This is a genomic window from Paraburkholderia sp. RL17-373-BIF-A, assembly GCF_046030175.1.
GTDB lineage: Bacteria > Pseudomonadota > Gammaproteobacteria > Burkholderiales > Burkholderiaceae > Paraburkholderia.
Genome location: NZ_JARESO010000012.1, coordinates 1 through 113,803, shown reverse-complemented (window position 1 = coordinate 113,803; position 113,803 = coordinate 1). Strand labels below are relative to the sequence as shown.

The following is a 113,803-nucleotide window of genomic DNA, read 5'->3' as shown; positions in this document are numbered from 1 at the left end:
CCGTGTTGATCTGCGCCAGCTGCGAGGTCATCTGCGAGCTGTCCATCGGATTGGTCGGGTCCTGGTTCTTCAACTGCGCGACGAGCAGTTGCAGGAAGGTGTTCTGCAGATCGGTCGCCGAGGTGCCGGACGTGCTGCCCGTCGAACTCGAGGCACTGTTCGTGCCGTTCATCGTATCGAGCAGCGTTTGCGACACAGTCGTGCCGCTGCCGCCAATGGTGGTGTTGGTGGTCAAGGAGCTCTCCTCAGGTTCCGATCGTGAGCGTTTTCAGCATCAGTGTCTTGGCGGTGTTCAGGGTCTCGACGTTGGCCTGGTATGAGCGCGAGGCCGAGATCATGTTGACCATCTCCTGCACCGGATCGACGTTCGGCAACGTGACGTAGCCGTCCGAGTTCGCGGCCGGATTGCCGGGGTCGTAGGCGGTCTTCATCGGCGTCGGGTCGTCGACCACGCCGGTAACCTGCACGCCGCCGACCTGCTGGCCGGAAGCCGTGCGCGCGCCGCCGAGCGGGCTGACCGCGAACACGACCTGCTTGGCCTTGTACGGCTGGCCGTCCGGGCCGGTCGTGCTGTCCGCGTTGGCGAGATTCGACGCCGTCACGTTGAGTCGCTGCGACTGCGCCGACATCGCGGAGCCTGCAACACCAAAAATGTTCATCAGGGATGGCATGTTTCCTGACTTCTCCTGCCGGTTCGAACCGGCTCAAGTGTTAATCCCGTAGCGATTGTTCTTGCGTACTGCTGAGTCTGTCGCCGTGGCTTCTTACGAGCCCGACTGGATTGCCGACAGCATCGATTTGATCTGGCCGGATAGCACCGTCATGCCCGATTCGAAGTGCAACGTGTTGTCCGCGAACTGCACCCGCTCGGTATCGATGTCGACCGTGTTGCCGTCGAGTGCGGGTTGCGTCGGCACGCGGTATTGCAGGTTGCCGTAGTCGTCGGACGTGCCGCCGGTCGGCGTCAGCGTCGACTTGCCGGCCATGTGGCCCGGCGCGGTCGACACCATCGACATGCCGCTCGTCACACCCGCGGGCTGAGTCATCGCCAGCGTCGCGTTGTTCGACGCAGCGGTTCCAGTAGCGCCGCCGCTCTTCTTCAGCGCGCCGGCGAGCGACGAGGCGAAGTCGACGTCGCGCGCCTTGTACCCGGGGGTATCGGCGTTGGCGATATTCGACGACAGCAGCTCCTGCCGATAGGCGCGTACATCGAGCGCTTCACGGCCAAAGGCGAATTCGGCATCGAGTTTGTCCAGCATAAGAATCTCCGGAGAACGTTCCCGAGGCTTCCCGTGCATGCCTCGCGTGAGGACTGCACCAGGCGGGAAGACCTTTTTGCATGAGGTGCATCTTATGGGCCGAACGCAAGCGGCAATCGGACGAATAACCGGGAAAGGGGGCTTCTATTCAACGTTTGCGCAAAGGAGGCGCTCACTAGAATGCAAGGCGTACCGATGCATTCGATGGAGAAACAAGATGGACCAGCCCGCCTTCGATCCGACGCACCACGCGAATTGCGCGGCGGCGCATCGCGTGGGTGCGGGCGCTGGCGTCGCGCGGCGTGCCGCGCGCACGGCCTCGCGTCTCCTGATTCGCCTTGTGGTGAGCCTGACGGTGTGGGTCGCCGGTGGCATCGTGCTGCTGCCGGTCAACGCGCAGGCTCAGGAAGCCGGCGGCCCGATCGTGATTCCGGGTCCGGGAGAAAAGAATCCGGCTGCGCTCGCGGATCTGGCCGAGCACATGCAAGCCACGCCTGCAAAGCGCACTGGCTCCGCTGCAACGTTGGCCGCCGCCACCGCGCAGTCGCTGACGCCGAATTCCACGGCTCGCGACGCCGATTCATTCACGCGCGCCGCCAATGCGAGCGGCTCGATCGTCATTCCGGGCGCGGGCGAACCGCCGGCCGCGCCGCAAATGATTCGCACCAGCTTCAAGCCCGACGCCAGCGGTGTCGTGACGATTCCCGCGCCGGGCAGTGGCAATGCCGTGGACGGTGTCGCCAGAGTCAACGTCGTGCCGGGTTCGCGTCAGGCGGTTCCGGTCGTGGTGACGCCTGCGCCGCAGGCGAATGACACACGGCAAGCCGCGGGCGTTCAGCCGGTGGCCGCCAATGCGCCGCTCAACGCAGCCGCTGGGGCCTCCGCGGCGGCAGGATTCGATAGCCTCGCTTCACGCGGAGAGCCGCCGCAGTTGGGCGCGAATGGCAAGCCGGTCGCGACCCGTGCCGCTGTCGCGCCGGCTGCGACGGCCGCGCCCGCGCCGGCCGCTATCGCTCGCACACCGACGGTGCGGCAAGTCGCTCCCGCCGTCGCGCAACAGAATCTTCGCCCCGCGACGCTCGCGCCAGCTGCGCCGCTGCCCGGCCAGCAAGATCCGGAAGCGATCCGCAGCGCCGCGCTCGCGTTCCTGCAGCAGCAGTCCACCGGTTTGCCCGGCAAGGTCGACATCACCGTGGCGCCGGCGTTTCCGCGCGGTCTCGCAGACTGCACGATGCTCGAACCGTTCATGCCGAGCGGCGCGCGCCTGTGGGGCCGCATGACCGTCGGCGTGCGCTGCGCGGGCGAGCGCCCGTGGACCATTTATCTGCAGGCGCGCATCTCGCTGCACGCCACGTACTATCTGGCCGCGCGTGCCATGGCGCCGGGCGAAGTGCTCACCGCCGCCGACCTCGTTGCGCGCGACGGCGACCTGACCGGCTTGCCCCAGGCCATTGTCACGGATCCGTCGCAGGCGGTCGGCTCGGTCACGCTCACGCGCGTCGCCGGCGGCATGCCGCTGCGCCGCGACATGCTGAAAAGCGCGTCGGCGGTATCGATCGGACAGACGGTGCGGGTCGTGGCGGCCGGCGATGGTTTCGCGATTTCGGCGGAAGGCAGCGCGATGAACAATGCGTCGCCGGGCCAGCAGGTGCGGGTCAAGACGGCGAACGGCCAGATCATTTCCGGCATCGTGAAAGACGGCGCGACCGTGGAGATTCAGCTGTGAGCCGCTACGGCGAGCACGCCATGACGAACTCCGGCGCCACGCCCGTTCTTGCGGCCGCGAGCGCTGCGGCGGGCTGCGCCGGAAGCAGGCCAGCCAAGGGGCCGGCCGGAGATGTAAGGAAAGGTAACGCCTTGATCGATTGCGCTAAAGTTTTGATCAGCGGTAGCCGTTATAAGGATCAAATCGTTCAGGAAGCCAATCGTGAAAGTCGATTCCACAACCAATTCGAATCTGCCGACGTTGAAAGACGCCCTGTCCCGTTCGCAACAAAGCGACGCGACGACCGCGAACAGCAACGCGCAGAATGCGGGCACGGCCTCGCAGACCACCACCAGCGGTTCGGGCGACGCCAGCGTCAGCCTGTCGGGTCTGTCGCAGCATCTGCGCAGCCTCGCGGCGTCCGGCTCGGCCGATATCGACACGGCGCACGTCGAGTCGATCAAGCAAGCCATCAAGGACGGCTCGCTGAAGATCGATTCCGGCAAGATCGCCGACGGCGTGCTGAACACCGCACGCGAACTGTTGCAAAGCAAAACCTCGTCGGCCGGCAACTGATCGACGCATCGAAGTACGGTGAAGTGCCGGGCGGCGTTCGACAAACCCGGCTCGCGGAGCATTCGCGAGCCGTCGTGTTCAGCGAGTTGTTGAGATGAAAGACGCCCTGCTTGCCACCCTCATCGAAGAATATTCGGCCGTCGAGGCATTTGCCTCGATTCTGACGCTCGAGACCAAGGCGCTGACTGCCTTGTCGCCGCTGGAATTGCTGCCGCCGATCGTCGAGAAGAAAACCGAACTGATCGGCGAGCTCGCCAAGCTCGAAGCCACGCGTGACGGGCTGCTCGCCGAGCTGGGCTTTCCGGCCGGCTGGCCCGGCATGGAGCTCGCGGCCAGTACCGACCCACGCATCGCCGAGCAATGGTCGCTGCTGCAGAAAGCCGCCGAACGCGCGCGGCGCTGCAATACCAGCAACGGTGAACTGATCCGCGTGCGCATGGACTACAACCAGCGGGCACTCACGGCGCTGCAGGTGGCCGTGCCGCAGAAGGTCGGTTTTTATGGTCCAGATGGCCGGATTCCGGCGCGTCCCACCGTGTAGAGATTGTCGTTGGACCCGCATGGCCTGACGCGCGGGTCTGGCTGAAACAGCTGTATTGAAAAGGGCTCGTCTTTTGACGAGCCCTTTTTGCTTTTCAAGCATTCCGTATCGATCACGCCGCCCTCCTTCCCACACACGTTAGCCATCCGGCCAGGTGGCGCGGAATCGCCACCCGCGTTGAAATCACGGCTTCCCCCTTACTGAGTCGCTCCGTCGTCCCGGGCTTTTTCAAAGCTATCCGGACGTGCATCAACGGAGTGCTAAGCACTAGCGAGATTGTGTAATGGTGTGTATGATTCGAGGAGTGCAGTATGAAAAGTGCCGAGGTCGTGAAACTCATTCAAGCGGCGGGTTGGCAGCTGGTCCGCATATCGGGCAGCCACCATCATTTTCGTCACGCGGCAAGATCCGGTCTCGTGACCATCCCGCATCCGAAGAAAGACCTTCCGCCCGGCACATTGAACAGCATCCTGAAACAGGCGGGCCTGAAATGAAAAACCTGACTTTCCCTATCGCGATTGAACCGGGTAGCGCGGATCACGCGTTCGGCGTCATCGTGCCCGACATTCCGGGCTGTTATGCGGCAGGCGACACGCTGGAGGAAGCCTACGCGAACGCCAAGGAAGCTATCGAGGCACATCTGGACCTGCTGCTCGACGAGGGCTTGCCGATTCCCGCGCGACGAACGCTGCAAGAGCATCGGCGCAATCCCGACTATGCGGATTTCACGTGGGGACTTGTCGCCACCCGGAATATTCCCGCCTTGAAGAAGGCGGTACGTATCAATATCTCGCTGCCCGAAGCGCTGGTCCAGGAGATCGACACTTATGCCCAGGCGCGTGGCATGTCGCGCTCGGCCTTTCTGGCACTGGCCGCGGAACATGAAATGGCCGAGGCATGAGGAAAAGCGGATGCGCGACGCTCCGCTCCCTGCTCATTCATACCATCGAGTACTCGAACTTCAGGTCGCCTCGGCGTTCGCCCAGGCCATCTCGCGCAAGCGCGTGCGCAAACGGGCCACGGCCTGGCTGTGCAACTGGCACACCCGTGATTCGCTGACTTCCATCACCGCGCCAATTTCGCGCAGGTTCATGCCGCGTTCGTAGTACAGCGACATCAGCAGCTTCTCGCGATCCGGCAGGCGGTCGATCGCCTCCACCAGTGCCGAGCGCAGGCTGTCGTCGAGCAGCGCCGACAGCGGGTCCGAGTGATCGACACAGTAGCGGTCGAGGAACGGCTCGTCGTCCGCCGAACGGTCGAAGTCTTCGTAGTAGATCAGCTGGCTGCCGTGCAGATCCTGCAGCATCGACTGATACTCGTCGAGCGGCATTTGCAGGTGCTCGGCAATCTCCGTTTCGCTCGCCGAGCGGCCCAGGTTCTGCTCCACCTTGTGCACCGCCGTTTCCACTTCACGCGAGGTGCGCCGCAAGCTGCGCGGCAACCAGTCGTTGCTGCGCAACTCGTCGAGCATCGCGCCGCGAATCCGCTGGCTGGCGTAAGTCTCGAACTGCGCGCCCTGGTCTTCCTTGTAGCGGCTTGCCGCGTCCAGCAGTCCGATCATGCCGGCCTGGATCAGATCGTCGAGATCGACGCTCGCCGGCATCTTGGCGACGAGCTGCAAGCCGAGGCGACGCACGAGCGGTGCGTACTTCGTCAGAACTTCGGCTTGGGAAATCTTTCCCTGAGCGTTGTACATCGTGCTCCCCTTGTCCTTGTGCCGCCTCTAGGCGTGCTGCGCAGACGGTTGGTCGGCGTGTTGCGCCGCTGTAACTGTCGCAGGCGCCATCCACGGCGTTTGCGACGACATCGCTGGCCGCATCGGCCAGTACTGCAATTCGGCCGCGAGGTGCCGGAAGTCGCGCGCAGCCGGTGTCGATGGAAACGCATCGACGACACAACGCGACAACTCCAGGGCTCGCGCCATCCGCCCATCGGCGGCAATACAACCGGCGTCTTCCAGCGCCACCGTCAGGTAGCGCCCGGCCACGCCGGCCAGGTTTGCAAACGCGGTATGCGCGTCGTTCACGCTCTGCACGTGGTTCACCAGCACGCGGAACTGCGCGATGGCGTGCCCGTAGTGCAGGCGCTTCATGCATGCGTACGCGTCGGTGATCGCCTGCGCGGCCATGCGCGTGACGATCATTACGTCGTGCGCCTGCATCGCGAGCGCCGACAGGTGGCCTTGCGGATCGAGTTGCGCGTCGATCAGCACGACATCGGCGGAGCCTCGCAACACCACACCGAACTCCGCAGCCGTATGGCCTTCCCGGTTAGGACGCGAGGCGGCCAGCACCGAGAAGCCGAGCGCGTGCCGCGCGGCGGCGTCGTCGAGCGTCATCTCGCCACGCATCACGGCGGCGAAATTGCCTGCGCCGCGCACGCCGCCGAGCATCGCGCTCACCGACTTCTCGCCGAGGCATTCGTCGATTACCAGCACGTCTTTACCTTGCTGCGCCAACGCGGCGGCGAGGTTCACCACCGTCGTCGTCGAGCCGACACCGGCCGAGCCGCTCGTCACCGCAATCACGCGCGAGCCGCTGCGAGCCAACATCCGCCGCAATCCTTCTGCCTGATCGGAGATGAGCTTATCCAAAGCGGACCTCGTGCAACTCGGACGTGGAACGCGCGGACAAAGCGGACAGCAAAGCCGGAATGTCGTCGTCGTGTGGCACGAATGGCGAGTTGTCGCGCGGTATGCAGAAGGCGCTCTTGATCAGGAATTTCCTCGTCGCGACGTACAGGTTCTCCGGCACCTTCTGACCGGTCGACACGTAGTGCACCGGCAGCTTGTAGCGGATCACCGTATCGAGCACGCCGCCTAGATTGGTGGCTTCGTCGAGCTTGGTCAGAATGCAGCCGGCGAGCGGCTGTTGATCGGGCGCGCGCTGATAGGCCTGCACGACTTCGTTGAGCGTGTCGCCGTGGCTCGTTGCGTTGAGCAGCAACAGGCGCTGCACCGGCTGACCAGCGTGGCACAGCATTGCGATCTGGTCGGAGACGAGGCGGTCGCGCTGGCTCATGCCGATCGTGTCGATCAGCACGATGTGCTTGTTGCGCAGTTCGGAGAGCGCGAGTTGCAGGTCGGCACCGTCCTTCACCGCGTGCACCGAGACGCCGAGAATCTTGCCGAAGATGCGCAGTTGTTCGTGGCCGCCGATCCGGTAGCTGTCGGTGGTGAGCAACGCGACCTTGCTGGCGCCGAAGCGCATCACGCAGCGCGCGGCAAGCTTGGCGGTGGTCGTCGTCTTGCCGACGCCCGTCGGGCCCATTAGCGCGAACACACCGCCGCGCTCCATCAGCGCGTCTTCGTCTTCCATCACCGGCAGGTTCGAATCGAGCACCGAGCGGACCCAGTCCATGCCGCCTTCCATGTTCTCGACGTCGTCCGGCAGGTTGTCGACCATCATCTGCACGAGCTGCGCGGAGAAACCGGCGGCGAACAGATGCTTGGTGAGCGAGGCGCGCACTGGATTGCGGCGCTGGCGTTCGCCCCACAGCAAGCCGGCGAAGTGTTCTTCCATCATCCCGCGCATCGACGACAGTTCGCTCATCACGGTGTCGTTGACGACCTGCTCCATGCGCGCCTTGATCGCTTCGGCGACCGAAGCGGGCGTGCGGGCGTCATCGCTCGAGGACGGCGCGGGTGCGTTTTTCTGCGCGGCGCGGCGCGCGGCGGCTTGCGCGCCTTCGCGCGCCCAGTCGGGCGTGTCGACGGCTTGCGGCGCGGGGGTCTTGCCCGGCTCGACGGCGGCGCCGAGGCCCTTGGCCATCGCAGCGGCCGGCGTCATCGCCGCGGGGCGCGCGCTGTATGCGCCTTGCGGCTGCTGTTCGGCGGCGATGCGGCGCGCGTGGTCGATCAACCATGGATTCGATTCGGCCATGGTGCGCGGCGTTTGCGCGTTGGAGCTCGGCGCGCTCGGCGCAGCCGGTACGCCGGCCGCTTTGAGCAGATCGGCGCGGATGTCTTCGGTGAGACGCGACGCCGCGGCGCGGGCGCTCGGTTGTTCGAGGGCGATCGGTTGCGACGGCAACGCCGCTGCTGGCTTGACCGGTGCCGCTGCCTTCACCGGCGCGGCCGGCAACGCTTTGGGCGTGCCCGCCAATGCGGCCTTCGGCGCGTTCGCGGCCGGCTTCATGATGGCGGCCGGTGCGTCGCTCGCGTCTTCATCGGCGTGGCTGGAATTGGCGTGGACCGAGCTGTTGCCCGCATTCTCCGCGCCCGCTTCCGGGCTTGCGCCGAACACCGACGAGAACACATCGGGCATGCCGCTCGCATACGGATTCGCCTGCATCGCCGATGTTGCCGGCATGGCGCGCGGTGCGGCGAGCGCCGGTTGTCCAGCCATGACATTCATCGATCCAGCCTGCGTTGCGCCGGCGCCTGCGCGCGGAACCTTCGGCGTGATGGCGGCGAGGTCGCTGTCGGCCAGTGCGACGATCTCGACGCTGCCGTCGTCCATCGTGCGATTGGACAGTACGACGGCATCCGCGCCCAACGCTTCGCGCACGAGACGCAGCGCATCACGACTGGTAGCACCGACAAATTTACGAATGTTCAAGCTGGACCCCCGATGAGGTAAACGGACTAACGGACCGGCAACATACCGCTTCCCATTGAGATCATTATTGCGAAACCCGTCGAGTCACGATCGATGGATAAAGACCGTTAAACGTGGGCAATTCGGGCGATGGAAACGCGCCGCAAGTCATGCGCACGGCGGTTTTAAACATGCCTTTCCCGCGCGCGCGGCGGCGCTTTCGCGGACGCAGCATGTACTCCGCCGTCCGCTCGCGGCATGAAAAGTCAGGCGCCGAAATGAAAACCGGCGCTCGATGAGCGCCGGCAAGAGACATCGGCCGGAAGCAGGCCACGGTGAGCTGCCCGCGTCAGCCGTGCGCGCCGATCAGATTCACCACCTTGATATTGCGCGTGTCGGGCACTTCCGCATACGACAGCACCTTCAACTGCGGCAGGCTGCGGCGCAGGAAACGCGCGAGCATCGGCCGCAACGCGTGCTGCACGAGCAGCACGGGCGCGAGCCCGAGGTTCTGCTGACGCGTCATCGCCTTCTGGGTTTCGTTCAGCAGCGTGTGCGCGAGGCCTGGCTCGAGACCCGGATTGGAGCCGGTCGAGAGCGCCTGCGAGAGCACACGCTCGAGATTCGAATCGAGGCCCATCACCTGCATGTCGCCGATGCCCGGGAACCACTGCTGCGTGATCGCGCGACCCAGCGCGAGGCGCACGGCGGCGGTGAGGTCGTGCGCGTCGGTGATCTTCGGCGTGTGTTCGGAGAGCGCTTCGAGGATCGTGCGCATGTCGCGGATCGGCACGCCTTCTTCCAGCAGGTTTTGCAGCACCTTTTGCAGCGTGGTGAGCGGCAGCGACTTCGGCACCAGATCGTCGACCAGCGACGGCGTGTCCTTCTGCATCCGCTCGAGCAGCGCCTGCACTTCCCGGCGGCCGAGCAGTTCCGACGCGTGCGTGACCACGAGGTGATTCAGGTGCGTCGCCACCACGGTGCTCGAATCGACCACCGTGTAGCCGTACACCTGCGCCTGTTCGCGCAGGTTCGTATCGATCCAGATGGCCGGCAAGCCGAAGGCGGGATCCTGCGTCGGCGTGCCCGGCAGCGCGGCGGAGACCTGGCCTGGATTGATCGCCAGCCACTGGCCCGGATACGCTTCACCGACACCCACTTCGACGCCCTTGAGCGCGATGCGATAGCCGTTCGGCCGCAACTCAAGGTTGTCGCGGATATGAATGACCGGCGGCAGAAAGCCGATTTCCTGCGCGAACTTCTTGCGGATGCTCTTGATCCGCTTGAGCAGTTCGCCGTCCGAGTTCTTGTCAACGAGCGGGATCAGCCGGTAGCCGACTTCAAGGCCGAGCGTGTCGATCATCGTCACGTCGTCCCAGCTCGCTTCGGTGTTTTCGACCGGCGCCATCGCGGCCGGCGCGACATCGACGAGTGCCGTGGTGTTCTTGCGATCGTCGGCGCGCTTTTTCATCGTGCGGCCAAGCTGGATCAGACCGCCGCCGAGAATCAGAAACGCGAAGTGCGGCATGCCCGGAATCAGGCCCATCAGCACGAGAATGCAGCCGGTGATCACCAGCACGCGCGGATTCGTGAACAACTGGCCGGTAAGCTGCGTGCCGATGTCCTCGTTGGTCGCCACGCGCGAGACGATCACGCCGGCCGCCGTCGAAATCACCAGCGACGGAATCTGCGCGACGAGGCCGTCACCGATCGTCAGCAGCGTGTAGTTCTTGCCCGCGGACGCGAAGTCCATGCCGTGCTGGACCATCCCGACGATCAAGCCGCCGACGATGTTGATCACCATGATCAGCAAACCGGCGATCGCATCGCCGCGCACGAACTTGCTCGCGCCGTCCATCGAGCCGTAGAACTCGGCTTCCTGCGAGACTTCGGCGCGGCGCTTCCTGGCCTGTTCTTCGTTGATGAGGCCGGCGTTCAGGTCGGCGTCGATCGCCATCTGCTTGCCGGGCATCGCATCGAGCGTGAAGCGCGCGGACACTTCCGCAATCCGCCCCGCGCCCTTGGTGATCACCATGAAGTTGATCACCATCAAAATGATGAAGACGACGATACCGACCGCGAAGTTGCCGCCCACGAGGAAGTGGCCGAACGACTCGATCACCTGGCCGGCCGCGTCGGGACCGGTGTGGCCTTCGAGCAGCACGACCCGCGTGGACGCCACGTTCAGCGAGAGGCGCAGCAAGGTCGAGAACAGCAGCACGCTCGGGAACGCGGCGAAGTCGAGCGGCTTCATCGTGTACATGCTGACGAGCAGCACCATCACGGACAGCGCGATGTTGAAGGTGAACAGCAGATCCAGCAGGAACGGCGGCAACGGCAAAATCATCATGCCGAGGATCATGCAGATCAGCACCGGCCCGGCGAGGGCGCGTAAATTGGTGCTGCTCAAGGCATCCGGCCGTCGAGCGAGGAAACCGGCGCGAGCGTTCATGCGGAGGCTCCTGAAGCGTCGTCGTTATCTGGGTTAACAGCGGGGTTGAGCGTGTCGGCGGCTTCCTGCTCGGCTTCATCGTCCGACACGCCGCCCTTGTCGAGTTCCGCGGGCACGTCGAGTTCGGTCGGTGCGAGCGGCACGTCGCCGCCTTCGGTCTTGAAGCGCCGCAACTGGTACACCCACGCGAGCACTTCGGCGACCGCGCCATACAGCGGGCCCGGAATCTCGCGGTTCAGTTCGACGTTGTGATACAGCGCCCGCGCGAGCGGCGGCGCTTCCAGCAACGGCACGTTGTTTTCGGCGGCGATTTCGCGAATCCGCGCCGCCACGAGGTTCACGCCCTTGGCGACCACCTTCGGCGCGCGCATCTCGCCGTCGGTGTATTGCAGCGCCACGGCGAAGTGCGTCGGGTTGGTCACCACCACGTCGGCCTTCGGCACGTTGGTCATCATGCGGCGACGGGCAATCGCGCGCTGCTGCTGGCGAATCCGGCCTTTGACGTGCGGATCGCCTTCGCTTTCGCGGTGTTCGCGCTTCACTTCTTCCTTCGTCATGCGCAGCTTCTTGTGGAATTGCCACAGTTGATACGGCACATCCATCGCGGCGACGACGAACATGCCCGCCACCGTCATGCCGCAGCACACGGCGATCAGATGCACGGTGTTGGCAAGCGCGAGATGCAGCGGCTGGGTGGCCAGCGCGAGAATCTCCTCGCGGCGATTCCAGACCGCGGTGCCGCCGATCACGCCCACCACCAGCGTCTTCGCGAGCGACATGCCGAGCTGGATCGGTCCGTTGATCGAAAATATCTTGCCGAGGCCGGCGATCGGATTGAGGCGGTTGAACTTCGGTTCGAGGCCTTTCGCCGACAACTGCCAGCCGCCCAGCGCCATGGGTGCGAACAAGGCGGCCGCGCCGGTGAAACCGAGAATCGGCAACAGCGCGTAGAGCCCTTCGCGGCTCGCCACGCCCGCGCCGATCATCATGCGGCGGGTTTCGAACGCGCTGGCGTGATCGAACGTGAAGGCCGCGCGCAGCATGCTCTGCAAATGTTCGCCGATGCTGCCGGACATCCCCCACACGCCGAAGAAGCCCGCCGCCAGCAGGGCAAACGTGGACAGCTCCCGCGAACGCACGATCTGCCCTTCCTCGCGCGCCTTCTGCAGGCGCCGGGGAGTGGCTGATTCGGTTTTTTCGAGGTCGCTATCCTCTGCCACAAAAGCTCTCCAGTCGGCTGAGGCACGGCGCCTCTTTCCAGTGAGAGCGATTATTCCCGCTCGACGCAAGCACCGATCGGCGGATAAGGGCGGAGAAAGGGGGGTATTTCGAGGGATGGAACAGCCGGGAAGCCGGCCGGTCGGGCTTGCTGGCCGCGCCGCGACGAGACAGTGTGGTCGACGCGAGCGTGCCGGGATGGCGCGGCGTGCTCAGTGTAAGCGCGCCGGCGCGGGCAGGTTTTCGCGGCCGATCAGTGATCGATCCGCGCAAAGCCACCGCTCGCGGCCGGACCGGACGCTCGCGCGGGTCTCGCGCGAGCGTCGGTCCCGCCTCAGCCTTCAGTGCGGCGCTTCGATCAGAACGCCACGAAAGGCGCCTGACCGCCGTTCGCGGTTTGATCGATGCCGTAGTACACGTGGCGGCCGTAGAAGAACGGCAAGCCCAGATCGAAGCTGCTGTTGCCGCCGATCTGCCCTGCCAGGTCGTTGAACGCGTAGTTGCTGCCGTTGCCGAACAGCGTCGACGCACTCAGGATGCCGATGCTGGCGCTCGCCTGCGTGTTGTTCAGCCCGACCAGCGTCAGCGTCCGCGTTTGCGCCGACGACGGGCAGTAAAAGCCCGCGAAATTGCTGCCGCACTGCGCGAGGGAGCTATCGCCGAAGAAGTAGGCGTTCGAGCCCGAATCGAGGAAGGCCTGCACCGTCGTACCGTTGAACACGCTGTTGTCCAGGTCGCCGAAAGCGTCGGTGGTAAAGAGCTGGACCCCGGTGAGCGCATTGTTCGACTGCGTGCCGACACCGAACACCAGTGTGCCGGTTGCCGACGGCGCGCCGGTATTCGACACCGGCGGCATCTGCACGATCACGCCGTTCTTGTCGACCGGGAAGAACGGGACCGGATTGGCCACCTGCTGCGCGAGCGGCACCGCCGTGCGGGCGCAAGACGCGCCGTTCGGACAGGCGAAGTAATTGCTGAAGTTGGCCGCCGTCCCGGCATCCACGCAGGTCACACCGCAATCGGTCGGCGACGTGCCAATGCCGAGAATGCCGTTCGCGCCGAGATCGCTGGCGGTGTTTTCGTCCGAGCCGTTGCCGCAACTGCTCGTGGGCACCGTGCTCGAGTCCTTGTCGCCGATGATCTGCATCGGAATCGCCGCCGTCGTTCTCTCGCCGCCGATCGCGATGGTCGCGGTGCGCACCGTGCCCCACGTGAAGCCATCCGCGAACGTCGCGCACTCGGCAAGCTGCGCGCCGCCGACGGTGCTGACCGGCAACGCACTGAGCAGCGAGCCGTTGAAAGCCGAACTGACCACGCGCAGTCCGTACGAACCCGTATCGACCTGGATATTGTTAATAGTCTGACAATTCGAGGTCGAGCCGGGCGCGCAAACCGTCACGCTGACCGTCGGGATATTGACGATGCCGGTCACGCCCCGGCCGACCGTGATGGGCACGGTGTTCGCCGCGTTCGCGGCGATTGGCTGCTGGGTCGGGCTCGGCGGCAGCGAGCCGCCGTTCAGCGCGTTCGACGAATTGTTATTGGAATCGCCACCGCCGCCGCATGCGACGAGCGCCGACACCAACGCCAAGGCCGCGACGGCCTGCATCCAGCCCTTGAGCTTCACAGCAATATGCTTGGTTCGCATGTCTCGTCCTCGCTATTACTGGATGTCTGAACCGCTGACGCCGGCGGGCAGCGCCGGAGGCAGCCACGCCTGACCGTTGAACGAGCCCATATGGCCCCCGGAGCGCACCACGAGGCCACTCTGGTCGACCGAGACAGGGCCGCGGCCGCCGCCGCGCGCCGCGCGCACCGCCTTCACGCCGGCCACGTACTGCGGGAAATAGCTGCCGAGCAGATCGTTCAGATCCGGCATTTGCGGGCCGCGCCATGCAATGCCGAAGACGGAGCCGTTCGCGGCGAGATATTCGCGGACCACGGTGCCGTTGCCGAGCGCCGTCTCACGCACGGTGTAGGACGCGGAAGTGGAAGTGGAAGACGCGGCGTTCGATGCTGAACGCATCACGCCCTGCGCCGCATTGGCGGCGCTGCTGCCGGGCTGAATGGTACGAGTTGAGACTGACGAGCCCGTGGGCGGCGTCATGGGGGCGCCGCCCAGTCCCGCATGAGCGGACTGCACGGCGATGAGCGAACATGGTAAGGCAAGCGCCGTAACGATCCCGGCGCGGCGTACACGACTCCACATGACGAGGCTCCTCCCGAGCTGCTGCTCGATTCGCACGTCGTGCAAACCGGCTGCATGTATGCAGATCATACGGCACCGCTGCGGTTGCACTGCGGAGGGTTTTTCCCCATCGTGCTACCGACCGGTGTGTGTCGTCACCGGAGCGCCGTGCCGCTGCTTGAGCTCGTAGTATGCCTGTGGTTTGTGTCGGTAGACAGCAAGCCGGCGCGGGCGCGCGGCTTGCTATGCGTACTGGTTCGATCTGGCGCGCCCTTGGCGGGCCGCCGCGACGTGCTATGACCCCGGCAGGTCAGAAGCCGAGGCTTGCCAGCAGATCGTCGACTTGCGACTGGTCCTGCACCACATCCGTTTTGCCTTCCGGATTGATCTGCGGACCGTTCAGCAGATGTTCGGGGCTGCCGGTCGGCGAGACTTCGGCCGCCAGCGCCGCCGCGTTCGCCGCGAACTGCTCGCGCCGTTCGAGCGCGATGTTCTCGACCAGCACGCCGAGCAACTGCTGCTCGATCAGGTACACGACATCCGTGATCTTTTTGATGACCTGGCCGGTCAGATCCTGGAAGTCCTGCGCCAGCATGATCTCCATCAGCTGCGAGTTGGTCGCGCTGGTCGCGTCGGGCACACCGCGCAGGAAGGTCCGCGTGTCGTTCATCAGCGCGCGCACTTCCTCGCGCTCGATCGGCGCCGCATACCACTGCTCCCAACGCGCGTCGAGTTCGCCCGCGTCTTTGCGCAGCTGCTCCTGGATCGGCTTGGCGACGTCGATCGCGGACAGGACGCGCTCGGCGGCCTGCTCCGTCATATTCGCGATGTATTTCAGACGGTCGCGGGCATCGGGCACGGCTTCGGCCGCACGCTCGACATGCTTGTCGAGCCCGAGCTCGCGCATCGAGTCGCGCAGCGTGCGCGTCAGTTGTCCAATGCGGGCGAGGATGCGGTCGGACGCGAAGTCGCCGCTCTCGTTGACCGCGTCGGCGCCTTGCGCGTTGGTCGGCAGATTCACATCAGCTCCCGGTCTTGGCCATCTTCTCGAGAATCTTGTTGAGCTTCTCGTCGAGCGTCGCGGCCGTGAACGGCTTGACGACATAACCGCTCGCGCCGGCCTGCGCCGCCGCGATGATGTTTTCCTTCTTCGATTCAGCCGTCACCATCAGCACCGGCAGGTGCGTGAGGTTGGCGTCGGCGCGAATTTCCTTCAGCATGGCCAGACCGTCGAGGTTCGGCATGTTCCAGTCGGAGATCACGAAGTCATACGTACCCCCGCGCAAACGCGCGAGACCGGCCTGACCGTCTTCCGCCTCGTCGACGTTCGAGTAGCCGAGCTCTTTGAGAAGGTTGCGAACGATCCGGCGCATCGTCGGAAAGTCGTCAACAACCAGAATCTTCATTCCCTTATCCATTTCATTCCCTTTGCTTGATCCATGGTGCGGCGCCTGTCCGCCTCAAACTAACGCCTCAAATCCTACCGGCGCGCATCATACCCGTTGAACGCGGTCGCCCATTGCCGAGAGACGCGCCATCACGCGCCGGCTCATTTCCGGCAACGCTGCGATCTCGTCCGCCGCGCCGAGCGCAATCGCTTCACGCGGCATGCCGAACACGATACAGCTCGCTTCGTCCTGCGCAAGGGTGTACGCCCCTGCTTTTTTCATGTCCAGCAGTCCGGCGGCGCCGTCCCGCCCCATCCCGGTCAGAATCACACCGACCGCGTTCTTGCCCGCATGCTGCGCGGCCGAACGGAACAGCACGTCCACCGACGGACGATGCCGGTTCACCGGCGGCTCGTCCGACAGGTGAGCAATATAGTTCGCGCCACTACGGGCAAGCAACAGATGAGCGTGGCCGGGCGCGATATACGCATGTCCGGGCAGCACGCGTTCGCCGTGCTCTGCCTCTTTAACGGTAATCCGGCACAAACCATTGAGGCGTTGTGCAAAAGATTTTGTGAAGCCCGGCGGCATATGCTGCGCGATCAGCACCGCGGGTGCGTCCGGCGGCAGCGGCACCAGCACTTCGCGGATCGCTTCCGTGCCGCCCGTCGACGCGCCGACGATGATCAGCTTCTCGGTACTGAGCAGCGGATTGTTGAAGAGCGGCGCGGCGCCGACCGGCGCCTGCGCGGCCTGCGCCGCCGCGTGCTGCGCAGGCGCGGCCTGGCGCACGCGTGCGCGAGCGGCCGCGCGAATCTTGTCGGCGAGCTTTTCCGAGTAATCGAGCATGCCGTCGCGAATGCCGACCTTCGGCTTGGTGACGAAGTCGACCGCGCCGAGTTCCAGCGCGCGCAGCGTGATTTCGTTGCCGCGCTCGGTCAGCGACGAGACCATCACGACCGGCATCGGCCGCAGACGCATCAGCTTCTCGAGGAAGTCGAGGCCATCCATGCGCGGCATTTCGACGTCGAGCGTCAGCACGTCCGGATTGTGCTGCTTGATGAGTTCGCGCGCGACCAGCGGGTCGGGTGCGGTCGCCACCACCGTCATATCGGGCTGGCCATTGATGATTTCCGTCATCAGGCTGCGGATCAGCGCCGAATCGTCGACGCACAGTACTTTGATCTTTTGCACAGCGCTCACGCCTCCTCTGTAGTTCTGGCGTTGTTTGAATTAAGCGGGCGCGGGCCTGCGCCGAACAGTTCGATGCGCGGCTTCGCTGCGCCCGGACAGCCCGCTGCGGTAGCCGCTGTTCCCGCTGCTCCGCCGGCAGACGAGCCGAACAGCTCGATCTTCGGGCGGGCGGCGGCGGGCGTCGAAAACAGTTCGACCTTGGCTCTCGACGCGGCCGGCGTCGAGAACAGTTCCACTCGCTTGCGCGCGGCGGCGAGCCGCTCGGCGCGCGCTTCGGCGCTTTGCCGCATCAGCGCCTGTTCGCGCTCGGCCACGCCCGCTTCCTGCTGCAGGCGCAACTTCTTCACCATCACCTGGCCCGTGCGCGGCATGAACGCCACCTTGCGCGGATGCGAGCCCTGCAAGTCCTCGGCGACAATGCGGATTTTTTCCAGCGCCAGATAGCGGCGCACGAACTCCGAGTTGCGGTCGCCGATGTTCATCGTCGTCATGCCGGCGAGCACCGCGCCGCCGCCGAACACCTTGGCTTCGAAGCGCTCGCGCCGGCCGCCGGCCTTGATCAACTCGTTGATCAGTACTTCCATCGCGTAGGCGCCGTAGCGCATCGAATCCGATGCGGCCTGCGCGACGTCCGCGCCGTCGTCGGGCAACATGAAGTGATTCATGCCGCCGATACCGGCCGTGCGGTCCTGGATGCAGGCCGCGACGCACGAGCCCAACACGGTGACCAGCACCATGTCTTCGTGCGTGGTGTAAAACTCGTTCGGCAACAATTTCACGCCGGGGCGCTGGAAGTGGTTGTCAAAATACAGATTGGTGGCGATCGGCAGGGCGCTGCTCATACGGTCACCCCGTTCGTCGTGTGATGCGCCGCCGTTGCCGTCGCGCGCGCCGGCGTGCGCACGCCGGTTGCGTCACGCGTTAACTCGTAGACGGTCTGGCCGCGCAGCTTGAACGCCTGCGTGACGTACGTGAAGTTCTCCGAGTGGCCGGCGAACAGCAGGCCGCCCGACTTCATCAGCGGTTCGAAGCGCGCGAGCACTTGCGCTTGCGTCGGCTTGTCGAAATAGATCATCACGTTGCGGCAGAAGATCGCGTCGAACTGCGAGCGCAACTGGTAATCGCGATCGGTGAGGTTCAGTTGCTCGAAGCGCACCAGCGCGCGCACTTCCGGGCGCACCTTGACCATGCCGGCATGCGCGCCGGTGCCCTTCAGGAAGAAGCGTTTCAGCCGCTCAGGCGAGAGATGCTTCACCTGATCGAACTGGTACGTGCCGGCTTCGGCCTTGGCCAGCACCTGGGTGTCGATGTCGGTGGCGAGCACCGAGGCCTGGCGCGCGCCGCTGTCGCCGAGCGCTTCGATCAGCGTCATCGCAATCGAGTACGGCTCTTCACCGGTCGAAGCCGCCGAGCACCATACCGAAACCGGCTGCGAGCGGCGCGGCACGAATTCGGCGAGGATCGGAAAGTGATGCGCCTCGCGGAAAAACGCCGTCAGGTTGGTGGTCAGCGCATTGGTGAAGGCTTCCCACTCGGCCGGATCGTTTTCCGCTTCGAGCAGATCGAGATACTGCTTGAAGGTGTCGAGCCCGCGGGCACGCAGACGGCGCGCCAGACGGCTGTACGCCATGTCGCGCTTGTGATCCGACAGCGAAATGCCCGCGCTGCGGTGAATCAGTTCGCGAATGCGAGCGAAGTCCGCCGACGTGAATTCGAAGTCCCGTGCCTGCTCACCGGATCTAACCGGCTCTGCCCCAACGGGACGTTGCTGTGCGCGCGTTGCCATCATGAAAGTTCCTGCCTGCGATACGAGCCATCCCGCTTTCCTGCCAAGGCATCGCCTCGAAAAGAAGGGATTGTGTTCGCGGGGTCGCGCCCGCCCGCGAGTTTCTCCAACACGCAGTCGGCCCGCGACACGCTGATAAAGCGTGCTTCGATGATTCGCTCCTCATGGAGCGAGATGCCGAATGACCGCATGTCTTTGTGCCACGTCCTAGAATGTTTCCCAGTCCGCGTCCGAGCCCGCCGATGCCGCGCTTGCCGCGACCGGACGTGCTGCGGATTCGGATCCCGCACGGGCCGTCTTCGGTTTCAGCGCCGGTTCGACGCGTGCGGCGCCGGCATCGTGACTGCCCGAAGCCGATGCTGTGTTTGCCGCCGGATGCGCCGTGCTAGCTGCCGGATGCGCTGCGCCGCCATTCGCGGACGCATGCGGTGCGGCTTTGCCCGCCGGCTTGCTCTTGCTGCCGGTCACACGGGACGCCGCCGATTGCGAGCGCGTTGCCGCCGCGCTCTTATTCACCGCGCCGCCGGCCACTTTCCAGCCATTCACCACGGCCTGCAACTGACGCGTCTGATCTTCGAGCGAGGCCGCCGCGGCCGCCGCCTGTTCGACCAGCGCGGCGTTCTGCTGGGTGACTTCGTCCATCTGCACGACCGCGCGATTCACCTGTTCGATGCCGCCCGACTGCTCTTCGGACGCCGCGCTGATTTCGCCCATGATGTCGGTCACGCGGCGCACGGCCTGCACGATCTCGTCCATCGTCGTACCGGCGCGGCCGACCAGTGCCGAGCCGCTTTGCACCTTGTCGACGGAGTCGCCGATCAGTTCCTTGATTTCCTTCGCGGCACTCGCGCTGCGCTGCGCGAGGCTGCGTACTTCGCCCGCCACCACCGCGAAGCCGCGGCCCTGTTCGCCGGCGCGCGCGGCTTCGACCGCCGCGTTCAGCGCGAGAATATTGGTCTGGAAGGCAATGCCCTCGATTACGCCGATGATGTCGACGACCTTGTTCGAACTGCTCGCGATGTCCTGCATGGTCGTGACGACCTGGCTCACCACGTCGCCGCCGCGCGTGGCGATGTCGGAGGCATTGACGGCCAGCTGGCTCGCCTGACGCGCGTTCTCGGCGTTCTGCCGTACCGTGCCGGTCAACTGCTCCATGCTCGACGCGGTTTCCTGCAACGAGGCGGCCTGTTGTTCGGTGCGCTGCGACAGGTCGGTGTTGCCCATTGCGATTTCGCGCGCACCGGTGTCGATCGATTCCGTGCTGCTGTGAACCGCCCTCACCATCGTCGACATGCTGTCCTGCATGCGCTTGATGCCGGCGAACAGCCGCCCGATTTCATTGCGGCTGAAGACGTTGATCGATTCGGACAGATCGCCCGAGGCGATGCGCTCGAAGCACGCCGTCGCGTCGGCGAGCGGCTGCACGATCAGGCCGCGCAGCGCGAAGCGGATGCCCACCACCACCAGCAGCGCGAGCACGGTGACGGCGATGATCAGCGTCGTCATCAGCGAGATGTTCGATTGCGCGCTCGCCTGCTGATCCACGGCGTGCTGTTGCAAGCTCTTGACGACAGCGGACGCGGCGTTGTCGTAAGACACGAACCACGGGCTGATCTTCGTATCCGCGATCGCGTGATAGGCGGCCAGATCGTTCGCGCGCAGCGCGGCGAACTCCGGCTCCAGGCCGTCACGCATCAGCGCCGTGCGACGCGCCAGCAGTTCGTCCAGCTGCGCCTGCTCCACGCCGTTCTTGGGCGCGTCGAGATACGCCTGCCAGCTTTGATTGCCCTTACCGTACAGCTCCTGCGCACGATCGAGCACCTTCTTCGCCTGCTCCGTGTCGCCCGACGCGCTCAACGCGTTGAAGCGATCCAGCGACACGCGCGAGCGCAGCAGGTACGACGAAGCATCGTCGAGTGCATGGATGGCGGCCAGATCGCCGCGCGCAATGCGGTCGAGCGACTGGCTCGCGCGATTCAGCGCGGTCAGCCCAAGCACGCCGACCGCCACGGTCAGCGCGACCAGAATGATCCCCACCATCGTCAACGACGTGCGAATCGACCACCTGCTCAGCATTTCGATGCTCCCTGTCCCAATCGTTTCGTGAAGGCTGCCGCGTCAGACGCCGAGCGTTTCGATCAGCGCCATTTCGCGGCTGGTCATGAGCTTCTCGATGTCCATCAGGATCAGCATGCGGCCGTCGACGGTGCCCAGACCCGTGAGGTACTCGGTCGTCAGCGTGGCGCCGAATTCCGGCGCCGGCATGATCTGGTCGGTGGCGAGCGTCAGCACGTCCGACACGCCGTCCACCACCATCCCGACCACGCGATGCGCGACGTTCAGGATGATCACCACCGTCTGGTGGTCGTACTCGACACGGCCCAGATGGAACTTGATGCGCATGTCGACGATCGGCACGATGATGCCGCGCAGATTGATCACGCCCTTGATGAACTCAGGCGCATTGGCGATCCGCGTCACGTTGTCGTAGCCGCGGATTTCCTGCACCTTGAGAATGTCGATGCCGTACTCTTCGGCGCCGAGCGTGAAGACGAGGAACTCCTGACCGCCGGCGTCTGCCTGCTGCGCGTCGCGGCGGCCATTCGTACCGCTCGCGTTCGCGACGCTCGAATTGATGGATTGGACTTCTGCCACGTTAGCCCCCAAACGGTTGGGATGAATTGAGTTGAGTAAGTGTTACGACGAGTGTGACGGACATCATGCGAGACTCATCGCGCCATGCGCGTGGCGCGTTTCGCGGTTCAGCGCCGCCACGTCGACGATCAGCGCGACGCTGCCGTCGCCGAGAATGGTCGCGGCGGAAATGCCGTGCACCTTGCGGTAGTTCGTTTCCAGGTTCTTCACGACCACCTGTTGCTGGCCCACCAGTTCGTCGATCAGCATCGCAAAGCGGCGCCCTTCCGTTTGCATGATGGTGACGATGCCTTGCGTCGGTTCCTGCTTCGCCCCTTCGACGTTGAACACTTCGTGCAACGCCACGAGCGGCAGATATTCACCGCGCACCCGCACCACGCGCTCGCCGTTGGCCACCGTGTAGATGTCCTCGGCTCGCGGCTGCAGCGACTCCATCACGAAGTTCAGCGGCAGAATGAAGATCTCGTTGCCGACCTTGACGGACATGCCGTCGAGAATCGCCAGCGTGAGCGGCAGCACGATGCGCGTGGTGCTGCCCTTGCCGGCGTGCGAAGTGATTTCCACGTGACCACCCATCGACTGGATGTTCCGCTTCACCACGTCCATGCCGACGCCACGGCCCGACACGTCCGTGACCTGCTCCGCCGTCGAGAAGCCCGGCAGGAAGATCAGGTTCCAGACTTCTTCGTCGGTCATGGTTTCGCTGACCTGCATGCCCTGCTTGGCCGCCTTCGCGAGAATCTTGTCGCGGCGCAGGCCCGCGCCGTCGTCGCTCACTTCAATGACGATGTTGCCGCCGTGATGCGCCGCCGACAGCACCAGCTGGCCGGTCGAATCCTTGCCCGCCGCGCGCCGCGCTTCCACGGTTTCGATGCCGTGGTCGAGACTGTTGCGCACGAGGTGAGTCAACGGATCGATGATCCGTTCGATGAGGCTCTTGTCGAGTTCGGTCGCCTGACCGAAGGTGACGAGTTCCACTTCCTTGCCGAGTTTCGCCGCCAGATCGCGCACCAGACGCGGGAAGCGGCTGAACACGTAATCCATCGGCATCATGCGGATCGACATCACCGCTTCCTGCAGATCGCGCGCGTTGCGCTCGAGCTGCGCCATGCCGTTGAAAAGGCGGTCGTGCAGCGCCGGGTCGAACGTGCTGGTGGTTTCCGCGAGCATGGCTTGCGTGATCACCAGTTCGCCGACCAGGTTGATCAGCTGATCGACCTTTTCGACGCCGACGCGAATCGAGCTGCCTTCCGCGCCGCCCGCTGCCGCAGCCGGACGTGCCGCCTTGCGGTCCTGCTCGGCGGGCGCGGCTGCGCTCGCCGCGCTGGCCTGAGCCGGCGCCGGTGCGCTCGGCGCCGCCGCGGGTTGAGCCGCGGCATGCGCCGGCGCGGCCGGTGCGTCGAACAGGCCGTGCGCGGCGGTTGATGCGGGTGCAGCGGTGTCGGCCGCCGGTGCCGACGATGCTGCGTGGCCCGCGTGAGTTGCCTGTACTGCTTGCGCCGGGGACGAATCGGCAGCGTCGGGCGTTCCAGGTTCGCCTTGCTGCGCGTCGTCCGCCGGTGCGGTGCCGCGGCCGATCACGATCTGACTTTCGTCGATCACGAAACAGCACACGGCGATGATGTCGTCGGAGGTCACATCGGTCGCGAGCCACAGCGTCAGATCGCCGCCGCTCTTGACCTGCCCGACGATGTTGCCCAGGTTGCCGAGCTCTTCGGCCAGCAGTTCCTGGTCCTTCTCACCAACGCCCCGTAGCGTAATTTTCAGATGTGGGCCGGATTCTTCTCCGGCTCCCGTGGCTTGCCCGGTCTGTGTCGGTTCGCCGTCAATCCATTCGCCCGCCGCCTGCACCGCCTGTTCGACGACGTGCTCCGGCGGGGTCCCGCCTTGTACTGCCTGTGCTGCAACTGGTGCCGCGCTCGCGACAACGGCCGCCGCAGCCGGCGCCGCGCCGTCGCGGCTCTCCGCGTTAAGGCGTTCGAGCTTCGCGCAGATTGCCTTCGCGGTGGCCGCGTCCGGCTCGGCGCTCGCGCGGTAATCGGCGAGCTGGCCGGACAACACGTCCTTGGTTTCGAGGAACGTGTCGATCATGTCCTTGCGCAGCACGAGTTCGTTATTGCGCGCGCGGTCGAGCAGCGATTCGAGAATGTGGGTCGTTTCCGTCAGCGCGGTAAAACCGAACGTTGCCGCGCCGCCCTTGATCGAGTGCGCCGCGCGGAAAATTGCCGCGAGGTCTTCAGGGTCCGGGTGGGCGATATCCAGATTGAGCAGCAACTGCTCCATCTGCGCGAGCAGTTCGTCCGCTTCGTCAAAGAACGTCTGATAGAACTGAGTGATGTCGAGTGTCATGCCTGGGTCACCGCGAGAGTTCCTGTCTTGGCTTGGGCTGCCGCGCCGCCGCGTCGAGAGCTTCTATAACTGGGTCTATGGGTGTGCTTACGCGTGATCTGGCTCGGCTAGCGCCGCCACCAGTTCGGTCAGCATGTCCGGGTCGAGCGGCTTTTCGATCCAGCCGGTCGCGCCCGCAGCCCGCGCCGCTTCCTTGAACGGCTCGCCCGATTCCGTCGTGAGGACGAGGATGGGCGTGGCCTGGTAAGCCGGGTTGTTGCGCAGCGCGGCGATCAGATCAAGGCCGGTCTTGCCTGGCATGTACTGGTCGGTCAGCACGAGATCGAACGACATGGCGAGCGCGTTTTCGAGCCCTTCGTCGCCATCCGCCGCGAGCGTCACCTCGTAGCCTGCCGTCGTCAGCGTGGCGGCGAGAATCTGCCGCATCGATGCCGAATCGTCGATTGCCAGGATGTGCCTGATCATGAAAACCTCGCTGCACGTACGCTATGGATCGCCCTTCCGTCCGCGCCGGCAGGGCGCATGAACGGGCGAGGCGATCGCTGTCTGTCACTGGGCCGCCGGCGCTGCCGCCGGCAACTTCGGTGCAACCGTTACCGGCTGCGCAAGCTTTTGCAGCAACGGCTTGGAGCCGGCTGCGTCGTCCGACAAGGTGGTCGTGGTGGAGTCGTCATGGTTCAGCGCCTCCTCCGACTTCTTGTTCAGCACGATGATGCTGATGCGGCGGTTCTCCGGATCCATCGGGTCCGCCTTGTTCAGGTTTTGCGTCGACGCGAGGCCGAGCACGCGCATGACCTTCGCTTCGTCCATGCCGCCGGCGATCAGCTCGCGGCGCGACGCGTTGGCGCGGTCCGCGGACAGTTCCCAGTTGCTGTAACCCTTCTCGCCGCCGGCGTACTGCGCGGCGTCGGTGTGGCCTTGCACGATGATGCGGTTCGGCACGTCGTTCAGCGTGTGGCCGATTTCGCGCAGAATGTCGCGCATATATGGCTCGACCTGGTCTTTCGCAGTCGCGAACATGGGCCGCTTCTGCGAGTCGACGATTTCGATGCGCAAGCCGGTCAGCGTGGAGTCGATGCGGATCTGCTGCTTGAACTGGCGCAGCACCGGATTCGCTTCGATCGCGGCCATCAGCTTGACCTGCAGATCGTGCAGGCGGACCTGCTCGCGGCGCTCCAGCTCGCCCTGCAACTGCTTCATCGAATCTTCGTTGTTGTGCGAGACGCTGCGCTCGGAGCGGTTGTTCGAACCGTCGGTGGAGCGCGTCACGCCTTGCGCGTCGGTCGAGATATCACGGCCGCCGCCCTTCAGGATGCTCGAGTCCTCGGCGCTGCGGTCGCCGCCCCACAACGTGATCTTCAACGGCTGGTTGAAGTAGTCGGCAATGCCCTTCAACTGCACCGTGGAGGCTGAGCTCAGCAGCCACATCAGCAGGAAGAACGCCATCATCGCGGTCATGAAGTCCGCATACGCGAGCTTCCAGGCGCCGCCGTGGTGACCTTTCTTGGCCGGCGCGGAGCGCTTGACGACAATGGCGCGGTCTTTGTCCTTGCTCATCGGTTCGGTTCCCGGCGCCCTTTACTTGGCCTTGACGCGGCGCACGTGCTCTTCCAGCTCGGCGAACGACGGGCGTTCGGTCGAGAAGAGCACCTTGCGGCCGAACTCGACGGCAATCGCCGGCGCGTAACCGTTCAGGCTGGCCAGAATCGTCACCTTGATGCACTGGAACATCTTGGTCGACTCGGTCACGCGCTGTTCGGCGACGCTCGCGAGCGGCCCGATCAGCCCGTACGAAAGCAGAATCCCGAGAAAGGTGCCGACCAGCGCCTGGGCGATCATCTCGCCGAGCACGGCGGGCGGCTTGTCGGCCGAGGCCATGGTGTGCACCACGCCCATCACCGCGGCCACGATCCCGAACGCCGGCATTGCGTCGCCGACCTTGGTCAGCGCGTGAGCGGGCGCTTCGCCTTCCTGGTGATGCGTCTCGATCTCCTCGTCCATCAGGCTTTCAATCTCGAACGCGTTCATGTTGCCGCCCACCATCAGACGCAGGTAGTCGGTCAGGAATTCGATGATGTGATGGTCGGCGAGAATCTTCGGGTACTGGGTGAAGATCGGACTCTTCGACGGATCGTCGATGTCCGCTTCCAGCGTCAGCGTGCCTTCCTTGCGCGCCTTGGCCAGCAGGACGTAGAGGAGCGCCATCAGCTCCATATAAACGTCCTTGTTGTACTTCGCGCCCTTGAACAGGGTTGGAATGACGCGCAGCGTGGCCTTGATCGTCTTCATTCCGTTACCCAGAATGAATGCGCCGACGCCGGCGCCGACGATCATCAGCACTTCAACGGGCTGCAGCAGCGCGCCGAGATGGCCGCCTTCCAGCGCGTAACCGCCGAAAACGGACAAAAGCGTCACGAGTGTTCCCACGAAAATCAGCACTGCCGAGCCCTCACAAAGAAGCGACGGTGACCGTCGTTAATCTGGTTTACGGCAACGAAGCGGAAAACTTTGGCGGAAAAGCGGCTCGTCGCTCCGGTGTAAACCAGAGGCGGATGCGGCCGGTCCGGCTGGACCGGGCGTCGCGCAGGCGGGCTGGAAGGCCCGCCGCATGGGAGATGGAAGGCGCACCGCGCACCGGCGGCCGCCTTCCGGGTCAAGCTTCGAGGGCGGCGAGGCTCTCGCGGGCCCGGGCGTCGGCAAATTTCTTTGTCTTACCGGCGCGCGAGGGCGGCTGGCACAGGCCGCAGACGAATGCGTGCTGCGGATCGTGCGCATGCGCGACAAAATGTCCGCCGCAACGGCAGCACGCGGTCATTTGCAGCATCCCGGAGTCGAAAAAGCGCACCAGCGTCCAGGCGCGCGTGAGACTGAGCACGGGCTCGTCGTCGTGCAACTGGACGTGTTCCAGGTACAGCCGGTAGCTCTTCACGATCGACTGGATCGTCAGGCAGCCGCCATGACCGGCCATGAACCGGTAGATGTTGTAGAACAGCGATGAGTGAAAGTTCGGCTGCCAGGTCATGAACCAGTCGGTCGAAAAGGGCAACATCCCCTTGGGCGGCGAGACCCCTTTCAGTTCTTTATATAGCTTGATGAGCCGGTCGCGCGACAGGCTGGTTTCCGCTTCCAGCAATTGCAAACGCGCGCCAAGCTCGATCAGTTCGATCGCCAGGGTAATTTCCCTGACTTCGAGCACAACACTTTTATAGGCCATCCGTTTGCGTTTTCCCCGTCCTGATCGCTTTGTTTGGAATGCAACGTGCCATCAGCCGAGTTGCTCGACTGGCTGGCTTGCCATCAGGATCGCGGAATGCGCCTGGGCCACGGCGCTGGATTTGCCTTTGTCCGCCAGAGCGGACAGCACGGCATGGTCGTCGAAACGGAAACGGCACAACACCTGATTGGACGCCGCCAGCTTGACGGTCTGCGCCAACGACAGATTGGCGAGCACATCGGCTAACTGGTCCGAAATCCCCATGCGAAACATGCCCATCGGCTTGTCTTCGCGCAGCAGTCGCTGGGCGAGCAGGAGATAAGACAGGTTAACTTCTCTGATCTCATTGAGCATATCGCTTGTCGCGCTCATGATTCCCCCGGGGTGTATCTGGCTGGTCAGGCCGTTACGGAAACGTTTGCTCGAACGCGCGCACTGAAACCGCACGAATCGGCTCGTTTCTGGTCTTGCGAGCATTGTGGCGAAAGGGGGAGCGGACGAAAATCGGACAGACACCCAGCCTTATTGACGGATTAATCCGTCATTCGTGTAGGAATTTTTCCTACAAAGGCGGGTCGGAGCGGGCTTGATGGAACCCCATAGGCGCAATTTAGAAACTTTCCGTGCGCATCGATGAGGTTGCTGGCAATGATGTGAACTAAATGGTGAGTCTGATTGACTCACGGTCCGCACCGTGCAGCGGTGAGGAAGAATTATAAGACGTTTTCACTTCTCTGCAACACGCCGCGTGTAGGGGCCGATCTCCACCGCCCGGGCCCGCGACTTGCTGATGGCTTTGCAGCGTCCGAATATACGACCGGCGATTTCTCCCGATTATCGGGATGGCCGTTCCGACGACCTGTAACGGGCCATGTTTCGCGCTGTAACAACATTAAGCGTTTGAAAAATAACTCGAATTAGCGCGGCCGATCCCGATAATGAAGCTAAGGGATTACCCGATGCAGGTTCGGAGCACCCCCGGGCGGCGGCTTACCGCGCCCAACCGTCCGTCAGGCATTCGCTCCTCGCTCTACTCGAGCGCCGCTGTGCGATGCCGTTCTGATTAGGAGAAAACGCATGCGAATCGCACAAATTGCGCCGTTGTATGAAGCTGTCCCGCCGAAACTTTATGGTGGCACCGAACGCGTCGTGTCGTATCTGACCGAGGCACTGGTCGACCTCGGCCATGACGTCACGCTGTTTGCGAGCGGCGACTCGGTCACTTCGGCCAACCTCGACGCCTGCTGGCCTCGTGCGCTGCGTCTCGATCCGACGATCCGCGACGCGCTGGCTCCGCACGTCCTGATGATGGAAAAGGTGCGCAAAGTGGCGCATGAGTTCGACGTGCTGCACTTTCACCTCGACTACATGCCGTTCCCGCTCTTCACCACGATGGACACGCCGTTCGTGACGACGCTGCACGGCCGCCTCGACTTGCCGGAACTGCAACCGGTGTTCGATGCTTTCTCCAACGTGCCGGTGGTCTCGATTTCCGATTCGCAGCGCGCGCCGCTACCGCAAGCGAACTGGCTCAACACGGTTTACCACGGTTTGCCGGAGCAGCTGCTCACGCCGCAAACGCACAAGAAGCCGGAATACCTGGCGTTCCTCGGCCGTATTTGTCCCGAGAAGCGCGTCGATACAGCTATCAAGATCGCTGCACAAAGCGGTTTGCCGCTGAAGATCGCCGCCAAGGTGGACAAGGTCGACCAGGAATACTTCAAGCGCGAAATCGAGCCGCTGCTGTCGCAGGCGCATGTGGAGTTCGTCGGCGAGATCAATGAAGCGCAGAAGCCCGAGTTTCTTTCCGGCGCCAAGGCGCTGCTGTTCCCGATCGACTGGTCGGAGCCGTTCGGCCTCGTGATGATCGAGTCGATGGCGTGCGGTACGCCGGTGATCGCGTTCAACCGCGGTTCGGTGCCGGAAGTGATCGACCACGGCGTGACGGGTTACATCGTTGAGGACGTGCAGGGCGCGGTCGCGGCGCTGCAACGCCTGGACGAACTGTCGCGCACCGAAATCCGGGCCCAGTTCGAACGCCGCTTCAGCTCGAAGACGATGGCTCAGAATTACGTGGATGGCTATTCGGCACTGATCGAAGCCACGCGCCGCCCGGTGTTGCGTCAAGTCGCAGTGGGCTAAACGCCGAGCTAAGCGGCTGGGCACTTTCGCTCAGCTGCTTGAGTAACGAAATCCGCCGCGTACGACGTTTCCGATTTGTAGGTCAATAGTGAGTCAATTCGTCGTGTGAATCGTTTGCGCGAGCGGTAATTTCAGGTTATCCCGCTTCTTTGTCCAGAAAAGCCGCCCCTCGAGGGCGGCTTTTTTTAATACGGGTATGGATGCGCTTCCATCGCCGATTAGCGCTCAGCGAATAAAGACCGAGTACCAATAAACCTTCAGTTGGCTTTCGTCTCGACCGGCGATCGGCTCAAGCAGCGCCAATCAGAAAGCGCTCGCGATTCTTACCGACGATCCATTTGGGCGGTTTGCCGCGCCCGCTCCACGTATTGCCCGACTTCGGATCCTGGTATTTCGCCGGCAGCGGCGCCTTCTTGGGCGGGCGGCCGCGCTTGGCGGCGACGGCAAAACCGAGGTCCTGAGCCGTCAGACCGTATTCAGCGATCTTTTGGCGGATGTCGGCGACCACATTGTCGATTTCAGTACGGCGCGCTTCTTCTGCTTGTGCCTGCAATTTGGCGATCTGCGCCTTGAGGTCTGCATATTGAGACATTCCGGTTCTCCCCTTTTCTAGAACTCATTGGCTCGCAGACTAACTGCAATTATAAAAATTCGCAATGGACAAGAATACCGATTTAGCAAGATATCCTCTGATAATTATTAAGACCGGTGAATTGTAAAACGGTATCTTTATCTCGCAATAAAAAGGTAAAGGCGACACCACATTGACAATTCTTGACACCTGATTTGGCCACCTTTCCCTAAAATTGCGCGTTCAAGGCATGCAGACGGACATAGCCGCGCGTGCTAGCGGAAGCCTCCATCTTTTTAGGATTACCAACCATGCAGTTGTCAAAGCGCCTCGCTGCCGAGTTGTTCGGCACCTTCTGGCTCGTGCTCGGGGGCTGCGGCAGCGCTGTCCTCGCCGCTAACTTCGCCGGCCCGGTTCATGGTCTGGGCATCGGCTTCGTGGGCGTGTCGCTCGCGTTCGGCCTGACCGTGCTGACCATGGCTTTTGCGATCGGCCACATTTCCGGCTGCCATCTGAATCCGGCGGTGAGCGTCGGCCTGACCGTCGCCGGCCGCTTTCCGGCGCGCGATTTGCTGCCGTACATCGTCGCGCAAGTGATCGGCGCGGTGCTGGGTGCGCTGGTGCTGTCGCTCATCGCATCGGGCAAACCCGGGTTCGATCTCGTCGCCAGCGGCTTCGCCAGCAACGGCTATGGCGAGCGCTCGCCCGGCCACTACTCGCTCGCCGCGGCATTCATTTGCGAAGTGGTGATGACCGGCTTCTTCCTCTTCGTCATTCTCGGCGCGACCGACAAGCGCGCGCCCGCCGGCTTCGCACCGATCGCCATTGGCCTGTGCCTCACGCTGATTCACCTGATCTCGATCCCGGTGACCAACACGTCGGTGAACCCGGCGCGTTCCACCGGGCCGGCGCTCTTCGTCGGCGGTGCGGCGATGGATCAGTTGTGGCTGTTCTGGGTTGCGCCGATCCTCGGCGCAGTGATCGCGGGCGTGTTGTACCCGGTCATCGCTGAAAGCCGCAGCGGCAGTTCGCAGAAGCTGGCGCTCGACTGATCCGCGCGCGCGGTCATTTGGGCAAACAAAGCGGGCGCTACGGCGCCCGCTTTGTTTTGAGGCGGAAGCGTAAGCACCTCGATATCGCGCCGATGGCTTATTCGTGCCCGCTGCTAGAATCGTGCGACTTCCCAAGCTCGCACAGGTGCCACACATGAAGCGTTTCCGCGGATTTCTGCATGGCGTCGCACTCTCCATCGGCGGCTTGTGCGCGGGTGTGCTGGCGCTACCCACCGCGCATGCGGCCGACGGCCAGACGGAAACGCTCGTGTTCGTGCGACACGGTGAGAAGCCTGCCCAGGGCTACGGACAACTCAACTGTCAGGGACTCAACCGCGCGCTGGCCTTGCCGGCGGTGATCGCGGCCAAGTTCGGCAAACCGGATGCGATCTACGCACCCGATCCCGGCCAGCAAAAAGACGACGGCGGCAAGCCCTACTATTACATCCGGCCGCTTGCGACGATCGAGCCGACCGCCATCCAGTTCCAGATGCCGGTGCAAACGCCCTATGGTTTCGCTCAGATCGACCAGCTCGGCACCGCGCTCGTCAATCCGGCCAATCGCAACAAGCTAATTGTCGTGGCGTGGGAACACAAGCTGATCGTGAAGCTATTGCGCCAGATGCTGAGCGCGCATGGCGGCAATGCCGCCGATGTTCCGAACTGGAAGAGCGACGACTTCGACAGTATCTATGTTGTTCGCCTCGACTGGCAAAGCGGCACCGCGCACGCCAGCTTCAAACATGATCGCCAAGGGCTGGATGGACGCGCGACCGACTGCCCTTGCGCGGCGCTGCCGGGCGCGTCGGCGGCTGCCGGATCGACGACTTCCTCGAGTGCGGCAAATTAAACGGGTAATACAGATGTAAGCCGCAATTACGCAGGCGGCCGTCAGATTTGGGTAAAGCGTGGCGCCGGGCGCGCTTCGCCGCGGCGCAAAGGGCCGCGAATCCTTATGCACCAGTGCTTTGACCGAACGGCGTGCGGCGCGCGACGTACTCACGTACGCCCGCTCACAGCTTTCAAAGCCTGCGACGATGCTTGCAGTCCGTAACATCTGGTCGCAGTACCCATCGACGGGAATGCGTAGATTGATCCTGTGCGACAAACATACGTCGCCTCACAGGAGAACAAACATGAAACGCATCGTCACTCACTTGCTGGTTGCTGCAGGACTCGCGGCGGGCGCATGCGGTGTCGCGCAAGCGCATACGGATCTGAACATCGGCCTGTCGCTCGGCGCACCGGTTTATACGCGTCCGGCCCCGGTCTACGTGGCGCCGCAGCCGGTCTACTACCGCAACGGCGGCTGGGACCACCGCTACGATCGCGGTGACTATTATCGCGGCGACCATCGATATGATCGCAACTGGAACCACAATGACCGCGGCTGGGGCCACGATAACCGGGGCGACCATGGCGACCGCCGTGGCGGATGGCACGGGTAATTTTCCTGGTGCGACTGACGGCGGCAAATGAGGCGGCTTGTCGGCCTTGATAGACCTCGGCGGCGCAACGCCATCGACAGCAGCCTGAGCCACCAGACGTGCCGCTCAAAGAAACGGCCCGCGTCCATGAAAATCGACGCGGGCCGTTTCCATTTCCACTCAGGACATCAGTTCGTCGTCGAGCGAGAAGAGCTTGCGCAAATGGTGTGCGACGCCCGCTTCAAAGTTGTTGCCAATGCGCGGCACGTTTGGCAGGCGCGTCATGAGGTCGGGATTGGCGTTGTTCATCATGAACGGATGGCCGGCCGTCTCCAGCAGATCGATGTCGTTCATGTTGTCGCCGAAAGCGACGCATTGCGAGGCATCGACGCCGAGGCGCTCGAGCACGATCTGCAACGCGCGGCCCTTCGATACGTTTGCCGTCATCACTTCCAGACAGTCCGGCAGCGAATAGGTCACGTACAGTGCGTCGCCGAATTCGCGTGCGAGATTCGTCGAGACCTGCGCGAGATCAGCGGGCTCGCCAATATAGAGGGCCTTCGCGATGTCGACGCCGTCGTGTTTCGGCAAATCGGTCACTTCGTAGGTGAAGCCCGAGTCCTGGTGAAACTTCAGCAGATCCGGCGCGTCGCGGTCGATCAGCCACGCCTGATCGGCGAACAGGTTGACGATCACGCGACCATGCGCGCCAGCGATTTCCGGCTGCACCAGTTTTTGCACAATGGCCGGAGGCAGGTCGTCCGCGTGGATCACCGTGTTGTCCGGCGCGTGGATGCGCGCGCCATTCGACGTAATCAGATACGGACTGATGCCCAGCACGTCGCGAATACCGGCGACATCGCAATAATGGCGACCCGTTGCAATCACGAACCGCAGCCCGTCCCTTTCAAGTTTGCGCACGGTGGCGACCGTGAACGGGTCCACCTGGTGATCCGCGTTGAGCAGCGTGCCGTCGAGATCCGTGGCGATGACTTTGTACATAGTTTGAACAGGCGGGCAGCGTCGAAGCTGCGTATTTTACCGTTGCCGGCCGCGTTCGCCGGAACGCGCCGGTCATACCGGCGATTTTTCAGCCGTAATCACACGATTCGCACACGCCGCGACTCGCCGTTTTCAGCCGCCGACGCGAGCCGCTTCACGCTGCGCCAATTGCAATCCGCCGTGCGCGGAGTCTGCCAGCGGTTCGCGTAAGCGCGCCTGATAGATCTGCGGCACGTACTCGCGCAACGGTGCGCCAAGGCCGCCGCACAACGCGACCGGCAGGCTCGTCGACGGGTCCAGTGCGGCGATCATCTTGCCCACTTCGACGCCTGCCTCGCCGAGCAAGCGCGCCGCGAACGGATGCGTGCGGTGGGCGATGACGATCGGCGCGAGCCTCGCATAAGCCGTCTGATTGGCTTCGCAGAGCCAGACGACGAGACTGTCGCGGCCGTGCGCGCCGGTGTGGGCGACAAGCGCCTGGGCCAGATCGTCGTGAGTGCCACGACCGTCGAGCGCCTGCTGTGCGTGCACGATGGCCCGCAATCCGAGCCACGCGCCGCTCGCTTCGTCGCCCGATGGAAAGCCGTAGCCACTCACCTGGCGGCATTCGCCCTCGCCATCCAGCACGGCCGCGACGCTGCCGGTGCCGAGCGCGACAATCACACCATGTGCGCCGCCGTGCGCGCCCAGCAAAGTGGTGTAGGCGTCACTTTCCACGGCGAGTCCCGCTAGCGCGGGCGCTTGCGCGCGAAACGCGGCCAACCAGTCGCGATTGTTGACGCCCGCCAATCCGCAGCCGAGCACGCAGCGCGACCAGTCCAGCGTCATGCCCGCACTTGCAAATGCTTCGCCGCAGCCGGCCGCGATGGCCTGCCATGCACGTTCGACGCCAAGTCCCAAACCCGACGGCCCGCTTGCCGCCTGCGCCAGTTCGCGGCCTTGCGCGTCGCCGAGCACGACCCGCGTGCCGCTGCCGCCGCCGTCAATGCCGATCAGAAAGAAGTCTTTGTTCATGGAATCGAGTGAGTTCCGTGGATGAATAACGCATAGCGTGGCAGGTCGGTTTCAATCCGGCAATTAGCCGAATGGCCAGCTTGCAGTGCGCACGGCTTCGGCTATGCTGGCGGGCGACATCACAACGCAGGAGCGCGACAGTGACACAGCGATGCAACTGGGTATCGAGCGAAGCGCTCGCACAGTATCACGACACCGAATGGGGCGTACCCTCGCGCGACGACCAGCATCTGTTCGAGATGCTCGTGCTGGAAGGCGCTCAGGCCGGCTTGTCGTGGTCGACGATTCTCAACAAACGGGCCGGCTATCGCCGCGCTTTAGCGGACTTCGACATCGCCAAGGTTGCGCGCTTTACGCCGAAGCACGTCGAGGCGCTGGTGAAGGACGAAAGTATCGTACGCCATCGCGGCAAGATCGAAGCGGCCATTACCAACGCCCGCGCCGTTCAGCAGATTCAGGCCGAGCACGGATCACTGGCCAACTTCGTCTGGTCGTTCGTCGATCAGACTCCGATCCAGAACGACTGGGCGTCGTACAAGCAGGCACCTGCATCGACCGACATTTCGGATGCACTGAGCAAGGGGCTAAAGCGCTATGGCTGCAAGTTCGTCGGCTCGACGATCTGTTATGCGTTCATGCAGGCGGTTGGCATGGTGAACGACCACGAGGCGAGTTGCATGTGCCGCGCGCGATGCGCGGCGCTTGGCAAGAAAGGACGTAATCGCAAAGCGGGCTGAGGCGACCCGGGTTCACCAGCGCTTAGTGCCGCTGTTCTAACAAAGGACGGCGGCTCAGGGAAAGTCCCGAGCGCCGCAGCGGGTGTCCGGTCATTACCTCGCTACGCAAGGCCTGGAGGACGAGAACACGACGCCGGATTCCTCGCCATGCACCCATTCGGTAAAGCCCGGCTGCGCTTATGGGGCATCTCGGTCGTTATACGGTTATGAGTTGCGGCTGCGGCAGTCGACGGGCCCTGCGGCATGGGGAGCATTGCGAAAAACAAGCCAAATTCGGGAATTGACGGCTTTTCGCCTTGCTAGTCCGGGCTTCGCCGAATGGAGCACGCCCGATACTGCTAGTCGTGCGCTCAAACAACGAATAACCGCTGCGTAACGCGTGGGAGACCAACCATGAAAACTCTTAACTTTGTGACGCATCAGGAGATTTTCGATCAGGCCGTGGGGCACTTGCTGGGCCAGAAGCACGCCGCGCTGCTACCGCGCGGCGGCGGGGCTTATCGCGGCTATTGCGGCGGCTGCCCGGTCGGCAGCTTCATCAAGCCGCGCGACTACATGACCGCGATGGAAGGTATTCCGGTGCGCTTCATCGGCAAAACGCCCGCTGAGATGCCCGCATATATGGACGTCGGCGTGTCGGCGCTGAAGAAGGCGCTGCTGCGTTCCCGCATCAACGTGTACGACCCGGCGACCGTCGATCTGCTCAGTTGCCTGCAAAACGTGCACGACGTATTCGGCACTTGGGAATGGCTCGAGCGTTTGGGCTCGATCGCCCGCCAGTTCGGCCTGTCCGCTGATCGGCTGAAGAGCGCGGCGTAAGCCGGAGACAGCTGCGGTGCCGCTCTACGGCGTCGCAGCGCCCACCGTCAATCCTCCGCGCAGCAAACCCCAAGTCGCGCAGCCCGCATTGACCTGAGCGATCCACCTGACGCCCAAAAAGCAAAACGGCGATGTGGCTTCTTTCGAAGCTCACACCGCCGTTCGGCCGTGCGGAAAAAGCGTGCTTAGTGCAGCTTTTTCGGCAGCATCTGGCTGCGCAGGCGCTTGTGCAGGCGCTTCACAGCAGCAGCCTTCTTGCGCTTACGTGCCGTGGTCGGCTTTTCGTACGATTGGCGTTCACGCAGTTCAGCGATCAGGCCATTCTTTTCGATTGCGCGACGAAAGCGGCGAATCGCCACTTCGAACGGCTCGTTTTCTTTCAGAAGAATCGTCGTCATTTAATTCCTAACTCAATCACTTGATAGGGGTAAATTGCGTGGCGGCATACCGCTCACGCGCCGGCCCTCCGGTCGTCTCAGTTCATGGCCAGTAACAGGCAAACGCGGGCAGAACCCGGCCAAACCACGAATGAAACGAGAGGCAATGCGGCCACGGAGGCCGGAAAAGAGAGGTGGGGAGTTCACCGCGGAACGCGGACAGACATAATGCAAAAGCCGCGTCTGCTGCCGTTTCGCCAACCTTTCATCAACGAAAAACATTGACGAAACAGGCAAAGATCTCAATTCACTCCCGATGATATCAGGAAACTCTCCATCCTACCAGGGGTTTAGGGATTGCGCCAGGTCACCTTTCGCGCGCTCAGGCGCTCGCTTCGTCGAGTTCGCGGACATCGGCGCCCGTCAGCATCAGATGAACCGCCGCCGCGAGGCTCTTGAGCTGTTCGACCGACGTCGCACTGGCAATAGGGGCCGTAACACTGGGCCGCGCGATCAGCCATGCCAGCGCGACGGTGGCCGGCGTGCTGCCATGCGCGTCGGCAACCCGGTCTAGCGCGTCGAGAATCCGCAAACCGCGTTCATTCAGATATTTTTCGACCCGGCTGCCGCGTGCCTTATTGGCCAGATCGGCCTGCGAGCGGTACTTGCCGGACAGAAAGCCGCTCGCCAGGCTGTAGTACACCACCACGCCGAGCTGATTGGCGAGCGCCACTGGTTCGATGTCGCGCTCATATTCCGCGCGGTCATACAGGTTGTACTCCGGTTGCAGCAACTGATATTCGGGCAGGCCATGCTGGCGCGACACGGCAAGCGCCTCCTCGACCCGCGCGCCGCTGTAGTTCGATGCACCGATCACGCGTACCTTGCCCGCCTCGATCAGCTTCTGATACGCGCCGAGTGTTTCGGCGAGCGGCGTTTCGGTGTCGTCGTCGTGAGAAAAGTAGACGTCGATGTAATCGGTTTGCAAGCGCCGCAGCGAATCCTCGACCGCTGCCTGAATGTTGGGCGCCGACAGTCCCTTGCGCAGCGGATGCTTCGAAACCTTGGTGGCGAGCACGATCTTGTCGCGCTTGCCGCTCCGACGGAACCACTTGCCGATGATGGTTTCCGATTCGCCGCCCTGGTTGCCGGGCACCCACGCGGAATAGACATCGGCGGTATCGATAAAGTCGAGACCGGCATCGACAAACGCATCCAGAATCGAAAACGAGGTGGCTTCATCGGCGGTCCAGCCGAAAACATTGCCGCCGAACATAAGCGGCGCGACCTGTAATTCCGAACGCCCAATCCTGCGCTTTTGCATGATTTCTCCAGGGTTTGTCACAAGAGAAAAAGAGCATACGCCGTCTTTTCAATACCTGCAGTGCGCCCGCCGATCAAGGCTGCAAGCGGCTTTCAGCGGCATTGCAATAAACCCGCATGGAAAACGTTTGGCTTGCCGTTGCACAAAGTTCCTCAAGTTTTTTTAAGGGACGCCGTCAACCTTCACTGAGGCGGCCAGCAATGAACGAGTGCTTCCGCCGATGCCAACGTGGCGTATTGGGCTCAAGGCTTATTTAGGAGATTTTCCATGCTCGGAATCAATAGCAACATCAACTCGCTGGTTGCACAGCAAAACCTTAATGGCTCGCAAAGCGCCCTTTCGCAAGCCATCACCCGCCTGTCGTCGGGCAAGCGCATCAACAGCGCGGCTGACGATGCAGCAGGCCTGGCAATCTCGACGCGTATGCAAACGCAGATCAACGGCCTGAACCAGGGCGTGTCGAATGCGAATGACGGCGTGTCGATGATTCAAACCGCATCGAGCGCACTGTCCTCGCTGACCTCCAGCCTGCAACGTATCCGTCAGCTGGCTGTGCAAGCGTCGACCGGCTCGCTGTCGTCGAGCGACCAAGCCGCTCTGCAGAAGGAAGTTTCGGCGCAGATCGCTGAAGTGAACCGTATCGCGTCGCAAACGACGTACAACGGCACGAACATTCTGGACGGCTCGGCAGGCAGCGTGACGTTCCAGGTCGGCGCGAACGTCGGTCAGACGATCAGCCTGGATCTGAGCCAATCGATGTCGGCAGCGAAGATCGGTGGCGGTCTGGTGCAAACGGGTCAAACGGTCGGTTCGTTCACGGTCAGCCTGGCTTCGACCGGCACGTACACCAGCACGGGCGCGACGATCACGTCGGTCAACGTGCTGTCGGACGGCAAGGGCGGCTACACCTTCACCGACCAGAACAACCAGGCAATTTCGTCGGGCGCAGTCACCAACATCTTCTCGGCTGGTACGGGCGCTGGTTCGGGCACGGCCATCACCAACCTGACGCTGAACGGCACGCTCGCCACGGCGATGGGTGCGACGGCTTCGGGCGTTGCAGCGGCAGCGATCGCTCAGATCAACGCGATCAACAACCCGCCGACGGTTTCGGGCCTCGACATCAGCACGGTCACGGGCGCGAACGAAGCGATGGTCTCGATCGACAACGCACTGCAGACCGTGAATACGCTGCAAGCTGCACTGGGCGCCGCGCAAAACCGCTTCACCGCAATCTCGACGTCGCAGCAAGCTGAATCGACCGACCTGTCGTCGGCACAATCGCAAATCACGGACGCCAACTTCGCACAAGAAACGGCGAACCTGAGCAAGGCGCAAGTCCTGCAACAAGCTGGTATCTCGGTGTTGGCGCAAGCTAACTCGAACCCGCAGCAAGTTCTGAAGCTCCTGCAGTAAGAGCTGACGCGGTAACGGCGATGCGCCGCGCGCAAGCGGGGCGCATCGCCGGGTTTCAAACGGCGGGAGGCATGCCTCCCGCCGTGCATTTCCGTCCCTTAGTGATGTAGCATCGCGCACCACCCAATACAGATTTCCAGACGCCCGGAGCCTCTGCATGTCCTCGATCTCAACCTCGTCTTCTACAGCAAGCGCCAACGCCGCGCTGCAGTCGGCTGCTCAATCGATCATCAGCGGCTCGACGGGCAATTCGTCGATGGACGTGTCGACGCTCGTCACGGCACTCGTGAACGCAAAGGTCGCCGGGCAAGCCTCGGCTCTGGCGGCACAACAAACCAGCGACAGCACCACGCTGTCGGCGTATGGCGCACTGAGTTCCGCGCTCAGCGCATTGCAGTCGGGCATCACGAATCTCGCCAACGGCAACACGCTGGCGACGTTCGCGGCGACCGCAAGCGGCACCGGGCTGACCGCGACAGCCGGCGTCGGCGCCGTGGCCGGCAGCTATTCGATCGCCGTGACCCAGATCGCCAGCTCGCAAGCTCTGTCGTCGGCAGCCTTCGGCTCTACGACGCAACTGGGCACCGGCACGCTGTCGATCTCGATGAACGGCAAGTCGATGGATATCAACGTCGACAGCACCAACAACACGCTGTCGGGCATCGCGTCGGCGATCAATGCAAGCAGCAGCAACCCCGGCGTCACGGCAACGATCGTGACCGGCACGGACGGCGCTCACCTTGTGCTGCGCGCGGCGAACACCGGGGCGGCCAACGTCATCAACGTCTCGACCAGCAACATCACCAGCGACACCGGCCTGTCGAGCCTCGGCGTGACGTCGACCGCCAGCACCACGGGCGGCCAGTCGACCATTACGTCGGCCAATTCGGGCAGCGCCTGGACGCAGAGCGGCTTCGCACAGGACGCGGAGTACACGATCGGCGGAATCGCGGGCAGCAGTTCCAGCAACGCGGTGACCGGCGCTATTTCGGGCGTGACGATCAACCTGACGGCGGCGGCCGTGGGCACGCCCGCGGGCACCCCGCAGATGCTGACCATTGCGCAGGACACCACCGCGCAGAACACCGCGATCAACAATTTCGTGAGCCTGTACAACACCGTCGTGACGACGATGTCCACGCTCACGTCGTTCAGCTCCGGCTCGACGTCGCAAGGGCCGCTGTTGGGCGACTCCACGCTGCAGACGATCAAGAACACGCTGGCCAACATAATCGGAGGCTCGGTCGGCTCGGGCAGCACCGGCACCACGCTGGCGGCGATCGGCATCACGCTGAAGGACGATCCGGCCGACGGCACGATGGTGGTCGACAACAACGCGCTGAACACTGCGCTGACGAGCAGCCCGGCCACGGTCGCGTCGCTCTTCAACTCGACCAACGGCATTGCCGAGCAGTTGAACGCCAGCATCACCACGTTCACGCAAACCGGCGGCATCATCGACACGCGCAACACCGCGCTGAACGCCGACCTGAAGAGCATCACCACGCAACAAACCGCACTCGCCGACTACACGACACAACTGACGAACCAGTATCAGGCGCAGTTCACCGCCCTGAACACGTTGATGGCGACCATGAACAACAATTCGCAATACCTGACCGCGCTGTTCGGCGGCACCAACAGCGCGGGCGCGCTGGCCACGAACAAGAGCTAAGCCATGGACGCGCACAACATGAACCAGACGGAATTGGTCGAGCGCGTGCTCTCCATCACGCGCGAAATCGAGCAGGCGGCCTCGTTGGCGGATTGGCCGGAAGCCGCCCGCCTGACCGAAACGCGCTCGCCGCTGCTGATGTCGCTCAGCGCGGATCAGGAACCGGGCGCGCTGGACATGATCCGCCAGATCCAGGCGATCGACACGGCGCTGCTTGCGGACGCGGCAGTCACCCAGAACGAACTGCATATCGAGTTCGAAGCGGCGATCGGGCGCACCAAGGCCGCCGGCGAATACCAGCGGATGGCCCGCCTGTAAAAATCACCCGGAGCGGAGCCGCGCAAGGCGACATCCGCGCCCCAAAAGCCGGTTCAGCCGGTCGACCGAATAATAAGAACTACGTGCCGAAGTGAGGCGCGCTCGTTCCCTCAGCCCGCCTCGTGCGGGCTTTTTTCTTGCCTTCCGGCTTCCCGCCTCCTTGCTCCATACGCTAAACAGGCGGCCTTTTTACCGTCATCTCCGCGCATCGGAAACGCCCTCCCGGTCGCACAATTTCCGTCATAGACCATTCTGTGCTGAGACCATGACTCTCCTGTACGAGCAGCCGACGGCTGAACCCTTGACGCCCGAACAACAGCTCGAGCAAGACATTGCACTCGTTTTGCAAACGGCGCTGGAGCACCATCACAAGGGCGAATTCGACGACGCCGAAGCGCTGTACCAGGCGATCCTCGAAGCGAAGCCGCAGCACGCGGAAGCGCTTTACGACCTTGGCGTGCTATTCGTTCAAACCGGCCGTCCCAAGGACGCGTTGCCCCATTTCGAGGTGGCGCTGGGTCAACAACCGCACAACGGCCAGTTTTGGGTGGCGTACATCAACGCATTGATCGACGCAGGCGAAACGGCCGCTGCGTGGCTCGCGCTGGAAATGGGTCAGAAGCAGGGGCTGAAGGGCCCGGCGGTAGACGGCCTGATCGTGCGAATGGCGAATCCCGGCAAGGTCGTCCCGACGCAACCCGTGGCAGTCCAGAACCCGCAGCGAGAAACCAGCGCGGCCGCCGAAACAGATGCAGAGGCTGCGAAGCCAGCCGCAGACGCCGGCAAGTCTACGATCGCATCTGGGCGGCGCGTGAGCCAACAGGAAACGACGCGATTCACGTCGCTGTACAACAAAGGCCAGATCGCCGACGCCGTCAAACTGGCACGAACGCTCACCGAGCGCTTCCCCGCCGACGGTAACGCGTGGCGCTGGTTCGGGATAGCACTGCATCGCCTGGGCCGGTACGACGACGCGCTCATTCCCTTGCGCAAAGCTGCCGAATTGCTGCCGGAGGAACTGGAAAGCCGCACCGTCCTCGCGGATACGCTGCGCCTGAAAGGCCTGCACAAGGATGCCGAAGAAGTCTGCCGCGCGATCATCGCGATCAATCCGGGGTACGCCGAAGCGCAACGGATCTATGGCATGTCGCTGGTTCACCAGGGACGCGTGGCCGAGGGCTTGGCCGCGGCACGGCGCGCGATCGAACTGGCGCCGGACACGTCCGGCATGCACAACACGCTGGGCGTGCTGCTGCTCGATCTGGGCATGGTGAGCGAAGCAGAGGAAAGCTTTCGCGTCGCGCTGGAGAAAGACCCGAAAGACGCAATCGCAGCGGACAACTATCTGTTTTCGCTCACTCACAATCCTGAAGTCGAGCAGGACACGCTGTTCGCCGAACACGTCAAATTCGCCCAACAGCACGAAGCGCCGGTACGCGCCCAATGGCCGCGTCATGTGAACAAGCGCACGCCGAACCGCAAGCTGAAGATCGGCCTCGTTTCCGGCGACCTGTTCCGTCACGCGGTCGCCTCCTATCTGCTGCCGATCATGGAGCGCCTCGCGACCGATCCCGGTGTCTCGCTGCATGTGTACAACAACCACATCGCGGTAGATGACTACACCCATCTGCTGCGCAAATGCGCCCATGAGTGGCATCAGGTCACCGGCATGCCGGACGCGCAGTTGGCGAACCGGATCCGCGACGACAGAATCGACATTCTGTTCGATCTGTCCGGCCATACGGGTCGCAATCGCCTTCTCACGTTCGTGCGCAAGCCCGCGCCGATCCAGGTCAGTTGGCTCGGTTACCCTGCCACGACCGGGCTAAGTGCGATGGACTATTACCTCGTGGACCGGTTCGGCGTGCCGTTCGGCCCTGCGGAGCAAATGTTCTCCGAAAAGATCGTCCATTTGCCGGCGAACGCGCCCTTCCTGCCGGAAGAAAGCGCGCCGCCGGTCAACATCCTGCCGGCCATGCACAACGGCTATGTGACGTTCGGCAGCTTCAACCGCCTCAACAAATTGCGTCCCGACGTGATCGCTCTCTGGGCGGAATTGCTGCACGCACAACCGTCGTCGCGAATGTTGCTGGGCGCGATTGCAACCGACGAGGATGAACAGCTTCTGATCGACTGGTTTGCCGACGCAGGCATCTCGCGCGAGCGCCTGATGTTCCGCCGCCGTTCGAGTATTCCGGTCTACCTGCAACAGCATTTTCACGTCGACATCTGCCTCGATACGTTCCCGTACACGGGCTCGACCACCGTGCTGAACTCATTGTGGATGGGCGTGCCGACCTTGACGATTGCAGGCAACACGTTGCCCAGCCGCGCCGGCACCACCTGGATGTCGCACGTCGGGCTCGAACAGTTCCTCGCTACAGACAAGGCGGATTTCGTCGCCAAGGGCGTTGCACTGTCCTCCGATATCTCCGCACTCGCCGCGCTGCGCACGGGCTTGCGTGAACGCTGCATGGCGTCGGCGGCATTCCGGCCTGAAGTGGTCGCTGCAGGTTTGTCCCGCGCGTTGCGAATCATGTGGCAACGCTGGTGCGACGATCAGCCGCCCGTCGCATTCGAAGTCACGGCGCAAGAAGCCATTGCCGCCACGGACGACACCACCGCGTCGCCCAAATCAGGGGAAAACAAATGAACGCTGCCTTACCGCTTGGGGCCATCGCGCCGCAGATCGACGAGCGCATTTACGTTACCCAGCCGCATCTCCCGCCGCTCGAAGAATTCATTCCCTATCTTCAACAGATCTGGGACAGCAAGATCCTGACCAATGCCGGTCCGTTTCACCAACAGTTCGAAGCGGCGCTGTGCAAGTACCTCGGCGTCAAGCATCTTGCGCTGTTCACCAACGGCACGCTGGCCCTGCTCACCGCGCTGCAGGCGCTGCGCGTGACCGGCGAGGTCATCACGACGCCCTATTCGTTCGTTGCCACCGCGCACTCACTGGTCTGGAACGGCATCAAGCCGGTATTCGCCGACGTCGATCCGCACACGCTGAATCTCGACCCCGCCAAGATCGAGGCAGCGATCACGCCGCAGACCACCGCGATCATGCCGGTGCATTGCTACGGCAAGCCGTGCGACGTCGAGGCGATTCAAAAGATCGCCGACAACTACAATCTGAAGGTGATCTACGACGCGGCCCATGCTTTCGGCGTGCAGACCGAAACCGGCAGCGTGCTCGAGCACGGCGACCTCGCCGTTCTGAGCTTCCACGCGACCAAGGTCTTCAACACGTTCGAAGGCGGCGCGATCATCTGTCAGGACGCCAAGACAAAGCAGCGTATCGACCATCTGAAGAACTTCGGTTTCGTCGATGAAGTGACCGTGGTTGCGTCCGGCATCAACGGCAAGATGAGCGAGATCAACGCGGCATTCGGGTTGCTTCAACTGCAGCACATCGATGAAGCACTGGCACGGCGCGCGCGGATCGACGCGATCTACCGCGAACGGCTGCGCGACGTGCGCGGTATTAGCTGCGTGCCGAAAGCGGGCGAGAAAGTGGCGAACCATTCGTACTTTCCGATTCTCGTCGGCCCGGACTACCCGATCAGCCGCGATGCGCTGTATCAGAAGTTCCGCGACGAGAACATTTACGCGCGCCGCTATTTCTATCCGCTGATCTCGGACTTCCCGATCTATCGCGGCCTGCCTTCCGCGCGCCCCGAAAATCTGCCGGTTGCGCACGCCGCTTCGCAACAGATACTGTGCCTGCCGATTTTCCCGGCACTGACGGACGGCATGCTCGATCGCATCGTCGGGATCATCGCGGGTAGCTGAACGTCATGAAGCTCGCGATCATGCAGCCCTACCTGTTTCCGTACATCGGATATTTCCAACTGGCGGCGGCAGTCGACAAGTTCGTCTTTTACGACGATGTGAACTTCATCAAGAATGGCTGGATCAACCGCAACCGGATGTTGCTGGGCGACCAGGTGCGTTACCTCACCGTGCCGCTCAGCGGTGCGAGTCCTTCGTTGAAGATTAACGAGGTACTGGTCGAACCGCGCGAGCGCTGGTTACGCAAACTGCTCGAATCGATTCGGCATGCGTATGCCAAAGCGCCTCACTACCCGCAGGTCAGCGCACTGATCGGACGGATTCTGGCCGAGCCTCTCGCACCTGTTTCGCTGCTCGCGTCGCACACCGTCATGGAAATTTGCAGGTACCTCGAGATCGATACCGAGTTCGTCCCATCGTCGACGAAGTACGGCAATGCGCAACTCAAGGGCACCGAGCGGGTTATGGACATCTGCGCGAGAGAACAGGCGAGCACCTACGTGAATCTGCCGGGTGGCCGCGAACTTTACGATAGTGCGGCATTCTCGGCGCGCGGCATCGAGCTCGCCTTCATCGAACCGAATCTGTGTCCTTACGCGCAGTTCGACGACGCATTTCACCCCGCCTTATCGATTCTCGACGTCCTGATGTTCAATAGCAAAAACAGCGTCAGAGATATGCTGTCCGTCGAGGTGGCAGCATGATCGCGTGCGGGCCGCGCGCAATCGGCGGATATTTCGAACTCGAACTGCCGCGGACCGAAGCGACGCTCCACGACGATGCGCTGCGTTTTCAGTCGTCACGAGCGGCGTTTCTCGCACTGCTTCGGGCGATGCGGCCGACTGTCGTCTGGATGCCCTGGTACATTTGCGACGCAATGATCGAGCCGCTGCGCATGACCGGCACGCCGGTCAAACGCTATCGGCTCGACGCCGAATTGCGCGCGCAGTCTGTCGATGTCGCGCACGGTGAGTGGTTCGTCTACGTCAACTATTTCGGCTTGTGCGCTCAACAGGTCGACGACGTGCTCAGCCGGTTCCCGCGTGAACGCGTCGTAATTGACAATGCGCAGGCGTTGTTCGCGCAACCCGCCGATTGCCTCGCCACGCTGTACTCGCCGCGCAAATTCCTTGGCGTGCCGGATGGCGGGTACCTCGTCACACAGCAGCCGATCGCGATGCCGGAAGCGACCGACGATGCCTCGTTGCTGCGCTGCGGGCATCTGCTGACGCGGCTCGCGAAAGACGCCGAAGCAGGTTATGCCGACTACGCTGCGGCCGAAGAAAGCCTGAAACACCAAGAGCCGTTGCGCATGTCGGCACTGACTCAAAGGCTGCTCGCGGGCGTCGACTATGAAAGCGTCCGCGCACGGCGAGCCGAAAATTTCGCCTTTCTGCATGAGAAATTGCAGCGCTACAACCGCTTCACGTTTCGCTATGACGAACACGCGGTGCCGCTCTGCTACCCGTTTTTCGGCGTGCCCACCGGCGTGCGCGAAGCGCTTCGGGCGCAACGCATCTATACGCCCACCTACTGGCCGGACGTTGCGACCGCTGAAGGCGCGCCGGACTTCGAACGCAGCCTTCCTGACTCGACCTTGTGCCTGCCATGCGATCAGCGGCTGACGCACAACGATCTGGCGCCGATGGTGCAACACTTACTGGACCGACTCGCATGAACGACAACACGATATTCCTGCGCGAGATCGAACGCGGCGACCTGTCGACCATCAACACATGGCGCGCCGACAAGGCGCTGGTCAGCCACTTGGGCGGCGCCTTCCGGTATGTGGGCACCGAGATCGACAGTAAATGGTTCGACAGCTATCTCGGCTCCCGGGCGAATAACGTGCGTCTCGCCGTGTGCCTCGCGTCTACCCAGGCAGTGGTCGGCGTGACGTATCTGCTAGGCATCGACTGGGTGAACCGCTGTGCGGAGTTCTCGATTCAGATCGGCGCCGAGACGGCACGCGGCCGGGGCATCGGCGAGGCCGCCACGCGCCAGACACTCGAACACGCATTCGGCGACCTCAACCTCAACCGTATCTCGTTGACCGTGCTCGCGTCCAATGCACGCGCCATCGCGCTCTACGAGAAAGTGGGCTTTCGCGCCGAAGGTCTTTTACGCCAGGCGGCCTTCAAAGGCGGCCGTTATCTCGACGTCATGCCGATGGCCATCCTGGCTGCCGATCGACACTGAGCCTTTTACTTTTGCCGTTGCCTCGCTCCACTCATGAACACGATTGACGATCAACACCACACCGCGCTCGCCACGGCGGGCTGGACGGTGCTTCCCGGCCTGATTCGCCGCGAATTGCTCGATTCGCTGGTGAAGGCGCTCGATCCTTCGCTCGCGTTGCGCGACCAGATCAGGCGACGCAAGGGTGTGCAGGAAAACAGCGCAGGCACCTTGCATCACCTTCTGATGGATGACCCGTGCTACGTCGAATTGCTGGCGGAGCTCTCAACGCTGGAGCGGGTTTTCAAAGGATACTTTCAAGGCAACTTCGTTCTGAATTCGTACGGCGGCGTGATCAACGAGCGCGACTCGCGCTCTTACGTACAAAACGTGCACCGCGATATCCGCTTCGGCTCCGACTCGCGGCGCTTCATGGTGAACGCGCTGGTGATGCTCGACGATTTCACGCTGGCCAACGGCGCAACGCATATTCTTTCGCACTCGCAAAACCTCCAGCAGCAGCCCACCGACGAGCATTTTTACGCGCAGGCGTCACGAGCTACCGGGGAACGCGGTTCGGTTCTGCTGTTCGATTCGCGCATGTGGCACGCCACCGGCCGCAACACCACCGATGCGCCGCGCCGTGCACTGACACTGACGTTCACCAGCCCCTTCTTCAAGCCGCAACTCGACTACGCGCGGCTGTTCGGATACAGCAATCTCGACCGCTGCAACGCCTGGATGCGCCAGGTGCTCGGCTTCAACGCCCGGGTGCCTGAGTCGCTCGATGAGTTTTACGTGCCGGTGGAGCAGCGGTTCTATCAACGCGGACAGGATTGACGACCATGAGCAGAGACTACGACGCAGAAGCGAAAGATCATCCCGAACATCGCTACGCTTATGACTTCGATTATCTGATGCATGAATACATGCTTCGAACATTTGCACCGTTCCACGTCAGCGGCAACGCGCTCGAACTGGGATGCTTCGAAGGTAACTTCACGCGACTCCTGACACAGCGCTTCGATTCACTGGAAGTGGTCGAGGCATCGGCGGACTGCATCGCCGTTGCGTCAGCCAAGACGAAAGGCGCCGTCAAATTCCATCACTCGACGTTCGAGACTTTCGAACCCGCGCGACGCTACGACAACATCTTCCTGATCCACACGCTTGAACACCTCGATCATCCGGTCGAAGTCCTGAGCCGGATCCGTGGCTGGTTATCGGAAGGTGGCCGCCTGTTCGTGGCTGCTCCGAATGCGCGCGCCGGATCGCGGCAAATCGCGGTCAATATGGGGCTGATCGACCATCACGCGGCCGTGACGGCGGCTGAAGCCGCACACGGTCATCGCGTGACTTATTCGATCGATACGCTGCGAGCCGATCTGCGTGCGGCAAAGCTCCGCCCGGTCACCGAAGGCGGCGTCTTCTTCAAGGGCCTTGCCAACTTCCAGATCGATGCCGCATTGAAGGCCGGTATCATATCCAGAGCGTATCTGGATGGCTGTTTCGAGTTGGGGCGCGTTTATCCTGACTTGTGCTCCAGCGTGTACGCGATATGCGAGCGCGGCACGCGCGGTTGATCGGCTTCGGTCCGGATGTGAAGGATATCCCAGCCGCACGGAACCAGCGGCCGGACAGCAGCAGGTAATAACGGTTGTCGCGCGGCTCGACAAAGAGCGCATGGCTCCAGGACGCAAGCGGCACGCTACATCTGAATGCCGCGGACTGGTACGACGCGGCATCGCTCGACGGCGTGGCGTATCAACTCAGCACCGCCGCGTGGCGGGTCAACGCGGCGAAAAACGCGCAAACGAATCTGCAGTCCGACCCGATGCTGCCCGCCGACGGCAAGAAATCCGCACAGGCACCGGACGTCATGATCGCTGCGCAGCCGGCCGAACTCGTGGTGACGGACGGTAAGCCGGCACTGCAACCGGTGAAGGGCGTGAATCTGCTCTCTGTCACCAACGCCGACCGTCCGGCACCGCGCCTGTCACGCATCACATGCCGCGGCGTCACTGAAACGTCGCATTGACCGACAGTTGCACCGCATTACCCTTCGGCCGGTTGCTCACGTTGAACTCGTTGACCCAACGCAGCGACGCCGACACGGGTGTTTTCTGCACCTTGCCCGACCACGTGATCATCGGCCCAATGCCCACGGAATGACCCTGACTGCCGCCGACGACGTCCGCAATCCCGCCGCTGTCATGGCCGATCTGCTGGATATAGCCGCCCACCACGCCGACGCCCCAGCCGCTGCTGAAGCGCTTGAGCGCCAGCAGATCGAGCACGCTGACCGGCGCGTTGTGATAGCGGGTGTCGTTATTGGGCGTGTAGAACTCAAGGCCGTAATTCAACGACAGTTCGATGTTCTCCTGCGGCAGCAATTTCGTATAGGCGATCGTCGGCGTGAAGGTCCACGTGTTCTGTCCGGCGTTGGCGAGCCGGTTCGGGTTGTACGCACCGGTCGGCGCATAGATCTGCACGCTCAACGCGACGTGGTCGGTCTTGGTCAGGTGATAGCCGGCGACCACCGGCGCGAAGAAGATATCGGCGAACTGCGTGCCGTGGTCGTTCGGCAAGCGGCCGCGAAACGACGAGATGTCGGTGTACTGAAGCGGCACGCCAAACGAGGACGCGAAATTCCAGCCGCCTACCGTAATGCCCCACGTCTTGACCGCGTTGAGAATGGTGTAGACGGCCGTCACGTCGACGCCGGCCGTCACCTGTCCGGCGATCGGAATCGACTTGCTCGCGCCGAGCGAGCCTTCGTAATAGATCGTGGCGGCCGACACGATCCAGTCGCTGGTCGGCGGGACGACGCCGCCGTAGGGCATCACCTGCTGGCCCGTGATCGGACGGCCGATGCCGCCTTCCGTCGCCGACGCCGTTTGGGAGAGACTCACGCCGACGGTGGTCAGAAACGCGCCCTTGCACAATCCGGCAACGAGCCGCCTGGCTGCGAAGAAACAGTTAGGTTGACTCATAATCGTCCTCATCGAATGGAAGTTCGGCATTCTCACTCCTACGGAACCGCATCCGGGCCGGCTGCGTCCGCAAGCCGCACTGCGCGCAAGCGCGCAGGCGTCAGGCTTCGCGCACGATTGGCGGCGGCGTCCAGTTGCCATCCAGCAGCGCTTGCTGCGGCCGGTAGGCGCGCAAGTACAGGGAGAACACCTCGTTGGCCGGCGCCGGCAGCCAATTGGCGAACTTGTCGTCGCTGGGTTTCGCGTGTTGTACTTGGAGCGTGAGCAAGCCGTCTGCGTCGAACTTCAGGTCTTTGTTCTTCGTACCGAGTGTGTAGCGGTTTTGCGGGTTGGGGGAAAGAAAATGGTGCGAGTCATATAGCGTCAGCGACCAGAAACCTTTGACAGGCGGCAACCGGTCTCTATGGAAGGTCACGGTGTAGCGCCCGCTGCCATCAAGACATCGGCCCGATGCATCGGTATCCGAATAAAAACACTTTATCTCGTTGGCCTTGTTGACAAAGACGTGCGACGTCGCTATTGCCGTTCGCGAGTAGTAGTCCGTACCAAAGGCTGCACCGTTGCTGAAGGTATTCCAGTTTCCCGCAAGCCGCTTGCCGAACAGATTGAAATTGGAGAGCGGTGCGATCAGATCCGCTTCGGCTCTCGCCGTTTCGTCGATGATGGCGCTTCTGAGTGCGCCGTCCCGGCGCGTGGCGGCGATCAGCGCACGTGCCTGCGCATAGAGCGCCTCTTCGCCATGTTGCGGCGGCGCTTCGTCGAGCACGGCGGGCAGTGTGTCCCAGAAACGGTTCGGATCGACCCGTTCGATCTCTTCCGCGCTTGCGTGCGTCGCACTGCGGGCCGCGCCGAAACCGGGCAGTGCCGACCAGTCCGTTTCCTTGAACTGGCCGTCGTAGTCCGCGAGTGGATACACGCCGATTTTGCTGATCAGCGACTGCACCAGTGCGCGATCTTCCGGCGTGTCGTCCATGAACACGCGCGGAATCAGCATGCCTATCGCGGTGGGCGAGCGGAACATCTGGCGGATGCCCTTCGGCGCCGGGCCATGCCAGTCCGGGCCCGCCAACAGATAGAAGCCCGGCCGCGAGCCATACATCTTGCCGAGGCTCGTGAAACTATCAGTGCGCAGATCGACGGCCTGATAGACCCAGAAGCGTCTGCCGAAATCCGGCACCTGGACGATCGCCGGCGTAGTGCGCAAATCGAGCATCGCGCAACCGTCAATCAGATCGCGATTTGGGCAGCCGACGTAGCGCGTTTGCGGCTGAGCATAATCGCGCAGCATCGCGAGACGGTTGGGCGGAGCGACCGGCGCGACGCCTCCATTCAGCCCCGGCCGCGGCACCTGCTGCATCGCCAGCAATCGGCGGTAGACATTCACCAGCGGCCACGCCCAGAAATAGGTTTGGCGCGCCACCAACCGCGCGTATTCCTCCGACATCATGTCGCCCGCCACCGGACCGGGCACGGACGCCGCGCCGGCCGTCGCGGCAGACCACGGACGCTGCTGCATCTTCGCAAGGATCGGCGCGGCAACCGACGCCAGCACGGCCGCCGTCACCCATGTCGCCGCCTTCCTATGCATGTCGATGTCCGGGTCGTCCATGCGCGCCTCAGAGCTTCTGCAGTGTCGGAAACGTCCAACTGCCGTCGAGCACGGTCTGGTCCGGCCCGTAGATTCGCATGACGAGGTCATACGCACCGACAGGCGCGGGCAGCCAGTTCGACATTTCGTTCGCGCCCGGCGCCTTGTTCTGCACGTAGATATCCAGCGAACCGTCCGCACCGTATTTCAGCCCCTGAGTACGATCACCGACCGAGTAACGGTGAATCGGATTCGCCACCAGATGGCGCGCCGGCAAATCGTAAAGCGTCATCGACCAGAAGAACTTCGCCGGCGGCAGATCTTTTTTGTCGAAGTGCAGGACGTAGGGCTGTGAACCGATCAATTGCTGATGCTCGGCATTCACGCGCGTCCCGACGTACACCGCTTCCTCCTTCGTATTGCCGTAGATGCCCATCGCCGCGGCGACGGCGCGCGTCGTGTAATCGTCTTTCAGGTCGGCGCGGCTGCCGAACAGGTCGAAGGAACTGGTGGTGCGCTTTTCCGCGTCGGCCAATGCGGCTTTGCCGTCGGCGACGCCCGCTTCGAGCGCCGCGCGCGTGTCGGCTGGCAACGCGGCCGGATCGAACGGTGCGCCGGGTGCAATGCCGATCTTCGCGAAGCGTCCCATCAGCTCGCGCTCCGACGGCGCGGGCGGCTGCGTGAACTGCAACAGGAAGTTCAGGTAGGCAATGAAGTCGACCGAGGTCGCCTTCGCTTCGTCCCATTTCGGAAAGCTCAGTTTCGCGGCGGGCGGTGGTGCGGCCGTGTGTTCGAAAGCGGACAACGGCGTGAGCTTGTACTGCTTCTGGATCGCCTGCACGTTCTTGACGTCGCTCGCGCCGTTGAGCGCCGTGCGGCCGAGCGTCAGAATCAGGTCAGTCTCCGAGCGGAACACCTTGTCGATGCCCTTGGGCGTGTCGCCGTGCCAGTTGGGTCCGGCGAACAGATAGTGGCCCGCGCCGTTACCCGTGGTGCGCGAACCGACGTACGCGAAGTTATAGGTAAACAGGTCGATCCACTGGAACACGTAGTAGCGCTCGTTCGGCACCGCTGGCACCGTCAGCACCCACGGTTCACGGCGCAGATCGAGCCATGCCCACGAGTACGGCGTGTCGTTGTTCGGCGTCACGATTTCCTTGTTCTCGGGACCGTACGGCCGCGAGTAGTTGCGGAATTTGCCAAAGCCGCCCACGTACGACTTCGAAGTGGGATCGACTGCCTGCTGATAGAGCGTCTTATAGTTGAACAGCATCGGATAGGCGTACAGGAACGCATCGCGGGCGATACCGCGCGCTTCGTCCGGGGAAGCGGTCACCGCGGCGGCCGGGGCGCTCGTTTGCGCCGTCGCCGGCATCTGCGGCAGCACGGCCAACGCCAATCCGGCGACGCATGCCTGCATTCCCACGCGTTTTAAAAACGTCATCGCTAAGCTCCCCTCGAGTTCTCGTTTATTTGCCAAACGTCATGTTCAGGCCAGCAAAAATCGTGAACTGCGGCACGCTCGCACCGGAATGCGCGATCGAGTATTGCGGTTCGATGAACGCGTTGTAGATCGTCGAACCGCCCTTCCATGCCTTGCCCGCGCCGAGGCCGACGGGGATGTAGTAGCTGCCGTGCTGCAGATCGAACGTCCATATGCCGGTCGAACGGATGTACCAGCCGCCGGGCAGATTGAATATGCCAAAGGGCTGCGCGGTCAGCGATTGCGTGGTGGGCCGGCTGCTTTGTCCGGCGAACGAGTGCTGCCACTGCACGAGCCCGCCGATCAGCCGCGCCCGGATGGCGCTCACGGCAACAGCGGCAAGACCTGCCTGCCACTTGCCGGTGCCGAGGCTCGGATCGGTCGCGGTCGGCATGGTGACGAGCGGGCCCACGCCGAGCTGCACGTCGCCTTCCGAGAGCAGAAAGATGTCGAACAGATTGAGGTCGCCGAGGCCGGTGTTGTAGCCGCCGCTCGGATCGGGCCGCGTACTGAGCGGCACCGTGCCGCGGAAGATTTGCGGCACGCCGGTCAGGCTATTCGGGCCGACCAGCACGGTAGGGCGCAGCAGCAGGTCGTTGGTGTGCGCACTAGCGCCGAATACGCTCGGCGTGTAGTAATTCTGGATGTTGAATGAGGCGGCGAGATTGAGCGGGTTATTGCTTTTATTGGCGTCGTCGGCGGATGCCTGAGCGAAGACCGGCGACGACACGAACGCGGCAGCGCATAATGCCCCCGCCCCAAACACGCAGCTTTAACCCACTATCGAGCCTCGTTTTATGGCCATTTCTTATAGGCGAGCACCTGCCTTTGCCTGACGCGAAATCATTTCAAAGGGATGGCGTTCGGGTGACTGATTTAAATCGAATTCATCTCGCTCGCGTGTTCGCGCGTCCGGGCAGCCATGCGCAGCCGGACGCGATGTCACGCAAATAACCCGCGTTATGTCGCTTGAACAATCTGGAAAGACGGCGCAGCTGGATACACGGCTTGCATGAGCGCTCCTTGAAACGAGAGACGCCGCATCAAACGAAGCATGCGGAAAGAAGAAGATTCACCACGCTGGCATCGTTAGGAATACTAGCAACGATTCTGGAAATTACAGAGATAAATTTGTAACGCGGCCGAAAGCCAGATCAATCGGGTCCGACTTCCCCGCTTGTTCAATTGGCATTTTTTATGACGGAACAGGCTCAACCGTCATGTCGAAAAAATCCCACAAGGGCTGCAATAACCGCTTTGGCCCATTAGACTTGCGCTCGCTTGAATTCGACCCACCGCTTTCGATGAGGCTTTCATGATTCGCACGTTGCACCGGTACTGCATTGCCTTCACCGTTGTCCTTCTTTCCGCTTGCTCCGTGACGCCGCGCCAGGACGCCATGTCGCAGACCGGTGAATCGACGGCCGCCGGGTTGGCGTCATGGAACGACACGAAGACCAAACGCTCTATCGTCGACTTCGTCACGCTGGTGACGACGCCCGAGTCCAAGGACTTCATCCCGCGCGCCGACCGGATCGCCGTGTTCGATAACGACGGCACGCTGTGGCCGGAGCAACCGGCCTCGGTGCAACTGGTGTTCGCGCTGCAACGTGTGAAGACGGTGGCCGCGCGGCATCCGGAATGGAAGCGTCAGGAACCGTTCCGCTCAATCCTCAAAGGCAATCTCAAGAATGTGGCGGCAAGCGGCGACGCCGGCTCGATGCGGGTGTTGGCGGCGGCCCACGCCGGCCTGACGGGCGACCAGTTCGCCGCGCTCGTGCACGAATGGTTCGATGCCGCGAACGACCCGCGCTTCAACCGGCCTTACGCCGATCTCGCGTATCAGCCCATGCTCGAGTTGCTCGCCTATTTGCGCGCGAGCGGCTTCAAGACCTATCTGGTGACGGGCGGCGACGTCGAGTTCGTCCGCGACGTGGCTCAGCGCATGTACGGCATTCCGCCCGAGCAGGTGATCGGCAGCACCGTGAAGTATCGCTACGGCCAGAGCAACGGCGCGGTCTCGCTGACGCGCCTCGCGCAAGTCGACACGCTGGTCGACGGCTCGGCCAAACCACTTGCCATCGATCGCGTGATCGGCCGACGTCCGGTGATCGCGTTCGGTAACGCGGACGGCGACGCGCCGATGCTCGAATGGACCTCGGCAGGCGACGGCCCGCGCCTCGCCGCGCTCGTGCATCACACAGACGCGCAACGCGAATACGCGTACGACCGCGCGGCGAAGAGCGGCAAGCTCGACAAAGGTCTGGACGAGGCCGGCGCGAAAGGCTGGCTCGTCGTCGATATGAAAGATGATTGGAAGACCGTGTTCAAGCCTGAAGGCGCGACGACGGCAGCGGCGCCGGCGACGCCCCCGGCGAACTGAGCCTGAACCGCTGAAGGCCATTCGTAAGCGGCCTTCAGCGGTTGTTAGAGTTGTCGCGCTATGACTGGCTTTAGCGCCTTGTCTAGCGACTCAGCGTAATCGCCAGATACGTGGCATAGAGCGCGCCGCAAACCAGCAACGCCCACACCGGCACGCCGCGCTCGCGCACGTTGAGCCGCAGCCACGCCGCCGACGCGAGCGTGATCACGATGCCGGTCACCACTTCGATGCGCGGCACCCACGGCGTCAGCAGAATACCGATCGCTGGCAGCAAGGTGCCTTGGAACACCATCGCGCCGGTGATGTTGCCGAACGCCAGCGTGTCCTTGCCGCGGCGAATCCACAGAATGCTGTTGACCTTCTCGGGCAGCTCGGTGGCGATAGGAATGATCAGCAGCGAGAGCAGCAGCGGCGACACCCCAAGCGCCTGCGACACGCCGCGCACACCATGGATGAAGCCTTCCGCGCCCCACACCAGCAGCGCGACGGCCAGCGCCAGTTGCACCACGATGGTCGCGAGGTTGGTCGGCACGCCAAGGCGCGAGATCAGCATCTTGCCCGGCGCTTCGGTGCCGTGGCCGGCATCGACCAGATCATTCGATGCGCGGAAGGTCATCACCACATAAGTGACGTACACGCCGACCAGCGCCACGCTGAAGAACGCGCGCACCATCATCTGCTCATGCGGCACGTACATCGCTGCGGCGGCCAGCACGAACGCGCACAGGAAATAGTTGAGGTCGCGCGTGAAGCCCGTACGCTCTGGCGCGACCCAGCCGCGCGCGCCGCGTGAACCGAGAATCGCAAGCGTCATGAGGAAGGTGGAGAGGGTGGAGAGCATCAGCGGCGCGCCGAGAATCGCGCCGACGCCGATCTCCTGATTGACCGCGCTATCCGTCGTGCCGCCCGCGATCGCGAGCAGCGGCACTAGCGTCTCGGGCAGCGCTGTGCCGACAGCGGCGAATAGCGAACCCGTTACGCCTTCGGAAATCTTGAGGCGTTCGCCCAGATGCTCGAGCGCATTGGTGAAGAGCTCGGCCGCCACCAGAATGACGACCAGCATGATGCCAAGTTCGAACAGGAGACCAGTCATGCGCGGCGCTCCGCATACACGCAGAAGCAGCGGCGCGGCGGACGGGCAGAAGGGGAGACTGGCAGGGTACGACGATGTTTCACAGGGCAACTCCGCGGTCGGACGTAGATGACAAACCAATGACGCACCGCCGCCCGTCCGACCAGAACGAGGCAGTGCGTCAATGGGCTCGCCAAACCGACCCGGTCGAACGCGCCATGACCCGCAGGCCAAGTATGTTGACGCGCTCATCCTTCAAAGGATGAAGGAAGTCGGGACACGACAAGGCCGCAAAAAACAAAAGGGCTTAGCGCATTCTGCGTGTGTCGTTACCCCACTGATGTCACGAAATACACCCTACTCTTGTCGTTTCCGACTTGGTTCGACGAGTTTTCGATAGAAAATCAGCTGCGGCCGGCGGCCTTTTCAGGGGGCGTACACCCTACCGGTGTCGCACAACCCTTTAATGCACCCTACAGACGTCGCACTCTGCATTTCGCTGAAAGCCCCGCCAGGCAAGGCGGAGCGGCGGTGGTCTGTGGCTAACCCTCATCCAAACTCAGCACTTAGCGGGATTTTCACGGACATCGAGCGCATCGCCGTCCCATCCAGCGACCTTACCAGGACGTCGCGCCCCTAATCCCGTCTTACTGTACCAACCAGCTACCGTAACTGAAGCCGCAGAGCTGTATATTTATACAGTATATAAATTTTTCTTGCGGGTCAACTGCAGGGTAGCGCTTCATACATGAAAGCCCCCCAAACTTACAGAATTGAAAGAAATTCGTTTGAGGCGATGTCTGTGCTGCGACTACCAGTTGCTTTGCTTACGCCTACAGGCGCAGTCGTGCCAATCAGTCGGGGCAGATTGGTATCTAACGAAATGGCAATTTGCCCAACGGAGGCTTTTGACAACGGCGCGCGCTGAGCAACCAACATTGGCTTACAATCGCCAGCGGTCTGGCGCTCAGATACGCGCCGAATCTCAAAAATATAAAGGCTGGAGGGCCGATGCAGCTTCTCAACCTCACGATTTCACGTGTGATTCTGCACGAGGTTTTCAAGCGCGGTAATGACGGGAACAAAGTGCAACCCGAGTTTGGAGACGAACTCGAGGTGCTGGACGACGAAGCCGCTGAGGCACTTCGAGACCGCGTCGTAACTGCTATGACCAGCGCAACGCGATGCGTTCAGATGTCCATCGTGAAGGCGAGCGCGGAGAGCCTCGTTCATCGCGCGTCCACATCTCTCGATGCCGACGATGCCGGTTTCATTGCCGAGTCGCGGGGCATCGCCGACAAGCTCGCTGACGAACAAAAGAACCGCAACCTTCCGGGTGGCGTGGTCGTCGTGTTTAGCGGCACCGCCGGCCATCCTGCACGGCGACTGGTTGGCGTCATTAAGGCCGAAGTGCATAATGGTTTCATGCGGGCGCGGGAAGCTGCAGACGCAAAGCCAAAGCTCAAGTTTTTGAAATCGCTTATGCTGACCGCGCAGACCAAGCTCTACAAGGTCGGGCTTTTCTTGGAGCCGCAGGCGCCGGTTGAAGGCGAACTTCCCGCTGGTTGGGACGCCTACATCTATGACGAAACCTTGACGGTGGCGAACCGGTACGGCGCGGCCAAGTATTTCTACGATGGATTTTTAGGGCTGGGTTTTCCCCAGTCTAGTGCGCGTCAAACACTGCAATTCTTCGATTTGACGAAGGCTTTTATCCAAGCGGTGGACAAGCCCGAGGAAGAAAAAATCGTGCTGCATAACGCCCTCATCACGTATTTGCGCGCGGACCAGCTTCCGACCGTCGGAATCGCATCCTTTGCAGATACGTATTTCGGGGATGCCGATGCGCGCGACGCCTATCGTGCGTACATGGTCGAAAAAGGATTTCCAGAGGTCGCGGTCAACAAAGACACGACTGACGTTGCGTCGGCGATGAAATTGCGCAGGCTCAATTTTGCTAGCCGTGTCCGTATCAGCGGTCCTGCAGACTCGTTCGACAAGCTGGTAACGGTGTCGCTTATCGACGGCGAAGCGAAGAACGGCGTCACGCCGCAGTGGACGCAGGTAATCATCAAAGACCGAATCTCTACGCAAGAATGACCGAAACTGAATTCCTTGCACGATGGCACGCCGAGCGGGAGTCGTACGCCGCTTGGGGTCTATTCGTCAAGAATCAGATTATTGCGGACCTGCACGCGTCGGTAGACCGCTTCGATGCGCACGCTTTTCTTAAAATTCCGCCGAAACCCCGTACGAAGACGGACGACTCCCTCATCGGTAAAGCGTTTCATCGAAACAAACCGTACGCGGACCCGTACGTCAGTATCGAGGACAAGGTCGGCGTCCGCTTCGTGGTATTGCTTACATCTGACATCAAGAAGATTCAGCACGTCATTGAGCAGTCCAGCAGATGGGCGTGTAGTCTCGATAGAGATTACGAAGCGGAACGCGAAACTAGGCCGTTGGAGTTTACGTATCAGTCGACACACTATGTCCTGAAGTCGGCGGAGTCGTTTCGCACAGAATCCGGCGTTGAGATTCAAAAAGACACGCCATGCGAAGTGCAAATTCGGACGTTACTTCAGCACGCACACAGTGAACTGACGCACGACAATATCTATAAGCGTGAGCCTGGGTCCGAGGTTGCCAAGACGGTAGAGCGAACCGTTGCCAAGAGGATGGCGCTGATTGAGGCGGTTGATGACTACTTCATCAGCGCCGTCGACGAGCTCAATTCGGCAACTAAGGCTGAGCGTGAAGCGCTCGAAACGCTGGCTACGGTCTACTCGGAGCACGTCGGTTTCGCTCCCCAGACCGACCTAAGCAACCGACTCGTATTGCAGGCTTTTCGCCAAAACCTAGGTGAAGACCTACGTCAACGTCTGACTGATTTGCTAGGCAAGAAGCCGTTCATTGCCGAACGTGTCAAAGGGCGCGCTGACGCGCAATATCTCTACCGGCAAGCGTGGATACTCTTAGCGTATCTGATGGCAGAAACCGCACCTGCTGCGACTGCCGAACGGTGGCCACTGACGCCTGACGAACTCCGTCCCGTCTATACCGATTTAGGTCGCGCGTTCCCAGCTCAAGTCTAGTCGCCGAGAAGAAATGGCGAGGGCTCGGTTCACGATTTCATTGCGCGCAAGTGCAGCAACTTTACGAGCGCAATAATTGCGTTCACTTCGACTGGGGGTTAAATCGCTGAACTTTCGCCGCCTCAATAAATTGCTGAGTTCGATTCGACAGAACGAAAAACGCAACGTGACCACACCAATCGCTGAAATGAGCGACAACGAACGTCGCCTAGAACAATTAATGCAGCCGCATTCAGTATGGGACAGAGTTTCGTCGCTTACTGCACCTGACTCGGACGTTGATGTCTCCGAGCCGGACCCCGTCCTCTTGCGTCGCGCCTTCGATGTTTTTGTTGCCCAAATCGGAATCGACGCCTGGCTCTCCCGGCGTGACGCCATCGCCGAGCAGTTCCAGACGAAATCTATCGAATTTGTAGGCTGCGTCGACGCTCCTCTGCTAGCTTTCGACGACACCATCGCGTGGTACCTTTACTTATGCGAGTTGGCTATTGCACGCCCCTACGAGCTGCCGACCTACTACTCCGCTCGAGTATTGCCGTTCCTTGGCGTCATTGGGAGCAAGCTCCGATATTCAATTTCTGTGAAGAATCTGGATGGCAAGCTCCGCCAGACGATGACAGACCGTATGCGCGAGCCTGACGGGTACATCTTCGAAGTGCTCGTGGCGCTTTCGTACGCCGAATGTGGGTGGACGGTAGAGTTTCTTCCTGAGGGAGCTGACCCGACGCCTGACTTGCGCGTTGAAAGGCTCGGGCAGCAACTTCTCGTTGAATGCAAACGAATGTCGTCGCGTTCGCAGTATGCGATTGAGGAGGAGGCGCTCTGGAGGCGTCATTGGGACGAGGCCCTCCCTGTCTTGCGCGAAGCGGGCCAGTTGGTTTGGCTGGACGTCGCGGTTCACGTCGAGCTAGTGAATTTGCCGAGCGATTGGCTGCAGAGGCGCATCATGGCGTTGTCACCACTAAAAGGTACAGAGGCGTCTTCGTCCGATGAAGAAGCGACTATTCGCCTGCGAACCGTCGACCGTACGGAGCTCGACTCCGACTTAGCATGGAGTTCGGTGAAATTGGCAGGCTCAAAGTTGCGCCACTTGCTCGGCGGCGACTGGGTACCGGAAAATGCAATTACCTCGTTGTCAGTGGAAGGGAAAACGAAGACTTCGGGAGTGCTGCCTGGCTACTTTGCGACATACTTGGATACAGTGGATTGGGCGAGCGGAGCGACATTTAGCTGCGATGCTGACGGCGCCATTGAGCGGAAAGCGCGAGATGTAAAGGCCACTATAGCCCGCGCAGTGCGCCAACTGCCCGACAACCTACCCTCTGTTTTGCATGTCGCCTTTGAGACGCTCGAAGGGCCTGGCGTCGAAACGCAGCGTATGAAAAAAGTCGTTTCATCCATCGAAGGCATGACGTCGATGAAGAAGGTCATCGCAATCGTTCTTCATGCACTGGGTCCAGTCGATAGCAAAGGGCAGGTCATGGTCATTGACGAAACGTCATCCGATTTCTGGCGCGGACCACCGTCGCGAGATTTGATTCCATTGATGGTCGTGTTGCCAGCCGGCTATGGTTTGAAATCTCGCAAAGGCGCTCATTGGGTGTAGCGTGACCTCCTACAAGCAAATCCAAATGCGGCTACGGCCTGCAGTTGTCGCCAACCGCGAATTCCGTAAGGAGGTCGCGAAGGCCGGTGGACGGAATTGAACTATTTGCTGGCAGTACCGGTTATCGGACGCCATGCTTCGCATATAGTCGCTCAAAGAAGTCGGCGACACATTTCTGCGCACGAAGACCAACTTGCCGTTTCGCAAGGTCGACGTCCGGAAACTCGTATCCGCCAAAGCGGTACACCTCATAGCCCATCAGGCGTAATCGCCGGTCCTCTGCCGCCATTTCGGCGTAAAGTTGCGCACTGGCGACATACCGGTCAAGTGAACTCGGGTCTTGTGTGGCGTAGTGGTGACGACCATCAACTTCAATGACGATGCGTACGCCGTGGTCGAGCATCAAGAGAAAGTCCATGCGCTGGCGCGCCAGAAATTTTTCGTCACCTCGCTGACGTCGGGTGTAGGGGTCGTAGTGCAGGTAGACCTGCGGCACCAGCGCTGGGAGGCGGTCACCAAGCTCCTTGCCGAACCGCTCGTAGTAGCCTTGAAAGATGGCTAGCTCACCTGGTGAACGGGTATCTTCAACCGACTGACGCAAACGCCGGAACAACTGTTCCTTGGCGCTGTTCTCATCCGTGAGGTCGCAAAGTTCGGCGTACCAGTCGCGAAGGTCTTTCCATAAAAGGAGACCAGAACTGGGAAGTGGTCGGTCAAAGATGAGAACCTTGTCCGCATTCTTCGTGATTTGGACGTCGTTGTTGAGCGCATCACGGAAGATAAGCTCGGGCTTTTCACCCGTCGAAGCGAAGATGAGGTTTTTCAGCGCGCCGGAGACGCCTGCTTGGGCGCGAACGACGCTGTAGATGGCATAGCCCGACTCAACAGACGTCTGGCGCACCGTGAATCCGTCTCTCTTCAGGGCATGCCCAATTGCAGCAGCCAGCTCGGCCTGCTCTGCGTCTCTGCGCGTAACCGGATGCAGAACCTTCTCCAGTAGCGAAAAAAATCGAGCCTGACTGCATGTGAGTGCACCGCATTGTGTGAGCAGTTCCTCGTGCGACCAGTCGTCGTTGCGCAGATAGTGCTGTTGAATTTGCGCAGCTAAATCCGCGTTGTCTACCCACCATGATTCGCCGTCCCGCATGACGTCAGCACCGAATATTTCCTGTAGGCTTTCAGTAACAGGGAGTTCGCCGAACAGGACGTCCAGAGAGTTGAGGACTTTGAGCACATCACGACGAACGAGCTGGCTTACCCGGTGTTCCGCGTGAACCGCCATTTCGCTGTACGAGTCTGCCAAGTCCTCCGACGGATATTCGCGAAGCACCTTTTCTGCAAGTTCAAGAAGTGCTGACTCGTCTAAACTGAGGATACGACGCCGGACGTAGAGCCGCTTACTGGCGTGAGCCTCCTGCGCGTCTTCTGGTTTGACGACAGATTGAATCCCCAGCCGAACGCACACATCCGGAAGCTCGTAGGATTTTGCGACTGCAACGGCCTGCGCGATGTGCCCTCTCAGGGTATCGAGAGGGACAACCGAACGCTTTGCGCTTGAATCCCGCATGCAGCCTCCACAGTATTTAATGCGCGTGCTCTATTCAGCCCGGGTAGCAGAGAACAGTTTCCTTTGTCCGGTGCGACAACGCCGTCTGTCTGCCCTCTGGCCGGCGAGCAAAATCGTTCCATCTGGGTTCGGCGACTTGTTCAATGCGTTGCGAGACGGTTTTGGCTCGAGTCTGCGTCCGGCGAAGAGACGCACCGCGACTTCCAACGGACTCCAGATACCGCTCGCATTGTGCATTCGACCATGGCTTCTGCGACAAGATTTGCAGGACCCACTAGACCTATCACCCCTGACTCACAGCTGACCAATACTTCGAAGGGCCCACAGTGCGACCCGAGGAGCGAAAATTCAAGGGTGTGACGCAACTCGATTAGGCCAGGCTTCTGTTCTTCAAAAATTTTCTGAAGAGCGCTGACCGGCTCCGTAACAAAGAATCTATGTCGGACCTCAGCGTCATCGTCGTCATGGATGTCAACCACCGCCAGCGCGTCGTCATAGTCTTCATCGTATCGCAGCACGTCGTATACGGCATCGGGCATCGGTGCGCCCAGTGCATAGAAGGCGTCGACTTGCGCCGACCTCAACAACGACGGTCGCTTCGTCAAGCAAGGCAACCTCAGGTGAAAACCGCATCAGGGCGATGCCCACCTCCCGCTGTGCCGCGGCCTCCCTGGCCGCATCGCGCTCATGCATCTCCGTTTCCGGCGACAGTGTCAGCACTCCACCGCGCTTCATCCCGAGGCGAACGCCAGCCGCGCGAGCTGCATTGTCGGTAATGACCACTTTGTCTTTCTCCAGGACAGCACTTCCATGCACAGGCTCAGACGACCACTTCGGTCGGAACACCTCGAGCGGTAACTTCGGCAAGTGGACGGCGAGAAAGACGCGCATGTCTGGAAAGCAGAACAGGAGTTGGTTGAAGGGGAATCGACAGAGGCTCTGCGCGGGCGGGCCCTCGTCGTTTCACAATGTCGACGGTCAGACCGTCGGCTGATGGTCTCAAAGCGAGCCGCAACAGCGCGGGCGATGAATCCTGCGCGGCAGCCAGTGGCCTGACCATCACGAAAAGCGTCTCGGATGACTGTGCCGCCAGATGCAGGCGCCGCAGCGATGACGCTTGCGCGTATTGCGCCCAGAAGATGAGCGCACTGCAACTGCCGGCCCGCAGAATCTGCTCCGCTGACCAGAGCGCATCGGCGGTCTTCTGCGCTTTCACCCGCAGCACCTGCTCAATGGAAAGTCCGATGTAGCTGAGTCCAAGTCCGTCAGGGGTATGCGGCGGCTGCACGAATGCAACCGGTCGATTTCCCGAGGCACTCAGCGCCGGGCGCAACAGCCGCAGTTCGCCCACCCCGGCTTGCTGCACCATCAGGTCGACGAGAGCACCGACTGGCCAGCCCCCGCCGGGAAGTTCAGCCGACAGCGCGGGATAGCCGGTCTCGACGACCCGGCCACGGCCACGCGCGAGCTGGGACGCACGCCACAAGGACGGGTGTATCTCTTCGGCAGTAGCGCTAGCAGTAGACATGCGGCATCGAAAAAACCTGTATATTTATACAGTATCGTACACGCAATTCTGAGATAGTGAACTGACACTTTTCATCGGGAGCTGAATCGTGGATGCACGTGTTCGCAAGGTCGGCCATCCGATGCCGGAGGTGGCAACATTCACGTCAGCGATGCGTAATGCTTTCGGGGACGAGTGCGTCGATGATGCGGTCCGGCGCGGCAAAGCTGGTGAGCCGACGTTTTATGCGCGCGAGAATGGACGCACTGTTGGCACAGCAAGTCCGGCGAACGACAATGTCTGGCGCGTCAACGCCGACATACGAGACCGGCATTATTGTCCCGGGTGTGACGGCGGGTGCGTCGGCCAAGCAATTGGTTGCAAAGAGTGGCTGCAACGAACGGCCAGCAAGGAGAAACCGTGAAAAGAATTGGATTGGCGTTACTGGCAGCGACGATGGCGCCGACAGCGTTCGCAACTGGCGGATATTCGGAGATGTGGAATCCACCAGAGGCGCGCACGACCGCACCACACAGCGTCAGTGCCGCACACAAGCTGGTAACTCGTCGGCATGTCGCGCCCCATGCAATGAAAGTGCACGCACGCCGCGCGCCGACATCAGCAACGAGGCTCATGGCGAAGCAACACCACATGCAAGAAGTCGTTCCAGCGAACGAGCCTGACATGTCGGACATTCCTCGCCAGATAACTCCCGAGGGAAATGTGCTTCGCGTGAGCTCGCGCGGAGCATCGGTAAAGGTTGGGCGCTGATGGAGTCGGAAAGCTATCGCGGCTACAACGTGTGGGGCCACGCCATCCTTCAGCAGGAAGACGTCCTCCAGCCGGAGCGTTATGCGGGAAGCGGGACCATTACCAAGAGCGGTAAGCTAATCGAAGCATCGGGTGTCCTCGGTCATTTCGACAGTGAAGAGGACGCGCAACATGCTGGCTTGGATTGGGCCCGCGCCTGGGTCGACGCACATGGGTGAGGCCACGGCCTGGTCAGCAAGCTTGCACGCACCGACCACGACGGCGTCGAGCACTTCCTGCAACTCCCAAGGTGCCGTGCGGAGCATCTGCAAGATGCCCCGCAGGCGGTGGCCCAGGCCTGATGTCGTCGTGTTGGACATCGCTTGTACCTTGCGTTCAAACGCAGGGCGAGAAGGAATGTCGGCCGCTAGGCATGCCCGTTGCGCCGCCGTAAGACCGACTCAAGTGGACGGTCACGGACCAAGGAGCGACAAATGAGCATATTTTCAACTATCTTGAACAAGACTTTTCCGCACGACCATCCAGCCAATACAACCTCTGCCTCGAAAACTGCCCCGGCGGCAGGCGGAACATCAGCACCAGGCAGCGCGACAGTACCGACAGGAACGCCGTCGACGCCATCAACTGCTTCGGCGCAGACTTGACAACCCTCAGCTGCGCCAATGCCGACGGTCGACGTTGAGGCGGTCCTTACCAAGATGCGGGAAGGTAGCGGCCAACAGTTGAACTGGCGAACGTCAATCGTAGACCTGCTCAAGCTTCTCGGACTGGACAGTAGTCTGGATGCGCGGAAGGAACTCGCCTCCGAACTTCACTACTCTGGAAACACCGAAGATTCCGGCGCTATGAATGTCTGGTTGCATCGGGAGGTCATGCAAAAGCTCGCAGAGAATGGCGGCAAGGTGCCCGCCAGATTCTCCACGGTCTCCTTCATCGCCGTCATCTCACGAATTCGGCTGTCTAGTTCCGCGAGATGCTGATTAATCAAGCTCTCGACCTCGTCGCTCGGTCTGCTGCGGTTTTGCCACAACTCAAGCATGGTAGCGATTTGTTTAATCGAAAAACCAAGATGACGCGCCTGCTTCACAAAGTGAAGAATTTCGATGTCGGTCGAGCCGTACACGCGGTAATTCGACCCGGTGCGGCCCACAGGATTGATAAGCGCAGTCTGCTCGTAGTGGCGAATCATCTTCGCCGACACACCGGATGCTTTCGCTGCTTCACCAATGTTCATCGCAGCCGCCTTTGTCTGGCCGGCCAATCTGCCGTATATCTCTGTTTTTAGACCTTCCCGCAATGGGAAGGTCAAGCGTCACACCACGGCGGACCGATGTCCGCCATCGAGTCACGGTATCGCTTCCGCCTGACTGCGAATGCGGAAGAATTTCTCCACCGGAATCACCGCAACGACCCCATCTCCACTTGCGCCGACATGTGCGACATCCATGATGGTCTTCACCAGCGCATCGACGTTTTCCGCCTGCGCAAAGATTTCAATCTTGACGTGCTCCGTCGTCCAATCGTCGGCAAAGTAATTCGGATGTACGCCGAATCCCCGCACTTTGGTAACGGTCACGCCATGGATGTGAATGGCGCCCAACTTTCGTTCCAATGCTTCCACTACATCGAGCCTGACAATGGCAACAACGCATTTCAGTTCCATGTCATCCTCCTCAGCGGTTGATTGTTAGCGAAACCGTTTGCTGCTATCCGTTTGGCCCGTTTGGTGCCCAGTTCATATCCACTGCAGCTTGAATCTTGCCCGCGTCGTGAACGCCAGCTTGTGTCATCCGCCAGGCTATCTCTGCCGTACCCTGGCAAACCGCGCATGTCACCGCCATCTGGTCTTCGAAGCATTGAAGATTGGAACGATGTACGCCGCGATTTTCGCAACCGCACCAGCAATAGAGCTTGTTGAGCGTCGCAGAAATCTGCGTCGCAACCCAGTAGGAATGCCTTACGTCCTTATCAGCAAATTGATTCGGGTTCAGGACGTGTGAAGCATCCGACCGGCCACTGGGAATGATGCGCAACCCATCAGGACGCAACATCCCCACATGCCACGCAGTTTCCGAATGAATCTGCTCTTGCAGGCCCGCTTTCCCGGTGGCGGAACTGAGTACCGGGTACCGTGCAAAGAAAGGCCCCACAACAACCGCCGCAGGTATCGCAAGAATCAGCACGACCAGCACCACCACGAGGCGCCACCTAGCCGCGATGAGTACCGGGGAACGCGCTGCGCGCGCCTGATGCTCCTCTTCTTTGCTTATCCGATTTTTCATTGCAACTCTCCTTTTTCACAGGCCAGCGGCTATCGCCAGAGACGCATCGCCTCACTGCAAGAACGCATGCCGTGCATCATGCTTACGTGCATCACAGCCATGCCGACGATACCGAGCACAGCGACGAGGCCAATGACGGCGAAAATGACAATGACGACGTTGAGCATTCGAGCGTTGTCGAACATGATTTTCTCCTTCGCATCAGTCGCGGAGCAGCGTGACGAGCAGCGATATCGCGCTGCTCCGCGTGACTTGTCCGTGTCGTGATGAATCAGGTCATGACTTGGGACCCGTCACCGTTTCACTCTGCACGTCGTGCTTGTCGGTACTGGACTTTGTTCCCCGCATCATGAGCAGCATCGAGAGCGGACACACCAGCATGCAGGTCACCAGGATGAATGGAGCGAGAGCACCTCTGAACTGAGGCAGCGCCCAATATCCAAGTACGATAACAAGCGCGAGCGCAAGTGCAGTCGTCACCATCGTCTTTGTGTTGCACTTCACGATTGCTTCCTTTCTGGAATTGGATTGGGTAGTGGTGTCGGGAAGAAATCCACGTCACTTCGATGGAGACGTACCGGCCTGGTCGGAGTACTTGAGCATGATGTCGCCCATCGCCTTCATCATTTCCCCGTGCATGCGCATCGCGGTCTTCGGGTCCATACCCATATTGCCGCCCATCATCGGACAGCCACCCATCATGCCGCCGCCCATTCCTCCCATTCCCATGCCGCCCATCATGTTGGAACCGTGTTCTCGCGTTTGCGGTGGGTGACTCGCGTCGTTGCCGGTCCCACTGGCAGCCATGGCCACAGCGCCCGTACCCAACGAGAGTGTCAACAGGGCAGCAGTCAGTAGTGATTTCGCGTTCATATATATCTCCGGATTCGGTTAAATCGTGTCACTGATAAAGCAGTTCTCGAGGCGCGCGCCGACGCTCTCCGCGTTGGCAACACGCATGCGTGCACAACGACGCAGGGCCGTTCGAGTCTCGTCGACGAGGGAACTACAAGGAGCGAGGCGGAGGCGCTGGCAGTTCGGGGATGAACTGCGGTATGAGAATGACGTGGGTGGCCCGGTAGACGGGCGAGGAAGTCACGACTGCCGTCTTATACGTCGTCGGTAAGACAGCCATGCCGCAGGCGAGACCGCTCAGGCTGCCGTGACATGCGGGCTGAGAACCCGTTACGTGGGCTCTTGCATCTTGTGCGCACGCCACCATGCCCGGTGTATGCGGCGCCTTCATCTGAGACTGCATTGTCGACGACGACATTTCCGGGCAAAGCGCCACCTGCGCGGGGTAGCCGAGGAGCGGCAGCCACGCGATAAGCAGACAGGCGACAAGTTTTACCCAGAATTTCATCATTTCAGTATAGGTGGTCCACACGACATCGCCAAAGGGCAGGATGACGCTCGCGCGCTACCCGGTTGGTCACTGGGCCCCAACGCTTTAAATGTGCGAGAAACGCGTCAGCACCAACAAAACCGACCAACTGTGCGTCGACCTGCTGATGGCCATAACGGTCATAGAAAATCAAAGCCGGTGGCCCGAAAAGCCCAAAGCGCCTCAACATCTCAGCGTCTTCAGGTGTGTTCTTCGTCACATCAATGCGCAGCAGTGTCCAATGCGCGAACTCGCTCACCACGCGCGCATCGGTAAAGGTAAATCGCTCCAGTTCCTTGCAACTGATACACCAGTCGGCGTAAAAATCCACCATGACAGGTTGGCCGTGTGCCGCCTCGAGTGCCCGGTCAAGTTCGGCGGTCGACCGTACCGATTCAAAACGCGCGGCACTGGCCGTCTCAGTTTGTGCGCCCCGCGTAACACCGCGCAATGGTTGAAGAACCTCAAAATTTCCCGATGCAACGCCGACCAGTTCGGCAATCGCGGCGACCAGCAGCAGTACACCAATTGCTTTGCCCACGCGAAGCACACCGTGTGCGTTCGGCGGTAGCGGGTCGATGGCGCGTAGCATCATGGCGCAAGCGGCTAGCAGCAAAGCGACCAATGCCATCAGCAGCCAATCTGGCAGTAATGAATAGACGAACCACAATGCTGTTGCCAGCAGCATGACGCCTAGCGTGTTCTGAACGGCAATCATCCAGTGCCCGGACCTGGGTAACACGCGCGCGCCGAAAGTGCCGACGAGCAGCAGCGGAATGCCTATTCCGATGCCCATCACGTACAAGGCCAGCGCTCCGCCGACGACATCGCGACTGTTGGCGATATACAGCAGCGCACCCGCCAGTGCTGGTGTCGAGCATGGGCCGACAATCAGTGCGGAGAGCATGCCCATCACGAACACTGGGACAATCCGGCCGCCGGGTAGACGGTTACTCCATTCAGTAAGCCTGGTTTGCCAGCCCGTTGGCAACTGCAGTCTGAACAGACCGAACATGCCGAACGCGAGGACGACCATGAGCAAACCAAAGGCGGCGAGCACCCAGGGCTTTTGCGTTACAGCCACCAGCGGGATGCCGATGAGCGCCGCAATGGTGCCGGCGACCGCATAGGTAACCGCAAGTCCTTGCACATAGGCGAGCGACAGCGCAAAGCCACGCCACAGCGTTAACCGTTCCCGAGTTCCGCCGATAACTGCCGTAACGATGGGAATGAGGGGATACATGCAAACTGTGCCCGCCATTAACAAACCAGCAAGCAGGAAACCTAGCAATTCGGGCACGCCAAGACCATTCGCCGGTCGCAGATTCAGGCCGAAGACAGCGAGGCCCCGGTTTTCGCCGACAGTTGGAAACTCGGTGGCACCGGCTGTTGCATTCCCTTCGTTCGCAATGGGGGTGACGATGCCGTCGGCCGCTATGCGGTAGCCTCGGGTTAGCGGCGGGTAGCAGACGCCGAGGTCCGCACACCCCTGCGACGTGACGGACAGCACGGTGCTCGCCGTGATGGCGCGGGGCAAGGGAACGCGAATTTGCACAGGCCGGTGATAGACCTGGACCATGCCGAATGTCGGGTCGTTTTTCGATTCTGCAGGCGGCATCTGGTCCGGCTTAACGGGCACACCATCCACCGCGAAGCTGAAGCGGTCCTGGTACAGGTAGTAGCCAGGCTTCGTGCCGAAGTCGAGCGTTACCTGTTGTGGCCCGCTGACGCTGACCGTCAACGGAAAGGCTTCATTGACGGGTAGCAGGTCAGATTCGCTCACCGCGTAAGCGGCCAGAGACATGAAAACGAATAGCAAGCCAAGCGCGATGCGCAACGCGCGCTTCGCTGCGTCTGTTTGACGGCAAATTCGCTGCCGTAGGTCGGGTGATGTCATTCGCATTGCAGTGCCTCTACTCACAAGATGTGAGCGCAGACGTGCGACCGCAGGCCCGCCGTCACGCGGCGAGCCTGCGAGTGCCGTGTCAGCGCCCCATCATGACTGCTTTTCCAGTTTCACGATGGTCAGGGTGCCGTTGACGTTTTCGACACGGACCTTGACCTTGTCGCCCTCGTGAACCTGCTTGACCATGGCCGCATCCTTCGCCTTGAACGCCATCGTCATCGGCGGCATCCCGACGTTCTCCAGCGTGCCATGCTTCAGCGTGACCATGCCGGTCGCAGAGTCCACCTTCCTGACCTCTGCATCGGTGAGCGCATTGTTCGATGACGTCTTCGAATCCGACGGCTTGGACATGTTCATGCCCGCCATGTCATCACCGGCGAACGCGGGCGCAGCAACGATGGCTGCAAGAGCAACAGACGCAACAATCAACTTCTTCATCGGGTTTCTCCAGTTTGAGTAGAAGGCACTTTCATGCCGGAAGGTACTGCGTGGGGATGACGCGCATGGCCCAGCCTCCGCGCGCGGCGGCGTTGAAGCAGGAACCAGGCTGCAGGGATAACGAACATCGAAAGGATGGGTGCCGTGACCATGCCGCCTACCATCGGTGCGGCAATGCGCTGCATGACTTCCGAACCGGCGCCGTGTCCGACCATGATGGGGATGAGACCAGCCAGCACGACAGCAACCGTCATCGCTTTCGGCCGCACGCGCAACACGGCGCCCTCACGAATCGCATCGAACAGAAGCGCCTCGGTTAGCGGTTCACCATCCTCCAGCCGGCGATTGAGCGCACCCTTCAGGTAGAGCAGCATCACGACACCGAACTCGGCTGCGACACCAGCGAGTGCGATAAATCCGACTGCGGTTGCGACAGACACCGCATGACCCAGAATCCAGATGAGCCAGAACCCGCCGACCAGAGCAAACGGCACCGTCGACATCAGCAGGAGTGCATCAGCCGCAGAGTTGAAGGTCAGGAAGAGCAGCACGAAGATGACGACGAGTGTCACGGGAATGACCGTACGAAGTTTCGCCGCTGCACGCTCGAGATATTCGAACTGGCCGGACCATGCAATCGAATAACCCGGCGGAAGCGTCACCTTCTCCGCAACAGCGCGCTGCATTGCTTCGACCGCTGACTGCAGGTCCGTATTGCGGATATCGACATAGACGTAGCCCGAGAGTCGGGCATTCTCGCTGCGAATCATCGGAGGACCATCGGCAATCGTGATGTGCGCCACATCGCCGAGCTGGATTTGCGCGCCACGGTCTGTGACGACAGGCAGCTGTCGCAGCTTCTCGAGCGAATCCCGGATTTCGCGCGGATAGCGAATATTGATGGGGAACCGCTTCCGGCCGGCAATGACCTCGCCAACGTTTTCTCCGCCGACGGCCGAAGAAATGACAGACTGGATATCGCCGACGGCAAGCCCGTAACGTGCAGCCGCCCGGCGGTCGATGTCGATGTCTATGTAACGACCGCCGTTCAGGCGCTCGGCCAGTGCAGACGTGACGCCCGGCACAGTCTTGACCGCTGCTTCGACCTGTGCCGCGATTCTGTCGATTTGCGAGAGGTCACTACCCGAAATCTTCACGCCAACCGGTGTTTTGATGCCGGTAGACAGCATGTCCAGACGATTACGGATGGGCGGTACCCAAACGTTCGACAGCCCTGGCACCTTGACCGTCCGGTCCAGTTCGTCGACCAGCTTCTCGGGCGTCATGCCCGGTCGCCACTGGCTGCGTGGCTTGAACTGAATCGTGCTCTCGAACATTTCGAGCGGTGCCGGGTCCGTAGCGGTGTCGGCCCGCCCGGATTTGCCGAAGACGGTCTGCACCTCGGGAACCGTCTTGATGAGCCGGTCGGTCTGCTGTAGCAGTTCACTTGCTTTCTCGGCCGAGATTCCCGGAAGCGCTGTCGGCATATACAGCAGGTCGCCTTCATCGAGCGGTGGCATGAATTCGCCACCGAGCTGGGACAGCGGAATCACCGAAGCGGCCAGCGCAACCACCGCTAGACCAATGGCAACCCAAGGTCGCCGCAGCGTAGCTTCCAGCAACGGCCGGTACAGTCGAATCAGCACGCGATTGATGGGGTTCGAGTTCTCGTGGGGAATGCGACCTCGAATCAGATAACCCATCAGCACGGGAACCAGCGTCACCGACAACCCGGCAGCAGCGGCAATGGTGTAAGTCTTGGTGAAGGCCAACGGAGAGAACAGCTTCCCCTCCTGCCCCTCGAGCGAGAACACTGGGATAAACGACAGCGTGATGATGAGAAGCGAGAAGAACAGCGCCGGTCCCACCTCCGCAGCAGATGTCGCGATGAGTTCCCAGCGCTGTGCCGTCGTGATTTGTTCGCCCGGATGCTCGTGGTCGTACGCTTCGAGATGCTTGTGAGCGTTCTCAATCATCACGATGGCCGCGTCAATCATCGCCCCGATGGCAATGGCGATGCCTCCCAGCGACATCAGGTTCGCGTTCACCCCTTGATAGCGCATGACAATGAAGGCGGCCAGCACGCCTAGCGGCAGTGACAGAATCGCCACGAACGCGCTGCGCAGATGGAACAGGAACACCGCGCAGACGAGCCCAACGATGATGAACTCCTCGATTAGCTTGTCCTTGAGGTTGTCCACGGCGCGCTCGATGAGCTGCGAGCGGTCGTAGGTTGTCACGACTTCCACGCCAGCCGGCAGTGAACGCTTCAGGTCCGCCAGTTTCGCTTTTACTGCGTCAATGGTCGTCAGCGCATTCTTGCCGGAGCGCATGACGATGACACCGCCCGCGACCTCGCCCTGGCCGTTCAGCTCAGCGATGCCGCGCCGCATCTCGGGTCCGATTTGAATCCGGGCTACATCACCGAGCAGAACCGGCGTACCGACATCGTTCGTTCGCAATACGACGTTGCGAAAGTCGTCGAGTGTGTGCAGGTAGCCAGACGAACGGACCATGTACTCCGACTCAGCCATTTCAACCACCGACCCACCTGATTCCTGGTTCGCTTTGCCGAGCGCGTCGGCCACCGCCGCCTGCGTGATGCCGTAGGCGCGCAGTTTGTCCGGGTCGAGCACAACCTGGTACTGGCGCACCATGCCGCCGATGCTCGCGACCTCGGACACGTCAGGCACTGACTTCAGTTCGAACTTCAGGAACCAGTCATTGAGCGCGCGCAGTTGTCCGAGGTCGTGTTGTCCGGTCCTGTCGACGAGTGCATATTCGTACACCCAGCCCACGCCAGTTGCATCCGGTCCAAGCGAAACGGTCGCCCCCTGCGGCAGGCGGCTCTGTACCTGGTTCAGATATTCGAGCACGCGCGAGCGTGCCCAGTACTGGTCGGTTTTGTCGTCGAACAGCACGTAGACGAACGCATCGCCGAACGACGAATACGCGCGGATGGTTTTAGCACCGGGCACACCGAGCAGCGTCGTCGTCAGCGGATAGGTCACCTGGTCCTCGACGACCTGCGGTGCTTTGCCCGGGTATGACGCTTTGATGATGACTTGCGTATCGGACAGGTCAGGCAGCGCATCGAGCGGCGTTTGCGTGACCGAATAGACGCCCCACGCCGTAACGAGCACGGTCGTGAGCAGCACCAGGAAGCGGTTGTGGATAGACCACCTGATAAGACGCGCAATCATTTGGCGCCTCCGACTGGCTCGACCTTGGTCAACTGGTATCCGTCACCCGACGGCGTGAAGACAAAATGCACGGTCTGGCCTGGCTTCACGTCCGGAAACGCCGTCGGCGACGGTTTGCCGAACGACATCGTCATTGCGCCCCAGCCCAGCGCTGGAACGGGTTGATGTGAAAACGTGATGTCTCCGGCCGTCACCTGTTCGACCTTACCTGTGGTGTCGTAGGTCTGCGGTGCTGCTGCGGTAGGTGCTGGAGGCGACGCGCTCGCACCGGTCGGTGCGGTTGCTTCGAGCTTCGGCAGAACAGATTTCAGACTCGCTTCCGAGTCAATCAGGAACTGGCCGGATGCGACGACCTGCTGGCCTTCGGTCAGGCCGCTGGCCACCTCGGTGTCGTCGCCGGCATCGTTGCCAACGGTGACGGAGACAGGTTGTAACCTGCCGTCTGGATTCTTGACGATGACCACCGACCGCTTACCCGTCGTGATGACGGCTTCCGAGGGAACCAGCAACCGCGATACCTTTTTTGCCGCGCCGACGCGCGCCCGCATCAACATCCCCGGCGTCAACCTGAAGTCCGCGTTATCGATTTCGAGGCGAGCCTGAAGCGTACGGCTACTCGCGCTGATGCCCGGCAGGATTTCACGGATGTGTCCCGTGAAATGTTGGGCAGGGTCACCGGCAAACACGGCATCCACACTCATGCCCGGTCGAACCTGGAGCGCCAGCGCTTCGGGTATCTCCACCACGAGCCACAGCCTGTCGAGCCCGGAGACTTTCGCAAGCGTCTGCCCGGGCGACACCATCGCGCCATCACGAACGTTCAGTTCGGTCAGCACGCCGGTTTCCGGTGCGGATAGCGTGATGTGTGTTTGCGCCTTGCCGGTGCGGTCGAGACTTGCAATCACGCCGTCGGGAATGGACATCGCCCGCATCCGCGCACGTGACGCCGCAAGCATGCCGTCATCCATGCGGCCACGTTTCAGCGCCAGATACTCTTCCTGCGGCGCAAGCCAATCTGGAACGAACAGGGACGCAATCGGAGCGCTTTTCGTTACGCGCTGCATTGGGGCGCTGGCGTAAAGATGGTCAATGTAGCCGGTCACTCGCGACTGGACGACATCGGCTTTCGACTCATCGAACTGCGTAGTACCTACCGCGTCGAATCCTTCCGTTGTCTCCTGCCGGCGTACGGTTGCGTATCGAATCCCCAGGTTCTGCTGCATCCCGGGGTCAATCTTGATGCCATTCGAGCCGCCTTCATCGGCGTAGACCGGCTCCAACTGCATGTTCATGAAAGGCGACTTGCCCGGCTTGTCGAAATGCTGGTTCGGTACCATCGGGTCGTGCCAGTACAGCACCTTCCGGCCAGTCTTCGGGTCGGTTCTGTCGCTGGAGGGTGTTGCCGCAGCAGCGCTCTCGCCGCCCATCGTTGAACGATGCGTACCGGCGACATAGCCGGCACCCAGCAATGCCGCTGCGGCAAACACCATAAGGGCCGCGCGTGCCAGTTGTTTCTTCTGCATGTTGTTCTCCTTCACTGACTCACGGACATCGAGGCGGGCACGACCTGGTATTCCAGTTGGGCCCAGGTTTGCGACACATCGCGCTGCAGGTCGAGCACCTGAAGTTCGGCGTCGAGCTGCGCACGCCTGGCAGCGAAGGTATCGGCCAGCGAGCCAGTGCCTGCCCTGTATGCGGCAGCCGCCAGTTGCACGCGCTGGTCCGCAGCCGGAAGCAGGGAGTGGGTGAGATTGGTAATGCGCTCGCGACCGCTCGCGAGCGTGGCTGACTGCGTACGGATATCCGCTTCGACCTGACGCTGCGCGTCCTCGTACATCAGTCGCGCCTTGGTGCCAAGTTCAGCTTTTTCCGCCGCGTCCCGGTCCTGATAGTTTTTGCGATGGATGGGCAGCGGGATGCTGACGCCAACCGACACCATGTTCGAGAATCCGCCTCCGCGCTGCTGGTAGGCGACCTCCCAGGTCCAGTTGGGACTGCGGTTACTGTTCGCAACGGCGGTATCGGCATCGGCGACGGCGATGTCCCGAGATGCTGCGACGAGCACCGGCTGCACCTCACGCAGCTCCTCGGACGGCAGTGATGACACATATGACTGTGGTGCCGGCGGCTCGCCCGTCACATCAGAAACGGGCGTCGCCGTCCAGCGGGACAGGCCGATGAGCGCGGCCTGCAACGTCTGCTGGGCCTTAAGCAACTGGTCCTGGGTCTGCGCCAGCATTGCCTGGGCCTGCATTACGTCGGCCGCACTCGCTTTCGCTCCACGATAAGACGCTTTCGTCGCATCCAGTTCATGAGTCATGTGACCAACGAGTTCCTGCTGCAGCGAGACAGCTTTCTTCGCAAAGACCGCGTTCAGCCACGCCGTGGCCGTTTGCTGGCGGGTGTTCACGAGCTGGCCGAGGTAGCCAGCCCGCTCTCGGTCCACTACATCGTTCGCCAATGCGGACCGGAGCCGGCGTTTGTCACCCGACACCCATTCCTGCTCGATGCCGACACGGCGCATGGTCATGAAGTCCTGGCCGATGGTGAACCGTTGCGGTCCGTTCACCGGCAGGTTATCGACACCGGCTTTGAGCATCGGGTCGGGCAACTGCCCTGCGCGGACGGAGGCTTCTGAACTGGCGCGGACTGAAGCCTGCGCAGCCCCCATGGCGGCAGAGCGGTCGGTAGCGGACTGGAGGGCCGCATCCAGCGTGACGGGTGCTTCCTGAGCGCGCACAGCGACGCTCGCGAAAATCAGCGCGGCAAAGAGCGAACGCGCGCGCAGTGGTGCACGCCGGCGTGACGGCGTGCCAATAGTTAAAGGCATGTTCTAACCCCAACGGCGGACTCCCACAGGGAATCCACGTCCTGGACGCAGGACGACCTCACCGCAAATGCGGCGAACCTGTCAGCAAGGGATTAGATGGTGCGAGGAGGTCGCCAGAGGCCGGCCGGTTCACGGACGGTGAGCGACAGTGCGTAATGGAATACGACGGGGCTGGACAGCCCGGCGGGGCGGGTTACTTCGGTAGTGGATACCGGGTGATAAAGGCTGCCGAGCTGGCATTGCGCCGTTACCTTGCAGAAGACGCCTTTGGCTTTCCCCGGTTGCGAGGATTTCATGGTTTCGCAGCCAGGCATCTCCAAAGACATCGCACTGCCGTCGCCAGCGTCCATGCTCATCTGCATCGGACATTCTCCAGTCAAGCCGCTGGCCGCCAGCCCACTGATGGGCAGCGCAGCACAGAGCAACAGGAGGAGCAATGTCCGAAGAAATTTCATGGCTGAGATTATAGCGGAGCAGTTTTATCTATGTTCCGAGGAAATTGTTGTCTGAGTCGGGCGCCGTATGCAGCACCAATTAGCCCCTGACCTTCCTGCGTTGGAAGGCCCCTATACAATTGCTGCGCTCACCCGTTGGTAGCGTCCTGCCCGGCAATCTAGTGACGCCTCATGCGCTCCCACAGACTCTTGCGTGAGATGCCGAGCGCGGCTGCTGTTTCGGCAATCTAACCGTGATGCAGGACTAACGCGTTGATGTACAGCTTCTCGCACCGGTCCATGTAAGCAGACAGTGTCGGAGCGTCGGTCGACTCCTCGTCGCCGTAGGCAGCCACCAAGTCCGCGAGCTTTCGCATCGCCATGGACACACCAAGCGGGCCGTGTGCGGGCATCGCCTCTTAGGGAATGTCTGATGACGAGAGCGCGCGGATTTTCTGTATCAGCTCCGCAATGTCGAAGGGCTTCGTCACGTAGTCGGCCCCGCCTGCCTTGAGCATGGATACGGCCTTTTCAATAGATAGCGCACGCCGTCACGAGCATGAACGATGGAACCTTCGCCACCTTTGAGTTCAGCCGCGTACTCAACTCGTCGCCAGAGAAGTCAGGTATCTTCATGGTCGGCCGCCTCGTTCCTCGACTTCTTCGTCCTTGCTGGCTGCATCGTGCTCATGCGAACGCAACACTCGCTTAAAAGACAGCGTGACGGAAAAATATTTGTGACTACGCGGCAGGCCTTTAGCCAGTCGCGCTATTGATTTCGCCCGCGATAGGGCTGTCCCGTTCGGCTTTGTTGAGGCGGTGGTCGAAGACTGCAACGTGGCGCCGAGCCGGTTCGGCGCTGCAACCGATGCGAGATACCAAACGCCTGGAGCGGGTTTATTGCGTCCTGGCGGTCCGTAGCCGCAGCGCATTCCCGATGACGGAGACCGAGCTCAATGCCATCGCCGCGCTGGCGATAATCGGGCTGAGCACAATGCCGAGCCACGGATAGAGGACCCCGGCCGCAACGGGTATTCCCACCGCGTTGTACGCAAACGCAAAAAATAGATTCTGGCGAATGTTCCGCATCGTGGCGACACTCAACGCGCGTGCCCGCGCAATGCCGCGGAGGTCGCCCTTGACCAGCACCACGCGCGCACTGTTCATCGCCACATCTGTCCCTGTCCCCATAGCGATGCCGACGTTAGCCTGCGCGAGCGCGGGCGCATCGTTTACGCCGTCGCCGGCCATGGCGACGATGTGTCCCTGCTGCTGAAGCTCCTGGACATGCTTGTACTTGTCCTCTGGTAGCACACCAGCTTTGACGCCATCAAGCGCCAGCGCCTTCGCGACCGCGTTCGCGGTGACGGGGTTGTCACCGGTGAGCATCACAATCTTGATGCCGGAAGCTCTCAACTGACGCACTGCGTCGGGCGTCGTTTCCTTGACCGGGTCAGCGACGCCAACGTAACCTGCGAGTTTGCCGTCTATTGCGAGATACATGACGGTCTGCCCCGCCTCGCGCAGCTTATCCGAGTCACCCGCGACCGCAGAGTAGTCGACCGCAGCGTCTTCCATCAGCCGTGTGTTGCCCAAGGCCACCACGTGACCGTCGATTTTTCCAGTCACGCCTTTACCGGGAACCGACTCGAACGAGTCGACCCGGCTCGTTGGCGCGCCCGACTCCTTCGCACGCGCGATGATTGCCTGGGCGAGAGGATGCTCACTCGCACCCTCAAGACTGGACGCATAGCCGAGTACGATGGATTCCGGTTGACCGCTTAACGCGACTACCGCCTGGACACGCGGTTTCCCTTCGGTCAGCGTGCCGGTCTTGTCGACAACAACGGTATCGACTTTCTCCATCAATTCGAGTGCTTCCGCATCCTTTATGAGCACGCCCTCTTTGGCGCCACGGCCGACCCCGACGATGATGGATACCGGGGTAGCGAGACCGAGCGCACACGGGCAGGCAATGATGAGAACGCTAATGGCAACAACTAATGCGTTCGCCAAGGCCGGCGCTGGTCCCACCAACGCCCAGACGACAAACGAAATGGCTGCAATGGCGAGAACCGTCAGCACGAACCAGCGCGCCACCTGGTCAGCGAGTTTCTGAATCGGCGCGCGTGAACGCCCGGCCTCCGCGACCATTTGTACGATTCTCGCGAGCAGCGTGTCAGAGCCAATTCTTTCGGCTCGCATCAGAAACGTTCCGGTCTGATTGACCGTCGCACCGGTTACCTTGCTACCCGCGACCTTTTCAGCAGGCATCGATTCGCCCGTAATCATCGATTCGTCGACGCTCGAGCCACCATTCATGACAACACCGTCGACCGGTATCTTCGAACCCGGCTTTACCCGCAGCGTGTCGCCGACAACAACAGCTTCCAGCGGCACAGTCTCTTCCGACCCGTCCGGCTTAACGCGCACCGCAGTGTGCGGCGCAAGATGCAGCAAATCCCGAATGGCGCTCGACGTGCGCGAGCGTGCACGCAGCTCGAGCACCTGTCCGAGGAGCACAAGCGCCACGATGACCGACGCAGCCTCGAAATAGAGCGGCAGTTCATGCCCGCGCCTGAATGCCTGTGGCAACGCCTCCGGAAAGAACAGCGCAAATACGCTGAACACGTACGCGGCAACTACGCCCAGGCCGATGAGGCTGAACATGTTCAGTTGCCAGGTCACGAACGATTTCCACCCGCGCTCCAGAAACGGCCACCCCGCCCAAAGCACAACCGGCGTCGCAAGCACCGCTTGAACACATTGCGACCATGAAGCCGGCATCCAGTGAGGCAGCGCCCATGCGGCGAAGAGTTGGTTGAGGGCCGCGTCGAGGTCGAACGGCAATATCATTCGACCCATTGTCATGAAGAGCAGCGGAATCGACAGCACAAGCGCGACCCAGAAGCGTCGCGTCATCGACTCCAGCTCAACGTTTCTGCCTTCCTCAGCGACCGGAGTAAGCGGCTCAAGGGCCATGCCACAGATAGGGCACGGGCCCGGTGCAGAAGCTCGGATTTGCGGATGCATCGGGCACGTATAGATGACACCTGCAGGAGCCGGCGCGCCAACGGCTTTCGTCATCGGGCCGAGGTACTTGTCCGGCGCTGCCCGGAAAGCTTCCAGGCATTTGTCGCTGCAGAAGTAATACGTCTTCTGTCGATACGAGTTGCGATAGGCGGAGTCTGTTGCGACCTTCATTCCACATACCGGGTCAACGACCTCGGTCGTATCGGGCACCGCCGGCACATGCATGGTGGGGAGGCCGGCGACACCGGGTACCGTAATATCTGACTCGGGCATGGTAGCCCCCCATCGTCTTCAGTGGACATGCACAGCGTCTCTACCCGACAGCCTCGGAATAAATCGCGGAGTAAGGGCCGCGTAGTCGCGCCACACTTGTCCGAATCGATGCTCGGATTCTCGCTCCTCCTGCTTCGCGAGCCTCACGTACATGAAGACGAGTATCGGGAACATCACCAATGTCACGAGCGTGGGCCACTGGAGCAGGAATCCAGACATGATAACGACGAAGGCGACGTACTGGGGGTGGCGAATCCTGGCGTACGGCCCAGCGGTCGCAAGCCGGTTGTTGCGCTGCGCCTCATAAAGCACGTGCCACGCCGTCGACAATAAATAGAATCCACCAAGTAGCAAGGCGATGCTCACCAGGTGCGGGAAGCCGACGTGCGGGTTCCCGTGGCGTCCGGTGAGCATCCACCAGAGGTGCCCCGAGTCGTGCGCCAGCAAGTTGGCTTGTGGAAAGCGCGCCTGCAGCCATCCAGACAGGAGATAGATAGTCAGCGGGAAGCCGTACATCTCTGCGAACAGCGCAACCACGAACGCCGAAAACCCTCCGAAGGTCCGCCAGTCGCGCTTTGTCGCTGGCTTGAAAAAGCTGAATGCAAAGACGATGAATACCAGTGAATTGACGATGACCAGGCCCCACAGGCCGTAGCCGCTATTTGTTTCGTTCATGGCTGTCTCCTGAATCCTTCTTTTCGCCGCTCTGCGATTGCATATGGGAACCGTGCCCGTGATGCATGAATAAGTGCATGAACGGACAGGAAAGCAGCAGCAAGTAAGGCAGAACCCCGAGAAAGTGCGCACGATGTTCGGAAAACAGCAAGAACACGGAGATTGCACCAAACGCGACGAGCGCGATGGCCGAGCGCGACTTCCAGAAAGGATGCGGGCCTTGTTGCATGTCGTTCATCGCAGAACTCCTGGAGTAACCAGTTAATTGACTGTCGATTGATTCTCAGCGGCTTGCCGGTCCATCATCGACTTCATCATCAGTTGCATCATGTCGAGACGCTTTTCCATCATCTCGTGCGTTCTCGGGGACATGGTGTGGCCGGCCGAATCCTGCTTCATCTTGTCCATCATCGCCATCCCGTCCTGCATGGCCTTCATTTGCTCATCCATGAGTGCAGCATGTTCCTGGGGCGTCTTTGCCGCCATCATTTTTTCGTGTATCGCCTGCATGTTTCGCATCTGCGCGTCAAACTGGGAGGACTTCGCGCTCTTCGTAGCTGGAGCGTCGTCCGAATGGCCATGTGCCTCATGTTCGGGGCTTGTCGCCGACTCGGCTGAGAACGCTACGGACGTGGACATAACGACGGCCAATACAGCCTGGCAAATCAATCGGCTTCGTGCTTTCATACGGCCCCCAGGGGGTTATCTGACGTCAACGGTGTCCAACTCAAAATCCAGTGTATTTGCACAACGTCGGTCGTCTTTGACATGGCGCAATAAATCGCGACGGCGCATTGTGGACGGCGTAGCATGGGTTAATTAAGTGCAATACCTCAAATTCATCTTGGCGCTGCACTGAAAACTTACGTTCTCCGTAACAATACGTACGGTACCGTACAGTTTTCTGTTGACCTGCATCAAGACTTCCGCGTCCAAGCCGCGTACCTTGTCTCCAATACCTTAGTTAGATTTCAGCGCTTTTTCGCCCCCCGCCCGTGCGGTATCAATGGCAGAGCGCCTGGTGCCGCAGCGCGCCGTGGCTGAAATCCGGGTAACTTGCTGCGTGCATCGAGAACGAACATGCGAACACTACTGACTTCCTTCATCGTGGCTCTTGCACTTGGGCTTTCCGGGTGCGGGTACAACGCCATCCAGACGCAGGACGAACAGGTCAAGGCAAGCTGGTCGGAGGTGCTGAACCAGTATCAGCGTCGCGCTGACCTTGTGCCGAACCTTGTTAATACCGTTAAGGGATACGCGAAACAGGAGAATGATGTCCTGACGCGTGTCACGGAGGCCCGTTCACAAGTGGGCTCCATCAAGGCGACGCCTGAGCTTCTTGCTGACCCTCAGGCCTTTGCAAAGTTCGAGGCGGCTCAGGGGCAACTTACGTCCTCACTGTCGAGACTTCTGGTTGTCTCCGAGAACTATCCTCAGTTGAAATCTGACGCGAACTTCAGGGACCTGCAAGCCCAACTTGAAGGGACAGAAAATCGGATTGCCGTTGCGCGCAACAGATACATCAAGGCGGTTCAGGAGTACAACGTCACAGTCAGGTCGTTCCCGAACAACCTCATCGCAAGAGCCCTCAGTTACCAGGAGAAGCCGAACTTCTCCGTGGCTAACGAGGCAGAGATTTCGAGGCCGCCACGAGTAGATTTTGGCGCTGCTCCTTCGTCAGCCGCCGGGGTGACCAATTGAACATCCTCCGCACTGCGCTTGCGCTATTGGTCGTTTTCCTCGCCTTCGGCGGCGCTGGCGCCCGCGCCGATGTCCCGGTTCCGACACTGACGGCTCGCGTCACCGACGAAACCGGAACACTCACGGGCGAGCAACGGGCCAACCTCGAGCAAACCTTAAAGAACTTCGAGGCGCAGAAAGGCAGTCAGATTTCCGTACTTATTGTTCCAACGACGCTGCCAGAAACCATCGAGCAATATTCGATACGCGTGGCTGAACAATGGAAGCTTGGACGGAAGAACGTCGACGACGGTGCGTTGCTGATTGTTGCAAAGAACGACCGCGCGCTTCGTATAGAGGTTGGATATGGACTGGAGGGGGCGCTCAACGACGCGACAAGCAATCGCATCATCAATGAAACTATTGTTCCACGGTTCAAGCAGGGCGATTTCTACGGCGGCATCGCGGCCGGCGTAGATAGCATCATTCGGGTTGTTAGCGGTGAGCCGTTACCTGCCCAGGCAAAAAATCGCGGCGGTTATAGCGGGGTCGGCCAACTGTTACCGATACTTTTCGTGTTGACCGTAGTCGCCGGAGGCGTCTTGCGCTCGATAATCGGGCGATTTCCAGGCGCCGTGGTGACTGGCGGTGCTATCGGCGTATTGGCATGGCTGCTATCTGGAACGATTCTCGCAGCCATCTTCGCCGGAGCAATCGCGCTTGCCTTTACGTTGGTAGGCAGTGGACTGGGTGCTTACGTCGGCGGCCGCTACATCGGTGGTGGACGCGGCGGATTGGGCGGCGGCTCAGCCCGCAACACTTTCAGCGGAGGCGGAGGCGGCTTTGGCGGCGGCGGCGCCTCCGGCAGGTGGTAATCATGAACCTAAATCGAATCATCAGACACCTGTTTATGACCCGCTGGCATGTAAATTCAGCGTTTCCCGCACGCTCGCTGATAGCGATTGGGAACGCCGTCAGCGAGAGCCATCGGGCGCACATCGGCCAGATTCGGTTCGCGGTCGAAGGCGCGCTGCACAGTACTGCCCTGTTGAATGGAAAGTCCGCGAGACAACGCGCGATTGAGGTGTTTTCGGAGCTTCGCGTCTGGGACACCGAGCACAACAACGGCGTCCTCATCTATCTTCTGCTAGCCGACCGGGACGTTGAGATTGTGGCGGACCGGGGCATTCATGCGAGAGTCGGTGCGGATGAGTGGGAGACAATCTGCCGCGAGATGGAGAGCGAGTTCAGGGAAGCTCGATACGAATCTGGTGCTGTCCGAGGTGTACGGAGAGTGACGCAACTGTTGGCAACGCACTTTCCTGTTGCCCAGCCCGAGAAGGGTGAATTGCCAGTCTCGCCAATCGTACTGTGAAATCGTGAATTTAGACGGGGTTCGACGCGCCCCTGATAGTCGCTAGCCCATGCGACGCCAGGGACGCCCGGGCTTCGAACTCTAATCCAGGTTGACCCCGGACGGTCTGCGCGTCTTGAAACCATAGCAAATGAGCGCCGCGAGCCACAGCGCCGTAATCGCCAACAGGACGAACTTGAAATCCGAATCGATGACCAGATTCACAACGGACATCAGTCCAGTCGTGAAGCCGCCGCCTAGCGCAGCGGCCAAAAAAGCGTAGGGTTTGCGTCCGGCAAAGGCGCTGAGTGCCAGATGCGCGAGCAACACGCCCGCGCCCACAATGTAGCCACCGAGAACCGTGAAGACCAATCCGAGCCAGCGAGCGAGCGAGTTTGGGCGTTGCATCCAGCAAACGTTCGCTGGACGTCCCCATGTAGCGCAGGTCTTCCGGTAGCAAGGGCGGCCGTATGAATATGAAATAGATGCCGATGAGGATTGTCGCAGCGCCTGTGGCCGCGAGAAGCCATGCGCAAAGAGGCCGACTATATGTCCGGCGCTTTCTGGTCACGATATCTAGCACTGGCTACCTCCTGGCGCGGAATTGCATTAAGTGTTGCACCCTTTACCCAAAACGTCTGGTATCCAGCGAACTCCTTTTGTTGTCGTCACGTGCCAGGTAACGGACTGGGCACAAGGATAGCAGCAGCGACAAGCACACCCGCAGGCGCCACCGATTCGATATGAAGCACGGCGGCGAAGCGCTTCAGATGCTTTACCGGCGCTGTTGATGAGGCACTCTTCAGTGATGCGAGTAGCTTGGGCATCTCGAAGAAGCGCTTATGTCCACCGAGCGTTGCAGCGATGAGCGCGGCAGCGATAGTTTCGAGCTTCATATATTCCTCCAGAGCGACGCGGAATCGATAAGAGTTGATTCCGAACGGTTTGCATTCTGGAGAGTGACGTCTGAACGAGACGTGAAGCAGAAGTGACTTTTTAGCCATCCGAACGACCACGTTCAGAACCATGCATGTTGAATTCAGCTCGGGAGTCACGAACACGAATTCCGCTAACGACGCACGGGAAATAAAAAAAGGACCCGACGTGCTGTCGGGTCCCGTAAAAGATGGCCTTTGCCTGAAGTCAATGGAGGCAGGATGCAGCCTTTATTGACCCTGCGGCGATGACCATCTGCGTGGACGTGAGAAGCAAACGGTAGCGAACGGACTACGACGTACCGGGTAGTGGACTGGAGACGAGTACCGCAGCGGCGACCAGCACCCCTGCGAGTACCACCGATTCGATATGCAACACGGCGGCAAAGCGCTTCAAAGGCGTCACGGGTGACGTCGAGGAGGCACTTTTCAACGCTGCGAGCAGCTTTGGCATTTCGAAGAAGCGGTTGTGCCCTCCGAGGGCTGCGGCCACGACCACCAGCGCGAGTTTGAACGACAGAATCTGCCCGTAGCCGGATTCCAAAAGGTCGCCTGGCGACCTGACACCGCGCCAGCCGTTATAGGCGCCTGTGGCAAAAAGAATAACCAGCGCAAGCGTTGCGGCAGCCGACAAAGACTGGATATATGCAGCGCAATTTACGCGGTCGCTGCCTGGAGCGTTGGAAAAACGTGGCGCAACAACGTACGTCGTAACCAGCACAAGCCCCACCCACGCGCTGATGGCGAGCAGATGTACCCAGTCCGCCCATACCGGCGGGCTGAACAAGCCAGCATCGACTGGATGTCCTCCATGGCTGCGCGCCAACGCGACACCACCCAGGGCCAACCAGACGGCCAGAGAAAACCTGACTGATTTCCCGGCCTGGATAAAAGAAAGAATGACCACGCATAGCATCAGCCCGGCACCAATCAGCCATGCGTGACCAAAGCCAGTCTCCACCAGCATCGAGCGGACAGCGGGTCCCGCCTCCAGAAGCGTGGACTCGCTCATCAACGCACAATGAATCCAGAACGCAAAGGTACTGGAAAGCAGCGCGCCGACCGACGCGAAACGCAGAGCGCCGACAAGCCGACGGCTTACGCTTGCCTGCCACGGAGACGTTTTGCGTGCGAGCCACCGGTCACTGAGCAGTGCGCCGACGGCAACCGCAAAACCCAGGTTTTGCAGGGCAACGAACGCCAGCCGCAGGACGCCAAGGAAACCGTCATTCATCACTTCACCTGGAAGGTGTACGTGCCTTTGGTCTTGTGGGCGTCATGTGTCATCACAGCCCACTGCACGGAGTAGGAGCCGGACGGCAGCTTCGGGAGAGCAATCGCCAGCACGCGCGGATTAGAAGCATCGACCTTGGCTTTTTCTTTCGTCACGGCAGCGCCGGTTGCGTCGGACACTTTCACCGTGCTGAAGGTTGATTCGAGGTCTTCGTTGAACGTAAGCCGTAGCGCGTCGGGTGCCGCATCGAGGGTGCTACCGGCTGCGGGGACAGCATTCTCGAGCTTTCCGTGTGCGAACGCGGCAGCCGGCACGATTGCGATGGCAGCCGCTGTAGCGAGGCCCGTGAGCTGCTTGCGAGTGAGTGTTTTCATGTTCTTGCGCATCCTGAATGGTCAAAGTGGGTGTTGCTTGCGGTTGATGGCAACACCCCGTGAATGCTTACTTCTTCTGCAGCTTCGTCACTGTCAGTGCGCCGTCAACTTCTTCGGCCACGAAATCAATCTTATCGCCGACCTTGACCTGCGAAATCATTGCCGGGTCTTTGACCTTGAACACCATTGTCATGGCGTCCATGCCCAGGTTTTCCAGCGGGCCGTGCTTGATGGTCAGCTTGTTTGACGCTGCGTCGACCTTCTTGATTTCCCCATGCGACATGCCGGCCTTTGCTTCGCCAGCCTGCTTGGCGCCGCTACTACCCATGTCCATGTTGCCCATTTCGCCAGCTGCATAGGCCGAGCCCGAAATTGCCAGAGCGCAGCTAACTGCCATCGATGCAAATACGTTCTTCATCACTCTTTCTCCTGCGTTGAAATGAAAAGTTAAGCCGGACCGCAAAGTCCGACGAGATTGCAAATCAGCTGTCCGGCAACTCGCCGGTGTATTCGTAGGCAACCGTTCCCTTGGGATGCTTGAACCAGCCCGGGTCGCGATAGTCCTTGCGCCCCAACCCCTCTCGTACCTTCACGACGGTGAACATGCCGCCCATCTCCAGCGGGCCGAATGGGCCGGTGCCGGTCATCATTGGCAACGTGTTGTCGGGGAGTGGCATCTCCATCTCGCCCATCGCACCGCCTGTGCTGCCCATTGCCATGTAGTCCGGCACGAGTTTGTTGATGCGTTTCGCGAGGTCCTTCTGCGGCACGCCAATCAGGTTGGGTACGGAGTGCCCCATCGCATTCATCGTGTGGTGGGACTTGTGGCAGTGGAACGCCCAGTCGCCGGGCCGGTTCGCCGTGAATTCGATGGCACGCATCTGGCCGACCGCGACATCGGCGGTGACCTCAGGCCAGCGCGCGGCCGGCGGAATCCATCCGCCATCCGTGCCCGCGACCTCGAAGTGATAGCCGTGCAGATGGATGGGGTGATTGGTCATCGTCAGATTGCCGAACCGGATACGCACGCGGTCCCCGGCACGTACCGGCAACGGGTCGATGCCCGGAAAGACCCGCGAATTCCAGGTCCACATGTTGAAGTCGGTCATCTCATTGACGCGCGGCGTGAAGCTGCCCGGGTCGATGTCATACGCGGACATGATGAACACGAAGTCACGGTCGACCTGCATCACACCCGGGTCCTTCGGATGAACGATGAACGTGCCCATCATCCCCATCGCCATTTGCACCATTTCGTCGGCGTGCGGGTGATACATAAAGGTGCCGTGCTTCTCAAGCTCGAATTCGTAGACGAACGTCTTGCCCGGAGGGATGTGCGGCTGCGTGAGGCCACCGACGCCATCCATGCCGGACGGCAACAGCATTCCGTGCCAGTGAACAGTGGTGTGTTCCGGGAGTTTGTTGGTCACGAAAATACGGACCTTATCGCCTTCCACTGCCTCGATGGTTGGGCCAGGGGCCTGTCCGTTGTAGCCCCACAGATTCGCATTCATGCCCGGTGCCATCTCGCGTACGACCGGTTCAGCAATCAGGTGGAACTCCTTCCAGCCATTCTTCATGCGCCACGGCAGCGACCAGCCGTTCAGCGTGGCAACGGGCGTGTACGGACGGCCATTGGGAGGTGTAAGCGGCGGTTGCGTGGCGGCCTTGGCCATCGTGGGTGCCTCAGGCAGCGACGCAGCACCAGCCTTGCTCACCAATGCTGCTCCGAGCAACGCGGCCCCCGAGCCGCCGATAAATTTTCGACGTGACACCATTTCATTTACCTTCTGAATCTGTAGGCGACGCCGGTTGCGTCGTGGGCGCGGATGGCGCTGAAGCCATCGCGAGCGGCGGGAGACGGCCACCGACTGCCTGCTGCAGGTCGGTTTCTGCCAGCCAGTACTCCTTCAACGCGTCGATGTAGCTGTTCACCGCGCCAACCTGGTCGCGCGAATCCGACAGCAGTTCGAACACGCTCGCGAGCATGCCGTTGTAGCGAAGCAGTAGCTCATCGGAAATGGTTTTCCGGATTGGCACGACTTCGTCACGGTAGTGCTTCGCGACGTCGTAGTCGGTCACGTACGCAGAGTAAGACTCGCGAACCTCGGAGCGTGCGTTAACTGCGGTCTCGGCGACCCGGTTCACCGACTGCATGTAAATCGCTTCGGCGCGCGCAACCTTCGAGCCGCCCCAGTTGAAGATGGGAATCTCGACGCTGATTTCGTAGCCCTGCTCATGGCCATCGGAGGTGGTGAAGTTGTTCTGATATCCGACGTCCAGCGCGTTGATAAAACGCGTCGCTTTGCTCAGACCCAGAGAGGATGCGACGCTCTGCGTCTGCAGCTTTGCCGCCTGGATGTCCAGCCGGTTCTGCATCGCGAAGCTCTCGAGGTCGTTCAACTCAGGCCGGGTCTTGGGAAGGTCAGGCAGACGGTCGGGAAGCGTGTACTGCGTCCCGGCACCCCACAGACCCATCGTCCGCGTAAGTTTTTCCCGCGCGGACACAGACTGCTGCCGCGTTTTCGCCAGTTGCGCCACTGCGTCTGCATAGAAGGCCTGCTCACGCGCGTAGTCGAGCTTGCTGAAGTTGCCGGCCTGTTGCATCCGCAACGCCAGTTCGGCACCGGCCTCGGCCGAATCCTTCACCTGCGCGGCATAGGCTGCAGCCTGCTCGGCCGCCACCGCGTTGACATAGGCCCGCCGAGCATCGGCGGCGACCTTGAGCATCGCATCGGCCGCGAGCAGCTTGGTCTGTTCGAAGCGGCGGCTCTCGATGCGCGTCGCCAGCGGCAGCGTCAGGACATTCAATAAGCCGAGCGTGAAGGTGCGGCTGATGCTCAGGTCGTTGTTCCCGTGCGTGCGGCTGAACATGAAGCCGGGATTCGGCAGCCGTCCCGCCTGAACCAGGTCCGCTTCGGAGATGCCGAGCTCTCCGTACGAGGCCTGCAGGCCACGGTTGTTCAGCAGCGCAATCTGGACCGCGTCATCCATGCTCAGTGGTCTGGCAAGCAGTTCCTGCGTCCGCTTTGCGACAGCGTCCCGGTCTTCATCGGTCTTCACCAATACGGCATCTTTCCCAAGACGCTCGGAAGCGGTCGTCGAAACGGTATTGAAGCCACCGTCCTTCGAAAATGTCGTACAGCCGGCCAAGAACGCAACCGCAGTGGCGCAAGCAATGACGCGGCCGCTCGAAAAAAAGTGCCGCATCATTTCGCGGGCTCCTCGTGATGGGAGCTGTGCTCGTTATTTTTGGCACCGCTGACGCCTGATGGCATCTGACCGCGGCCCATCCCCGGCTTTCCGGGCGTGGTCGTCACTGCCCGATTGAGCTCCTGCCACGTGGGTGCTTTCTGGTCACGAAACGGCTGATAGTCCGCAAACACGGACGGCACGCTGACGGCCGGAACCGATGCTGCCGCATCTGCCGGGTCAGGAAGTGTTGTAGTGGCGAGCACGAGCGTCGGCAACAATGCCGCCGCGCCGGGCAGCGCCGCGATAAACATTCGCATGGATTTTTCTCGTCGTAAGTCACCTGGATGGCCGACGGGCGGCCATCAGGTCGAAATTCCGCATCGCGGCTTCGGCCGCGACAGAAGGACTAGACGAGGGAAATACGGGGAGGTCGTTCGATGCCGCCGGTCAGAAACGACGCGACACGGTCCGATGTGGGAAACAGAACTGCAAAATGAACAACGTCGGCAGATGTCGCCACTGTGGGGGCTGCTGGCAAGGCCCCGCCGAAACAGCAGGACGCGCAGGTCGAGCACGAGTGGGCATGGTGCACATCGCCGCCATGGGAATGGCCGTGATGGTCACCGTCAGCCATCGTCACATCATGCGAGTGACGGTGATGCGGAGTCGACTCGTCCGTGTCCACATGCTGCGCGGACGCGACATCACTCCCGAAATGCGAAGACCCGCATTTCATGGAGACGGCCGCGAACGACTGAACCGGAAGGCTCAATGCCAGCAGCACGATGACGAAGAGTTTGCGCCAGTAAGACATGGGTTGCAGTCTAGCACGCAGTTTAAGAAGACTGTAAGGCCGAAACCGTCTCACGGTGTAACTGTGTGCCCCTTGGCCACAACAGCCAGGTCGACGTCGCAAGCCAGGCCGAACGGACGACTTTCACCTTATATTTTCCGCGCCCGGCCGCCGTCCAGGCGGTTGGACGGACACCAAGGGCAGGCGCATCACGCAGGCACTTGACCTTCCTACCATGGGAAGGTTCATGCTAAGGGTTCTGATTTGCTACTGGAGGCAAAAATGAAATTCGAGGTTAAGGATATGTCATGCGGCGGGTGCGCCAACTCGATTACGCGCGCCATCACCAACGTCGACCCGGCAGCCAGGCTGGACATCGATGTCACCACCAAAATCGTGAAAATCGATTCGGCGCTGCCATTGGACCGACTGGTCGCCGTCATCGAAGAGGCAGGATTCCATCCCACGGTCAAAGGCTGACGACGCCGCCGCACGGAGGTAGACGAAATGCGGTTCCCTTTTGGCGCCTTACTTTTGATGTTCGCGTTTCAGCTTCCCGCTCATGCTGAGAACGTCATTGTGCTGAATTCGGCCGACGCGAGCGTGAGCCTGATTGATGAAGCAACGCAAAAGGAGGTCGATACCTTCCCGGTGGGAAAGGAGCCCCACCACTTGATGGCGACCCCCGACAATCAGTCGCTAATTGTCGCGAACTCCGTGGCCAACAATCTCGTCTTTCTTGACCCGAAGTCTGGCAAGGTTCAAAGGTGGGTGCCCGACATCGAAGACCCGTACCAGCTCGGCTTCTCGTACGACAGGAAATGGTTCGTCACGAACCGTCTGCGGCTTGACCGGGTCGACATCTACCACTACGACGGAAAGAACGTCACGTTGGCGAAGCGCGTGCCATTGTCGGCGATGCCGAGCCACATGATTTTCTCGGCGGACAACAAGATTGTTTTCGTCACGTTGCAGGTTTCAGGCGAAGTCGACAAGGGCGCCCATAATTTCCGGTCGCTCGTCGACGGGCAGCACATTCTGGTGTCGAACCGGGTCGGTAACACCATCAGCATCCTCGACCAGAACAGTCTTACCAACGTTGGAACTATCACCGGTCTGCTGCCAGGCCCCGACGACATGGAGCTGACGCCCGACAAGCGATACCTGTGGGTGACCTTCCGGTTCACCCGCTACGTCGGCATCATCGATATGAAAACGCTGAAGCTCGTCAACACCATCAAGGTCGGAAAATCACCTCACGGCATTTACTTCTATAACCGCGCGCCGCTGGTATAGGAGTCTTCACGCAGGAGGTTTGTATTTTTCAGGACCGGCGGCCCCGAGATGATGCGGATGATGCGGTCAGCATGACCAGGGTGGGCATGAGCATCATGCCTCCCATGGCCCTACACACCATCAACATCACGGCCACTCAGAATTACCTTTCCCAACAGGAGCTTGAAGATGAAAAGCCTTTTTCCCATCCGAGTCGCGTTTATCTGCGCAGGTGCCGCATTGACCATTGCCGCACTTCCCGCGAACGCCCAGCAGAGTGCACCCATGCCCGGAATGAATATGTCCAGTTCGGCCGATAGCGGTTCGAGCCCGTCAACATCAGCGTTCAAGGAAACGGACGAAAAGATGATGAAGGAGATGAGTGCCCCTCCGTACAGCGGTGACACCGATAAAGATTTCGTGTCTCACATGATTCCGCATCATCAGGGCGCGGTCGATATGGCGAAGGTGGAGCTGAAATACGGCAAGGACCCCGACATGAAGGGACTGGCCAAGAGCATCATCAAGGCACAAAATGAGGAAATTGCATACATGAAGAAGTGGCAGGCCAAGCACGCTGGCAAATGATGCTGTAATGCGCAGACAGACTGCTGACCTGCAGTGCGTGCAGCCGGTGACAGGCTGGAGTGGCAATGGACGACCGTGCTCGTCGCAAAGACAGACGTAAAACCCTGACGGAGCAAACGACGTCGGCGATACGGGAGCGGCTCGAAGGCCGGGGCGCACGGGTGTTCCTGCCATTTTTCGGCCCGGCGGTGGTCGTCTCAATCGCCTACATGGACCCGGGGAACTTCGCGACGAACATTCAGGCTGGCGCGAAGTACGGCTATACGCTCCTCTGGGTTGTGCTGCTGGCGAATCTGATAGCCATGCTGTTTCAGGGGCTCTCCGCAAAACTCGGGATAGTTACCGGGCGAAACCTCGCGGAGCTTTGCCGCGAACACTTCCCCAAGCCGCTCGTCCTTCTCATGTGGGGCGTGAGCGAGGTGGCCGCGATGGCAACGGATTTGGCCGAGTTTCTCGGCGGAGCAATCGGCCTGTCACTCTTGTTCCACATGCCGTTGTTTGTCAGCATGGTGGTCACCGCTCTCGTGACCTATGCGCTTCTGTTATTTGAGCGCGCCGGTTTCCGTCCACTCGAGCTGGCAATTGGTGGACTGGTCGGAGTGATTGGCTTGTCCTACCTGGCCGAGCTATTCATCGTGCCAATTGCGTGGCCGGCAGTCTTCGTTCATACGTTCTCACCGCGCCTTCCGGATTCAGAGGCGCTCACTATTGCTGTCGGCATTATTGGCGCGACAGTCATGCCACATGCGCTGTTTCTCCATTCGGGGCTGACTCAAAGTCGCGTCCTCCCAATGACAGAAGCTGAACGCACCACGCTGCTCGCGTATTCGAACCTCGAGGTCGTCATCGCATTGGCCACCGCAGGTCTTATCAATATGGCCATGGTCATCATGGCTTCCGGCGCATTCCACGAGGGACACCCTGATGTCGCAGAAATCGAGACGGCATACCATACACTGGCACCGCTGCTGGGCATATGCGCTGCAGGCATTTTTCTCCTTGCCCTAATCGCCTCCGGGATATCAAGTTCGGTCGTGGGCACGATGGCTGGCCAGATGATTATGCAGGGCTTCATTGGCTTTCGTATCCCGCTTTGGGTGCGAAGGGTCGTGACAATGGTGCCCAGTTTTGTCGTTGTTGGTTTCGGGGTGAACGCGACCAATGCGCTCGTCATCAGCCAGGTCGTGTTGAGTCTTGCCTTGCCGTTTCCGATGATGGCGCTGCTATGGTTCAGTTGTCGACAGGACATCATGGGCGTTCGCAGGAACCGCACGTTCACTACCATATTGGCCACGGTAGCGGCCGCCATCGTCCTGTCTCTCAATGCGTTTTTGCTGCTGCAAACGTTCGGAGTAGCACTTCCGGGGTTGTCGCGGCTACTGGCTGGCTGACGGTCTCATTAGTAGACGTCGTGCTATCAGATTCCCAAGAATCGCCTGCGAATCGCATCTTTGAGGATGTAGTGTAAAGTCGCCATTCCTAACACTGACGCAGTGACAATAGTAATCCAAGAGTCTGCATCGAGTGGCACCATGCCGAGCGCGTTGCGCAAAGGCGGCCAATAAACTGCCACAAGATGAAGCATCGGGGCCGTGGCCAAAAACGCTGTTACAGTAAGGCGCTGCAACGCCGTGCCTGCTCTTCCTCGCTCCTGGGTAGTCACCCGTGTAAGAACATACAAGCCGATAAGAACAATAACCGACACGCTGGCTGTAGTACCGTATTGCTCACCCCTGTCCTGAAACAGGAAGAAATTCGCGTACACGAGGAGTGAGCAAAACGCGGTAACGAGGCCAGCGAGAATAGCGAACTTCAAAGGCTCCCCGACGAAGCGTTTCGTCGATTGTTTTCCGATGCTCGGCTTCATCAGCGTCAAAAGGGTCGCGGGTACGCCTATCGTCAGGATGTCAATCCACGTAATGTGCCGGGGGCTCAGGGGGAAACTGAGCCCAACAAAACCTACGAAGCCGACAAAGAACAGGCTGTACACGTTCTTCGTTAGGAACAGCTGCAGAATGCGTTTGATGTTGTGAATAATTCTGTCACCCTCTTCGGAGAGGGCGGGCAAATGAGCAAACGAGTCTTTCAATAAAACGATATCGGAGACATCCCGAGCGGCTGCGGCTCCGGAGTTCATGGCAACACCAATATCTGCCTGTTTTAGCGCCAGCACATCATTGACTCCGTCGCCTATCATGCCCACGAAGCTGCCGTGCGATTGCAGGCGCTTGATAATCTCCTGCTTTTGGGCCGGCACGAGTCGCCCGAAAAACTGGCCTTCGTCGACTGCCTTGTCGAATTCCTCAGGGTTCATGCCCGCCAGCTCCGGGCCGCTCAAGGTCGAACCGTAAACGGTCATGCCAGCAAGGCGTGCGACTGCTGCGACGGTCAGCGCATTGTCGCCGGATAACACCTTCAGACAGACGTCACGGTCTTCATAAAAACGGACTGCACTGCCCACATCGGTACGAAGCTCGTCGCAGAGAACAACGAACCCCAAAAAACGCATATCGCCTGAGGGCTCGGACAATGCCGCGTCTGAACGGCCTATAACGAGCACGCGCATGCCTTTCTGCAAAAGCGTATCAAGCTGCTCTCTCTGGGAGAGCGTCAGAAGTTTCTCCCCGAGCGCCTCAGGCGCTCCAAGCCAGAGAGAAAATTCCTTCCCATCGACATTCAGGCGTACGGCGCTTAACTTCGTCTCACTGCTGAACGGCAACTCGCCAAGCACATTGCTCTTGAGCGCGGGATAGGCGGAAGCAATTGCCTCGGTCGTCTGGTTCGGCGAACCAACGGCTCCGACGAAAAGCTGCAAAAACCGACCGACCGCATCAGTCGAACCGGAGAACGGGACCAACGAATGAAACTGCAGATGATTCGTTCCAAGCGTTCCTGTCTTGTCCATACATAGCACAGTGAGGTGGCTCAACGATTCGACCGCACCGAGCTTCTGGACCAGCACCTGCTTTTGCGCGGCTCGTATCGCTCCCATGGCGAACGCGAGTGTCGACACCAGCACCAGACCTTCCGGGACCAGTGCCTTAATCACCGTGACCAGCGACAGAATCGTGTCTTTGGCGGAAAGGTGCTTGATGTATGCCGACATGAGTAACAACACGACGAGCAGTACCAGGATTGCAGTCAGCACCTTTATGACGGTATTGATGCTTCTCTGTGTGGGCGTTAGCCGGGAGGCGTAGGTCTTCGCCTTGGCAGTTAGCTGGTTTACACCGGAGAGGATACCCACGCGCGTAGTCACGTAATCTCCAGAGCCGCTGAGGCAATGACTGCCCGATAGCAGCGGGTCCCCCTTACTCTTCCCCACCCCCTCCCCCTCACCCGTCAGAAGCGATTCATCCATGACGATGCTCGCGGAGGTAACGAGTTCGCCGTCAGCCACGACCTGGTCCCCGGGTTTCAGGCGTAACACGTCACCTTTGACAACCTCGCTACTTCCAATTTTCTGGTCGCTGCCGTCACGGCGCGCGGTAACGATGGTATTCCGAAGTACGGCGAGGCGGTCCAACGCCCATTTGGCACGGAACTCATTGACAATTCCGACCAGCATATTTGCGAACGTAACAACCGCCAAAAACGCAGCGTCACTGTTGGAACGGACGATGAGTAGCGCAACAATCGATACGACCAGAATGCCATTGAATACGGTCACAACGTTGCTACGGAGGATTCCGGATACTGTCCGTGTAGTGAACCGCGGCGCAAGATTTACGTTGCCTGCGCGACATTGTTCGAACACCTCCGCCTGCGTCAGCCCGGCGCTGTCGGAAGTTGCATCGCCGGCACCCGGATGCTCGACCTGCAGCGGTGCAGAGACGCGCGCCGAAGGAGAGGCTGCTCCGGCAGTTCGGTCTTCGCGCGGGCCAGGCGTTTCCATCAGGTCCTCGTTCTTATCGCTCATGTTGCTCGTTTGCCTCCATTCGCGGTAGCGCTTGCCGAGCCCCTGTGAATCAAGTCACCCCGGCTGATTCACGCTAGAGTCATTGGGTCCTCGGGCGAGCGGGTTCGCTCCTGCAACGCCGCCGTCAAATGGAGCGGATGGAAGTAGCGGGCTCGAAATCCGCCGTCCAGGTTCGTGAGCACCAGGCGCGCGCCAGCCCTGCGGGCGATTTCAGAGACAATAGACAGACCCAGTCCGCTTCCCGACTGCGCCGAGTGGTCCAGGCGATAGAACGGTTCCAATACGTGCGCGAGTTCGTGCTCCGGAATGCCCGGACCCGAGTCGGCTACTTCAAACACCACCTCGTCGCCCGACTGGACGACCGATACATCTACCCTTCCTCCGACCGGCGTGTATCGCACAGCGTTGTCGACAAGGTTTCTCAGCACGACAGTGAGGGAAGACACATCTACAACGGCATCAACTTCCTCGAAATGCTCGAACCCGAGGTCGATATCTTTTTCGCGGGCCATGTCAATGGTCGAGTTGATAACGTCAGTTGCCACCGCGCGCAGTGACACCCTCGTTGGCTGCTCCAGCCCCCGTTGTTCGGACCTTGCCAATGTGAGCAGTTGCTCAACGAGCCGATGGGTCCGGCGCAATCCCGACTGGAAGGCCGTCAGCCGCTCTCGAGCGTCTGGTGACGTGATGGTTGTGCCGAGGTTTTCCGCCTGCAGCGACAGTGCCGCCAGCGGTGAGCGCAGTTCGTGCGCGGCGCTCGCGACAAATCGGCGCTGGAGACTGATGGCCTCACGCAAACGTGAAATAAGGCGGTTAATGGACCTGACAAACGGCAATGCTTCGTTGGTGATTCCGTCTTCAGATAGCGGTTCAAGCGATACATCAGTTTGCTGGTCCACAACATTCGCCAGACGTGAGAGAGGACCCAGCTTCGTTCTGACAATCACCACGATGACGACGCCCAATCCCGGAAGAAGAATCAGCATGGGGACAAGCGTTCTCATTGCGCCGTCCCGCGCAATTTCATCACGCAGCGCGGACGGCTCCGCCAATGCTATGCGTTCTCCGCTGCGCAGTGTTCTGATGTTGACGCGCCACCTTTGCCCGTTGTCCTCCATGTCATGAAAACCGTCCGTCAATGTGTTGGGTACGATGAGTCCCGCCGCCTGCGCGAAACCTGTCGCCTCTCCATTGAGCCTGTCAATGACCACCTTGACGTCCTTATGCTGTGAACTTTCAATCAATGGCCGAGAACCACCGAACTCGAGCGCCCGACTGTCGATAAGAGTAGCAATTTCGTTCAGCTGCCCGTCCTGGAGCTCCCTCGCTTCCTGAAAAGCAAACGCAAATGACAGTCCGCAGGCGATAACACCCACTCCAACAATCACGCAGCCAATCCAGGCCGACAGTTGCCACGTCAGGGAGCGTGATTGCTTTCCTTGTCTACCAACCATCCCACACCTCGTACGTTGCGAATGACGGACGTCCCCAACTTCTTGCGGATACCGTGAATCACCACTTCCACAGCATTGCTCTCGACCTGCTCTTCCCACGCGTATACTTTTCGCTCAAGTTCGCTTTTTGACAGGACTGTCCCAGGCTTCATCATGAGCGCGCTCAGCAGTGCGAACTCGCGGCCGGTCAGGCTGCACTCGGTGTCGCCATACACCGCAAGGTGCGTATTTGAATCCAGCGTCAGATTTCCGCTCGTCATTTTCGTGTCACCATGGTCACCGAGTCTGCGAGTGACCGCCCGAAGACGTGCGAGCAGCTCGCCGATTTCGAACGGTTTCACCAGGTAATCGTCGGCGCCCGCGTCGAGCCCGGCAATTCTGTCGTCCAGACTATCGCGTGCGGTGAGAATTATGACGGGAGCCTTGCTACTTTTTGCCCTCAATGACCGGAGTACATCGATGCCATCGCGCTTTGGCAGGTTCAGGTCAAGAAGCACCACATCGTGCTCGCGTCCTGTCAGCGCACCTGTCGCTGAATCAGCATCGCATACCCAGTCGACCGCGTAGGCTGCGTCCTTCAACGCCTGTACGATTGCGCCGCCAATCATTTCATCGTCTTCTACAAGCAGAATTCTCATACTTCTCACCGGTCGGCACCAACTAGCTAAGTCAAATCTAAGTCTCGCGAAGTAATATCTGAAGCGTTTCTTCCGGCGGATACCCATCGTGACCCATCGTACTTACGATAGTAGGTTGGAAAACCGGATTACTGCAACCGGTCAGCGATGTGGCGGTGCAAATGCGCTCGCACGGTTCGCTCAGCTGACGCTGACTGTAGTGCTAAGCGGATGTGCTTCGTATGCACCGAGGCCCCTTCCTGAGGCGCCGCAATGGTCTTATGACATAGCAACGACAGACGCGCCGCTGACGGTGGACCAGGTGGTCGAAAGGGCACTTCAGCAGAGCCCCGACATCCGGCGCGCTGAGCGGGAACTCGATGTCGCCACCGCCAAGGAATATGCGGACGGTCTGTTGCCAGACCCGACGCTCAGCTTCAGTACGGACCGTCCCGGTGCCGAGGGCTATGTGCCAGCGTTCATGGTCGGGCTCAGCTACGAGGTGTCGGCGCTTGTTGACCGCCCTGGGAAGAAACGAGCGGCAGCCAAGGCAAGCGAGAAGCAACAGCTCGCTTTGGAATGGGCGAGATGGCAGGTCGCGAACCGCGCTTATGCGCTCTACGTCACTAACGTGAGCCTTGAGCGTCTCGAAGGTGAAGTCGGGCAGCTTGTGGCATATCAGAAAGACGGTAACGAACGATTGCAAAAGGCCCTCGCGCGCTCCGACGTAACACGAGACGCGGCCTTGCTGGCGGAAGTAGCGTACGGCGACAACGTGCAGCAGCTAGGCGCGCTACGACTGGAACATCTCAAGGCCGCGCAGGAACTCACCAGGCTGCTTGGCCTTCCCCCCGGTTCGCATTTGACGCTCGCGGCTCCGCCGGAGCCATCGGAGGTTCCGCAGGACCTCGTCGTCCGTGCGCTTTCAGACCTGGGCCAGCGTCGGCCCGACTTGCTGGCTCTGCGTGCGGGATACGACGAGCAGGACGAACGCTATCGCGCAGCACTCCTTGCCCAGTTTCCAAGGCTCGATGTCGGCGTCACAAGAGGCCGCGACACGTCAGCCATCTATACCTCGGGGCTTACCGTCGCTGTAACCCTACCGCTGTTCAACGGCAACCGGGGCAATATCGCCATTGAAAAAGCTACCCGGGAGAGTCTCTACCAGGAATACGGACAACGGCTCGACGACGCATATACGGCCGTCGACGGCATCAATTCGGAACTGACGTTGCTAGCTGAACGTCTTCACAGCTCGCAGTCGACGGAGGCCGCGCTCAATGCATCAGTGGAACAGTTACGTGTCGCCTATGGTGCTGGCGACGTCACTTTTCCGGTCTTGGCCGACATTGAAGTCCGGCAGCTGAATCAACGCGTCACAACGGCAAAGCTCGCCAATTCCGTTCTTCAGCAGCAAGTCGAACTCTGTACCCTGATTGGTGTGAGCGCCATTGACCACCAGCCGCTTCAATAGGCCATCCATGACGTATGTCCGCCTGCTAGTCTTCATCGCCGTTATCGGCACGTGCTTCGTCGCTGGTCATCCTGCATTCGCCGAGGACGTCGTGACGATGCCTGCGGTCCAGAAACACATTGCATCCACTTTCGCAGCACCGGCCCGCGTCCAGGCAGCATCCAATACCGTAATGACCGCACCTACCGCTGGCGTCGTCTCCAGCATGCGCCTGATTCCCGGTGAAGAAGTGCGGGCTGGGCAAGTGATTGCACGGCTGACCGGTCCCAGTGTATCGACTGATACCGCGCGCCTTGCAGCCGACCTGAAATCGGCGCAGATACGAATGGCCGCCGCGAGCCAGGCTGCCGCCATCGAACAGCAGAAGCTCGACGAACACCTCAGCACGCGTGACGTCGTCATTCGCGCACGTGCCGAACTCGACACTGTGCGCCAGCAAGTCGCAGCGGCGCAGTCAGCCGCGCGGAGCTACGCGAGTCTCGTTGTGATTCGTGCGCCCGAGGACGGTGTCGTGACGGCGGTCAATGCGGCCGACGGTCAATACGTAACTGCCGACCAGCCTCTGGCAACCGCGGCCCCTTCACGTGGTCTGCATGTTGTCGCGAATCTCTTTGGAAACGACGCCTCATCGGTCGCCGCTGGCATGAGGGGCATCTTTCTGGCGGAGGGCGCGGACGCACCCGTCGATGTGGTCGTACAGCACGTGTCCCGAAGCATCACCACGCCTGGTCAACTGGAAGTCTGGCTCGATGCAGCATCGGGGCCCAGCCTGGTGGCGGGAAGCGTGGGCACGGTCTCACTGACCGCGTCCGACGACAAGCGCCTGGCCATTCCGTCGACCGCCCTCATTCTGGATGGAGGTCAATGGTGGGTACTGGTGCGGGACAAAAGCGGTAGCCGTCGGCAACAGGTCACCCCGGGAATATCCGACGGCGGCTGGACATCAATCAGGCAAGGGCTGCAGCAAGGCGAGCGTGTCGTGACGCAGGACGCTTATTTACTTTTCCATCAGGACTTCGCTACCCGCTACCAGCAAGCCGATTGACGCTTCCCGCCAAGAATAAAAATGCTAAACGATATCGTCAAAAGGCCGCTGCTCTGGGTGATGCTGTACGCAGCCCTGATTGCTTACGGCATCTATGCGCTCCTCAATATCCACGCGGAAGTCCTGCCGCAGTTCAACATGCCGCAGGTGAGTATCGTTGCACAGCTGCCAGGCGCCACGACCCTGGACCTGGAAGGACTGATTGCACGCCCCGTCGAAGCCGAGCTGTCTTCGCTACAGTCATTGAGCGACGTGCGAACCGTCGTCGGACAGGGCTCCGTCAAGATTGAAGCGCGATTCTCGGAGGGGACCACTGCAGCAAGCGCGCTCCAGGACGTCAACGGTGTCATCGGCCGTATCACCGGTTCGCTACCGAAGGGCACGAGCCTGACGACGGAAATCTCCGGCAACGCAATAAACGAGGTCGCGGACTACGCAATCGAGATTCCTGAGGGAGTGGAGGCGTCGCTGGTGCAACGCGTTGTTGAATCAAACCTGGCGCCGCGTATCCGGGCGGTGCCGGGCGTACAGCGTGTGTCGGTCGCCGGCCCGGGAGCGGACGCCATCTGGGTGCGTCCCGACCTGGCGAGGCTGCAGCGTTTCAACGTCTCAGCATTGGCGCTCGCGGCATCGCTCGACGCGACGACTGCGATGGTGCCGAGCGGGTACGTCGACCTCGGTCACCAGGATGTGTTCGTAGAAGGCAGAAGTCTGCCGACAAAGCCATCCGACTACACTGGCGTGCCCGTGGCAGCATCAGGCATTACTGTTCCGTTGAGTTCGATTGCGGATGTCGTACGGTCTGCGCTCCCGTCTCACCATTCGGTGAAACTCGACAACCGGCCGACCATTGCGCTCGTCGTGTTCAAGCAACCGGGGGCCTCGACGCTGCCTGTCGTCGACGCGGTTGATAAGACTCTGCAGGAACTCGAACCCCAACTGCCCGGCGGCGCACGCTTCGTGCGCATCTACAGCCAGGGGCACATTGTCGGCGTAGTCGCCTCAGATTTGACCAGGAATCTGGCCATTGGGGCCGTGCTCGCGGTTGGGGTCCTGTTCTGGATGCTCGGCGCGAGTCGCGGAATATGGGCGCTCGCGCTGAGCATTCCGCTGTCGCTGCTGCTCGGTATCGCAGGGCTGTACCTGATGGGACAGACGCTGAATCTGCTGACGTTCGGCGCGTTGTCAGTGGCAGTCGGCCTGCTCGCGGACGACGCCATCATCGTACTCGAAAGCATTTACCACCGCTGGGAAACGGGTGACGGCCGGTGGGAAGGCGTTGCGCGTGGCTTGCGCGACATAGCCGGTCCCGACATTTCAGGAACGATGACGACCGTCGCGGTATTCCTGCCGCTTGTGTTTGTGGGGGGCCTCGCCGGACTTTTCTTCGTCCCGTTCTCTCTTGCGATGACGGTGAGTCTCATTGCATCACTGTTTATCTCGCTCAGTCTGATTCCACTCGTGCTGGGATTCATCGGTCCGCATATCGAGAAGCGCGCCACTTCCGGTTCGCGCGCGGTCGCGTGGCTCAAGAGGCACAACTTGCGTCTGTTCGACTTTGCACTGCGGCGTCCCCGAGTCTCGCTATGGTCTTGCGTCGCCATTTTCGTGGTCTCGGTGGCCGGGCTTGTGCTGGTTCCCGTCGATTTCCTGCCGCTTCCAAACGAGGCCGTACTGCTCGAAAGTTTTACGCTACCCCCTGGAACGTCATTGCATGATGCCCAGGACGCGTCGGACCGCATTACCCAGCGATTGCTAGGCCTCGACCCTGTGGCACACGTATTTTCGCGGGTCGGCTCTGCGTCGGGTACGTCATACACCGAGCCTGCCTATGCAGGCGAGATTCAGATTGCGCTAAAGCCGGATGTGAACGCGAGCAGTCTCGACAAAATTGGCAAACAGGTGCTGGATGCGTCGAAGCTCCCGGCGGTCCAGACGGTGATTGGAACGCCAACGCTTGAGCGGGTAGGCGAAACGCTTTCGGGCCTGCCGCAGCCCTTTGTCATCGACGTCTATGGTGACTCGATTGACGGGTTGCAATCGCTGTCGAACGAAGTCACGCATCGACTCGCAGGCGTATCCGACCTCTCGGACGTTTTCAACAACGACGCCTATCCCGTGACCGAACTTCGAATTACGCCCAACCCCGACGGTCTCGCGCTTCACGGCATTACGCCGGTGCAGCTTTTTTCCCAGTTGCACATCCTGCTGGCCGGACAAACGGTCGCTACCGTCCCGGAGGGTAATGGTCACCTGGATGTGTTCTTGCGACTCGCCGACCCAACGCATCTGTCCATCGAGCAACTCAATCAGATTCCGGTGATGGCCGGCGGGTGGGTCGCGTTGAAAGACGTGGCAGACGTCCACCTGGTCACCGGACCCAACGTCATACGACATCTGAACGGACTGCGAGCGGTGGAGATTCTGGCGACACCTACCGCGCCGCTCGGTCGGGTAATTTCTGCGTCAAAGAAAGCGCTAGCGACGCTTCCGTTACCGGCGGGATACGAGGTGAGGTTTGGTGGCCTGTATCCGCAACTCGAACATGCCGCGCTCAATGTAGGCGTGGCGGCCATAGTGGCTCTCGCGCTAATGTTGGGCATCCTGACGTTGCAATTTGATGGCCTCCTCGTGCCCGGTCTGCTTCTGCTACAGATGCCGTTGGCGTTCTCCGGGGGAGCAATTGCCCTGGTGGTGAGTGGTGTCGGTCTCAACGCCATCGGTTTGATTGCGTTTCTTACCCTGATTGGGGTGAGCCTGAACCACGGCATCGTCTTGCTGCAGTTGGTAAAGCGAAACGAAGCGCAAGGACTCGGGGTGGTCGACGCCGTGCGCGACGCAGTCGAGGTGCGTTTCCGGCCGATTCTCCTGACTGTGCTGACAGCCTCACTGGGCCTGCTGCCGACCGCGCTCGGTTTCGGTAAAGGCGCCGCCCCTGAACAGGGGCTCGCCATCGTTACGCTGGGCGGTTTGGTCTGGAGCGGTCTGCTAAGTACAAACCTGTTACCGGCGCTTTATGTGTATAGGTGTGAGAAGCAGCGTCGGAAGGTAACCTAGACCCGTTTCAGGCTGGAACATCGCCCGATACCATTGGTAGCGCTTCATATTGATTTTGCCCCGACTTGCGACCATGCCGCCGTCGAACCGGACAATTACAGAATCGAGAAGAATGCAGACTGACATCAAGCCTCGCGCACGCACGCTCAGCCAGATTCCCCGTTGCGTCTGGATGCTCGGCTTCGTCAGCATGTTCATGGACATCTCGTCGGAGATTATCCACAGCCTCCTACCGATGTTCCTGGTGACGAGCCTGGGGGCGAGCGCCATGATGGTTGGCCTCATTGAAGGTGTCGCGGAAGCGACCACGCCCATCGTGAAAATCTTTTCCGGTGCACTGAGCGACTATCTTGGCAACCGGAAATGGCTCGCCGTCATTGGTTACGGCATGGGCGCACTCAGCAAGCCGCTTTTTGCACTCGCACCGACGGCAGGAATTGTCCTAACGGCGCGCGTCGCGGACCGAATCGGGAAAGGTGTGCGGGGGGCGCCGCGCGACGCGCTGGTAGCCGATATCACTCCGCCGCATCTGCGCGGTGCCGCGTATGGCCTGCGCCAGTCGCTGGACACGGTCGGCGCCTTCATCGGTCCGTTGCTGGCCGTCGTGCTGATGCTGCTTTGGGCAAACGACTTCCGCAGGGTGTTCTGGGTAGCCGTGATTCCGGGCATCGCCGCCGTGACACTGCTTGTAATTGGCGTCAGGGAGCCAATGCATCAGTCAGGTGCGACGCGCGTCAATCCGTTGAAGCTCGGAAACCTGAAGAAGCTGAGCAAGCCCTACTGGTGGGTAGTATTTGTCGGTGCGGTATTCACACTCGCACGGTTCAGTGAGGCGTTTCTCGTCCTGCGCGCCATGCAGGGCGGCGTACCGGTGGCGCTAGTGCCACTCGTCATGGTCGTGATGAACCTGGTTTACTCGGCGTCGGCTTACCCCTTTGGCAAGCTCGCCGACTCGATGAGCCACACCAGACTGCTAGCCATTGGTCTCGTTGTGCTGATTGTGTCGGATGTCGTGCTTGCGCACGGAAGTCACTGGCCAGTCGTGCTGCTCGGCGTCGCTCTGTGGGGCCTGCATATGGGACTCACGCAAGGTCTGCTGGCGACCATGGTTGCGAAAGCAGCACCACCCGAGCTGAAAGGGACAGCGTTTGGCTTCTTCAACCTCATGAGCGGATTGGCAATGCTTGTGGCAAGCCTCGTCGCCGGCGGGCTCTGGGACCGGTTTGGAGCAAGCACAACGTTTTATGCGGGAGCTGGATTCTGTATCGCGACGCTGATTGTGCTCGTCGCCAGGACAACAACGCCCGGCGGTGAAACATGAACTGGCGTTTGCTCCTTGAGCGCATCGGGATTCTCAACCTGCTCGTTGCTGGCGTACTAGCCGTAGGTGGTACGTGGCTTTTCCTTGGCGTGCTGGAGGATGTCGTAAGCGGGGACCCGCTTGTTGCTGTCGACGTCAAGATTCACGCTGCGTTGCAATCCATGCGTTTCCCGTTACTCGACTCCCTTATGGTGGCCGCCTCAGAACTAGGCGATGGTGCCGTCACCATCCCGGTCATTCTGGTCGTCCTTGCGTGGCTCGTGTGGCAATGGCGGCTGCGAAGTTCTACTTACTGGATTCTGGCGGTCGTGTTTGCGCAGGTCTTCGTCATAACACTTAAGCTTGCCATGCGCCGTGTGCGACCGTCATCGATGTATGAGGGCTTACAGGGGTTTTCCTTTCCCAGCAATCATGCAACGCTGAGTGTCGTCACCTATGGCTTTTTGGCGTTTTTCGTTGCGCGCGCGTGGGGCAACGTCGCCCGGCTACGTATTGCGATTGCCACCGCACTGTTCATTCTCCTGATTTCGTTCTCACGCCTTTATCTGGGCGTGCACTGGTTTTCTGATGTACTCGCCGGAATCAGCTTCGGTGTGGCATGGATAGCAACGGCAGCCGTGCTGCATCGCGTAGGGGATGAAAACGAAACGGACGCTTCTTCCCTCGGCGTGGCGTCCTTCGTCACCTTTGTCATCAGTGCGACGGTGCACATCATCATGCAACACGGTGTGGACATGACTCTCTATGCCCACAAGTAGTCTGTTGGCTACCCTCTTGCTGGCGGAAGCAGACGCGGGACGGAAGTGCACCGTATCCGCTTGAGTTCGCCTGCGTACACGTCGGATGCCGATAAGGATTGTGTCCCACACGATTGTCCATCACCAGTGGACCATCGAGATGGCGAAAGTGAAGCCGACTTACGGCAATGACCGGCGCTCAAGCTGTCGGCTAGAACATCATCAACGTCCAGCGCGACGAAATCGCCTTTATGGGGAGACGGCGGGCGAAACATGTCGGCAAGTGAACGTGTGCGGCTATGCCAGGAACGCACAGCATCTGGAGTGGGATTCGAATGCGGTTGAGGTCGCACGGACAGGTTGAGCGTTCAATGTGAGGCGGGTCGAACTCCGCTCAGGACCGTCCAAACGCTATCGGGGCACAGCCATCGGAAAATCAGTCGTCGTCACCATGATGATGATGTTCCCATCCACGGTGGCGACCGTGGTCATGCCACCTGCGCTCGTCGCCGTAATCCCCTTCATATCGATATCCATAGCCATAGACCGGAGCTGGTGCGTAGACCACCGGCGGTGGGGCCTCGTACACGACCGGGGGAGGTGCGACATAGACGGGGCCGGGCACACCCAGAAAAACGCCAATGTCGGCGTGGGCGAGAGCCGCGCTGGATGCGCACGCAGCGGAAAGGCCCACTGCCAGAAAAAGGGTAGCGCGTTTCATGGGGTTCTCCTGTCCTGCTCACTTCTGGCCGCTACCAGATAATGGCGAACAACGCGGATTCTAGGGGGGGCGCACGGATGCATGTGCGGCTGAAGTGTCAATTCTGTAACCGCCAGTAAGCCGCTGTGGATACTGCCGGTTCGGACCATGATTACGACGCTGCCAGGGAATCACCCGAGACATGGACACGCTCGCCGACCTGGACCGGCGGCTGCGTCGAGTAGTTGAAATTCCGGTAGCTGCCATCCTGCATTCTTACCTGCACCTGGTAGCTCGTCGCCTTGCGCACCGCATGCTCGATGCCATTGCCCGCCAATCCACCGCCAACGGCTCCCGCAATCGTTGCCAGAACGCGACCACGTCCTCCTCCAACCTGATTTCCCAGTAACCCGCCAGCGACAGCTCCGCCTACGGCTCCGAGACCCGTTGTCGGTTCGGGTTCCTGAACAGTATTGACGGCGACAACTTCGCCGGCGGTCGGGTCAATCGCGACCGGCCGCGGTGCCGGCTGCACCGCGTTTTGATATGCGTCGTTGCTTGAATACCTGGGAGCCTGTTCAACCGGAGTGGTCCGATGATGATGCACACGGGGCTGGACTGGCGCTTCCTCCCGCGTGGCGTGTTGCTGAGCGGCTGATTGCGGCAATGCAAGCGGCGCACTGGCGGTCTGAGCGACGACTGGTACAGGCTGCGTCGAAGGCTCGGTCGTCGCCCGGGATGTCGGAAGAATGCCGGTCATCGCCGCGATGCCCGTCGCACTGGCCAGGATAGCGGCGACAGCCGCACCGGCAACCAGAGGGTGGATACGACTGCGTTGCGGCAAACTGGAAGTCAGGTTGGTGTTCATGTCGCGCTCCGTTGACGTGTGTCAGCAAGAACGCGGGAGCCCACAAACCGGTGGACGTAGCGACCGCAAGATTTGTAAGCAGTTGTAGCGTTTTCCGACTGTCGTTCGGTAGCGTTGTCCCAGACGTATCGCTTCCGGACGGCGTCTGGCGCTTCAGGCTACCGCACCAAACAAGGCGCCGACGCCTGATGACACGCCCATGGCTAAAGCGCTCCAGAAGACCACGCGGATGACGCCGGGGCCAATTTTCGCCCCGCCAGCTTTTGCGGCCAGGCCGCCCAGCGCGGCCAGCGAAACCAGAGCAGAAACGACGATGGCCGGCAGCAGCACCGATTCAGGCGCGAGGGCGGCAATGATAACTGGCAACGCGGCACCAACCGCAAAACTGCAGGCAGAAGCCAGTGCGGCTTGCAGCGGTCGGGCTGCAGTAACTTCCGAAATGCCAAGCTCGTCGCGAGCATGAGCACCCAGAGCGTCGTGCGCCATCAGCTTTTCGGCAACCTGCCTGGCAAGCGGCAAATCAAGACCACGACGCACGTAGATTGCAGTCAATTCCCGATGCTCGCGCGAGAAGTCGGCATCGAGTTCGGCCTGCTCCTGGACCAAGGCTGCCTTTTCGGTATCTGCCTGCGAGGAAACAGATACATATTCCCCTGTCGCCATTGACATGGCCCCGGCAGCCAGGCCGGCCACGGCCGTGAGCACAACGCTTCCATGAGTGGTGTGCGCTGATGCCACGCCGGCGACGAGGCTCGCCGTCGAGACAATCCCATCATTGGCGCCAAGTACAGCGGCACGCAACCAGCTAATGGTTTCCAGACGGTGCTGTTCCTTATGTCGCACAGGCATAGTTCCTCCCCGTTGGAAACGTTGATGCACTATCTCATTACGGTAGATGCGCGAGCGGCCTGATTATCTAGCTACGATGGCGACATCGGAGAGCTTGCAGTCCATGGCATTGTCTGCCGGCGCCGACGAACCTGGCGATTCACGCTGCAGCTTGGTCTGTCGCCGCACCCGGTCGTTAATCACCTGATGGCGTCGATGGTCGGTCATCTTCTTCCACCCCCGAATTTCATCGAGTGTGCGAAAACACCCAACGCACAATTTGGTCTTGCCATCGAAGGCACACACATCGATGCACGGCGACTTGACTGCCATGGGTCAGGCCGCCGCTTGTGAAGGTTGCACTTCAACGGTGACATGCGACAGCCCCTTGAAGCGCTCGAGCACCGCGTGATAGAAGCGCGAATCACGCTGGGGTTCACCCGTCGCCACCGACACCACGGCGCTCATGTGGCCCGGACCCACCCGCCACACATGCAGGTCAACGACCTTGTCGCCACGGTCCTCGATAGCATGCCGCACGTTCTCCGCCATGCGTCGGTCGGGATTCATGTCGAGCAGGATTGCACCGGTGTCACGCATCAGCCCGTACGACCAGTTTGCAATCACCAGTGCACCGATGACGCCCGCCAACGGGTCCATCCAGAGCCAGCCAAATGCGCGTGCCAGTACGAGGCCGATGATAGCCAGCACTGAGGAGCCAGACGCTCGCCAGGTTAACCAGCAGGCCGACCACCGCGATAGGAATCGCTTCGTCGAAGTGAATCGGTACCGGCGACAGGAAGCGCGAGACTGCCTCGTAACCAATCAGCAAGGCAATCATGGCAAGCACGATGGCACTCGTGAACCCTGCGAGGTCACCAAATTTGCCGGTACCGAATCGTACTCGTTATCGGCAAGGAATCATCGGGAGCGGTTGACCCTGACGTCGTGAAATCACACTCCCGAAGCGACCGCTGGAACGGTTCGGAAAATGTTGCGGCTTGCTAGCTCCACGCCTCCCCGAGCGCCTGGGCTTGCTGCAGGACCAGTTCTACCGCGCCGTCCTGCTGGTCCGGCGGCTATTTGTATTTACGAAGGATGCGCTTGACCATCAGCCGCAGTCTGGCTCGCACGCTCTCCCGCTCCGACCAGTCCACTGTGATGTTCTGGCGCAGGTTTTCGGTGAGTTCGTGTGCAATCTTCTTGAGCGTCTCGTCGGTCAGCTCGCGGACGGCTGACTCGTTATTGGCGAGCGCGTCGTAGAAGCGGATTTCGTCTTCCGTCAGGTGTCGAGCCGAAAGCGGCGAAGACTTTGATGGAAGCGCTGGAAGAAACGGTGCTCGCATCGGTCCACCAGAAGGGCGCAAAGGAGTTCACGCTGCCGGGTCTGCTGAAGGTTGTTGCTCAGGACGTGCCGCCAAAGAAGAAACGCTTCGGCAAGGACCCATTCACGGGCGAAGAAAAATGGTTTGACGCAAAGCCCGCTTCGGTGCGTCTGAAAGTGCGCCCGCTAAAGAAGCTGAAGGACGCCGCGCTCTAAAGCCGACGGCTTAGAAAGGGAGCCCCTCGCGACGGAAGTCTGAGGGGCTTTTTTGCTTCTATGCCTGTCCACATGCAACGAAAGCCGTTCCGTGACGTCAAGTTGATTGCTTCGCAAACGGATTGATGGGCTGAACCTTCCGGCGGTCCTTGACGCGCTCTAGCATCTGGCATGTGCCCCAATCGGTAACCAGCGCTTCAGGCCCGCGGACTACATTCGATTCCATAACCTGCACGCCTGCATCGCCGTTGAAGTTGGCACTGAACGCAATGTGGAATCGATACTGGAAGTAGCCAGAGACCTCCTGGATGCGCTCTTTTGTGTCGGTGTCCGTGAACATCACAGATTCAGGCGAGAACGGGTCGTAGTTGATGACGTGTGGGTATTCTGAATTTACCGCAACGCGCGGCTCATCGCTGACAAGCAGCGAACCGACCAACTGGATAGACCCTTTCATCCCCTTCGGAGTTTTAAATACCCAAATGCGCTTGGGCAAGCGCTCGGCAAGTTGCACGGTGCATGTATCGGTGGTGTGCCGCATCATCGCTATGCTTGTGGCCTTATCGAGCGACCTCTCCAGATATACGGCAAGGATTGGACTTTGAGTTGCGAGCTGTCTATTTATCGGACAGCGAGTGTCGGGTTAGTGGACACACCGCTCACGCCTTCCGGCGGAATTTCATCCCTCTAGCGCCGGAGACCCCTCCACATTCGGGGAAAAAGACGTCAATATCTATCTAGGTACCAAACGTGCTTATAACGTGACGTTCCACCACCCAATAGAATTTTCGAAACGGTTCTCATAAGTGATAGCCTGTTTTGTTAGGGACGTCCCCAACCATGAAGCGACTATCTTTTGCCACCCAGTTGGTGCTCCTTTGGGCGCTGGTTGCGGTAGTCTGCATGGTCCTCGCCGGGGTGATTTGGCTTCTCATTCAGTCAGACCAAAGCAGGCAGGTTTCGATGGCGAGCCAGGAGTCGGCCAGTGCCTGCGAGCACGTCGCTTCTCGCTATTCACTCTCACGGCAGTTGAATCCGGACCCCTTTAATGCCGATTTGATGCATGCGGTACTCGACGCCGTCCTGGTCCAGGCCCCAGCTGTCGAAGGCGGCTTTTGGGATTCACGCGCAGCTACGACGTCCGGTTCGCCGTCGGAGACAGCGGGTTCCAGTGACCACAGCCGTTCCACCTCGGCGCCAGCATCGAAACCGAACGGTTTCCTTGCATACTCATTTCCCACGTATCAGGGAAGCGGCATTAAACGCGACATTCCAGAGGCAGAAACACCGTTGATACTCCGCGCTTTGAGACGCTCCGCGACAACTCATGCTTCGGTATCTGACTCTGTCCGCGCAGAACAAGGCGTAACGGTGGTCTCCGCGTGTGCCGTCGGCGGCGCCGTAAACCTCTATGTCTGGACACTGACCCGAGCCCATGCGCCCCTTGGTCCGTACGGACAAGTCCTGGTTTCGTCACTTGCGGTCGTCCTCGGTGGCATCCTTCTCGTTGCCGTCGTTTTGGGCTTGGCGCTACGTCGATGGAAGAACAATTTGTCAAAGCTCGAACTCGGACTATCGCCTCAACCTGATGTCGGGTCTCCGGTTCGGCTGCGGGCAGTGGGAGAGCCCGACCTCGACAAAATCGTCGACGCCTTCAACGCCTATGTCGCTCGCGCCGAGTCGCTTCAGCAGCGGGCGGTTGCCCTGAGCGACCAACTGATGCAAGCCGAACGTTTCTCATCCCTCGGTAGACTCGCGGCGCAAGTTGCACATGAGATTCGTAACCCTTTGGGCGCGGTTAGACGGAAGGCTGAAAACGCTCTGTTGGGCAATGGCAGCAGACAGCGTGAAACCCTGGCTTCAATTCTTGTGCAGGTAGAACGGATTGAAACTCAGGTATCCAGCCTTCTCGCACTGACGCAGCCCGTGACTGTCACGAAGAAAGCGACGAACCTGGCCGAGTGGCTGGCGAAAACTGTCAATGCGCATGAGGAGCAGGCAGCCTTGAAAGGCATCAATCTAAACGTTGACGTGGAGGCATTGCAACCGAACATACCCAAGCCGGCAAATTGTTCCGCGGTTATCGACCCCGCGCAAATGGCTCGCGCTTTGGACAACCTCATATTGAACGCCATTAGGCATGCGCCGCCCGATAGCGAGGTCCTCGTAAGGGCAAGCGGGATTGCCGCCCCCGGAGGGAAAAGTTTGCGATTGGTCGTTATCGACAACGGACCGGGCGTTCCCGCCATCGACCGGGAACGCATCTTCGAGCCCTTCGTCACTGGCAGGCCTGACGGCTCGGGACTCGGCCTGGCCGTCGCACGGGAAGTTGCCACGGCGCATGGCGGCCGGGCTTATGTGGCAGACACCGAACACGGCGCGTGTTTTGTAATTGATATCCCATGGCACACATACTCGTAGTCGACGACGACGAAGGATTCCGCGAAGGTCTTGTGGAGACCTTGCTTGACCTCGGACACGACGTGGACGAAGCGAACTCGGGTGAGCAAGCCCTCGAAGTGCTTCAGGATGCACGGGCGTTCACCTGCGTCTTTCTCGACTTTCGGCTTCCCGGCATGGATGGACTCGCGCTACTTGAAACCATTCGAGCCGAACCCCGTTGGCGCTTGCTACCGGTCGTGATGCTTACAGGCTTTGCGACCAGCGACAACACCATTGGAGCCATGACGCTTGGCGCGTTCGACCATTTGACCAAGCCCGTCGGCAGGCTAGCAATCCAGTCGCTTCTTGAACGCATTGTCTCGTCAGAAGCCCCTTCCGCGGCGGTTGATGAGCAAGCGGCCTCCTTCACGTCTGAGACCGCCAACAAGAAGCCTCGTCTGCTCGGAGTCAGCGACACGCTGCGCGAAGTACAGAAGCAAATCGGGCGCGCTGCTTCGTCAGACGCCACGGTTCTCATCACCGGTGAAACGGGCACCGGCAAGGAGGTCGCGGCCCGTGTTCTCCATGATGTGTCGAAGCGACGCGGCATGCCTTTCGCGGCCGTGAACTGTGCGGCGGTTCCCGCAGACCTGCTTGAAAGCGAACTGTTCGGACACGTCAAAGGCGCATTCACCGGCGCAGCCAGCGACCGTGTTGGATGCATTGCCGCGGCAGACGGCGGGACCTTGCTGCTAGACGAAATCGGCGACATGCCATTGTCCATGCAAGCCAAGCTCCTGCGGGTCATCCAGGAGCGCTATGTCACGCCTGTGGGTACCCATCGTCAGGTTCCGGTGGACATACGGCTGGTCGCGGCGACCCATCGCGATTTGAAGGGAATGGTCGAGTCAAACGAGTTTCGCGAGGATTTGCTCTATCGCTTGAGCGTCATACCGATTCACCTGCCTCCGCTGCGGGAGCGCCTGGCCGATATCCTGCT

111 protein-coding genes, 6 pseudogenes and 1 riboswitch (1 of these 118 cut by a window edge) are annotated in these 113,803 nt (G+C 60.9%); of the genes and pseudogenes, 44 read left to right on the top strand and 73 right to left on the bottom strand.

The features are described 5' to 3' along the window. From P0D80_RS17210 to flgB, 3 genes are all read right to left on the bottom strand, one after another. Positions 1-235: the 5' end (the start) of a flagellar hook assembly protein FlgD gene (locus P0D80_RS17210; protein ID WP_132376600.1), read on the bottom strand. The gene continues 479 nt to the left of window position 1, outside the view; 235 of the gene's 714 nt are visible here — the first part of the coding sequence; the start codon lies at positions 233-235; its stop codon lies beyond the left edge, outside the window. Between the two features lie 10 nt (positions 236-245). Beyond that, a complete protein-coding gene (gene flgC, locus P0D80_RS17205; protein WP_012434707.1) occupies positions 246-671 on the bottom strand; it encodes a flagellar basal body rod protein FlgC in 426 nt (141 codons plus the stop codon). Between the two features lie 93 nt (positions 672-764). Next, complete coding sequence (gene flgB / locus P0D80_RS17200) at positions 765-1,259, bottom strand: flagellar basal body rod protein FlgB (RefSeq protein WP_408176425.1); 495 nt, start codon at positions 1,257-1,259, stop codon at positions 765-767. 217 nt (positions 1,260-1,476) lie between these two features. On the opposite strand from flgB, the gene flgA reads away from it, so the two are divergent. The 5 genes from flgA to P0D80_RS17175 all read left to right on the top strand — a co-directional run bounded on the left by flgA (position 1,477) and on the right by P0D80_RS17175 (position 4,982). Further along, on the top strand, positions 1,477-2,985 hold the full coding sequence (flgA, locus tag P0D80_RS17195; RefSeq protein ID WP_408285602.1) for a flagellar basal body P-ring formation chaperone FlgA: 1,509 nt from the start codon (positions 1,477-1,479) through the stop codon (positions 2,983-2,985). Between the two features lie 201 nt (positions 2,986-3,186). After that, positions 3,187-3,540 carry a flagellar biosynthesis anti-sigma factor FlgM gene (gene flgM, locus P0D80_RS17190; protein ID WP_132376597.1) on the top strand — a complete coding sequence of 118 codons (354 nt, stop codon included), beginning with the start codon at positions 3,187-3,189 and terminating at the stop codon, positions 3,538-3,540. A 94-nt stretch (positions 3,541-3,634) separates the two neighbouring features. Beyond that, entirely contained in the window at positions 3,635-4,081 is a 447-nt protein-coding gene (locus P0D80_RS17185) for a flagella synthesis protein FlgN (RefSeq protein WP_408176423.1), read from the top strand. Positions 4,082-4,392: 311 nt separating this feature from the next. Next, positions 4,393-4,575 carry a type II toxin-antitoxin system HicA family toxin gene (locus tag P0D80_RS17180; protein ID WP_132376595.1) on the top strand — a complete coding sequence of 61 codons (183 nt, stop codon included), beginning with the start codon at positions 4,393-4,395 and terminating at the stop codon, positions 4,573-4,575. Then, positions 4,572-4,982 (top strand): type II toxin-antitoxin system HicB family antitoxin, encoded by a 411-nt coding sequence (locus P0D80_RS17175; protein WP_132376594.1) that lies wholly within the window; start codon positions 4,572-4,574, stop codon positions 4,980-4,982. The genes P0D80_RS17180 and P0D80_RS17175 overlap by 4 nt, the downstream gene beginning before the upstream one ends. Positions 4,983-5,042: 60 nt before the next feature. Here P0D80_RS17175 and P0D80_RS17170 read toward each other — a convergent pair whose 3' ends face one another. The 20 genes from P0D80_RS17170 to flhD all read right to left on the bottom strand — a co-directional run bounded on the left by P0D80_RS17170 (position 5,043) and on the right by flhD (position 27,435). Next, positions 5,043-5,777 (bottom strand): RNA polymerase sigma factor FliA, encoded by a 735-nt coding sequence (locus P0D80_RS17170; RefSeq protein ID WP_132376593.1) that lies wholly within the window; start codon positions 5,775-5,777, stop codon positions 5,043-5,045. Between the two features lie 27 nt (positions 5,778-5,804). Next, positions 5,805-6,674, bottom strand: a complete 870-nt coding sequence (locus tag P0D80_RS17165; RefSeq protein ID WP_132376592.1) for a nucleotide-binding protein — start codon at positions 6,672-6,674, stop codon at positions 5,805-5,807. Then, positions 6,667-8,640: a flagellar biosynthesis GTPase FlhF gene (flhF, locus tag P0D80_RS17160; RefSeq protein ID WP_408285596.1), complete on the bottom strand. Its 1,974-nt coding sequence runs from the start codon at positions 8,638-8,640 to the stop codon at positions 6,667-6,669. The genes P0D80_RS17165 and flhF overlap by 8 nt, the downstream gene beginning before the upstream one ends. A 328-nt stretch (positions 8,641-8,968) precedes the next feature. Next, positions 8,969-11,071, bottom strand: a complete 2,103-nt coding sequence (flhA, locus tag P0D80_RS17155) for a flagellar biosynthesis protein FlhA (protein WP_132376590.1) — start codon at positions 11,069-11,071, stop codon at positions 8,969-8,971. Next, positions 11,068-12,291: a flagellar biosynthesis protein FlhB gene (gene flhB, locus P0D80_RS17150; protein ID WP_132376589.1), complete on the bottom strand. Its 1,224-nt coding sequence runs from the start codon at positions 12,289-12,291 to the stop codon at positions 11,068-11,070. The genes flhA and flhB overlap by 4 nt, the downstream gene beginning before the upstream one ends. A gap of 356 nt (positions 12,292-12,647) precedes the next feature. Then, complete coding sequence (locus tag P0D80_RS17145) at positions 12,648-13,937, bottom strand: DUF3443 domain-containing protein (RefSeq protein ID WP_408285594.1); 1,290 nt, start codon at positions 13,935-13,937, stop codon at positions 12,648-12,650. A 15-nt stretch (positions 13,938-13,952) separates the two neighbouring features. Continuing rightward, positions 13,953-14,498, bottom strand: coding sequence for a DUF2844 domain-containing protein (locus P0D80_RS17140; protein WP_408176416.1), 546 nt, complete (start codon positions 14,496-14,498; stop codon positions 13,953-13,955). A 289-nt stretch (positions 14,499-14,787) separates the two neighbouring features. After that, complete coding sequence (gene cheZ, locus P0D80_RS17135) at positions 14,788-15,498, bottom strand: protein phosphatase CheZ (protein ID WP_408176414.1); 711 nt, start codon at positions 15,496-15,498, stop codon at positions 14,788-14,790. A 1-nt stretch (position 15,499) separates the two neighbouring features. Next, positions 15,500-15,895, bottom strand: a complete 396-nt coding sequence (gene cheY / locus P0D80_RS17130; protein ID WP_095417937.1) for a chemotaxis response regulator CheY — start codon at positions 15,893-15,895, stop codon at positions 15,500-15,502. Between the two features lie 75 nt (positions 15,896-15,970). Beyond that, positions 15,971-17,059, bottom strand: coding sequence for a protein-glutamate methylesterase/protein-glutamine glutaminase (locus tag P0D80_RS17125; protein ID WP_165923885.1), 1,089 nt, complete (start codon positions 17,057-17,059; stop codon positions 15,971-15,973). 5 nt (positions 17,060-17,064) lie between these two features. Continuing rightward, positions 17,065-17,901: a chemoreceptor glutamine deamidase CheD gene (cheD, locus tag P0D80_RS17120; RefSeq protein ID WP_408285591.1), complete on the bottom strand. Its 837-nt coding sequence runs from the start codon at positions 17,899-17,901 to the stop codon at positions 17,065-17,067. Beyond that, the gene (locus P0D80_RS17115) at positions 17,898-18,848 is read right to left on the bottom strand and encodes a CheR family methyltransferase (protein ID WP_408176410.1); all 951 of its coding nucleotides are present in this window, start codon (positions 18,846-18,848) and stop codon (positions 17,898-17,900) included. The genes cheD and P0D80_RS17115 overlap by 4 nt, the downstream gene beginning before the upstream one ends. A gap of 204 nt (positions 18,849-19,052) precedes the next feature. Then, positions 19,053-20,921, bottom strand: coding sequence for a methyl-accepting chemotaxis protein (locus P0D80_RS17110; RefSeq protein ID WP_408285587.1), 1,869 nt, complete (start codon positions 20,919-20,921; stop codon positions 19,053-19,055). 42 nt (positions 20,922-20,963) lie between these two features. Beyond that, complete coding sequence (locus P0D80_RS17105; protein WP_074762485.1) at positions 20,964-21,500, bottom strand: chemotaxis protein CheW; 537 nt, start codon at positions 21,498-21,500, stop codon at positions 20,964-20,966. A 63-nt stretch (positions 21,501-21,563) separates the two neighbouring features. Next, positions 21,564-23,849 carry a chemotaxis protein CheA gene (cheA, locus tag P0D80_RS17100; RefSeq protein ID WP_408285584.1) on the bottom strand — a complete coding sequence of 762 codons (2,286 nt, stop codon included), beginning with the start codon at positions 23,847-23,849 and terminating at the stop codon, positions 21,564-21,566. An 87-nt stretch (positions 23,850-23,936) separates the two neighbouring features. Next, the gene (locus tag P0D80_RS17095) at positions 23,937-24,314 is read right to left on the bottom strand and encodes a response regulator (RefSeq protein ID WP_132376581.1); all 378 of its coding nucleotides are present in this window, start codon (positions 24,312-24,314) and stop codon (positions 23,937-23,939) included. 84 nt (positions 24,315-24,398) lie between these two features. After that, positions 24,399-25,406, bottom strand: a complete 1,008-nt coding sequence (gene motB, locus P0D80_RS17090; RefSeq protein WP_132376580.1) for a flagellar motor protein MotB — start codon at positions 25,404-25,406, stop codon at positions 24,399-24,401. 21 nt (positions 25,407-25,427) lie between these two features. Next, a complete protein-coding gene (gene motA / locus P0D80_RS17085) occupies positions 25,428-26,288 on the bottom strand; it encodes a flagellar motor stator protein MotA (RefSeq protein ID WP_013340867.1) in 861 nt (286 codons plus the stop codon). Between the two features lie 214 nt (positions 26,289-26,502). Beyond that, entirely contained in the window at positions 26,503-27,063 is a 561-nt protein-coding gene (gene flhC, locus P0D80_RS17080) for a flagellar transcriptional regulator FlhC (RefSeq protein ID WP_011490228.1), read from the bottom strand. Positions 27,064-27,114: 51 nt separating this feature from the next. Then, positions 27,115-27,435 (bottom strand): flagellar transcriptional regulator FlhD, encoded by a 321-nt coding sequence (gene flhD / locus P0D80_RS17075; RefSeq protein WP_013589958.1) that lies wholly within the window; start codon positions 27,433-27,435, stop codon positions 27,115-27,117. A 705-nt stretch (positions 27,436-28,140) separates the two neighbouring features. Between flhD and P0D80_RS17070 the strand changes: the two genes are divergently transcribed. Beyond that, the gene (locus P0D80_RS17070; protein ID WP_132376578.1) at positions 28,141-29,205 is read left to right on the top strand and encodes a glycosyltransferase family 4 protein; all 1,065 of its coding nucleotides are present in this window, start codon (positions 28,141-28,143) and stop codon (positions 29,203-29,205) included. Between the two features lie 289 nt (positions 29,206-29,494). Here the strand turns inward: P0D80_RS17070 and P0D80_RS17065 are convergent, their stop codons facing one another. Next, on the bottom strand, positions 29,495-29,797 hold the full coding sequence (locus P0D80_RS17065; RefSeq protein ID WP_007179981.1) for an H-NS histone family protein: 303 nt from the start codon (positions 29,795-29,797) through the stop codon (positions 29,495-29,497). A 290-nt stretch (positions 29,798-30,087) separates the two neighbouring features. On the opposite strand from P0D80_RS17065, the gene aqpZ reads away from it, so the two are divergent. From aqpZ to P0D80_RS17050, 3 genes are all read left to right on the top strand, one after another. Next, positions 30,088-30,828, top strand: a complete 741-nt coding sequence (gene aqpZ, locus P0D80_RS17060; protein ID WP_408285581.1) for an aquaporin Z — start codon at positions 30,088-30,090, stop codon at positions 30,826-30,828. A gap of 154 nt (positions 30,829-30,982) precedes the next feature. Next, complete coding sequence (locus P0D80_RS17055; RefSeq protein ID WP_408285578.1) at positions 30,983-31,678, top strand: histidine phosphatase family protein; 696 nt, start codon at positions 30,983-30,985, stop codon at positions 31,676-31,678. 286 nt (positions 31,679-31,964) lie between these two features. Continuing rightward, positions 31,965-32,276 carry a PXPV repeat protein gene (locus P0D80_RS17050; protein WP_132376575.1) on the top strand — a complete coding sequence of 104 codons (312 nt, stop codon included), beginning with the start codon at positions 31,965-31,967 and terminating at the stop codon, positions 32,274-32,276. Between the two features lie 159 nt (positions 32,277-32,435). Here P0D80_RS17050 and P0D80_RS17045 read toward each other — a convergent pair whose 3' ends face one another. After that, on the bottom strand, positions 32,436-33,257 hold the full coding sequence (locus P0D80_RS17045; protein WP_408285574.1) for a Cof-type HAD-IIB family hydrolase: 822 nt from the start codon (positions 33,255-33,257) through the stop codon (positions 32,436-32,438). 132 nt (positions 33,258-33,389) lie between these two features. Further along, on the bottom strand, positions 33,390-34,271 hold the full coding sequence (locus P0D80_RS17040; protein ID WP_408285571.1) for a glucosamine kinase nucleotide-binding domain-containing protein: 882 nt from the start codon (positions 34,269-34,271) through the stop codon (positions 33,390-33,392). 140 nt (positions 34,272-34,411) lie between these two features. On the opposite strand from P0D80_RS17040, the gene P0D80_RS17035 reads away from it, so the two are divergent. Together P0D80_RS17035 and P0D80_RS17030 are read left to right on the top strand one after the other, a co-directional pair. Beyond that, positions 34,412-35,008 carry a DNA-3-methyladenine glycosylase I gene (locus P0D80_RS17035; protein ID WP_408176401.1) on the top strand — a complete coding sequence of 199 codons (597 nt, stop codon included), beginning with the start codon at positions 34,412-34,414 and terminating at the stop codon, positions 35,006-35,008. A 393-nt stretch (positions 35,009-35,401) separates the two neighbouring features. Beyond that, positions 35,402-35,827 carry a hypothetical protein gene (locus tag P0D80_RS17030; RefSeq protein WP_408176400.1) on the top strand — a complete coding sequence of 142 codons (426 nt, stop codon included), beginning with the start codon at positions 35,402-35,404 and terminating at the stop codon, positions 35,825-35,827. A gap of 185 nt (positions 35,828-36,012) precedes the next feature. Here P0D80_RS17030 and rpsU read toward each other — a convergent pair whose 3' ends face one another. Both rpsU and P0D80_RS17020 read right to left on the bottom strand, forming a co-directional pair. Then, positions 36,013-36,225, bottom strand: coding sequence for a 30S ribosomal protein S21 (rpsU, locus tag P0D80_RS17025; RefSeq protein WP_006050883.1), 213 nt, complete (start codon positions 36,223-36,225; stop codon positions 36,013-36,015). A gap of 361 nt (positions 36,226-36,586) precedes the next feature. After that, positions 36,587-37,528, bottom strand: a complete 942-nt coding sequence (locus P0D80_RS17020; RefSeq protein ID WP_408176398.1) for an aldo/keto reductase — start codon at positions 37,526-37,528, stop codon at positions 36,587-36,589. Positions 37,529-37,795: 267 nt separating this feature from the next. Here P0D80_RS17020 and P0D80_RS17015 point away from each other — a divergent pair, with 267 nt between their 5' ends. The 11 genes from P0D80_RS17015 (at position 37,796) to P0D80_RS16965 (ending at position 48,948) form a co-directional block, all read left to right on the top strand. Beyond that, positions 37,796-38,944, top strand: coding sequence for a flagellin (locus P0D80_RS17015; protein ID WP_408176397.1), 1,149 nt, complete (start codon positions 37,796-37,798; stop codon positions 38,942-38,944). A 157-nt stretch (positions 38,945-39,101) separates the two neighbouring features. After that, the gene (gene fliD, locus P0D80_RS17010) at positions 39,102-40,619 is read left to right on the top strand and encodes a flagellar filament capping protein FliD (protein ID WP_132376568.1); all 1,518 of its coding nucleotides are present in this window, start codon (positions 39,102-39,104) and stop codon (positions 40,617-40,619) included. Positions 40,620-40,622: 3 nt separating this feature from the next. Continuing rightward, on the top strand, positions 40,623-40,937 hold the full coding sequence (gene fliT, locus P0D80_RS17005) for a flagellar protein FliT (RefSeq protein ID WP_408285565.1): 315 nt from the start codon (positions 40,623-40,625) through the stop codon (positions 40,935-40,937). A gap of 265 nt (positions 40,938-41,202) precedes the next feature. Then, positions 41,203-43,590: a tetratricopeptide repeat protein gene (locus P0D80_RS17000; protein WP_408176393.1), complete on the top strand. Its 2,388-nt coding sequence runs from the start codon at positions 41,203-41,205 to the stop codon at positions 43,588-43,590. Beyond that, complete coding sequence (gene vioA / locus P0D80_RS16995; protein ID WP_132376565.1) at positions 43,587-44,732, top strand: dTDP-4-amino-4,6-dideoxy-D-glucose aminotransferase VioA; 1,146 nt, start codon at positions 43,587-43,589, stop codon at positions 44,730-44,732. Before P0D80_RS17000 ends, vioA begins: the two co-directional genes overlap by 4 nt. A gap of 5 nt (positions 44,733-44,737) precedes the next feature. Beyond that, on the top strand, positions 44,738-45,436 hold the full coding sequence (locus P0D80_RS16990; RefSeq protein ID WP_408176392.1) for a WbqC family protein: 699 nt from the start codon (positions 44,738-44,740) through the stop codon (positions 45,434-45,436). Then, positions 45,433-46,410, top strand: a complete 978-nt coding sequence (locus P0D80_RS16985; RefSeq protein ID WP_408176391.1) for a hypothetical protein — start codon at positions 45,433-45,435, stop codon at positions 46,408-46,410. The genes P0D80_RS16990 and P0D80_RS16985 overlap by 4 nt, the downstream gene beginning before the upstream one ends. After that, a complete protein-coding gene (locus tag P0D80_RS16980) occupies positions 46,407-46,931 on the top strand; it encodes a GNAT family N-acetyltransferase (RefSeq protein WP_408176389.1) in 525 nt (174 codons plus the stop codon). Before P0D80_RS16985 ends, P0D80_RS16980 begins: the two co-directional genes overlap by 4 nt. Before the next feature lie 33 nt (positions 46,932-46,964). After that, positions 46,965-47,750 carry a phytanoyl-CoA dioxygenase family protein gene (locus P0D80_RS16975; RefSeq protein ID WP_408285560.1) on the top strand — a complete coding sequence of 262 codons (786 nt, stop codon included), beginning with the start codon at positions 46,965-46,967 and terminating at the stop codon, positions 47,748-47,750. A 5-nt stretch (positions 47,751-47,755) separates the two neighbouring features. Beyond that, positions 47,756-48,493 carry a class I SAM-dependent methyltransferase gene (locus P0D80_RS16970; protein WP_408176387.1) on the top strand — a complete coding sequence of 246 codons (738 nt, stop codon included), beginning with the start codon at positions 47,756-47,758 and terminating at the stop codon, positions 48,491-48,493. 74 nt (positions 48,494-48,567) lie between these two features. After that, positions 48,568-48,948 carry a hypothetical protein gene (locus tag P0D80_RS16965; RefSeq protein ID WP_408176386.1) on the top strand — a complete coding sequence of 127 codons (381 nt, stop codon included), beginning with the start codon at positions 48,568-48,570 and terminating at the stop codon, positions 48,946-48,948. Here P0D80_RS16965 and P0D80_RS16960 read toward each other — a convergent pair. The 4 genes from P0D80_RS16960 to P0D80_RS16945 all read right to left on the bottom strand — a co-directional run bounded on the left by P0D80_RS16960 (position 48,929) and on the right by P0D80_RS16945 (position 53,704). After that, a complete protein-coding gene (locus P0D80_RS16960; protein WP_408285555.1) occupies positions 48,929-49,903 on the bottom strand; it encodes a SphA family protein in 975 nt (324 codons plus the stop codon). The two genes, P0D80_RS16965 and P0D80_RS16960, sit on opposite strands and share 20 nt — an antisense overlap. 100 nt (positions 49,904-50,003) lie before the next feature. Then, positions 50,004-51,512, bottom strand: a complete 1,509-nt coding sequence (locus tag P0D80_RS16955) for a DUF1254 domain-containing protein (protein ID WP_408285553.1) — start codon at positions 51,510-51,512, stop codon at positions 50,004-50,006. Between the two features lie 7 nt (positions 51,513-51,519). Next, positions 51,520-52,935 (bottom strand): DUF1254 domain-containing protein, encoded by a 1,416-nt coding sequence (locus P0D80_RS16950; RefSeq protein ID WP_408176383.1) that lies wholly within the window; start codon positions 52,933-52,935, stop codon positions 51,520-51,522. A 25-nt stretch (positions 52,936-52,960) separates the two neighbouring features. Beyond that, positions 52,961-53,704: a hypothetical protein gene (locus tag P0D80_RS16945; protein WP_408285549.1), complete on the bottom strand. Its 744-nt coding sequence runs from the start codon at positions 53,702-53,704 to the stop codon at positions 52,961-52,963. Positions 53,705-54,289: 585 nt separating this feature from the next. On the opposite strand from P0D80_RS16945, the gene P0D80_RS16940 reads away from it, so the two are divergent. Then, positions 54,290-55,357, top strand: a complete 1,068-nt coding sequence (locus P0D80_RS16940) for an HAD family hydrolase (protein WP_408285547.1) — start codon at positions 54,290-54,292, stop codon at positions 55,355-55,357. 82 nt (positions 55,358-55,439) lie between these two features. On the opposite strand, the gene P0D80_RS16935 is transcribed toward P0D80_RS16940, so the two are convergent. After that, positions 55,440-56,450, bottom strand: coding sequence for a sodium:calcium antiporter (locus P0D80_RS16935; protein WP_408285544.1), 1,011 nt, complete (start codon positions 56,448-56,450; stop codon positions 55,440-55,442). 96 nt (positions 56,451-56,546) lie between these two features. Then, positions 56,547-56,705: riboswitch (yybP-ykoY riboswitch) on the bottom strand. Between the two features lie 735 nt (positions 56,706-57,440). Here P0D80_RS16935 and P0D80_RS16930 point away from each other — a divergent pair. The 3 genes from P0D80_RS16930 (at position 57,441) to P0D80_RS16920 (ending at position 61,130) form a co-directional block, all read left to right on the top strand. After that, complete coding sequence (locus tag P0D80_RS16930; RefSeq protein WP_408285541.1) at positions 57,441-58,529, top strand: nucleoid-associated protein; 1,089 nt, start codon at positions 57,441-57,443, stop codon at positions 58,527-58,529. Then, positions 58,526-59,524 (top strand): GTP pyrophosphokinase, encoded by a 999-nt coding sequence (locus P0D80_RS16925; RefSeq protein WP_408285538.1) that lies wholly within the window; start codon positions 58,526-58,528, stop codon positions 59,522-59,524. The genes P0D80_RS16930 and P0D80_RS16925 overlap by 4 nt, the downstream gene beginning before the upstream one ends. A gap of 76 nt (positions 59,525-59,600) precedes the next feature. Then, a complete protein-coding gene (locus P0D80_RS16920; protein WP_408285535.1) occupies positions 59,601-61,130 on the top strand; it encodes a hypothetical protein in 1,530 nt (509 codons plus the stop codon). A gap of 121 nt (positions 61,131-61,251) precedes the next feature. Here the strand turns inward: P0D80_RS16920 and P0D80_RS16915 are convergent, their stop codons facing one another. From P0D80_RS16915 to imuA, 3 genes are all read right to left on the bottom strand, one after another. Beyond that, complete coding sequence (locus P0D80_RS16915) at positions 61,252-62,697, bottom strand: AbiJ-related protein (RefSeq protein ID WP_408285533.1); 1,446 nt, start codon at positions 62,695-62,697, stop codon at positions 61,252-61,254. A gap of 501 nt (positions 62,698-63,198) precedes the next feature. Further along, the gene (locus tag P0D80_RS16910) at positions 63,199-63,588 is read right to left on the bottom strand and encodes a Y-family DNA polymerase (protein ID WP_408285530.1); all 390 of its coding nucleotides are present in this window, start codon (positions 63,586-63,588) and stop codon (positions 63,199-63,201) included. Next, complete coding sequence (imuA, locus tag P0D80_RS16905; RefSeq protein WP_408285528.1) at positions 63,518-64,225, bottom strand: translesion DNA synthesis-associated protein ImuA; 708 nt, start codon at positions 64,223-64,225, stop codon at positions 63,518-63,520. Before imuA ends, P0D80_RS16910 begins: the two co-directional genes overlap by 71 nt. Positions 64,226-64,313: 88 nt before the next feature. Here imuA and P0D80_RS16900 point away from each other — a divergent pair, with 88 nt between their 5' ends. Both P0D80_RS16900 and P0D80_RS16895 read left to right on the top strand, forming a co-directional pair. Beyond that, positions 64,314-64,628 carry a hypothetical protein gene (locus P0D80_RS16900; RefSeq protein ID WP_408285527.1) on the top strand — a complete coding sequence of 105 codons (315 nt, stop codon included), beginning with the start codon at positions 64,314-64,316 and terminating at the stop codon, positions 64,626-64,628. A gap of 346 nt (positions 64,629-64,974) precedes the next feature. Further along, entirely contained in the window at positions 64,975-65,193 is a 219-nt protein-coding gene (locus tag P0D80_RS16895; protein WP_408285524.1) for a hypothetical protein, read from the top strand. Here the strand turns inward: P0D80_RS16895 and P0D80_RS16890 are convergent. Then, entirely contained in the window at positions 65,092-65,334 is a 243-nt protein-coding gene (locus tag P0D80_RS16890; protein WP_408285722.1) for a hypothetical protein, read from the bottom strand. The genes P0D80_RS16895 and P0D80_RS16890 overlap by 102 nt on opposite strands. A gap of 114 nt (positions 65,335-65,448) precedes the next feature. On the opposite strand from P0D80_RS16890, the pseudogene P0D80_RS16885 reads away from it, so the two are divergent. Beyond that, a pseudogene (locus P0D80_RS16885) lies at positions 65,449-65,883 on the top strand (DUF3597 domain-containing protein); the annotation flags it as partial. On the opposite strand, the gene P0D80_RS16880 reads toward P0D80_RS16885, so the two are convergent. The 17 genes and pseudogenes from P0D80_RS16880 to P0D80_RS16800 all read right to left on the bottom strand — a co-directional run bounded on the left by P0D80_RS16880 (position 65,790) and on the right by P0D80_RS16800 (position 82,120). Further along, positions 65,790-66,284 carry a MerR family DNA-binding protein gene (locus P0D80_RS16880; RefSeq protein ID WP_408285521.1) on the bottom strand — a complete coding sequence of 165 codons (495 nt, stop codon included), beginning with the start codon at positions 66,282-66,284 and terminating at the stop codon, positions 65,790-65,792. The pseudogene P0D80_RS16885 and the gene P0D80_RS16880 sit on opposite strands and share 94 nt — an antisense overlap. A 36-nt stretch (positions 66,285-66,320) precedes the next feature. Continuing rightward, positions 66,321-66,638 (bottom strand): P-II family nitrogen regulator, encoded by a 318-nt coding sequence (locus tag P0D80_RS16875; protein WP_408285518.1) that lies wholly within the window; start codon positions 66,636-66,638, stop codon positions 66,321-66,323. Between the two features lie 43 nt (positions 66,639-66,681). Next, positions 66,682-67,257 (bottom strand): PCYCGC motif-containing (lipo)protein, encoded by a 576-nt coding sequence (locus tag P0D80_RS16870; protein ID WP_408285516.1) that lies wholly within the window; start codon positions 67,255-67,257, stop codon positions 66,682-66,684. Between the two features lie 29 nt (positions 67,258-67,286). Next, the gene (locus P0D80_RS16865) at positions 67,287-67,442 is read right to left on the bottom strand and encodes a hypothetical protein (protein WP_159938934.1); all 156 of its coding nucleotides are present in this window, start codon (positions 67,440-67,442) and stop codon (positions 67,287-67,289) included. Positions 67,443-67,533: 91 nt separating this feature from the next. Then, positions 67,534-67,761, bottom strand: a complete 228-nt coding sequence (locus P0D80_RS16860) for a DUF2933 domain-containing protein (RefSeq protein ID WP_408285514.1) — start codon at positions 67,759-67,761, stop codon at positions 67,534-67,536. 54 nt (positions 67,762-67,815) lie between these two features. Next, positions 67,816-68,130 (bottom strand): hypothetical protein, encoded by a 315-nt coding sequence (locus P0D80_RS16855; RefSeq protein WP_408285512.1) that lies wholly within the window; start codon positions 68,128-68,130, stop codon positions 67,816-67,818. Between the two features lie 494 nt (positions 68,131-68,624). After that, complete coding sequence (gene dsbD, locus P0D80_RS16850) at positions 68,625-70,478, bottom strand: protein-disulfide reductase DsbD (RefSeq protein ID WP_408285510.1); 1,854 nt, start codon at positions 70,476-70,478, stop codon at positions 68,625-68,627. 159 nt (positions 70,479-70,637) lie between these two features. After that, entirely contained in the window at positions 70,638-70,985 is a 348-nt protein-coding gene (locus tag P0D80_RS16845; RefSeq protein WP_408285508.1) for a copper-binding protein, read from the bottom strand. Further along, positions 70,982-74,188, bottom strand: a complete 3,207-nt coding sequence (locus P0D80_RS16840) for an efflux RND transporter permease subunit (RefSeq protein ID WP_408285506.1) — start codon at positions 74,186-74,188, stop codon at positions 70,982-70,984. Before P0D80_RS16840 ends, P0D80_RS16845 begins: the two co-directional genes overlap by 4 nt. Beyond that, a complete protein-coding gene (locus P0D80_RS16835; RefSeq protein ID WP_408285503.1) occupies positions 74,185-75,711 on the bottom strand; it encodes an efflux RND transporter periplasmic adaptor subunit in 1,527 nt (508 codons plus the stop codon). The genes P0D80_RS16840 and P0D80_RS16835 overlap by 4 nt, the downstream gene beginning before the upstream one ends. A gap of 11 nt (positions 75,712-75,722) precedes the next feature. Continuing rightward, positions 75,723-77,018: a TolC family protein gene (locus P0D80_RS16830; RefSeq protein WP_408285501.1), complete on the bottom strand. Its 1,296-nt coding sequence runs from the start codon at positions 77,016-77,018 to the stop codon at positions 75,723-75,725. A 92-nt stretch (positions 77,019-77,110) separates the two neighbouring features. After that, complete coding sequence (locus tag P0D80_RS16825; protein WP_408285498.1) at positions 77,111-77,473, bottom strand: hypothetical protein; 363 nt, start codon at positions 77,471-77,473, stop codon at positions 77,111-77,113. Positions 77,474-77,631: 158 nt separating this feature from the next. Then, on the bottom strand, positions 77,632-77,700 hold the full coding sequence (locus tag P0D80_RS16820) for a helix-turn-helix domain-containing protein (RefSeq protein WP_408285720.1): 69 nt from the start codon (positions 77,698-77,700) through the stop codon (positions 77,632-77,634). A 649-nt stretch (positions 77,701-78,349) separates the two neighbouring features. Then, positions 78,350-80,771 (bottom strand): annotated as a pseudogene (locus P0D80_RS16815) (heavy metal translocating P-type ATPase). A gap of 5 nt (positions 80,772-80,776) precedes the next feature. Further along, a complete protein-coding gene (locus P0D80_RS16810) occupies positions 80,777-81,433 on the bottom strand; it encodes a methyltransferase family protein (RefSeq protein WP_408285496.1) in 657 nt (218 codons plus the stop codon). Further along, positions 81,417-81,671, bottom strand: a complete 255-nt coding sequence (locus P0D80_RS16805; RefSeq protein WP_408285493.1) for a DUF2933 domain-containing protein — start codon at positions 81,669-81,671, stop codon at positions 81,417-81,419. The genes P0D80_RS16810 and P0D80_RS16805 overlap by 17 nt, the downstream gene beginning before the upstream one ends. A 23-nt stretch (positions 81,672-81,694) precedes the next feature. Next, the gene (locus tag P0D80_RS16800; RefSeq protein WP_408285490.1) at positions 81,695-82,120 is read right to left on the bottom strand and encodes a hypothetical protein; all 426 of its coding nucleotides are present in this window, start codon (positions 82,118-82,120) and stop codon (positions 81,695-81,697) included. A 393-nt stretch (positions 82,121-82,513) separates the two neighbouring features. On the opposite strand from P0D80_RS16800, the gene P0D80_RS16795 reads away from it, so the two are divergent. The 3 genes from P0D80_RS16795 to P0D80_RS16785 are packed head-to-tail and all read left to right on the top strand — an operon-like array spanning position 82,514 to position 84,488. Next, a complete protein-coding gene (locus tag P0D80_RS16795) occupies positions 82,514-83,134 on the top strand; it encodes a LemA family protein (protein ID WP_408285485.1) in 621 nt (206 codons plus the stop codon). Then, positions 83,131-83,988, top strand: a complete 858-nt coding sequence (locus P0D80_RS16790; protein ID WP_408285482.1) for a TPM domain-containing protein — start codon at positions 83,131-83,133, stop codon at positions 83,986-83,988. Before P0D80_RS16795 ends, P0D80_RS16790 begins: the two co-directional genes overlap by 4 nt. Before the next feature lie 2 nt (positions 83,989-83,990). After that, complete coding sequence (locus P0D80_RS16785) at positions 83,991-84,488, top strand: TPM domain-containing protein (protein ID WP_408285480.1); 498 nt, start codon at positions 83,991-83,993, stop codon at positions 84,486-84,488. A gap of 81 nt (positions 84,489-84,569) precedes the next feature. Here the strand turns inward: P0D80_RS16785 and P0D80_RS16780 are convergent, their stop codons facing one another. The 9 genes and pseudogenes from P0D80_RS16780 to P0D80_RS16740 all read right to left on the bottom strand — a co-directional run bounded on the left by P0D80_RS16780 (position 84,570) and on the right by P0D80_RS16740 (position 91,019). After that, positions 84,570-84,875 (bottom strand): hypothetical protein, encoded by a 306-nt coding sequence (locus P0D80_RS16780; RefSeq protein WP_408285478.1) that lies wholly within the window; start codon positions 84,873-84,875, stop codon positions 84,570-84,572. Between the two features lie 260 nt (positions 84,876-85,135). Next, positions 85,136-85,348 (bottom strand): annotated as a pseudogene (locus tag P0D80_RS16775) (copper resistance protein CopD); the annotation flags it as partial. A gap of 346 nt (positions 85,349-85,694) precedes the next feature. After that, the gene (locus tag P0D80_RS16770; protein WP_408285476.1) at positions 85,695-86,636 is read right to left on the bottom strand and encodes a CopD family protein; all 942 of its coding nucleotides are present in this window, start codon (positions 86,634-86,636) and stop codon (positions 85,695-85,697) included. Beyond that, positions 86,636-87,010 (bottom strand): copper homeostasis periplasmic binding protein CopC, encoded by a 375-nt coding sequence (copC, locus tag P0D80_RS16765; RefSeq protein ID WP_408285473.1) that lies wholly within the window; start codon positions 87,008-87,010, stop codon positions 86,636-86,638. Before copC ends, P0D80_RS16770 begins: the two co-directional genes overlap by 1 nt. Before the next feature lie 67 nt (positions 87,011-87,077). Next, on the bottom strand, positions 87,078-87,428 hold the full coding sequence (locus P0D80_RS16760) for a copper-binding protein (RefSeq protein WP_408285470.1): 351 nt from the start codon (positions 87,426-87,428) through the stop codon (positions 87,078-87,080). A gap of 64 nt (positions 87,429-87,492) precedes the next feature. Further along, positions 87,493-88,788, bottom strand: a complete 1,296-nt coding sequence (locus tag P0D80_RS16755; RefSeq protein ID WP_408285467.1) for a multicopper oxidase family protein — start codon at positions 88,786-88,788, stop codon at positions 87,493-87,495. Position 88,789: 1 nt separating this feature from the next. Further along, positions 88,790-90,223 carry a TolC family protein gene (locus P0D80_RS16750; protein ID WP_408285464.1) on the bottom strand — a complete coding sequence of 478 codons (1,434 nt, stop codon included), beginning with the start codon at positions 90,221-90,223 and terminating at the stop codon, positions 88,790-88,792. Continuing rightward, positions 90,220-90,522, bottom strand: coding sequence for a hypothetical protein (locus P0D80_RS16745; protein ID WP_408259833.1), 303 nt, complete (start codon positions 90,520-90,522; stop codon positions 90,220-90,222). The genes P0D80_RS16750 and P0D80_RS16745 overlap by 4 nt, the downstream gene beginning before the upstream one ends. Positions 90,523-90,611: 89 nt before the next feature. Then, the gene (locus tag P0D80_RS16740; protein WP_408205897.1) at positions 90,612-91,019 is read right to left on the bottom strand and encodes a hypothetical protein; all 408 of its coding nucleotides are present in this window, start codon (positions 91,017-91,019) and stop codon (positions 90,612-90,614) included. Positions 91,020-91,280: 261 nt separating this feature from the next. On the opposite strand from P0D80_RS16740, the gene P0D80_RS16735 reads away from it, so the two are divergent. The 4 genes from P0D80_RS16735 to P0D80_RS16720 all read left to right on the top strand — a co-directional run bounded on the left by P0D80_RS16735 (position 91,281) and on the right by P0D80_RS16720 (position 94,252). After that, positions 91,281-91,478 (top strand): heavy-metal-associated domain-containing protein, encoded by a 198-nt coding sequence (locus P0D80_RS16735; RefSeq protein WP_408205899.1) that lies wholly within the window; start codon positions 91,281-91,283, stop codon positions 91,476-91,478. Positions 91,479-91,505: 27 nt separating this feature from the next. Further along, complete coding sequence (locus tag P0D80_RS16730; RefSeq protein WP_408285460.1) at positions 91,506-92,294, top strand: YVTN family beta-propeller repeat protein; 789 nt, start codon at positions 91,506-91,508, stop codon at positions 92,292-92,294. Positions 92,295-92,462: 168 nt separating this feature from the next. After that, complete coding sequence (copM, locus tag P0D80_RS16725; RefSeq protein WP_408285457.1) at positions 92,463-92,861, top strand: CopM family metallochaperone; 399 nt, start codon at positions 92,463-92,465, stop codon at positions 92,859-92,861. A 65-nt stretch (positions 92,862-92,926) separates the two neighbouring features. Then, the gene (locus tag P0D80_RS16720) at positions 92,927-94,252 is read left to right on the top strand and encodes an Nramp family divalent metal transporter (protein ID WP_408285454.1); all 1,326 of its coding nucleotides are present in this window, start codon (positions 92,927-92,929) and stop codon (positions 94,250-94,252) included. A 26-nt stretch (positions 94,253-94,278) separates the two neighbouring features. On the opposite strand, the gene P0D80_RS16715 is transcribed toward P0D80_RS16720, so the two are convergent. The 3 genes from P0D80_RS16715 to P0D80_RS16705 form a co-directional block, all read right to left on the bottom strand. Then, positions 94,279-96,780: a cation-translocating P-type ATPase gene (locus P0D80_RS16715; protein WP_408285450.1), complete on the bottom strand. Its 2,502-nt coding sequence runs from the start codon at positions 96,778-96,780 to the stop codon at positions 94,279-94,281. A gap of 68 nt (positions 96,781-96,848) precedes the next feature. Next, entirely contained in the window at positions 96,849-98,234 is a 1,386-nt protein-coding gene (locus P0D80_RS16710) for a sensor histidine kinase (protein WP_408285446.1), read from the bottom strand. Beyond that, on the bottom strand, positions 98,198-98,872 hold the full coding sequence (locus tag P0D80_RS16705; protein WP_408285443.1) for a response regulator: 675 nt from the start codon (positions 98,870-98,872) through the stop codon (positions 98,198-98,200). The genes P0D80_RS16710 and P0D80_RS16705 overlap by 37 nt, the downstream gene beginning before the upstream one ends. Before the next feature lie 88 nt (positions 98,873-98,960). On the opposite strand from P0D80_RS16705, the gene P0D80_RS16700 reads away from it, so the two are divergent. From P0D80_RS16700 to P0D80_RS16680, 5 genes are all read left to right on the top strand, one after another. Continuing rightward, a complete protein-coding gene (locus tag P0D80_RS16700; RefSeq protein ID WP_408285441.1) occupies positions 98,961-100,325 on the top strand; it encodes a TolC family protein in 1,365 nt (454 codons plus the stop codon). Then, positions 100,303-101,370, top strand: a complete 1,068-nt coding sequence (locus P0D80_RS16695; RefSeq protein ID WP_408285437.1) for an efflux RND transporter periplasmic adaptor subunit — start codon at positions 100,303-100,305, stop codon at positions 101,368-101,370. The genes P0D80_RS16700 and P0D80_RS16695 overlap by 23 nt, the downstream gene beginning before the upstream one ends. A gap of 21 nt (positions 101,371-101,391) precedes the next feature. Then, on the top strand, positions 101,392-104,427 hold the full coding sequence (locus P0D80_RS16690) for an efflux RND transporter permease subunit (RefSeq protein ID WP_408285435.1): 3,036 nt from the start codon (positions 101,392-101,394) through the stop codon (positions 104,425-104,427). 112 nt (positions 104,428-104,539) lie between these two features. Next, the gene (locus tag P0D80_RS16685) at positions 104,540-105,748 is read left to right on the top strand and encodes an MFS transporter (protein WP_408285718.1); all 1,209 of its coding nucleotides are present in this window, start codon (positions 104,540-104,542) and stop codon (positions 105,746-105,748) included. Then, positions 105,745-106,506, top strand: coding sequence for a phosphatase PAP2 family protein (locus tag P0D80_RS16680; protein ID WP_408285433.1), 762 nt, complete (start codon positions 105,745-105,747; stop codon positions 106,504-106,506). Before P0D80_RS16685 ends, P0D80_RS16680 begins: the two co-directional genes overlap by 4 nt. Before the next feature lie 415 nt (positions 106,507-106,921). On the opposite strand, the gene P0D80_RS16675 is transcribed toward P0D80_RS16680, so the two are convergent. The 6 genes and pseudogenes from P0D80_RS16675 to P0D80_RS16650 all read right to left on the bottom strand — a co-directional run. Continuing rightward, entirely contained in the window at positions 106,922-107,206 is a 285-nt protein-coding gene (locus tag P0D80_RS16675) for a hypothetical protein (protein WP_408285430.1), read from the bottom strand. Between the two features lie 151 nt (positions 107,207-107,357). Beyond that, positions 107,358-108,053, bottom strand: coding sequence for a glycine zipper 2TM domain-containing protein (locus P0D80_RS16670; RefSeq protein WP_408285427.1), 696 nt, complete (start codon positions 108,051-108,053; stop codon positions 107,358-107,360). 153 nt (positions 108,054-108,206) lie between these two features. Beyond that, a complete protein-coding gene (locus P0D80_RS16665; protein ID WP_408285424.1) occupies positions 108,207-108,902 on the bottom strand; it encodes a VIT1/CCC1 transporter family protein in 696 nt (231 codons plus the stop codon). Positions 108,903-108,965: 63 nt separating this feature from the next. Continuing rightward, complete coding sequence (locus P0D80_RS16660) at positions 108,966-109,214, bottom strand: DUF1289 domain-containing protein (RefSeq protein WP_408285421.1); 249 nt, start codon at positions 109,212-109,214, stop codon at positions 108,966-108,968. A 3-nt stretch (positions 109,215-109,217) separates the two neighbouring features. Then, a pseudogene (locus P0D80_RS16655) lies at positions 109,218-109,788 on the bottom strand (cation efflux transmembrane domain-containing protein); the annotation flags it as partial. Positions 109,789-109,885: 97 nt separating this feature from the next. Continuing rightward, positions 109,886-110,167 (bottom strand): annotated as a pseudogene (locus tag P0D80_RS16650) (type I restriction enzyme endonuclease domain-containing protein); the annotation flags it as partial. Here P0D80_RS16650 and P0D80_RS16645 point away from each other — a divergent pair. Next, positions 110,164-110,421: pseudogene (locus P0D80_RS16645) on the top strand (HU family DNA-binding protein); the annotation flags it as partial. The pseudogenes P0D80_RS16650 and P0D80_RS16645 overlap by 4 nt on opposite strands. Positions 110,422-110,518: 97 nt before the next feature. On the opposite strand, the gene P0D80_RS16640 reads toward P0D80_RS16645, so the two are convergent. Continuing rightward, complete coding sequence (locus tag P0D80_RS16640; RefSeq protein ID WP_408285418.1) at positions 110,519-110,965, bottom strand: hypothetical protein; 447 nt, start codon at positions 110,963-110,965, stop codon at positions 110,519-110,521. A gap of 296 nt (positions 110,966-111,261) precedes the next feature. Here P0D80_RS16640 and P0D80_RS16635 point away from each other — a divergent pair, with 296 nt between their 5' ends. Continuing rightward, on the top strand, positions 111,262-112,842 hold the full coding sequence (locus P0D80_RS16635; protein ID WP_408285415.1) for a sensor histidine kinase: 1,581 nt from the start codon (positions 111,262-111,264) through the stop codon (positions 112,840-112,842). Further along, positions 112,824-113,803: sigma-54-dependent transcriptional regulator (locus P0D80_RS16630; RefSeq protein ID WP_408285412.1), on the top strand; the 980-nt coding region annotated here is incomplete at its 3' end. The genes P0D80_RS16635 and P0D80_RS16630, both read left to right, overlap by 19 nt.

Excerpts from the sequence above, each read along its gene's own strand:
- P0D80_RS16740 (WP_408205897.1), bottom strand. The coding sequence starts at position 91,019 with ATGTCTTACTGGCGCAAACTCTTCGTCATCGTGCTGCTGGCATTGAGC.
- P0D80_RS16950 (WP_408176383.1), bottom strand. The coding sequence starts at position 52,935 with ATGACGTTTTTAAAACGCGTGGGAATGCAGGCATGCGTCGCCGGATTG.
- P0D80_RS16640 (WP_408285418.1), bottom strand. The coding sequence starts at position 110,965 with ATGATGCGGCACACCACCGATACATGCACCGTGCAACTTGCCGAGCGC.
- P0D80_RS16660 (WP_408285421.1), bottom strand. The coding sequence starts at position 109,214 with ATGGCAGTCAAGTCGCCGTGCATCGATGTGTGTGCCTTCGATGGCAAG.
- P0D80_RS17095 (WP_132376581.1), bottom strand. The coding sequence starts at position 24,314 with ATGATCAGGCACATCCTGGCAATCGACGATTCGGCATCGATGCGGCAG.
- P0D80_RS16760 (WP_408285470.1), bottom strand. The coding sequence starts at position 87,428 with ATGAAGAACGTATTTGCATCGATGGCAGTTAGCTGCGCTCTGGCAATT.
- P0D80_RS16895 (WP_408285524.1), top strand. The coding sequence starts at position 64,975 with ATGGAGTCGGAAAGCTATCGCGGCTACAACGTGTGGGGCCACGCCATC.
- P0D80_RS16720 (WP_408285454.1), top strand. The coding sequence starts at position 92,927 with ATGGACGACCGTGCTCGTCGCAAAGACAGACGTAAAACCCTGACGGAG.
- P0D80_RS16685 (WP_408285718.1), top strand. The coding sequence starts at position 104,540 with ATGCAGACTGACATCAAGCCTCGCGCACGCACGCTCAGCCAGATTCCC.
- P0D80_RS17065 (WP_007179981.1), bottom strand. The coding sequence starts at position 29,797 with ATGTCTCAATATGCAGACCTCAAGGCGCAGATCGCCAAATTGCAGGCA.
- flgA (WP_408285602.1), top strand. The coding sequence starts at position 1,477 with ATGGACCAGCCCGCCTTCGATCCGACGCACCACGCGAATTGCGCGGCG.
- P0D80_RS16710 (WP_408285446.1), bottom strand. The coding sequence starts at position 98,234 with ATGGTTGGTAGACAAGGAAAGCAATCACGCTCCCTGACGTGGCAACTG.
- P0D80_RS16840 (WP_408285506.1), bottom strand. The coding sequence starts at position 74,188 with ATGATTGCGCGTCTTATCAGGTGGTCTATCCACAACCGCTTCCTGGTG.
- fliD (WP_132376568.1), top strand. The coding sequence starts at position 39,102 with ATGTCCTCGATCTCAACCTCGTCTTCTACAGCAAGCGCCAACGCCGCG.
- P0D80_RS16670 (WP_408285427.1), bottom strand. The coding sequence starts at position 108,053 with ATGAACACCAACCTGACTTCCAGTTTGCCGCAACGCAGTCGTATCCAC.
- copC (WP_408285473.1), bottom strand. The coding sequence starts at position 87,010 with ATGAAAACACTCACTCGCAAGCAGCTCACGGGCCTCGCTACAGCGGCT.
- P0D80_RS16930 (WP_408285541.1), top strand. The coding sequence starts at position 57,441 with ATGCAGCTTCTCAACCTCACGATTTCACGTGTGATTCTGCACGAGGTT.
- P0D80_RS17180 (WP_132376595.1), top strand. The coding sequence starts at position 4,393 with ATGAAAAGTGCCGAGGTCGTGAAACTCATTCAAGCGGCGGGTTGGCAG.
- flhA (WP_132376590.1), bottom strand. The coding sequence starts at position 11,071 with ATGAACGCTCGCGCCGGTTTCCTCGCTCGACGGCCGGATGCCTTGAGC.
- cheA (WP_408285584.1), bottom strand. The coding sequence starts at position 23,849 with ATGACACTCGACATCACTCAGTTCTATCAGACGTTCTTTGACGAAGCG.
- aqpZ (WP_408285581.1), top strand. The coding sequence starts at position 30,088 with ATGCAGTTGTCAAAGCGCCTCGCTGCCGAGTTGTTCGGCACCTTCTGG.
- P0D80_RS16985 (WP_408176391.1), top strand. The coding sequence starts at position 45,433 with ATGATCGCGTGCGGGCCGCGCGCAATCGGCGGATATTTCGAACTCGAA.
- P0D80_RS16800 (WP_408285490.1), bottom strand. The coding sequence starts at position 82,120 with ATGAAAGCACGAAGCCGATTGATTTGCCAGGCTGTATTGGCCGTCGTT.
- P0D80_RS16675 (WP_408285430.1), bottom strand. The coding sequence starts at position 107,206 with ATGAAACGCGCTACCCTTTTTCTGGCAGTGGGCCTTTCCGCTGCGTGC.
- P0D80_RS16955 (WP_408285553.1), bottom strand. The coding sequence starts at position 51,512 with ATGGACGACCCGGACATCGACATGCATAGGAAGGCGGCGACATGGGTG.
- P0D80_RS17175 (WP_132376594.1), top strand. The coding sequence starts at position 4,572 with ATGAAAAACCTGACTTTCCCTATCGCGATTGAACCGGGTAGCGCGGAT.
- P0D80_RS17110 (WP_408285587.1), bottom strand. The coding sequence starts at position 20,921 with ATGCTGAGCAGGTGGTCGATTCGCACGTCGTTGACGATGGTGGGGATC.
- P0D80_RS16690 (WP_408285435.1), top strand. The coding sequence starts at position 101,392 with ATGCTAAACGATATCGTCAAAAGGCCGCTGCTCTGGGTGATGCTGTAC.
- P0D80_RS17030 (WP_408176400.1), top strand. The coding sequence starts at position 35,402 with ATGAAAACTCTTAACTTTGTGACGCATCAGGAGATTTTCGATCAGGCC.
- P0D80_RS16770 (WP_408285476.1), bottom strand. The coding sequence starts at position 86,636 with ATGAATGACGGTTTCCTTGGCGTCCTGCGGCTGGCGTTCGTTGCCCTG.
- flhD (WP_013589958.1), bottom strand. The coding sequence starts at position 27,435 with ATGAGCGCGACAAGCGATATGCTCAATGAGATCAGAGAAGTTAACCTG.
- P0D80_RS16890 (WP_408285722.1), bottom strand. The coding sequence starts at position 65,334 with ATGTCCAACACGACGACATCAGGCCTGGGCCACCGCCTGCGGGGCATC.
- P0D80_RS17140 (WP_408176416.1), bottom strand. The coding sequence starts at position 14,498 with ATGTGGAGTCGTGTACGCCGCGCCGGGATCGTTACGGCGCTTGCCTTA.
- fliT (WP_408285565.1), top strand. The coding sequence starts at position 40,623 with ATGGACGCGCACAACATGAACCAGACGGAATTGGTCGAGCGCGTGCTC.
- P0D80_RS17040 (WP_408285571.1), bottom strand. The coding sequence starts at position 34,271 with ATGAACAAAGACTTCTTTCTGATCGGCATTGACGGCGGCGGCAGCGGC.
- P0D80_RS16745 (WP_408259833.1), bottom strand. The coding sequence starts at position 90,522 with ATGCGAATGTTTATCGCGGCGCTGCCCGGCGCGGCGGCATTGTTGCCG.
- P0D80_RS16870 (WP_408285516.1), bottom strand. The coding sequence starts at position 67,257 with ATGAAAAATCGGATAAGCAAAGAAGAGGAGCATCAGGCGCGCGCAGCG.
- P0D80_RS16940 (WP_408285547.1), top strand. The coding sequence starts at position 54,290 with ATGATTCGCACGTTGCACCGGTACTGCATTGCCTTCACCGTTGTCCTT.
- P0D80_RS16960 (WP_408285555.1), bottom strand. The coding sequence starts at position 49,903 with ATGAGTCAACCTAACTGTTTCTTCGCAGCCAGGCGGCTCGTTGCCGGA.
- flgC (WP_012434707.1), bottom strand. The coding sequence starts at position 671 with ATGCCATCCCTGATGAACATTTTTGGTGTTGCAGGCTCCGCGATGTCG.
- P0D80_RS17020 (WP_408176398.1), bottom strand. The coding sequence starts at position 37,528 with ATGCAAAAGCGCAGGATTGGGCGTTCGGAATTACAGGTCGCGCCGCTT.
- P0D80_RS16780 (WP_408285478.1), bottom strand. The coding sequence starts at position 84,875 with ATGCAACGCCCAAACTCGCTCGCTCGCTGGCTCGGATTGGTCTTCACG.
- P0D80_RS16835 (WP_408285503.1), bottom strand. The coding sequence starts at position 75,711 with ATGCAGAAGAAACAACTGGCACGCGCGGCCCTTATGGTGTTTGCCGCA.
- P0D80_RS16665 (WP_408285424.1), bottom strand. The coding sequence starts at position 108,902 with ATGCCTGTGCGACATAAGGAACAGCACCGTCTGGAAACCATTAGCTGG.
- P0D80_RS17015 (WP_408176397.1), top strand. The coding sequence starts at position 37,796 with ATGCTCGGAATCAATAGCAACATCAACTCGCTGGTTGCACAGCAAAAC.
- P0D80_RS16935 (WP_408285544.1), bottom strand. The coding sequence starts at position 56,450 with ATGACTGGTCTCCTGTTCGAACTTGGCATCATGCTGGTCGTCATTCTG.
- P0D80_RS17070 (WP_132376578.1), top strand. The coding sequence starts at position 28,141 with ATGCGAATCGCACAAATTGCGCCGTTGTATGAAGCTGTCCCGCCGAAA.
- P0D80_RS16810 (WP_408285496.1), bottom strand. The coding sequence starts at position 81,433 with ATGAACGAAACAAATAGCGGCTACGGCCTGTGGGGCCTGGTCATCGTC.
- motB (WP_132376580.1), bottom strand. The coding sequence starts at position 25,406 with ATGAGCAAGGACAAAGACCGCGCCATTGTCGTCAAGCGCTCCGCGCCG.
- P0D80_RS16845 (WP_408285508.1), bottom strand. The coding sequence starts at position 70,985 with ATGAAGAAGTTGATTGTTGCGTCTGTTGCTCTTGCAGCCATCGTTGCT.
- P0D80_RS17185 (WP_408176423.1), top strand. The coding sequence starts at position 3,635 with ATGAAAGACGCCCTGCTTGCCACCCTCATCGAAGAATATTCGGCCGTC.
- P0D80_RS16795 (WP_408285485.1), top strand. The coding sequence starts at position 82,514 with ATGCGAACACTACTGACTTCCTTCATCGTGGCTCTTGCACTTGGGCTT.
- P0D80_RS16865 (WP_159938934.1), bottom strand. The coding sequence starts at position 67,442 with ATGTTCGACAACGCTCGAATGCTCAACGTCGTCATTGTCATTTTCGCC.
- P0D80_RS16750 (WP_408285464.1), bottom strand. The coding sequence starts at position 90,223 with ATGATGCGGCACTTTTTTTCGAGCGGCCGCGTCATTGCTTGCGCCACT.
- P0D80_RS16735 (WP_408205899.1), top strand. The coding sequence starts at position 91,281 with ATGAAATTCGAGGTTAAGGATATGTCATGCGGCGGGTGCGCCAACTCG.
- rpsU (WP_006050883.1), bottom strand. The coding sequence starts at position 36,225 with ATGACGACGATTCTTCTGAAAGAAAACGAGCCGTTCGAAGTGGCGATT.
- P0D80_RS16705 (WP_408285443.1), bottom strand. The coding sequence starts at position 98,872 with ATGAGAATTCTGCTTGTAGAAGACGATGAAATGATTGGCGGCGCAATC.
- P0D80_RS16925 (WP_408285538.1), top strand. The coding sequence starts at position 58,526 with ATGACCGAAACTGAATTCCTTGCACGATGGCACGCCGAGCGGGAGTCG.
- P0D80_RS17115 (WP_408176410.1), bottom strand. The coding sequence starts at position 18,848 with ATGATGGCAACGCGCGCACAGCAACGTCCCGTTGGGGCAGAGCCGGTT.
- P0D80_RS16875 (WP_408285518.1), bottom strand. The coding sequence starts at position 66,638 with ATGGAACTGAAATGCGTTGTTGCCATTGTCAGGCTCGATGTAGTGGAA.
- P0D80_RS16975 (WP_408285560.1), top strand. The coding sequence starts at position 46,965 with ATGAACACGATTGACGATCAACACCACACCGCGCTCGCCACGGCGGGC.
- P0D80_RS16915 (WP_408285533.1), bottom strand. The coding sequence starts at position 62,697 with ATGCGGGATTCAAGCGCAAAGCGTTCGGTTGTCCCTCTCGATACCCTG.
- P0D80_RS17170 (WP_132376593.1), bottom strand. The coding sequence starts at position 5,777 with ATGTACAACGCTCAGGGAAAGATTTCCCAAGCCGAAGTTCTGACGAAG.
- P0D80_RS16910 (WP_408285530.1), bottom strand. The coding sequence starts at position 63,588 with ATGCGCGTCTTTCTCGCCGTCCACTTGCCGAAGTTACCGCTCGAGGTG.
- P0D80_RS16830 (WP_408285501.1), bottom strand. The coding sequence starts at position 77,018 with ATGCCTTTAACTATTGGCACGCCGTCACGCCGGCGTGCACCACTGCGC.
- P0D80_RS17000 (WP_408176393.1), top strand. The coding sequence starts at position 41,203 with ATGACTCTCCTGTACGAGCAGCCGACGGCTGAACCCTTGACGCCCGAA.
- P0D80_RS17050 (WP_132376575.1), top strand. The coding sequence starts at position 31,965 with ATGAAACGCATCGTCACTCACTTGCTGGTTGCTGCAGGACTCGCGGCG.
- P0D80_RS17045 (WP_408285574.1), bottom strand. The coding sequence starts at position 33,257 with ATGTACAAAGTCATCGCCACGGATCTCGACGGCACGCTGCTCAACGCG.
- vioA (WP_132376565.1), top strand. The coding sequence starts at position 43,587 with ATGAACGCTGCCTTACCGCTTGGGGCCATCGCGCCGCAGATCGACGAG.
- copM (WP_408285457.1), top strand. The coding sequence starts at position 92,463 with ATGAAAAGCCTTTTTCCCATCCGAGTCGCGTTTATCTGCGCAGGTGCC.
- flhC (WP_011490228.1), bottom strand. The coding sequence starts at position 27,063 with ATGGCCTATAAAAGTGTTGTGCTCGAAGTCAGGGAAATTACCCTGGCG.
- P0D80_RS16980 (WP_408176389.1), top strand. The coding sequence starts at position 46,407 with ATGAACGACAACACGATATTCCTGCGCGAGATCGAACGCGGCGACCTG.
- P0D80_RS16970 (WP_408176387.1), top strand. The coding sequence starts at position 47,756 with ATGAGCAGAGACTACGACGCAGAAGCGAAAGATCATCCCGAACATCGC.
- P0D80_RS17145 (WP_408285594.1), bottom strand. The coding sequence starts at position 13,937 with ATGCGAACCAAGCATATTGCTGTGAAGCTCAAGGGCTGGATGCAGGCC.
- P0D80_RS16825 (WP_408285498.1), bottom strand. The coding sequence starts at position 77,473 with ATGAAATTTCTTCGGACATTGCTCCTCCTGTTGCTCTGTGCTGCGCTG.
- cheD (WP_408285591.1), bottom strand. The coding sequence starts at position 17,901 with ATGAGCAGCGCCCTGCCGATCGCCACCAATCTGTATTTTGACAACCAC.
- P0D80_RS16730 (WP_408285460.1), top strand. The coding sequence starts at position 91,506 with ATGCGGTTCCCTTTTGGCGCCTTACTTTTGATGTTCGCGTTTCAGCTT.
- flgB (WP_408176425.1), bottom strand. The coding sequence starts at position 1,259 with ATGCTGGACAAACTCGATGCCGAATTCGCCTTTGGCCGTGAAGCGCTC.
- P0D80_RS16805 (WP_408285493.1), bottom strand. The coding sequence starts at position 81,671 with ATGAACGACATGCAACAAGGCCCGCATCCTTTCTGGAAGTCGCGCTCG.
- P0D80_RS16785 (WP_408285480.1), top strand. The coding sequence starts at position 83,991 with ATGAACCTAAATCGAATCATCAGACACCTGTTTATGACCCGCTGGCAT.
- P0D80_RS16990 (WP_408176392.1), top strand. The coding sequence starts at position 44,738 with ATGAAGCTCGCGATCATGCAGCCCTACCTGTTTCCGTACATCGGATAT.
- P0D80_RS16755 (WP_408285467.1), bottom strand. The coding sequence starts at position 88,788 with ATGGTGTCACGTCGAAAATTTATCGGCGGCTCGGGGGCCGCGTTGCTC.
- cheY (WP_095417937.1), bottom strand. The coding sequence starts at position 15,895 with ATGGATAAGGGAATGAAGATTCTGGTTGTTGACGACTTTCCGACGATG.
- P0D80_RS16715 (WP_408285450.1), bottom strand. The coding sequence starts at position 96,780 with ATGAGCGATAAGAACGAGGACCTGATGGAAACGCCTGGCCCGCGCGAA.
- P0D80_RS16680 (WP_408285433.1), top strand. The coding sequence starts at position 105,745 with ATGAACTGGCGTTTGCTCCTTGAGCGCATCGGGATTCTCAACCTGCTC.
- P0D80_RS16635 (WP_408285415.1), top strand. The coding sequence starts at position 111,262 with ATGAAGCGACTATCTTTTGCCACCCAGTTGGTGCTCCTTTGGGCGCTG.
- imuA (WP_408285528.1), bottom strand. The coding sequence starts at position 64,225 with ATGTCTACTGCTAGCGCTACTGCCGAAGAGATACACCCGTCCTTGTGG.
- P0D80_RS16855 (WP_408285512.1), bottom strand. The coding sequence starts at position 68,130 with ATGAACGCGAAATCACTACTGACTGCTGCCCTGTTGACACTCTCGTTG.
- P0D80_RS17055 (WP_408285578.1), top strand. The coding sequence starts at position 30,983 with ATGAAGCGTTTCCGCGGATTTCTGCATGGCGTCGCACTCTCCATCGGC.